The sequence below is a fragment of the Halodurantibacterium daqingense genome, assembly GCF_042666235.1.
In the GTDB taxonomy this organism is placed as follows: domain Bacteria; phylum Pseudomonadota; class Alphaproteobacteria; order Rhodobacterales; family Rhodobacteraceae; genus Halodurantibacterium; species Halodurantibacterium daqingensis.
The window spans coordinates 56,784-171,198 of the sequence record NZ_JBHTFQ010000005.1; the positions used below are offsets into that span (position 1 = coordinate 56,784).

Sequence of the window (114,415 nt, forward strand, 5' to 3'; positions counted from 1 at the left end):
CCGAAGCGCGAAGGCGCGATCCAGCCTGTTCCCTCGGGTAGGAACGCTTGCGCCATGAGCGCCCCCTGATCATGCCCGCCACCGGCGCCGTGAATCACCAGCACCGGCACGCCCTGACCGCCCGTCGCATAGGCGACCGGACCGAAGGACGTCTGGATCACCCGCGCGCTGGCCGCCAGCTGCGCCTCGATGGCCCGCATGTCGCGCTGCCAGACCAGCCCGACAGCGATCGCGCCAAGCGCCAGCGCAAGCAGGATCAGCCAACGCGCGCGACGCCTCATGGCAAGGTCTCACACATCGATCACGGCCGAGACCGGGCGGCGCAGCGACCGCGGCATCGCCGGGGCATAGCCGAAGCGCAGCACCATGTCGGGGCGCCGCTCGCCGAGCCCCAGCAGGGATTGCAGTTGCGGCCGGGTCGCCGCCACTTCGACCGGCTGGTTCAGATGCGCGTGCCGGATCCCCAGCGCGGTGGCCTGCAGGGCGAAGCGTTGACAGGCGCGCCCGGCCTGCACCCAATGCGCGGGGGCGTCGCGGTCGGAATGGATGATCGCCAGCCCCGCCGAGGACCGAACCTGCCGGGCATAGCGGTCGTTCTCGGCCCCCACCGTCAAGAACCGGTCGAACATGAACCGGCCAAGGAATGTCGGCAGCGTAGGATTGCCCGAGGCGGCGGAATAGAGCCCGTCGCCTGTCTCGATGGCCGCGGCGGCGTTGAAGCGCAGCCAGGATTTCAGCTCGGCGGCAAAGGCCGGGTCCGAGAGCTGCACGGCATTGGCGGTCAGGATCAGCTCCAGCACCTGCGCGATCCGGGCGGGATCAGTGATCAGCATCACCTCGGCGCCCTCCACGCGGGCGGCGGCCTCCAGCGCGGCCAGATCGGTGGCCGGGACCGCGCGGCCGTCGTAGTCGGACCGGGTGCATTGGCGGTCGAGAATTGCGTCAGACAGCGGATCGGCCCCGCCCCCCTCTGCCAGGCCGATCTCGACCCGCCCCTCGCCATCAGGCACGAAACCCAGCTCCGCCGAGCGCCCGGCCGCGCCTGCCGCGAGCATCAGGTTCTCGGCCGCGCAGCCGAGCGAGGCGTAAAGGTGGTGGTGATCCCCATCCGCCACCGGCAGCGCGCGGGACATGTCGGGCAGGATCGCCACCCCCTCGGCCGTCGGCCGGAACCGCCATGCTTGGGCATTATGGCTGTTTGCGGCGAGAGTAGCGTGGTGCACCAGCCCCATGAAGGTACCCGGATCGCGTGCCGCCCAGAGCGCAGCGGTGGCGGCATCGTGATCGGGGCCTCGGGTGAGCATATATACGCCTCCGGCAGCGAGAGCACCGCCACCGAGTAGGAAGAGTCGTCTCGAGAGCATGGGCACCATCCGGCGGAAAAGGGGGAATCGGGTGACAATGGAAGTCACCGCTTCGAATATCATGATTCTGCAATGCATCGATTTGACCTCGATCATCGGAAAGCGCGATTGCCTGGCCTGAAAGCCCGACCAGAGCCTTGCCGAAGGCCGTGCACCGATCACCTCTCTTGTTGCCTCTCCTTCGCCTGATCATTCCTCTTGGGTGCCGCGCCGGCGGGCCTGCTGCGGACAGGCTCTCCGCGTACGGCGCTGGACGTCCCATCCGTCCGGGGTGAGGCGGTCAGAGGCCCTATGGCGAAGGCATCTGTCGCTACAACCCGCTGATGCTGGCCCAGGCTGTCCGCCACAGGATATGGTGCTGGGGCTGGCAATGGCAGTGCTGGGTGGGGCGGCCCCGTGGCTGCGCGGGCAGGACCGTGGGTTGATCGTGGTGCTGGGGACGCTCGACTGTCTTTGGCATGTCCAGCCTGGATGGCATTGGGAGCTGCTCTGGACTGGTTGTTTCCCGCTCATATCGCGCTCTCCTCTGCCACGACATCCGCGCTCTGGATCGCCGGGCCCGAAGGGTTGTTGCCGCTCGATCCCGCCCTGTTGCCGCGCCGGGGGATCGGCCTCTTCCTCACGCTGGTATGTCACCGCCGACCCCGGCAAGATCGACGCGCTGGAGTTCGCCTGTCTCTCGGGCCCGCAGGTCGAGAACCGCTCGGGCTGGGACGTGGACGGCGTGGAGATCCGGGTGATCCTGGATTTCCGGGCGGGCTTCATCGACCACCGGCGCTGGTTCATGAACGCAGCGCGTGATGGCCGATCTCGCCCAGCTCACCGCCTTGGCGGGACGCCCTGATGACCGCGCGCTATCGGGACTGATCCGATCCCCAGCGTTGGACCGCCCGAGGGCAGAGTTTTCCGGCTTCGCTCAGGGTGACGGGCTGGTGACGCCCCCTGATTTCGTCAGCATGATCGGGACCTTGTTGCCGATCGCGCCGTGTGGCCGTTCCTCGTTATAATATCTACGCCAAGCCTCCAACTTTTCGGCCGCGTCCGCAAGGGTCAGGAACCAGTGCTGGTTCAGGCATTCAGCCCGGAACCTACTGTTGAACGCCTCGATGAAGGCGTTGTCGGTCGGTTTGCCAGGCCGGGAGAAGTCGAGAACCACCCCGCGCTGGCAGGCCCAGAGGTCCATGTCGCGCGAGACGAACTCGTTGCCTTGGTCGACGCGGATCGTCTTGGGATAGCCCACCGTGCGGCAGACCCGGTCGGGGGTCGCCACGACATCTTCGCGGTAACTGTAGCGAACGTCGAGCACCGGGACGTATCGTGAGAAGGTGTCGACCACGGTCAGAACCCGCAGCTTCTTGCCTGTCGCTAACTGATCGTGAACATTCGCCGGGAAAACAGTCCCCCGGACTGTTTTCTGGCCCGGCTCATTCCATCGCCCAGACATCATTCGGCCCGACGGCGACAGCACGGTCATCGCGCAGTTTGGCCTTCACCCGCCGCTTGGGCGTCTTGTGCCTGAGCTGCATGCCCAACTTCCTGTAACTGCGATAGACTTTCTTGATGTTGATGCCCCAGCCTTCACGGACGAGCAGGACGTGAAGGCGCCGGTAACCATACCGGACCCGCGTCTCGCAGATCTCCCTGATCCGCTTCGCCACGGCAGCCTGATCGGTGCGGCGGGATTGGTAGTGGAACGTCGAACGGTCAAACCCGATGGCCCCACAAGCCTGCCGGATCGACACCGCCCAATCGCTGCACATCCCGCGGACGAGTTCGCGCATCCGACCAGGCTTCAGAGCTTTCGCCGGATAACGTGCCTCGCAACATCTCACGGTCGAGCGTCAGGTCCGCCACGATCTTCTTCAGCCGTGCGTTCTCGTCCTCGAGCTGCTTCAAACGCTTCATCTCGGTCGGCAGAAGTCCGGCATACTTTTTCTTCCAGTTGAAATAGGTCGCCTGGCTGATCCCCGCTTTGCGGCAGATCTCCGCAACCGGCGTTCCGTCTTCGCCCTGCTTGATAATGAACGCCTTCTGCGCGTCCGAGAAATTGCTCGCCTTCATCCGATTCCGCTCCTCTCCCAGCCAGGAAAGCGTAGCGGAAAACTCCAGCTTCAAACGGTCCAGTTTGCGGGGATCAGATCAACCTGAAGGAGCAGACGAGGTGCGGAAAAGCCGTTTTACCGAGGCGCAGATTATCGGGATGATCAAGGAACAGGAGGCCGGTTTGCCGACCTCCGGGCTGTGCCGGAAGCACGGGTTGAGCCCCGCGACCTTCTACAAGCTCAAGGCCAAGTATGGCGGGATGAACCTGTCCGACGCCAAGCGGCTGAAGCAGCTCGAAGAGGAGAATGCGAAGCTCAAGCGGCTGCTGGCGGATGTCATGCTCGATAACGTCGTGCTGAAGGATCTGCTGGGAAAGCCTTGACGACGCCGATGCAACGGCGGGACGCAGTGCTGCGGGCGATGAAGGATCATCCGATCTCTCAACGCCGGGCCTGCGTCCTGATCGGTGTCGACCCGGGCAAGCCGCAGCAGAATGGCTACATCGAGTCATTCAATGGCAGCCTGCGCGACGAACTGCTTCTGTAATCGGGGCGTGTTCGTCAAGTGCGATCGGTTCCAGTTCCGTCATGGGGTCATGCTTCTGTCCGCGGTCGGCCCGTTTTTTGGGTGCGCCGCATGTTGGCGGTCGAAGGTGAGGCGGACCATGCTAAACGGCGGGCTTGCGTGATTGCGCGCAGGAAGCAGCACCAGGCACTCGTGCGGCCTTCGCCTCATCCCCGTCCCTGACGGGACCCTTGTCCGAAGCACCCGGTGAACTGGCGCCATGGGCTTCGGGATCAGATCATGCAGCGGCTCCCCAGTGGAACGGGGCGTCGTCGCGCCACATACGGTGCATCACGACGGCGAGCTTGCGGGCCACCGCGATCTTCGCCTTCTTCAGGCTGCTCCGCTTGGCGATTCTCAAGCCCCAAGCTCGGATCGATGTCCATTGGCGAGAGCGGGTGAGCATCACATGGGCCGCGGTGAAGAGCGCCGAGCGCGTGAAGGCATCGCCGGATCGGCTGATGCGGCCTCTTACGTCGGTCTCGCCGGACTGGTATTGTCGCGGTGTAAGACCAAGATGCGCGCCGACATCGCTCGAGCGTCGGAAACGCGCGGGGTCATCGATCGTCGCCTTGAATGCCAGCGCCGTGACCGGGCCGACGCCAGGAATGGTCATGAACCGGCGGCAGAGTTCGTCATTGGCGGTAAGACGCAACAGTGCCCGGTGGAGTTCAGCAAGTTGCGCCTGCATCTCGGCGCGCCCGCGAAGCAACGCCGACATGCAGAGTTCGAGGTTCGGATAGCCCTCGACGAGCTCACGCACCCGGGTCTCGAAGTCCCGGGCGGTGACGCGCCCCACCTTCAGGCCGAACGGACGCAAGAGACCGCGGATCTCGTTCTCGTGGTCGCGCAGTTTGTTGACGAAGAACTCACGCGACATAAGCAGCGTGCGCATCTCCTGGCTCTCCGTCGACTTGACGTGGACAGCCTTGAACCAGCCCGAGCGGATGAGCTGTGCCAGAGATCGCGCGTCGTTGCGGTCGTTCTTGTTGCGGTTCATGGCCACCATTGCAGCCTTGGCATGCCTCGCCTCGATACAGACGGCGGGGAGACCGGCGGTCGTGAGCCCATTGTAGAGCCACTGCGACAAGGGGCCGGCCTCAAAGCCAACTCGTTCGAAGATACCATCGATGCCGGCCAGAACCTCCCCGATGTCGGCAGGGTCTGAAACGGCCTTCGCCTCAAGGATCATTCGGCCGTCGGCATCGACGACGCAGATGCTGGTCAACTCGAGCGAGACATCGAGTCCAGCATACAAAGCTCTGGTCATGGTCATTCTCCCGGTCATGCAAATACCGGCAAGAAGTCTACCGGTGATCCCGGGGACCGAGCCCCGATTACGCCATCTGAATGAGGAGATCTTCGACAGCCTCGCCGAGGCCCGGCGCAAGCTCGCCAACTGGCGATACGACTACAACAACGTCAGGCCGCATTCCTCGCTGGGCAACAAGACGCCAGCAGAAGCGCGCCGGGCGCTTGAGCGATCTGAGGGCTCCGCGCCCGGCGCGCTTGCCCAGCCCGAAACCGGCCACTATCAACCCCAAGGACTCTCGTTATGAACGAGGGACGACCGGGAGGCAGGTCACAGGGTCTCTCCGCAAGCAACAGGTTTTCGGCGTGCAGCCCGCGGCTCGGGACTTCGTCGGTCGGACATGTTCAACGACCTGGCGCCGACGGGCCCCTCATGCTCGCCGGCCGCAGCTGAAGGAAGATCGACTTGGCAAGGCAGCCCGGAACCATACCTGAAGCCCGCGGCACAGCGTCACCGGCACCATGCCAATGATGCTCGTCTGTTCGCCAGGCACATCATGGGGCCATCGCAGCGGTAACCGGCGCGCGCAGGATGGTGACCGCAGTGCGTGCGATGATCCCCGGGGAAGTGCAGCCGCCCTTCCGGCAGAAGGTGAATGGCGGGTGCCATGACGGCAACCGCTTTCCGACGGCGGTGCAAGTGGCGGCACGGCGGATGAGGCTGGCAGAGAGGCGTGCTCTGCCAGCTTGCGCTCTCCTCTTCGCCCGGGCCTGCAGGGCGATCAGGCCGACACAGGGGCCTGCGATCGCGCATGAGTGGGGCGCGATGGCTGGCGGTGCCGCTCAGGCCGGACCGCAGGGCGACTGTGACGGAATCATGCGGAAGGCACGTCTTCCGCACGTCCTGCTCCGGGCAGATGGATCACACGTTGTTCACGCACGATGTCCTTCCAGAGGGTAAGAAGCTTCAGGTCCACCGCCGGATCGTTGTCAAAGCTTTTGTGAACCGCGATCCCACGCAGCAGGCACAGGTTGAGCTGCAGAAACAGGTGGTTCTTGTCGTCTTCCGTCGCCACGCCCAGAATCCTTGCCGCGATTGTGTCGCGGATCCCGCTCCAGCGCAGCTGCACCTCGCGCAGACGCTGGCCAAGATCGCTGTCCATCCGCGCGGCCAGCATCAACTCCATCGCCGCCATGTAATGTTCGGTGGAGAACAAGCGTTCCCAAAGCGCATCGATCAGCTCCTCGATGCTCAGCCGCGGCAGCGCGGGCTCCGCCGTGAACGGCCAGTTCCTTTCCCAGCTGTTCACCAGATACTCGAAGGCCGCCACAAGAAGATCGTTGCGCATCGGAAAGTGGTGGGTCAGTGCTCCACGCGACACCTTGGCCCGGTCTGCGATCAACTTGGTCGAAATCCTTTCATAGCCAACTTCAGTCAGAGCCTGAAGCGTGGCAATGCAGGCTTTCTCGCGCATTTCCGCGGAACGCTCTGCCTGGGTTCGGCGGCGCCGCGCTGTAACCTGCGGGGCGGGTGATGGCTTCTGCAGGGTCATGTCGCTCCTTTTCGTTCGATGCGGGTCCATTCTACGCGTTTTCGGCCCGCGCAGCGACAAGCGGATGAACCGGAGATTAAAGCCCGCGCCTCTCGGCCTGATGGGCGGCGGCCATGTCGGCCATGCTGTTGAAGCGGAAATCGTAGCGCGGGGTTTCGCCGGGATGCATCGTCGCGCCAAAGCCTTCGTCCGAATGCCGGCGATAGATCCAGGCCGAGGCCAGCCCATGCCGGTTGGCGGGTTTGTGGTCGTGGAACATGCTTTCCGCCGTGTGCAGGATATCCGCCTTCTCCACCCCCAGCGACCGCAGGTTGCGAAGCATGTATTCGAAATTGCCGTCGTGCGGCTTGTAGCTTCCGATATCCTCGGCCGTATAGACAGCGTCGAAGGCCACCCCGAGACGTTCGTTCGAGGCTGCAAAGCTGCGGTTATCGACATTTGACAGCACCACCAGCTTGTAGTGCTGCTTCAGATAGGCCAGCGCCTCGGCGCTGTCGGGAAAGGCGGGCCAGTTGCCCACGCTTTCGCCATAGCGCCGGCAGTCATCCCAGGTCACGCTCGGGCCCCATTCCTCGGCAATGCGCCGATAGACGGTGGCAAGCAGCTCGGAATATTTCCGCCCCGGTGTCTGTGCCTGCTGCGCGCTTTCCTGGCGCGCATGGGTTTCCAGAACCGCGTTGCGCGACACCTCCTGCGGCAGCCGGTCGGTCAGCGGCCTGAGGCCCGCCACCATACCGCTTTCCCAGTCGATCAGGGTGCCATAGACATCGAACGTCAGGGCCTTGAAGTCGCCAAGTTTCATCGGGTGTCCTTTCGGTCAGGAAGCGGGTGGCCCGCAGGTTCAAGGCGGTGCGCCAGCAGTGCCGGAACAAGCGCCCAGGTCATGTGCCCCAGATCATCCGCATCCGCCTGCCGGTAGGATCCTTCGGCGTCCAGCACGCTGACCGCGCCGATGACCCGGTCCTGCCAGACGACGGGCGCGGAAAGACAGGCGCCGCAGCCAAGGCTCTCGATCAGGGCGTGGTCAAAGAAGGCGGCGCGGATTTCCTGGCGGGTGGGGCCGCACCATGATCTGCGTTCGCGCAGAACCGTGTCGCCCCATTGTGTCGGGCCCATGCGCTTGGTCGCGGGGACGGGGTATTTCTCGGGCTGGTTCGACCAGATGCGGGTGCAAAGGTCATCCCCGGCATCCCAGGCAAAGACCGTCAGCAGCTTCAGCCCGAAACGCGACGCACAAACGGCCGCGAAGGCTGAAATTGCCGCATTGGGTTGGTCCGCCGCCGCATGCGCGGCGGAGAATGTGGTCGAAGACAGGGTCAGATCAGCCATAAAGATATCCGGGCAGCCAGAGGGCGATTTCGGGGAAGACCGCAAGCAGGACAATGCCGATCAGCATCAGGCAGAAGAACGGGAAGGCATAGACCGCAATGCGGCCCACCGGTTCTCTTGTCATACCTTGCAGCACGAACAGGTTGAAGCCTACGGGCGGCGTCACCTGTCCCAGCTCGACCGTGACGATCAGAAAGATTCCGAACCAGACCGGATCGATGCCAGCGGCGACAACCAGCGGCAGCGTGATCGGCAGGCTCATCACGATGATCGACACGCCGTCCAGAAACAGCCCAAGCAGGATGTAGAACGCCGTCAGCGTCAGGATCAGCATGGCGGGCGACAGGTCCAGCGCCCCGATGGCGCGTGCCACATCCGCCGGGATATGCAGATACCCCATGGCCGTGGACAGGAACGCCGCCGCGATCAGCAGCGAACAGATCATCGCGCTGAGTTGCACCGCCCCCAGCAGCGTCTCCATCAGCAGCCGGATCGAAAGCTGGCGGAGGACTCCGGCGATAACGAGCGCGCCGAAGACACCCACCGCCGCCGCCTCGGACGGGGTGGCCACACCGGTATAGATTGCCCCGAGGACAATTCCCATCAACGAAAAGATCGGCATGAGGTCAACCAGCGCATGGGCGTAGTCCCGCAGGCGGTAGCGCTCCCCGCCGTGGGGGGCGACCGAGGGGTCCAGAAGCGCGCGCAGGATGATATAGGCGGAAAACAGGGCCGCGATCATCAATCCTGGCATGACACCGGCTGCAAACAGGCGGCTGATCGAGACTTCCGCCAGAATGCCGTAAACGATCATGATGATCGAGGGCGGGATCAACAGCCCGAAACTGCCCGCACCGGCCAGTGACCCCAGCGACAGCGACCGGCTGTAGCCGCGGCTTGCAAGCTCGGTCGTGGTGATCTTGCCCACGGTGGCCGTGGTCGCGGCACTTGATCCGCTGACCGCGGCGAAGAGGGTGCAGCCCATGACATTGGTATGCAGAAGCCGCCCCGGCACATGAGCCACGAAGGGCGCCAGGCCCCTGAAGATGCGGTCGGAAATATCGGTGCGGAAGATGATCTCTCCCATCCAGATGAACATCGGGATGGCGGCCAGCTCCCATGCCGAGGAATAGCGATAGATGATGCCGGTGGCGATCGTGGCCACGCGCGACAGGTCCATCCCCGCCAGCAGCACAAGGCCGATACCGCTGACGGCGATCAGGCCGACAAAGATCCAGACCCCCAGGCCAAGCATCAGGAAGATCATCGCCAGAAGCGCGCCGGCGGAAAGAAGGGCGTCCAAATGCGTGCTCCCGGTCAATGGGCGGCCGGGGGTGCGCAGCGCGCCTCCCCCAGGCTGTTGCGGATCAGATGCGCGAGAAGCTGCAGCCACAAAAGACCAAGCCCCGTCATGACGATCGCCTCGGGTATCCACATCGGGACCTGGGCGATGGAATTGGAAACCGAGCCGCGCGACCATGCCCGCGCCACCCGCAGCCAGAAGAAGTGGATCAGCACCGCCACCGTCAGCATTCCGACAAGCGCGTAAAGCCCCTCCAGCCACCGCCGCGCATCCGGCGACAGGCGTTCGATCAGCAGGCCGACGCGGATGATCTGCCCCTGCCCCAGGGCATGGGCAAGCGCCAGGAAGGTCGCCGAGGCGACGCCATAGCCCACGAATTCATCCATCACGAAGGTCGAGGTGTGAAAGACGCTGCGCAGGACGATTTCCCACAGGATAAGCCCGACCATCCCGACAAGAACCGCACCCGCCAGACAGGCACCCACCCGCGCGAGGAAATCTGCAAACGACAGAAAGAACCGCATCATGTCCCCTTCCCCTGATCGGGTGCCCGGATTACGCCGGGCACCATCAGATCAGTCCGCGATGGCTGCGCGATAGGCGGACAGCAGCGCCTGCGCGTCGGGGCCGACCCGCTCGGCCCAGTCCGACACCACCGGTTCGGCCGCGGCCTGCAGGCTTGCGATCAGCGCCGGATCCACCTCGGTCGTGACGGTCACACCGTTCTGGGCAAGGGTCGCGTAGTTCTCGCTGACGCGGCTGGACAGCAAATCCCACCCGAAGGTTTCGGTCTGGCGGGCGGCCTCCAGCAGGGCGGCGCGGTCTTCCTCGGACAGCGCCTCGAAGGCGTCGCGGTTCATGTGGGTCACCTGGAGCGGCAGGGCATAGTTCACCTCGGTGAAGTCCGACAGGTATTCCCAGAACTGCGCCGAGGCCCCGCCATCGGCCGAGGTCAGAACCGCGTCGATGCCGTTCGTGGTCAGCTGCGGGACGATATCGGCCCAGGACAGCTGAACCGGACCCGCGCCCGCATTCACGAGCGTCGTGGTGCCGGGCGTGTCGAACGACCGGATCTTCAGGCCCTGCAGCGCCTCGACGGTATCGATGGGCTTTCTGCCCCAGAATCCCGAGGCCGGCCAGGGCGTCGCATAAAGAAAGACTTGGTTATCCGCCTCCATCGCCGCCGCGTAATAGGGGCGCGTCGCCTCATAGAGTTCGCGGGTATCTTCGAGGTCGGTCGCAAGGAACGGCAGCGAGGACACGAGGAAAATCGGGTTGATCCCCGACCAGGCCCCCGAGAACGAGGTTGCGATCTGAACCGCGCCATCGCCCACGGCGTCATAATGATCGACGGATTTGTAGCCAAGCGCCCCGCCATGATGTGCCGTCACCACGATGGCGCCCTCTGACACGTCCGTCAGCGCGCGGATGAAGTGATCTGCCGTCTGCGCATGGATGGAGTTCGGCGGGTATTCGTTCGCCATGTCCATGGCCGTCTGGGCAGAGGCCGTGCCGGCAATCGCCACCAGCAAGATCCCGGGTATCAGTCTGTTCATCCGTCTTCCTCTCTGCTGTACCTGATGTGGACAAGGCGTGTTGAAGTCCCACCGCCCCTGATGGGCGCCAGCTTGCACGGGGTGGTTTCGCGCTGTGGCCGGTTGCCCTTAAGCACCTCCAAATTTACAAACATGTCAACCGGCTTTTTATTGAGGCGTGAAAATCGTTCGTCGTCGGCGCCCCGGATTCCCATCTGCCCAACCGTTCGGCACCCAGCCCCTTCCCCCCCGCACGGGATTGCCGAAAAAGCCGTCGTGTCCTGTGCCGGCGCGGCGCGCCCGCGACAAACTAAAAAACCGTCTTGACTGTTTGTTTGGATCGCGCACTCTGTCGCTGACCGGTTCGAGGAGGACGTGCCAATGACCCACACGGATGATTACAAGCAGCGCAGCTATGGTGAGATCCCGGTGGGGACGGGCTTCAAGCCGGGAATCGTGGTGGTGGATTTCCAAAAGGGCTTTACCGAGGCGCAGTATCCCCTTGGCGGGGCGCCGCTGGTCATGCGGGCGTTGGAAAATACCGCACGGCTGCTCAAGGTCGCGCGCGCCATGGGCGTGCCGGTCGCGAACTGCAACACCGCCTACATGAACGAACGCGAAATGCCGTACTGGAAGATCACCGCCGTGCGGGAAACCTTCCGGCGCGATCATCCCAGCATCGACTTCGATCCCCGGATCTATGATCCCGATTATGACCTGACGGTGTGCAAGAAGGCACCCTCGATCTTCTTCGGCACCGATGTCGCGGATTTCTTCACCAAGGAACGGGTCGATACGGTGATCGTCACCGGCTGCAACACCAGCGGCTGCATCCGCGCGACCTCGATCGATTCCTTCAGCTATCGCTATCGCACCCTGGTTCCCGAGGATTGCGTGGGCGACATTGAGGAACAGCCCCACCGCGACAACCTGCGCGACCTTGGCCGGCGCTATGTGGATGTGGTCGATCTGCAATATGTGCTCGATTACCTCGACCGCTGGCACAAGGGCGCCGTCGCACCTGCCGCGGCCCACGCCAACTGACATCAAATCTGCCGCGGCCCGTCCAAGGCCCGGAACCCAGAGAGGCCAGATGACTGTAATTCTGCTGAAGCATGCCCGGATCGTTGACGGAACCACGACCGAACCAACCGAGCCGATGACCATCGTGATCGAAAACGGCATGATCCGCGACGTGGGCCCCGGCGTCACCGCCAATACGGACGAGGTTCTGGACCTTGCCGGCCTCACGGTGATGCCTGGGCTGATCGACTGCCACGTCCACGTCATCGCGACCACGGCCAACCTGGGCCTCAATGCCGCGCTGCCGTCCTCGCTGATCGCGGCGCGCAGCAGCGTCTTGATGCGCAACATGCTGATGCGCGGCTTCACCACCGTGCGCGATCTGGGCGGCGCGGATCGTGGCCTGCAGCTTGCGGTCGAGGAAGGGGCCTTCGCTGGTCCCCGGCTCGTCATCTGCGGCAAGGCGCTGTCGCAGACGGGCGGGCATACGGATTACCGGGGGCCCTATGACAGCCGGGATGCGAGCTGGTATGCGCAAAGCCTTGGCGCAATGGGGCGCATCTGTGACGGTATCCCCGAGGTTCAGCGTGCTGCGCGCGAGGAAATCAAGAACGGGGCCCAGTTCGTCAAGGCAATGGCCGATGGTGGCGTCTCCTCTCCCTCCGATCCGGTAGGCTACCTTGTCTTCTCGGTCGAGGAGCTCAAGGCCATGGTCGAGGTGGCGAGAAGCTTCGGCACCTATGCGACGGGGCACCTTTATACCGACGAGGCCATCGTGCGGGCGCTGGATTGCGGGTTCGAGTGCATCGAACACGGCAACCTCATTTCCGACGCCACCATCGCCCGCGTGGCGCGGGAAGGCATCCCGGTGGTGCCCACCAACATCACCTATGACATTCTGGCAAAATCTGGCGCCGAATTCGGCCTGCCGCCTGAATCGGTCGCCAAGATCGCCGATGTGCGCGAGGCGGGGCTGGAACGGCTGGAAAAGATGCACGAGGCGGGCGTGGTCATGGGCTATGGCTCGGACCTTCTCGGCGGGATGCAGACCGAACAATCGGGCGAATTCCCGCTTCGCGGCCGCTACATTCCGGCGGATGCGGTGATCCGCTCGGCCACGGCGGATGCGGCGAAAGTGCTGCGGATGGAGGGCCGGATCGGCACCATCGCCCCCGGCGCTTACGCCGATATCATCGCGGTCGATGGCAACCCGCTGAAGGATCTCGACCTGCTGACGCGTCAGGGGGCGCATATGCCCCTTATCATGAAGGGAGGGGCGGCAGTGAAAATGGCTGCGTCGCTCCGCTAGGGCCGCCGCGGGCCGGCCCCGCCGGTCGGCCCCGCAAGATCGGGCGGGCGCAAGCCCGTTCCGTGGCACTGCCCCCTTCGCAAGCGTCGCAGAAGAAGACCGAAGACCCGGCAAACCCGTTCCGGCAGGCAACCGCCCCCCGGGCAGACGCGGGACAGGACGACACCCGAAGAACCACCCAACCAGAATCAAAACCAGATCCGCCTGCGGATCATGACAGGGAGAAGATGATGAAACGACTTATGGCCTTCACCGCACTTGCCGGTATCCTTGCGGGCAGCGTCTCGGCGCAGACGAACTTCATCGCCAACAGCTTCTATGAAGGCGCCGTGCCGATGTCGGGCGAAGGATATATCCGCTGGGCCGAGCTTGTGCAGGATCTTTCCGACGGCGATCTCGTGCCCGAGGTCTTTACCGGCACCGTGCTGCTTGCTCCGCGGGCGGCCTTGCAGGGCATCCAGGACAATGTCGTGCAGGTTGCACACCACGCCGCGATCTATACGCCCTCGGACCTTCCGGTGGCGAATGCGGTGCAGGAACTCGGCTTTGCCTATTCCGATCCCACCACGGCGATCTTTGCCGTCACCGATTTCTCGATGAACAACCCCCTCCAGCTTGCCGAATGGGAGGCGAACGGCCTTGTCTATCTCGGCGCTTATGCGACACCTGCCTATGTGCTGATGTGTTCCAGCCCGGTGCGCACCCTGCAGGAAATCCGCGGCAAGCGCATCCGGACGGCCGGTTCGGCCGTCTCGGTCTGGGTCGAGGAGGCCGGCGGTATCCCCGTCAACGTCCCCTCAAGCGAGATGTATACGGGCCTTGAGCGCGGCAGCCTCGATTGCGCCACGAATGCGGCAAGCGACCTTGTGGACCGTTCGCTGCTCGAGGTGGCCAAGCACACGACGCTGCTGTCCACCGGCATGTACTGGTCGGGGCCGCAATGGGGCTACAACCCAGGGTTCTGGGCCGGGCTGACCTCGGAACAGCGCGAAGTGCTGATGGAGGCCTCGGCCCGCTCCATGGCGCGGATGGTCATCGCCTATACCGAAAAGGTCGAGGCCGGCCTTCAGGCGTCGCTTGATGCCGGCGGCAATGTCTATGAACCCGAAGCCGATCTTGCCGATCATGTCGCGGCCTTCCGCGAACGGACCTCGGCGGATGCCGCCGAAAAGGCCCGCACCGATTTCGGCATCGCCGAGCCCGAGGCGCTGATCGGCGACTTCCAGGCCACGATGCAGAAATGGCAGGATCTTCTGGCAAATGTCGATATCAGCGACGAAGATGCGCTGACCGAGCTTGCGATGCAGGAGATCTTCAGCAAGATCGACGCGGCAACCTACGGCGTGCAATGACACCCGGCGGGCCCAGAACGGACGGGCCCGCCGTTTCACCACCCTGTTGCGAGGCTTCATGATGCGGTTCCTTGATGGGATCATCCGCTGGCTGAACATCGGCACCGCGGCTGCCGCCGGGCTGGTGATGGTCCTGATGATGCTGCACATCACGCTTGATGTCGGCGTGCGCTATTTCTTCAACGGGCAGATCGTCGGCACGCTGGAATGGGTATCGTTCTACTACATGGTGGCGCTGGTTTTCCTTGGTCTCGGCCATGTGGAGATGAAGAACGAAAACATCCGCGTCGATCTTTTCGCGCAGATGATGCCGGCGCGCGTGCAGCTTGCGCTTTATATCCTGGCCTGTGTGCTTGGGCTTGCCTTTTTCGGGATGCTGTTCTGGCAATCGCTGTCCGATGCGCTTCGCGCCACCCGGCGCGGCGAAGAGGCGATGAGCAACTTCCGCTTCCTGATCTGGCCGGCCCGCTGGGCGCTGCCGATCGGCTTTGCCGGCGCGCTGCTTGCCATCCTGGCAAATCTGGGTCGCGCGATCCTGCGCAGGCAGGCCCTGTGATCGCCAGGCCGGAACCCTGTTCGGAGACGTCGATATGACCAACCTTGAAGTCGGTGTCGCCGGCATTGTCGTCGCACTGGTCCTGATCGCGATACGGATCCCCATCGGACTGGCGCTTGGCCTGGTGTCGATCGTTGGCATCGCGGTCATGTTCAACATGAACGTGGCCTGGGGCATGATCTCGGCCACGCCCTTCGACTATGTGGGACAGTGGGAGCTTTCGGCGGCGCCGATGTTCCTGCTGATGGGCTTCATCTGTTCCTCCACCGACATGACGCGGGGGCTGTTCCTGTCGCTGCGGCTTTACCTTGCGCGGCTGCCGGGGGGGCTTGCGATCACCTCGGTGGGTGCCTGTGCCTTCTTTGCCGCGGCCTCGGGATCCTCGGTGGCGACCGCCTCGGCCATGTCGCGCATGGCAGTGCCGGAAATGCTGGACAACGGCTATGACCGCGGGCTTGCGACGGGGACGATCGCGGCGTCGGGAACCTTGGGCTCGCTGATCCCCCCGTCCGTCCTGCTGATCCTTTACGGGGTCTATGCACAGGTATCGGTGGGGCAATTGTTCATGGCGGGGTTCATCCCGGGCATCCTGTCGGCGCTGATCTACATGGCGATGATCGTCATCCGCGTGAAGCTGAAGCCCGAGCTTGCCGGCAGCGTCCGGTTCGAGCCCACGGCCGAAGAACGCCGCGAGGCCTTCCGCGATGTCTGGCCCCTGCCCACGCTGATCCTGGTGGTGCTGGGGGGCATCTTCTCGGGGGCCTTTTCCCCAACCGAGGCGGGTGCCCTGGGCGCCTTTGCGGCGCTGGTGATCGCGGCCGTCCGGCGCAAGCTGACCCGCGCGGCCCTGTTCGAGGCGGTATCGCAGGCCGTGGTTTCCACCGCCTCCATCTTCATCATCCTGATCGGCTCGCTCTTCTTCACCCGCTTCCTTGCGCTCTCGGGGTTTCCCCGCGCCTTTGCCGACGCGATCCTGTCGGTCAGCACCGAAACCTGGTGGATTCTGCTGGCCGTCGCGATCATCTTCCTGATCTTGGGGATGCTGATCGACAGCATCGGGCTGCTGCTCCTGACGCTGCCGATCCTCGTGCCGCTGGTGAACGAGGCAGGTATCAACCCCATCTGGTTCGGGATCATCGTGATCAAGCTGCTGGAGATCGGCCTGATCACCCCGCCGATCGGCCTGAACGTCTACATGATCAACGGCGCGCTCAACAACAGGGTTACCCTGCCCGAGATCTTCCGCGGGATCACCTGGTTCCTTGCAATGGACCTTCTGACGCTGATCATCCTGATCGCCTTCCCGATCCTGACGCTCTGGCTTCCCTCGCTGGCCTACTGAGGCTCGGGCAGCCGCCGCCCATCCTGCTGTCCTTCTGCCACGGGCAGGCCCCCCGGCTGGGCCTGTCAGGGGTGGTTTCATCCATCGGAGCCTGCGGTGATGCAGCCGGGTGCCCTGCCCTACAAAGAGGCGGGCTGCGCAGACTTCGCGGCCCGGAGAGGCCGGTCGGAGACGCCGCATCCGCCATCGGCGGCGATCCCGCCGTTGATCGCAGCCCGACAGCCTCGGAAGGCACGGACAGACAGGATACTGAACTGCGCAGGGGCGATGCATCGCGGTTCCGCGCGGTTGGACCGGTCCCGCCCCGGTGAGGCGCCCGCGCGGCCGGATTGCCGCCGCAGGGATCAACCCCACCCGGGCGTCGCTTTATCACGACAAAATCTCCCGAGATTATTTGCTTGCCAAAGACGATTTTATCTGTCGTAATTCGGGACAAGATGGCCATGCAGAGGTTTCCCAGATGCGCCTTCACCCAGCCCCGACAGACCCTCCCCCAGCCTTGGCAGACCGGGGCAAACCCCCGGCACAACGGCCCGTGGCCTCGAAGAAGCACCATCCTGATTCGGCCAGAACTTCCGCCCAGGAAGACGGCAAGCCGGCCCATCCCGCGCTTGAACCGCGCTTTCGCACCGGCAGGCTACCCGCCGCAACCGACGGCATCCCGAACGCTTGCGCCGATCCTCATCGGCTTCGGGTGCGGGATCTGGCGCAGCGGCCATGCCTTTCCGTCGGTGCCGACGGCCACGGCACACCTCGCCCCCGCCGTCGCATCTTGTCGGGCCGGCCGATCGGCCCCGTGCCCCTCGACGCCGTCTGACTCGATCCTGAACCCAATCCACAGCATCCATCACGAGGCTCCGATGTATCTCCGCCCTGCACTCCTTGCCTTCACGTTCCTGGCGCTGCCGGCCCATGCGCAAGGCCTGCTGAATGTCAGCTATGACCCGACGCGCGAGCTTTATCGCGAACTCAACGAAGCCTTCACCGACTGGTGGACCGCCAAGGGCAATCCCGCGCCGGTGATCGAGACCAGCCATGGCGGATCGGGCGCGCAGGCGCGGGCGGTCATCGACGGGCTGAATGCGCAGGTGGTGACACTGGCCTTGGCCGGTGATATCGACCGCATCGCGCACGATACCGGAAAACTGCCCGCCGACTGGCAGTCTCGCCTGCCGCACAATTCCAGCCCCTACACCTCGACCATCGTCTTCCTGGTCCGCGACGGCAACCCGAAGGGAATTGCCGACTGGGGGGATCTGGTACGGGAGGATGTCGAGGTCATCACCCCCAACCCGAAGACCAGTGGCGGCGCCCGCTGGAACTACCTGGCCGCCTGGGCCTGGGCAGACCGCAACAATCGCGATCCGCAAGCCTTTGTCGGCCAGCTTTTCGCCAACGTGCCTGTTCTGGACAGCGGCGCACGCGGTGCCACCACCACTTTCGCGCAACGCGGCATCGGTGACGTGCTGCTGGCCTGGGAAAACGAGGCCTATCTGGCACTCGAGGAACTCGGCGAGGATCAGTTCGATATCGTGGTCCCCAGCCTCTCGATCCTGGCCGAGCCGCCGGTGGCGCTGGTCGAGGGCAATATCGCCGGCGACGATCAGCGCGCCCTGGCCGAAGCTTATCTGGACTATCTCTACACGCCGGAAGGGCAGGCGCTGGCCTTCAAGCATTTCTATCGCGCCTGGGATGCCAGCGCGGCCGCACCCGAGGATGTCGCCCGCTTTCCCGAGCTGGAGTTGGTGACGATCGACGAGCTGGGTGGCTGGGCGCAGGTGCAGCCCCAGCATTTCGGGGATGGTGGCATCTTCGATCAGATCTACACGGTGCGATGATGGTCAGGCCCCTCCCCCTGATCCAGCGCAGTGCGATGCCGGGCCTTGGCCTTTCGTCCGGCATCACCCTGTTCATGCTGTCGCTTGTCGTCATCCTGCCCATTGGCGCCCTGCTGGCCAAGGGAGCCAGCTTTGGCGCCGCAAACCTCTGGGAGGTCGTGAATCGTCCACGCGTCTGGGCCGCGCTGTGGCTGTCGTTCCGGCTGTCATTTCTGGCGGGAGCCTTCAACCTGGTCTTTGGCGTCATCCTGGCCTGGGTGCTCGTGCGCTATCGCTTCCCCGGCAAGCGACTGATCGACGCCGCCGTCGATCTGCCCTTCGCCCTGCCCACGGCCGTCGCAGGCGTCGCCCTGACTGCCCTTTATGCGCCAACCGGACCATTGGGCGGGCTTGCCGCGCAGATCGGATGGAAGATCGCCTATAGCCAATGGGGCATCTTCCTGGCCCTGGTCTTCGTCGGCCTGCCCTTCGTCGCCCGCACCGTGCAGCCGGTGATAGAGGAGATCGAAACCGAGGTCGAGGAAGCCTCGGCAACGCTTGGGGCGCGGCGCGCCTATACGCTCTACCGTGTGGTCCTGCCGATGCTGATGCCGGCCGCGCTGACAGGCTTTGCCCTGTCGCTTGCCCGTGCGGTCGGTGAATACGGATCCGTGATCTTCATCGCCGGAAACATCCCGCTGCGCACGGAAATCGCGCCGCTCTTGATCGTCATCCAGCTGGAAGAGTTCGATTACGACGCTGCCGCTGCCATCGGCATTGCCATGCTGGTCATCAGTTTCGCGATGCTGCTGGCGATCAACCTCATCCAGATCTGGAGCCGCAGAAGGATCGGTCATGTCTGACGCAATGCTACACCGCCTGGCCCCGGCTCGCGCTCCACGCCGCCCCACCGAGGAAGGCCCCGTCGTCCGCATCGCCCTGATCGCGGTTGCGGCAAGCGGTCTCTTGCTGCTGGTCGGCGCGCCGCTGGCCATCATCTTCGTCGAGGCGCTGGCGCGGGGGTGGACCGCCGCCCTGGCCAGCCTGCATAGCCGCGACGCGCTGGCCGCGATCCGCCTGACGCTGCTGATCACGGCGATTGCCGTGCCGATGAACGCGGCCTTCGGCATCGCGGCGGCCTGGTTCATCACCAAGTTCGACTTTCGCGGCAAGGCCTTCCTCATCACCCTGATCGACCTGCCCTTCAGCGTCAGCCCGGTGGTCGCGGGGCTTTGCATCGTGCTGCTGTTCGGCGCCAATTCGGCCATGGGCGGCTGGCTCGTGGCCAACGGCTTCCCGATCGTCTTTGCGGTCCCCGGCATCGTCCTTGCCACCGTCTTCGTGACCTTCCCCTTCGTGGCCCGCGAGCTGATCCCGGTGATGATCGAACAGGGCCGATCCGGGGAAGAGGCCGCGCTGACGCTGGGCGCTTCGGGGTGGCGGGTATTCCGCACCGTGACGCTGCCGAACATCCGGTGGGCGCTCCTTTACGGCACGCTCCTTTGCACCGCCCGCGCGATGGGCGAATTCGGGGCCGTCGCCGTGGTATCGGGCAAGATCCGAGGCCAGACCGCGACCATGCCGATCACGATCGAGATGTTCTACAACGAATATCTCTCGGTTGCGGCCTTTTCCATGGCGGCGCTGCTGACCGGCTTCGCCCTGCTGACACTGATGCTGAAAACCGTGCTGGAGCTGCGCCATGCAGACCAGCTTGCCGCAACCCGCCGCCACTGAGGCCCCTGCGAGAAGACATCATGCATATCGACATCGACGACATCGCCAAGGAATTCGGCACCACGACCGCACTGCACCCGGTGTCCCTTTCCATCCCTTCCGGCGCGCTCGTGGCGCTGCTGGGGCCGTCGGGATCCGGCAAGACGACGCTCTTGCGCATCCTCGGCGGGCTTGAGTTCCCGACATCGGGACGGGTGCTTTTCAACGGGCAGGACGCGACGGGAATGACCGTCCAGGATCGCCGCGCCGGATTCGTCTTTCAGAGCTATGCCCTGTTCCGGCACATGACCGTGTTCGAGAACATCGCCTATGGGCTCCGCGCCCGGCCGCGCGCCGCCCGGCCCTCAAATGCCGAAATCGACCGGCGCGTGCTGAAACTTCTGGATCTGATCCAGCTGCCGCAGATTGCCCACCGGTATCCGACCCAGTTGTCGGGCGGGCAGCGCCAGCGCGTTGCCCTGGCGCGGGCGCTGGCGATCGAGCCGCGCATGCTGCTGCTGGATGAACCCTTCGGCGCGCTGGACGCCAAGGTGCGGAAAGAGCTTCGCCAGGGGCTGCGGGACATTCACGACGAAACCGGCCTCACGACCGTCTTTGTCACCCACGATCAGGACGAGGCGATGGAACTGGCCGATCTGGTTGTTGTCATGTCCATGGGCCGGATCGAGCAGATCGGCAGGCCCGAAGAAATCCGCGCCAGGCCGGCAACCGATTTCGTGCGGGATTTCGTTGCAGCCTGATCCCGCCGGGGCGGAAATGCCAGAAGGAATATCCGGGGCGAGCGCGGCAGTTGCATGCACCGGCAGTGCAAGCCTCGTTCAGCCTCGGCGGAGTCGGTGCCGCAGGCATTCCCTGGAGGACTACGCCCCATGCCAAGGGTGACCGTGTGGCGCCCGCCATGATCGGCGAGCCTGGGCGAAGGCTGCCCGCCGCGGCCGCGTGCAGCCCTCCGGTCGCGGGATCAGATAACAGTTGAGTTACGCCGCGATCCGCCTAAAATTTCCCGGCCTGAAACAGGTCAGGCTCGGGAGGGTTGGCCCGGCCCCCGCATTGCGGGTCCTTCCGCTGGCATCAGCGGCCCAAGGCGTTCGTGGCCTCCGCATGGTGCGGATGCCGCTGCTTGGGGTATTGGCATGAGACCTGCAATTTCCGTTCTGACACTTGGCGTCACCGATCTTGAGCGGGCGCTTTCCTTCTATCGTGAGGGGCTGGGGCTACCGACGCAGGGCATTATCGGGACTGAATACGCCCATGGGGCCGTGGCATTTCTTGATCTGTCCGGCGGGCTGAAGCTTGCCCTCTGGGCACAGGCAGACATCGCCCATGACACGGGGCTGCCGCTGACGCCGGCCAGCCCCACTGCCTTTACCATCGGGCATAATGTGCAGCACCGCACCGAGGTCGATGCGGTCATGGCCGAAGCCGAGCGGGCAGGTGCCGAGATCGTCAGGCCCGCGCAGCCGACCTTCTATGGTGGTTATGCGGGTTACTTCCGCGATCCTGATGGCCATCTTTGGGAAATCGTCTGGAACCCCGACCTGCTGCCCACCGAAGGCTGACTCGGCCGGTTACCGGGCAGCGGTCCGGGGCGCTCATGCCGTGAAGATGCCCAGGGACCGGGCAAGCTGTGCCTCATTGCAGCCGCGGCCCAGCACCACCAGATGCCCTTCGGAAGGGTCATCGGCAGCATCGGGCAATACCTCGGGGGCCTGAACCTGCTGGCGCACCGCCTGCACCAGAAGCCGGCCAGCCGGTGTCCGCATCACGCCTTTCACGCGCACCAGATCGTTCCCCCGCGCATGGAGCACCGCCGAAAGCCACAGGCTGAACCCTGCCCAGTTCACGCCCTCCAGTGCCACGCGCATCGCGACCATAGGTGTCAGGTCTTCGGCTGCTGGCAGCGGCGGCAGCGGCGCAAGCCCCTCCATGGGCAGATCGGGAAGCAGGCGCGGCACACCGTGCTCGGCGGCTGCGATCTCGGCTCCGGGATTGATCGCACGCAGATCCGCGACCAGCTGCGCCAGCGTCCGGTCGGCAACGCCGGCAGTCTTGGTCAGGATCAGGCGATCGGCTGCGGCAACCTGCGCCCTGCCCAGCGGTTCGCTGCGCAGTTGCGTGCTGCCATGCTGTGCATCGACCAGAACGATGATCCCGGACACGAGAACATGATGTGTCAGCACCGGATCGCTGCGGATCGCCTCGATGATCGGCGCGGGATCGGCAAGTCCGCTGGTCTCCAGCAGGATCTGGTCGGGGCGGCGGGCGCCCGCGCGGCTCCAGCCGTCGCAGAGGTTGCGCAGCGCGCGGACAAACCCGTCGCGGCCCGTGCAGCAGGCACAGCCGCCGGCAAGGACGCTCAACCCCGCGGCGCGGCCCAGAAGGCCATGATCCACCGGGGTTTCTGCCGCCTCGTTCACGATGACATGTGTGGATGCGTCGTGCTTGTGCAGCTGGTGGCGCAGCCATGTCGTCTTGCCGCTGCCAAGATAGCCGCCCAGGACCACCAGCTTCAGCCGCCCGTCAACCTTCATCGCGCGGGTCCGGATCGAGCGGATCGAAGGGCCGGCCGAGCAACGCCTCTACCGCGGGCCAGATCTCGGGAACCGTGTCCACGATCTGGCGCGCACCGGACAGCGTGCCGATCTGGATGCCCGCCGTCTGTCCGTCATCATGGGCGGTCAGGCCGTGGGGGCGCAGCACGCGCTGCAAGATCTGCGCGCGCAGGAAGCGCGCGCGCAGCCGGTCACCAGGCCCTTCCAGCCCTGCCTCGGTCCACAGACCCGGCCGTGCCGGAAACCCGCAGGCAGTGCACATCAGATGACATCCGGGCGTTCGGGTCCGTCAAACGGATAGCGGGCGCGGAAATCCTCGGCCATCTCCTCGAACGGCATCCAGACGACGCCCTCGTGGCCGTTGATGTAGTCGATCAGCCGTTCGAGCATCAAAAGCACCTGCGGGCGGCCCGACACATCGGGGTGGATGGTGATCGGAAAGACGCCGTACTCCATCTCGCGGTAGACCCAGTCGAACTGGTCGCGCCACATCTGCTCGATGTCGCGGGGGTTCACGAAACCGTGGCTGTTGGGCGATTTCTTGATGAACATCATCGGCGGCAGGTCATCCACATACCAGTTCGCCGCGATCTCCACGAGGTCGATCTCATGCCCGTGCTTCAGGGGCTTCATCCAGCTTTCGGCCGGGCCGGAATAATCGATCGTGGTCCATTCATCGCCCACCCGCGCGTAATGGGGCTGGAAATCCCGGTAGCCCTGGCTGTGATCGTATCGGAACCCGTATTTCTGCAAAAGCGAGGCGGTGACGTTCGACATTTCCCACCAGGGCGCGACATAGCCGCGGGGGGCCTTGCCGGTCAGCCCCTCGATCAGCTCGATCGACTTCACCAGCACCGCCTCTTCCTGCGAAGGGGTCATCGCCACCGGGTTTTCGTGCAGATAGCCATGGGCGCCGACCTCATGCCCTGCATCGACGATCATCCGCATCTGGTCGGGAAAGGTTTCCAGCGAATGGCCGGGGATGAAAAAGCTGGTGCGCAGGTCGTATTTCCGGAACAGCCGCAGCAGGCGCGGGATGCCCACCTCGGAGGCGAAAATCCCGCGCTGGATGTCCGAGGGGCTGTCGCCCCCGCCATAGGACCCGATCCAGCCGGCGACCGAGTCGATGTCGGTCCCGAAGGCGCAGATGATCTTTTTCGTCATGGCTTCCTCTCACACTCCGATCGGCATGTGCTCGGGCGCGCGGTTGACCGGGCGCGGCGCGACAAGCTCTTTCCAGGTGGCATAGGCGCGGGATACCGCCGGAAAGGCCGGGCGCGCCACATGCTGCCCACGGCCGGGCTGGGGGCTGCTGCCCCGGCCTGCGTCCCAGACCACCGCCCCGCGCGACAGGGTGTAACGCGGCAGGCCCGTCACCTTGTGCCCCTCGAAGACGTTGTAGTCGATGACCGACTTCTGGCCAGCCGCCGTGATGGTTTTCGAGGCTTTCGGGTCCCACACCACCAGATCGGCGTCCGAGCCGGGCAGGATCGCCCCCTTGCGCGGATAGATGTTCAGGATCTGCGCGATGTTGGTCGAGGTGACGGCGACGAACTCGTTCATCGTGATCCGACCGGTGCCCACCCCGTTGTGCCACAAAAGGGACATGCGGTCCTCCAACCCGCCGGTGCCGTTCGGGATGCGGGTGAAATCCCCCCGGCCAAGCTGTTTCTGCGCGAGCGTGAAGGCGCAATGATCGGTCGCCACCACCTGCAGCGACCCTGATACCAGCCCGGCCCAGAGGCTTTCCTGATGGCGCTTGTCGCGGAAGGGCGGCGACATCACCCGTTGGGCGGCGAAATCCCAGTCGGGGCTGGCATAGACGCTGTCATCCAGCAGCAGGTGCTGGATCAGCGGCTCGCCATAGACCCGCTGGCCGGCCTGACGCGCGCGGCGGATCGCCTCATGCGCCTCTTCGCTGGAGGTGTGTACGATATAAACCGGAACCCCGGCGGCATCGGCAATCATGATCGCGCGGTTCGTCGCCTCGCCCTCGACCGCGGGCGGGCGGGAATAGCTGTGGCCCTCGGGCCCGGTCACGCCATCGGCCAGGTATTTCTGCTGCAAGGCCGCCACCAGATCGCCGTTTTCCGCATGAACCAGCGGCAGCGCGCCAAGCTGGGCGCAGCGGGTGAACGAGCCGAACATCTCGTCGTCGTTCACCATCAGCGCGCCCTTGTAGGCCATGAAATGCTTGAAGGTGTTCACCCCGCGCGCGACGACCTTTTCCATGTCGCCGAAGATCTGTTCGGACCAGCCGGTAACCGACATATGGAACCCGTAGTCGCAGCTTGCCTGCCGCGCCGCGCGTTCCGCCCAAAGGTCCAGCGCCGGCAGCATGCCGCCCTCGCCGGGGATCACGAAATCCACCACCATCGTCGTGCCGCCCGAGACGGCGGCAAAGGTGCCGCTTTCCCAGGTTTCGGCGGTGGTGGTGCCCATGAAGGGCATCTCCAGATGGGTGTGGGGGTCGATGCCGCCGGGCAGGACATAGGCGCCTTCGGCGTCGATCACCGTGTCGCCCGAAAGGTTCGGGCCGATGGCGGCGATTGTGTCGCCCTCGATCAGGATGTCGGCGGCATAGCTGCGGTCGGCGGCGACGATGGTGCCGCCCTTGATGACGATGCTCATGGAAACCTCACTCGGATGGGGGGATGGCGCCGGTGCGCTCGACGATCAGCCGGTAGTGTTCGGGGCGGCGGTGGCGGGCGAAGTCGAAGATCGTGGTCTTGTAGGTATTGCCCATGTCGAGGTCGCAGCGCGCGGTGATCACCTCATCCTCGACCGTGCAGGCCATGGCGACGATCTCGCCCGAGGGGGCGACGATCACGCTCTGACCGCCCATGCGCGACCCTTCCTCGTTGCCGCATTTGGCGGTGCCCACGACCCATGTGGCGTTCTGATAGGCGCCCGCCTGCATCGACAGGTGGTTGTGGAACAGGGTCAGGCTGTCCATGCACTGGTTGTTGCCGTGGTCAAAGGGCGTGTTGTAGCCCAGCATCACCATCTCCACCCCCTGCAGACCCATGACGCGATAGGTTTCGGGCCAGCGGCGGTCGTTGCAGATCGCCATGCCCATCACCCCGCCAAAGCCGCGAAAGACCGGAAAGCCCAGGTCGCCCGGTTCGAAATAGCGCTTCTCCAGATGCTCGAACTGCCGCCCGCCCAGGGGTTCGGCGGTGCCGGGCAGATGGACCTTGCGGTACTTGCCGACGATCCGCCCCGTCGCATCGACGATGATCGAGGTGTTGAAGCGCCGCTTGACGCCCCCCTCCACCACCAGTTCCGCATAGCCGAGGTAGAAGCCGATCCCGAGCCTTGCCGCCTCGTCGAACAAAGGCCGCGTCGCGGCCGAGGGCATCTCGGTCTCGTAATAGCTGTCCAGCTCGGCCTCGTCCTCGATCAGCCAGCGCGGAAAAAAGGTGGTGAGCGCGAGTTCGGGGAAAACGACAAGTTCGCAGCCCCGGCCCTTGGCCTCCTGCATCATGGCAATCAGGCGGCGCACCGTATCGGCACGGGTCTCGGAGCGGGCAATCGGGCCCATCTGGGCGCTTGCCGTCATAAGATAGCGTGGCATCTGTTTCCTTATCTGTTGAGTTGCACCAGCGCCGCGGCCAGCACCGTGGCCGCAGCCACACCGTCGATCACCGGCAGCCCGTGTTCCGCCGACAAGGGCCCGACCAGATCCGCCATGCCCGCACAGCCCAGCAGGATCGCGCCGGGCGCTTCGTTGGCCACGGCACGGCCCACTTCGGCAGACACCCGGGCCGCCGCGCCGGATTCCGGCTCTTCCAGTTCCAGAACGGCGACCCCGCTGGCGCGGACCTTCAGGCAATGCGGGCCAAGGCCATAGCGATGGATGTTTTCCTCGATCCCTGGCACCGACACCGGCAGCGTCGTCACCACGGTGAAACGATGCCCCAGCAGGATCGCCGCGTGACAGGCCGCCTGCGCAATGCCAAGGACGGGGATGCGCAAGGCTGCCCGCACCTCCTCCAGTCCCGGGTCGTCGAAGCAGCCGATGATGACCGCATTCGCGCCGCCCGCCTCGGCGGCCCGCGCCTCGGCCAGCAGATGGGGAATGGCGGCGGCGGCATCGGCCGGACCCTGGATTGCCGGGGGGCTGCCCGCGCAGGTCCGCGCCTCGACTTCAGCCTCGGTGACGGCGCGCGCCGCCGCTGCCATCTTTTCGGTCATCGAAACCGTCGAATTGGGGTTGATTACCGCGATCCGCATCAGGCCAGTCCCTTGCCCGCATCCGAGACCCGCCGCGCCCGCCGCCGCTGGATCACCAGCGCCACGATCAGGAACACCGCGATGATCCCGAAGGAAAACAGCGTCGTCAGCGTCCCCAGCGCGTAAAGCACCGGCGAGGTGACGTTTGTCGTCATGCCGAAGATCTCCAGCGGCAGGGTGTTGCGGCTACCGGCCGTCAGCAGCGTCCGCGCGAATTCGTCATAGCTCAGCGTGAAGCCGAACAGCGCCACCCCGATCAGCGAAGGCGCGATCAGCGGCAGGACGATATGCCAGAACACCTGCCAGGTACTTGCACCCTGGTCGCGCGCCGCTTCCTCATAAGCCCCGTTGAAACGATTGAAGACCGCCAGCATGATGAGGAAGCCGAAGGGCAGCGTCCATGTCAGCTGCGCGCCAAAGCCCGAGCTGGCCCAATGCACCGTCCAGCCCAGCTGGCTGAAGATCAGCCCCACCCCCAGTGATACAAGGATAGACGGGATCACGAGGCTGGCCAGGATCAGGTAGAACAGCACGCCCGATCCCCGGAACCTGCGCCGGAACGCCATGCCCGCCATGACCGAGACCACCACCGTCACCACCATTACCAGCAGTCCCAGCACGAGGCTGCGGCGGAACGCGCCCCAGATGTCGCCTACCGACTGCTGCTGGAAAAGCTGGTCGAACCAGTGCAGCGACACCCCCCGCATGGGGAAGGTCAGCCCACCTTCCCGCCCCTGAAAGCTCAGGATGCCGATGGTGAAGGTGGGGCCATAGAGGAAAATCAGGAACAGGATGAAGAACGCACCAAGGATATAGAACGAAAGCGGCCGTTTCTCGTCCATCTCAAAGCTCCTTCCGGATATCGACGAAGCGCAGCATGATCGCGATGGTGATGAGCACGGTGGCCAGCAGCACCACCGCCGTCGCCGCGGCCGAGGGGTATTGCAAAAGCCCGATGTCGTTGGAAATCAGGCGCCCCACATTCGCGGTCTGCGACCCGGACATGAAGCGCACCGTGATGAAATCGCCCATCACCAGCGCCACGACAAAGATCGACCCGATCATGATCCCCGGCTTGGTCAGCGGGATGACGATATTGGTCAGGATCTGGAACCCGGAGGCGCCGCCGTCCCGCGCCGCCTCGATCAGCGACTTGTCGATGCGCATCATCGTGTTGAAGATCGGCACCACCATGAACAGCGTGTAAAGGTGGACGAAGGCCAGCGTGACGGCAAAGTTGGAAAAGAGCAGCCATTCGAGCGGCTGATCCACGATTCCCATCGAGATCAGCGCCTGGTTGGCCAGCCCGTTGCGCCCCAGGAACGGCACCCAGGAAATCATCCGGATGATGTTCGAGGTCCAGAACGGGATCGTGCAGAGCAGGAAAAGCGCGATCTGCCAGGTCTGGCTGCGGATGTGAAAGGCGAGGAAATAGGCCACCGTGAACCCGATCACCAGCGTCAGCGCCCAGGTGGTGGCGGCAAAGATGAAGGTCTGCAGGAACACCCGGTAGGTGACTGCCGACCCGAAGAGATAGCGATAGTTCTCGAACTCGAATGCGGGATAGATCGAGTATTCCGTCGCGCCCCAGAAGCTGACGATCACGATCATCACGATGGGCAGCAGCAGAAAGAAGGCCAGAACCGCCGTGATCGGCGCTGCCAGAAGCCAGCTTCTTGATACGGGCAGGGAAGGCAGTCGGGCCATGATCGCTCCTTGTTGCGCCCTGGCCGGTCCGAAGACGGCTCCACGTGGGGTGCGATCCGGGGTGATCGCCTTGTCAGACGGGATGGTGTCGGCACGCATCAGTATGGCCCCATGGGTTGTTCTGTTCGGCCTTGCCGAGGCACATGGTGGCAAGACCGGATGCTCCGGTCTCGCCATGAGCATCGTCAGCCAAGGCAGAGATGGTCAGGCCGCGATGAACTCGTTCCACTTGCGGACAAGATACTGGTTTTCATCCATCACCGCGTTCCAGCAGGCGACGTGGCCCATCCGCTCGTAGAACGAGCCGCCATCGCGCACCGCACCGGCCTGCTCCATCACCTGCCCCTGCGGGCTGACGATCTCGGCGGTCGCGGGCTTGCCTTCGAACCAGTAGCCCCACTCGTTTTCGGACATGAAATTCTTCGAGGTTTCGGGCACGGCGGAATAATAGCCCTGCCGCATCAGGAACGCCCCGGTCCAGCCCGACAGATACCAGTTGATGTAGTCATAGGCTGCATCAAGCTCCATCCCCGACAGACCGGCCGAAAGGCCGATACCGCCGCCCCAGCTGCGGTAACCCTCCTTCAGGGGCTGATAGACGCATGGGACCCCGCGCGCCTTCACGGCCGTGATCGCGGGCGACCACATCGACTGGATCACCACCTCGCCCGAGGCCATGAGGTTCACGCTTTCGTCGAAGGTCTTCCAGAAGCTGCGGAACTGGCCCGCGCGCTTGGCCTCGGTAAAGATCGCCAGCGTCCGGTCGATCTCGTCGCGGGTCATATTGCCCTTGTCGGCATAGGCGATCTCGCCCATCGCCTCGCAGACCATGGCCATGTCCATGATCCCGATCGAGGAGATATCGAGGATCGACGCCTTGCCGCGGAATTCGGGGTTCAGAAGCTCGGCCCAGCTTTCGATCGGGCGGCCGATCAGGTCGGGGCGGATGCCCAGCGTGTCGGCGTTGTAGATCGTCGGGATCAGCGTCATCCAGCCGGATTGTTCCTGCACGAAGGTCGTCGATCCCGGCCCCTCGACAAAGCCCACCGTATGCGGCGCGGTCCCCTGCGCCACCGTGCTTTCGGGCGTCAGCTTGCCATCCTTGAAGATGCCGACGATCTTGTCGTAAAGCTCGATCCGCGACACGTCCATGGCCTGCAGGTTGCCCGTGGGCCAGACCTTCTTGCAGATCCAGTATTCGATGTCGGCAATGTCATAGCTGCCCGGCTGGGTGGCGGCACGCTGGGTCGCCGCGTCGCTGTCGAGCGCGGTCATTTCCAGCGTGAAGCCCAGGTCTTCCTTCACCTTCTGGGCGATCTCGTTCAGGTTCGACACACCAGTGCCCACCTGGCGCAGGGTGATGTTCTGGATGTTCTGCGCCCAGATCATCGGCGCGCCGAGGGTCGATGCGGCGCCGGCGGCAGCCGCGCCCTTCAGCACCGCGCGACGGCTCAGGCCCTTTGCTTCAGTCATGTCTTCCACTCTCCTGTTGTCGGGTCTTTGCCCGGTTTTCATTCAACTCGCGGTCCCGCTCACGCTTCGAGCAGATGCAGATCCGTCTCGTGCCAGCCGACGCGGACGGTGTGCCCTGGCTCGACGGGCGCAGCGAAAAAGGCCTCGTCGGGGACCATCGCAGTCAGTTCGGTGTCGCCGGGTCCGATCAGCCCGACCGCGACATGGGTTCCGAGGAATTCAAAGGATGTGACGGTTGCGTCCAGTCCTGCCCCGCCCGAAGGCACGATCCGCGTCCGGTCCGATCGCACCGCATGGCGGCGCCCGCCAAGGGCAATGACATTGTGTCCGCCCATGAACCGCGCCACGAATTCGGTTTTCGGCGCGTTGAACACGTCACGCGCGCTACCGGCCTGTTCGATCACGGCGTTGTTCATGATCACCACCTGATCAGCCAGGGCCATCGCCTCGTCCTGGCCATGGGTCACGTGGATGAAGGTGATGCCCAGTTCGCGCTGCAGCTTCTTCAGCTCGGTCCGCATCCGCGTGCGCAGGAAGGGGTCCAGCGCCGAGAGCGGCTCATCCAGCAACAGCACCTGCGGATCGGTAATGAGCGCCCGCGCCAGCGCGGCCCGCTGCTGCTGACCGCCCGAAAGCTGCGCCGGCAACCGCTGCGCGAGATGCGCCATCCCGACCAGATCCAGCAGTTCCTCGGCCTTGCGCTGGCGGGTGGCGCGATCGACCCCCTTCATCTTGAGGCTGAAGGCCACGTTGTCGAGCACCGTCATGTGTGGAAACAGCGCATAGCTTTGAAACATCATCGCCGTGCCGCGGCGCGCCGGTGGCAGGTGGGAAATATCCCGCCCCGCCAGCAGGATCGCCCCATCCGTGACACGTTCATGCCCGGCAATCATCCGCAGGGTCGAGGATTTGCCGCACCCGGACGGCCCCAGAAGGCAGACATAGGTTCCGGCTGGGAACAGATGACTGACGGCATCAACGGCCACGGCATCGCCGTAGCGTTTGGTGACAGAGACAAGTTCAAGGTCAAGTGGTGACCGCACCGGCCGATCTCCCTGGTTGTTCAGGGATAGCTGTCCGCAGGATCGGTCCCGCCGCCAGAATTTTGCGCAGTGCCCTCGCGGCGGAACCGGGGTTGTCAGAAAAAGCGCCTGTTTCGCGGCAGAGGAGACGGGTTTTTCATCACAGCGCAGATGGCCTGCTGCTGAGGGCGACTCCTCCTGCGCGCGCCGCAGGCTTTGGAGTGGCCGAGTTGCACAGGAAGAAGGGTGTGTCGGAGCATGTGCAGGCTGGGTGAGCGGGCCATGACCGCCTTCTGGCGCAAGCATCCCAGGGCCCTTGCCCGGCGGCAGGGGCGCGAAGCCAGCGAAAGCCGGGCGGCGCGCCACGGCGCGTGGTGCAGGCTGCTGATGTGTTCAGTGCAGCTGTTCAGGGTTTTCCGAAGACCGCGATTCACGGCAGCGCCCCCGGGCGCTCCGGTTGCGTCCTGCACAGGTGATGGCATCGGGGCAGCCCGGGCGCCGCCTGGAGTCGCTGCTGCCAGCACCAGATCATGTCCGCATGGCATTGTTTCTCGTGGGGCAGGCAGCGGCGCGACGATCGGACCGCCCGCGGGGGCGGCCCCGAGGCGATCGGGCAACGATCAGCCAATTCCTTCGACTTCGGGCGCGGCAACGAAGCGCCAGTTGCGACGGGGTCCTGCCATGACATTGAGGTAATAGAGTTCGAAGCCGTGCGGGGCACCACAGGGATGGTGGCCACGCGGCACAAGAACGACGTCGTGGTCGCGGACGGCCATCACCTCGTCGAGGCTACCGTCGTCGGTATAGACGCGTTGCACCGCCCAGCCATTGGCAGGGTTCAGGCGGTGGTAGTACGTTTCCTCGAGATAGGTGATGCGCGGAAAGTCATCCTCGTCATGACGATGGCTGGGATAGGAGGACCAGTTGCCGGCGGGGGTGAAGACCTCGGTCACCAGCAGGCTGTCGCAGTAATCCTCGGCCTCCATGGCGATGTTGTTGATCCAGCGCGTGTTTGACCCTTCACCGCGCTGTGTCAACGAGATGCCTTCGGGGCCGATGCGACGCGGCGGATGGCCGCCCCGCCCGGGCGCAGAGCAGATGGCGATGGTGCAATCCGTGACCGCCGTTGCCGTCCAGTTCTGGCCACCGGGCACATAAAGGCAATGCGGTGCCGTTTTCTCGAAGACATCCATCCGATCGCCCAGCACACCCCAATCCTGACCAGCGGCATGGAGGGCAGCCCTGCCTTCCACCATGACCAGAATCACCTCGCGCGAACCGGTGGCTTCGGCCACCCGGTCCCCGGCGCGCAGGCGGTGCAGAGCGAAGCCCACATACCGCCAACCGGCGTCGGCGGGGGTGATCCGATGCGTTTCGCCATGCCGGCCGAAGGGCCTTCTCAGCAATTCCGGCATCGTCCTGTCCTTTCCTGCTGCGTTCTTGTCTGTGATAATCCTGCCCTGCCGGCCCCGTCGAGGGGCCGGCAGGGCAGTCGGGGCTGACGCCCCTCCGGCACCCGGCCAACGGGTGCGTCAGGGGGCCCTCCGGTCGCTTCGCGCAGGGACAGCTGACGCCCCGATCAATCTCAGTCAGGTGCACGTGGATCGAGGCCCGCGATACGGGCCGCCTCGCGCAGCGCACGGAGCCCCATCGTCTGATATTTCAGCGGATTGCGTTGGACCGGATCCTGTTCAGCCTCGATTACCAGCCAGCCGTCATATCCCGCCTGAGCGAGGATCCGCAGCAATGGCACGAAATCGATCGCGCCTTCCGGATCCCCTGGAACAGTGAAGGCGCCGGCAAGAACACCCTGCAGGAACGAGAGGCGTTCAGCCCGCACCCTATCGCAGATCGGACGACGGATGTTCTTGGCATGGACATGCGCCACGCGCCCGACATGGCGTGCAAGCACCGCTGCCGGGTCGCCGCCGCCGAAGGCGCAATGACCGGCATCGAACAGCAGATGTGTCCGTGGTCCGGTGGCGGCCATGAAGGCGTCGATGTCCTCGGGGCTTTCGACCACGGTGCCCATGTGGTGATGATAGGCCAGCGTGATCCCCTGCGTGGCAAGGTAGTCCGCGAAGGCCTCGATCCTGGCGCCGAAGCTCGCCATTTCGGACGCGGAAAGCCGCGGCCGGTCGTTGACAGGCACATCCGGCCGTCCATGCACGGTGTTTGAACATTCGCAGGTGATGCAGACGCGGCAGTCATTGGCCTTCAGCCTGGCCAGATGCGGTTGCACCGCGGCGATTTCCTCCTCGAGCGAGCGTTCCAGAAGATGCGTCGAATACCAGCCAGATATGAAGCGCAGGCCGTATTCCCCCAGCAGCCGCTTCAAAGCCTGCGGATCCTCGGGCCAGCGATGGCCGTTCTCGATCCCGTCAAAGCCGATGAGCGGGCCCGCCTCGTGCAGGATCTGCCCGGTGGGGATATGGGCGCCGATGGACTGGTCATCGTCATTGGCCCAGGCAATGGGGTTGGTGCCGTATAGGATCATGTCTGCCTCAGTTGATCATGCTCTGCCGCGACGCCATCGCCAGATAGCGTGCATAGGCCTGTTTCGTCGCCTCGGACCCGCTGGCGGCAGGCACGGCGACATCCCACCAGTGGCCGGCGCCGCGCAGCCCCTCGCCGGGGCCGGGACGGGGGGTGGTTTCGACCACGATGACCGTGGGAATGTCGCGCTTCCGCGCTGCAGTGATGGCGGCCTCAAGCGCCGGAATGTCACCGGCACGGACCGCATGCGCCCCCATGCTGGCGGCATGGGCCACGTAGTCTATTTCGGGCTGCGTCTCGATCCGGCAGTCAGCATAGAGATTGTTGAAGGGCGCCCCGCCGCACCCCTGCTGCAGCCGGTTGATGCAGCCGAAGCCGCGGTTGTCGGTAAGGATCACCGTGAAGGGGATGCGGCGCATGACGGCCGTGGCCAGTTCGCTGTTGGCCATCATGTAACTGCCATCGCCCACAAAACACAGAACCTCGCGGTCCGGGCGGGCCAGCTTCAACCCCATGGCCCCGGCGATTTCATAGCCCATGCAGCTGTAGCCATATTCCATGTGATAGCCGCCCGGAGACGCCTGCCACAAGAGCTTGAGCGCCCCGGGCATCGTGCCTGCCGCGCACATCGCGATGGCATCGCCGGCCGCGCGCTGCGCCGCGCCGATGACCTGCGCATCCGTTGGCAGGCCGGGCTCCGAAGGGGCCGCGCAATGGGCATCGACCGCTGCGAGCCAGTCTGCCCGCGCCGCCGCGTCCACACCGAAATGACGTTCCCCGAGCAGCTTTCCAAGCTGCTCGAGCGCGATGCGTGCATCGGCGATCAGCGTCACCGCGCCATGCTTGGCCGCATCCCAGGGCTGGACATTGATGCCCAGCAGTCGCGCCTGCGGAAAGAGCGTGCGCGAACCGGTCGTGAAATCCTGCAACCGGGTGCCAATGGCAATGACCAGATCCGCAGCGCCCACCGCCGCATTGGCCGCGGCCGAGCCATCCACCCCGGCAGCGCCCAGGTTCATCGGATGTGCCTGCGCCAGTGCCGACTTGCCGGCCTGGGTTTCGATCACCGGGATCTCGTATCGCTGCGCGAATTCAGCGAGCGCGGCCTCGGCCCCGGAATAGACCACGCCACCGCCGCAGATGATGACCGGCGAGCGCGCCTTTTCGATCAGCGCCACCGCCTCGGCCAGTTCGGCCGGATCGGGCGCAGGCCGGCGGATGCGCCAGACGCGCGGCGCAAAGAAAGCCTCGGGCCAGTCGAAGGCCTCGGCCTGCACGTCCTGACAGAAGGCAAGGCAGACCGGCCCGCATTCGGCCGGATCGGTCATCACCCGCAACGCACGCGGCAGCGCCGACAAAAGCTGTTCCGGCCGGGAGATGCGGTCGAAATAGCGCACCACCGGGCGGAAGCAGTCGTTCGCGCTGACCGTGCCATCGCCGAAATCCTCGACCTGTTGCAGAACCGGATCGGGGCGGCGCGAGGCAAAGACATCGCCGGCAATGAACAGCACCGGCAGCCGGTTCACATGCGCAAGGGCGGCCGCCGTGACCATATTGGTCGAACCCGGCCCGATCGAGGCGGTCACCGCCTGTGCCCGCCGCCGGGCGGCGCCCTTGGCGAAAGCGATCGCCGCATGGGCCATGGTCTGTTCATTCTGGCCGCGCCAGGTGGGCAGCGCATCGCCGATGCCGTGAAGTGCCTCGCCCAGCCCCGCGACATTGCCATGGCCGAAGATCGCCCAGACCCCGTCGATGAACCGCTCGCCCTCTTCGGTCATCTGCACCGAAAGCCAGCGCACCATCGCCTGCGCCGCCGTCAACCGGATTGTTTCGCTCATCGTTTCATCCCTTCCGGCCGGGCCCGCGCCCGCCCCCCAAGTATTCGACGGTCATGGCCGTTCATGCCGCGGCACGGGCGGCAAGCCGCGCCCGATCCCAGTGCCCGCACAAGCGCTGAAAACGCGCTGCCATCTCGGCCACAGCCGCATCATCGCTCAGGCGCCCTGCGAACCATTCACGGGCCACGGCGCCGAAGATCGTCCGTCCGACCGCAAAGCCCCGCACCAGCGGAAAGGCCGCCGCCACTGCGAAACTTGCGGCCAGGTCCTCTTCGGTGGCGTCGAGCCCCAGCACCACGATCCCGCGCGTGTGCCGGTCGTGATCCTCGATCGCGGCGATGGCTTTCTGCCAGGCGGCGGTACTGGCCAGGGGCTCCAGCTTCCACCAGTCGGGATAGATCCCGGCGGCATAGAACTGGCGGATCAACTGGGCTGTCGTCTCCTCGTCCACCGGACCGACCTTCGACGGGATGATCTCGAGCAGGAAGTCGAGCCCGTTGCGGCGCGCGGCCGTGAACAGGCGCAGGACCGTTGCCTCCTGCGCCGCGCGCAGCGCCGCATCGTCCCGAGGGTGACAGAAGCAGAGCACCTTGACCACGTTTTCCCGCGCCCATTCGCCAAGGCCGCCGCAATCCGGCCCCAGCTCCGGCTCGAGCGCCAGAGGGCGTGAGCCCGGCCATTCCGCGGGCCGCCCGATCCAGAGCCCGCTGCCGCTGGCGCGCTGCAGCGCCGCGCGTCCGATGCGATTGTCGCACAGGATACCATGGCCGCCCCTGCCCGCCGCGACCCTTAGGGCCGCATCAAGGCACAGCTGCTTGAAGGCTCCGCCCCGCGCAGGGCTGTAGCCATCCATCTCTTCAAGCTGCGCGCGGTGGTCGAAGGCAAAGACACGCATTGTGGTCCAGTCGCCGCCGGTGCGTCCCTGGCGGTTGGTGGCCCAGTGGATCTGCTCCAGATCCCGGTCGTTGCGCAGATCGGGCCGGGCCACACCACGGTTCAGGAAGAAGTCCAGCTCCTCAAGCGAGGGATAGGCGGGCGTACACCCGTGCCGGCTGACGGCGAAGGCGCCACAGGCATTGGCATATTCCAGCGCCTTCGGCCAGGGCTCGCCGTCCAGCCAGCCCTTCAGGAGCCCCGAGAAGAACCCGTCGCCCGCCCCCAGCACGTTGAAGACCTCGATCGGGAAGCCCGGCCCCTGCTCGCCACTGTCCCAGCCGTCAATCGTGCCTGTAAAGGCCACCGCCCCCGCGGCGCCGCGCTTGCAGACCAGCACCGCATCGCTGACCGCCCGCACCGCGCGCAAGGCGTCCAGCGTGTCGGTGGTGCCGCCAGCGATGTGAAATTCCTCTTCGGTGCCGACGATCAGATCGAAAAGATGCAGGGTCGCCTGCAGTCGCGCCGTCACCGCCCGGCTTTCGACAAAACGGCTTTCGCCGTCACCATGTCCTGCAAGGCCCCAGAGGTTCGGGCGATAATCGATATCGAGCGCGGTCTGCGCGCCATGTTTCCGCGCAAGATGCAGCGCCTTAATCACCGCGGCCTCGGTGCGCGGGTGGCTGAGATGCGTGCCCGTTGCCAGGACGCAACGCGACTGGGAGATCAGCCCTTCGTCGATATCATCCGCCGACAGTGCCATGTCGGCGCAGTTTTCGCGGTAGAAGATCAGCGGAAAGCTGTCCTGGTCCCGAATACCCAGGATGACCAGCGCGGTCAGCCGCGCGGGGTCGGTGGTGACACCGCGCACGTCCACACCCTCGCGCAGCAACTGCTCGCGGATGAAGCGGCCCATATGTTCGTCCCCCACCCGCGTGATGACCGCAGAGCGCAGCCCCAGGCGCGCCGTTCCGCAGGCTATGTTGGTCGGGCTGCCGCCGATGTATTTGGCGAATGACCCCATGTCCTCGAGCCGGCCGCCAACCTGCTGGCCATAAAGATCGACCGAGCTTCGACCGATGGTGATCACGTCAAGCTGCTTCATGCGCGGCCTCCTGCAGGCTGACGGGCCGGCCGTTTGACACGGCCATGGCGTGGATGACACGTTCGATCTGCACCCCTTCGGCAAAGCCCGGTGCGGCAGGCGCCCGCCCTTCGATGGCACGGATCAGGGCGTGACATTCCACGACTTTCTGTTCGTTGAAACCGAAGTTATGGCCAGGCGCGGGGCAGAAGGCCGCGAAATCAGGCTGCTCGGGGCCGCTCAGATGGCGCGTGAAACCGGCTTCTCCGGCGCGGTGCACCCAAAGTTCGTTCATGTTCTCCTGATCGAAGACCAGTGTTCCCGCGCTGCCGTGGATTTCCCATTGCAGCCGGCACTTGCGCCCGCGTGCCACGCGCGAGGTTGCAAAGGATCCCTGTGCGCCGCTGGCAAATCGGATCAACGCCAGCGCGCTGTCCTCGTTCTCGACCGCGCGCGGACCCTCGGGCGAGGGGCGCATCGGCACCGCGATCTGGGTCATCGCGGTGATTTCGGCCACGGGACCCATGAGCGCAACCATGACGCTGACCAGATGGCAACCCAGATCACCCAGCGCACCGAGCCCCCCGTCTGCATGCGTCATCCGCCACGACCAGGGCAAAGCCGGGTCGGCGGAATAATCCTCGTCATAGACACCACGGAACGCGAGCGGCCGCCCGATATCGCCCGCAGCAATCATCGCCCGCGCGGCCTGGAAAGCGGGGCTGCGCAGGTAGTTGTAGCCCAGCAGGGTTACCTGACCGGGCCGTTCGGCGGCCAGTTCGGCCATGGCCTGCGCATCCTCAAGCGTCAGCGCCATCGGTTTTTCGAGCCAGACATGCTTGCCCGCACGCAGGGCGGCCTCGGCCATGGTGCGGTGCAGGCCGTTCGGGGTGGTGATGCTGACGACATCGACGGACGGATCGGTCACAGCCGCCCGCCAGTCCGTCGTGGTGCGGGCAAAGCCGAAGGCCCGGGCGAGGTCGGAGACATCCGCCACATCCGCCAGCATCTCGAGCCGGGGCGGCACGCCGCCGAACACGGTCGCCACGTTGCGCCACGCCATCGCGTGGCATTTGCCCATGAACCCCGTGCCGATCAGCGCAACACCAAGAGACATCACACCGTTCCCCCAAGGCTGCCTTCCAGCTGCGCCAGTTCCTGCCCCCCGGCCATCAGATCCTGCAGTTCCATCGCGTCGATTTCGCCCTTCAGGGCCGTGCCCAGGGTCTGGCCCCGGTTCAGCACCGTGAAGCGGTCGCCCACCGCAAGCGCGTGACGCACATTGTGGCTGATGAAGACCACGCCTACCCCCTGCGCCCGGACCCGCGCGATGGTTGCCAGCACGTTCGAGGTCTGGCGCACGCCGAGCGCGCTGGTCGGTTCATCGAGGATCAGCACCTTGGCCCCGAAATACACCGCCCGCGCAATGGCCACCGTCTGCCGCTCGCCCCCCGAGAGGGTCCCCACCGCCTGATCGGGTCCGCGCAGGTTGATGCCCATTTCGTGCATCTTCTCCATCGTGATCCGGTTCGCGGTCGCGATGTCGAACCGCTTGATGAACCGGCCCTTGGTCGGTTCGCGGCCCATGAAGAAATTGCGGGTCACGCTCATCAGCGGGATCATGGCCAGATCCTGAAAGACGGTGGCTATGCCCGCCTCCATCGCGTCGCGCGGGCTGGAAAAGGCCATGGGGCGGCCTTCGAAGGTGATCGAACCCGCGGTCGGCTTGTGAACGCCCGACATCGTCTTGATGAAGGTCGATTTTCCGGCGCCGTTGTCGCCCAGAAGGCAATGGCATTCGCCCGGGCGCACGTCGAAGGTCACTCCGTTCAGCGCGATGACATTGCCGAAGTGCTTCTTGATGTTCTCCATCCGGAGGATCGGTTCGGACATCTCAACGTTCCCCTGTCACGCGCTTGCGGATCGCATTGTTGAACACGACGGCCAGCAGCAACATGCCCCCCAGGAAGACCTGAAACCAATCCTGATCGAAGCTCGTGTAGGTCAGCCCGATGGTGACCATGCCGAAGATGATCGCGCCGAAGAAAGCGCCGATGGCGGATCCGTAGCCCCCGGTCAGCAGGCAGCCGCCGATGACCGCGGCGATGATCGCCTCGAATTCCTTCATGAAGCCGCGCCGTGCATCGGTCGATCCGGTATCGATCACGGTGATGATGGCAACCAGGGCAGCGGCACAGGCGGTCAGCATGAACAGCGCGATCTTGACGCGCCACACCGGCACGCCGGAATTGCTGGCAGCGTTCCTGTCGCCGCCGGTCGCAAAGATCCAGTTGCCGGCCGGCGTGCGCAACAGCACGAAGGTCGCAACCACCGCAAAGCCCACGAACCAGAGGATGGAAACCGGCACGCCCGGAACCGCGGGCGCCCCCGATGCAAGTCTGGCAATCCAGCCCTGTTCGGCCATCCAGCGGAACAAACCCCCGAAGGCGTGGCCCGAAAAGATCGGGGCAAGCCAGTCCGCGGCAACCGCGTCCCGCACACCGCGCAACTGGGTGGCGCCGCCGGTGAACATCTTCAACCCGACCAGCGATGCTCCGCGCAGGATGAACAGGAACGCCAGCGTAACGATGAAACTGGGCAGGCCGGTTCGGATCACGATCATGCCGTTCAGCGCGCCCACGATGGCGGCAAAGACCATCGTCAGCGGGATTGCCGCGATCAGCGGCAGGTCCATGTTGACGACCAGGACCGCAAAGACCATGCCGGCGAAGGCAACCATGGAGCCGATCGACAGATCGAATTCACCGGCGATCATCAACATGGCGGCGGCAATCCCCAGGATACCCAGCTGTGCGGCGGGCGTCATGAAGTTCATGATCCCGGCGAGGGTGAACATGGCCGGGCTGGCCGTGACCATGAAGAAGATGGTGACAAGGATCACGCCGCCGATCGCCCCCAGTTCCGGGCGTCTCATCAGGCGTGTCATCACGGATTCGGTCTTGATCCGCTCGTCCACGGAAAAGCTGGCACTGTCAGCCACGGTCGGTTCCCCCCTTGATATCGTTTCCGATGGGGCGGGCGCAGGCCCGCCCCGCCCGGATCAGCGGATGCCCTGGGCAGACAGCTCGATCACCTGTCCGGCGGTGTCCTGCGTCACCAGATTGGGGCCAGACGGCACGTCGCCACCCGGCATCAGGCCGTATTCGGCATGAAGTGCCAGGAAGGCGACCGGCAGATAGCCTTGCAGATACTGCTGCTGGTCGATGGCAAAGGCCGCACGCCCCTCGGATACCGCTTCCAGAAAGCCGGCAGAAAGGTCGAAGGTCGCGACCAGCACGTCATCACGGCCGAGCGCTTCGACAGCGGCGATCGACGGCTCCCCCACGAGGCTCGCGCTGAGGCCAAGCACCGCGTTCACCTCGGTGTCGGATTCAAGTGCGGCACGGACGCGGGATTGCACCTCGGTCGGATCGTTCTGCGTCGGCACCACATTGACCGGACCGCCGAACCCTTCGGCAAAGCCCGCGCAACGCTGGTCAAGGCTGACGTTTCCGACCTCCTGGTTCACGCAGATCGCCTTGGTTCCGCCCATCTCGGCCAGCCTTTCGCCTGCGGCACGGCCCGCGTCATACTCTGACTGCCCGACATGCAGCAAAACCCCGAGTTCGGCGGCGACGTCTCCGCCCGAATTCATCGAGATCACCGGGATCCCGGCCTCGACTGCGCGGCGGATCGAGGGCCCAAGCGCATCCGCATCCGGGATCGAGACGACAAGCCCCGCCGGTTGCTGGTTCACGGCGGCATCGATCAGCTGGCTCATCGCCACCATGTCGAAGACTTCCGGCGCACGGAAATCGACATTGGCGCCGGTATGCTCGCCCGCCAGTGCGGCGCCGTTCTTGACGACCGACCAGAACGGGTCGTTTGCCTGGCCATGGGCCACGACGATGATGTTCTGCGCCATTGCGGGCGCTGCCAGCGCCATCAGTGCGGCAGTGGCGGCTGCGGTGGTGAATTTGGTCATGTCTTTCCTCCCTTTTTGGTTACGCTCGCGGCGGTCCCGCCAGCGTCGTCCGGCGCGCCCCGGGCGCGCGGATTCCTAGTGGCCCATCTCCCTGATCCGGGTAACCGACCGGGCAAGCATCTCTTCAAGCCGGTCCCGATAGCCTGCGCCCTTGTCGGTGTTGAACGGGTCGGGTCCGGGCGCGGCCGGCTCGACAATCATCGGGCCATCATAGCCGATGGCGTCGAGTGCCGCGAACTGGGACGCGAAATCGCAATGGCCGTCGCCCACCGCGCCGCGATTGCTGTCGGCCAGGTGGTAAAGCCCGATCCGGCTGCCCCCATCGCGCAAGGCGGCCGCAGGATCGGCCTCCTCGATGTTCATGTGATAGGCATCAGGAAGCAGGAAAAGGTTCGGCGCCCCCACACGGTCAAGCAAGGCAAGGCCCTCGGCCACGGTGCGCACCTGATGGCTTTCGTAACGGTTGAGGATCTCGAACACCACCATCCTGCCCCCGGCCCAGTCGCAGATCCGTGCCACGCTTTCGGCGAGGATCGCATCCTCCTCGGTCTGGGTCGAGACAGGGCGGATCCGCTGCACAAGTCCGTGGCAGCCAATCCGTGCGTCATGGCCCAGGGCCGCGACCCAATCCACGAGCTGGCGATAGTAGCCCAGCCCGGCCTCCCGGATCGCCGCATCAGGATGGCTGACATCGGCGTCCCCCGGCGTGACGGACACGATCCCGAGACCGGCATCGCGAAAGATGCGCCCGGCTTCGACCGGATCCAGCGACAGATCGCCATGGATCTCGACCGCCTGCAGTCCGCAGCGCGCACCGCGCGCGGCGGTCACGGCAAGCGGTTCGCCCCCGAAGATCCAGCTGCAGAACCCGATGTCACGCATCACCGGCCCCAAGCATCGCGGCCGTGATCTCGACCGTAACGCCCCCGACAAGCGCGCGCGCCGCAGCTTCCGCACAGGCAAGCGCGGCCACGCCCTCGCGCAGCGTCACAGGCATCGGCGCCCCTTGCGTCAGGGCATCAAGAAAGGCCTGCCATTCGATCTCGTAGGCACGCATGTAGCGTTCGAGGAAGAAATGCACGGGCTTAGCCGCCACCGCGCCCTGTGGCGTGACTTTCTGAACGGTGTTTTCCAACACGTTCTGCGCCGACAGCAACCCGCCCGACCCCAGCAGTTCCAGCCGCTGGTCATAGCCATAACCCGCCCGGCGTGAATTCTTGATGACTGCGATGCGCCCGTCGGCCCAGACCATCGTGACCACCGCCGTATCGATATCACCCGCCGTGCCGATCGCGGGATCGACCAGCGCCGCACCATGTGCCGTGACACGCGCAGGCGGGCCGCCGAAAATCCAGCAAGCCATGTCGAAATCATGGATCATCATGTCTCGGAACAGCCCGCCGGAAACCTTGATGTATTCGACGGGCGGCGGCGCCGGATCATAGGAGGTAATCGACAACAGCTCGCCCTTGCCGATCTCGCCTGCCTCGAAGGCGGCCTTGAGGGCGGCGAAATTCGGATCGAAGCGCCGGTTGAAGCCGATCATGACCGGGCGCCCGGTCGCTTCGGCCGCCGCCAGTGTGGCAAGCGCACGATCAAGCGAAAGGTCCACGGGCTTTTCGCACAGCACGGCCTTGCCCGCGGCAGTGGCGCGCGTGATCAGATCGGAATGGGTGTCGGTCGAGGTGGCGATCAGCACCGCGTCGATTGTGGGATCCGCAATGACGGCCTCAACGCTGCACGACTCGGCCCCGATCTCTGCCGCAAGCGTATCGGCGGCCGCGGCATTCACATCCGCCACTGCCGCCACGCGGCACTGACGCGACGCGGTCATGGATCTGGCATGGACCTGACCAATACGGCCAGCGCCCAGCAACGCCACCTTCAGCATGAATCTTCCTCCCAGCATCGTCCGTTCGACGACGTCAGGAGCACGCTGCACCACATTGCACGCGCGTGCAAGAAAAAACTGCACGCGCGTGCAATGTGCTTTCGGACGTCTGCCGGGCAAGCTAGTCTGCAGCGATGGACGAGGCTTCAAACACATCCGGCGTGGTGACCGCCGATGACGTAGCGGCGGCAGCCGGCGTATCGCGGTGGACCGTCGCACGCGCCTTCAAGAAGGATGCATCCATTTCGCGCCAAAGCCGCGAACGCGTCCTGGCGGCGGCCGAGGCCCTAGGTTATGCACCGGACCTTCTGGCTTCGGGACTGGCATCGGACAGGTCGTCGCTGGTTGCAATCATCACCAACGATTTCAACAACCCGCACAAGCTTGTGCTGCTGGAACGTCTGACGCGTATCCTCTGGAGCGCGGGCTGGGGCACCCTTCTCGTGCACATGTCCGACAGCGACGATGCCTCGGCGGCGCTGATGGCGGCAAGCCAGCGCCGCGTCGATGCGGCGGTGGTGATCGGGACGCGGTTCGACGACCGCATTCTCGGCACGGCGCTGGGGGCGCGCCGGCTGAAGAAGCTGGTGGTCTTTGCGCGCTACAGTCAGAATCCCAATACGCTGGTCATCGCCTGCGACGACACTATCGCCATGCGCCAGATCGCCGATCATCTGCTGGAGGGCGGGTATCGCCGGCCGGTGTTCGTTGCCGGCCCCGACACCCAATCCGCCAAGCTGCATCGCAAGACAGCATTCGAAGCCTATTGGCGCGAACGCACCGGCACCGCGGTGCCGGTTGTTCACGCCGAAGCCTATGACTTCGGCCCGGCCATTGCCCGGGTGACCGAGCTTCTGACGGCAACGCCCCGCGCCGACCATCCGGATGTGCTGGTCTGTGAAAACGACATCATCGCCATCGGGGCGATGGACGCGATTCGCTACAAGCTGGGCCTGCGCGTACCCGAAGACATCGCGGTCACCGGCTTTGACGACATTCCGCTCTCGTCCTCGCCGGCTTATCAGCTGACGACCTATCGTCAGCCGATCACCCTGATGGCCCAGAAGCTGCTTGAGGTTCTGAACGGCAAGCTGTCCGAGGATGTGTTCCTCGAAGGCCGCTTTGTCACGCGCAGCTCGGCCTGAGGCCGGTTTCGGGATTATGCCTTCGTGTTGTGCTGCAAGGCCCGTCAGGACGATGATTGTCGTCCCCTGCCAGGCAGGTGGATGAGTCACCCCGCACGGGCGCAGGGGCAAGCCGCGCAAGGACGCAGATGCGCAAGACCGGCGGCTTGGGGCTGAGGCACGCAGCTTGGCCGGAAAGCCCTCAGGCGCCGTGCATCCGGGCCTCTCCTGCGCCACGCGCCTCCGAACCGCCAGACGTCCGAGGGCTTCGGCCTGACCCTCGCGCGGCGCCCTCGCAACCGGGGTAGTCGGCTGGCATCGCGTCAGGCGGCGCACAGGAGCGGCATGCGCCCCTCGCCGCACCCGCGAACGGCGCCGACGTCCCACAAGGCCCAGAGGGGTTTCCGTAGGGCCGAAACCCGATCGTGATGAAAACTTCGCGATCCTGTCACGTCACTGTCGTGATCTGCGGCAATTGAAGGCGCTCAGAAAAGGAGCGTTACATGGGCCACAGATCCTGCGACCTGGCGCTGGAGCTTTCGTCGATCACCAAGGGATTTGGCGGCGCACAGGTCCTGAAGGGCATCGACCTCGCCGTCCGGAACGGGGAGTTCCTGTCGCTGGTGGGCATGTCGGGATGCGGCAAATCCACCCTGCTGCGCATCATTGCCGGGCTCGAGTCGCCGGATCAGGGCCGGCTGATGATTGGCGGCCGTGACGTGACCGATGTGGATCCCGCAGACCGCAACCTTGCGATGGTCTTCCAGTCCTACGCGCTTTACCCGCACATGACCGTGCGCGAAAACATCGCAACCCCGCTGCGGATGCGGCGGTTGCGGATGGCTGCACGTCTGCCGCTGGTCGGGCGGCTGGTGCCGGGACGGGCGGCGGTGCTGCGGGATATCGACGACGCGGTGAAGAAAGCAGCCGAGGTCCTGCAGATCGCGCCGCTGCTGGGCCGCAAGCCCGGCCAGCTTTCGGGCGGCCAGCGGCAGCGGGTGGCGCTGGCCCGGGCGCTGGTGCGCGATCCGGCGGCCTTCCTCATGGACGAGCCCTTGTCGAACCTCGACGCAAAGCTGCGCGCCCATATGCGCGAAGAGCTTGCGGCACTGCACCGCCGGCTGGGCACGACTTTCCTTTACGTGACGCATGATCAGGTCGAGGCGATGACCATGTCGGACCGGATCGCGCTGATGGAAGGCGGGCAGATCATGCAGCTTGGCACGCCCTCCGAGCTTTACGAGCGTCCGGCCAACCTGACGGTGGCCCGCTTCATCGGCACGCCGGCGATGAACCTTCTTCCCGCCGAGGTGGATGGCGGCGGGCGTATCCGGCTTCCTGGCCTTGCCACGCGCCTTGCCGCACAGGGCGATCGGGGTGCCCTTCTGCCTGGGCCGGTGACGCTGGGCCTGCGGGCCGAGGATCTGCATCTTGCGCCGGGCGGCCTTCCGGCACGGGTGATCCGCGCCGAGCAGCATGGCGCCGACCGGTATCTCACGCTTGAAATTCCAGGCTGCACGCGCCTTGTCATGCGCCAGTATGCGGGCGATGCCGGCATCGGCGCCGAGGCCAGTGTCGAGATCGGCTTTGCGGCCGAACGGGCGCATGTGTTCGATGCCGCGGGCCAGCGCTGCATCACCTTCGTGACGGAAGGCGTCGCGGCATGACGATCACGTCGATTGATGGTCCCGCACATATCTCGCGGCGATCCCGGCGGGACCGGAAGGTGATCCTGCGCGGGCTTCTGTTTGCAACCCCGGCCGCGCTTCTGCTTCTGGCCATCTATATCATCCCGATTCTTGTGCTGGCGGGCTTCAGCCTCACCGACTACCGGCTGGGCGCCCTGTCATGGCGCTTCACAGGGATCGACAATTTCACGCGCGCCTTCAGGGATCCGGTCTTTCTGCGGGCGCTGACGAACACGCTGATCTATGCCGCGCTGGTCATTCCCCTGGGCATCGGCCTCGCGCTTGGCGTGGCGCTTCTGGTGCAGGGCCGCCGCCGCAGCCGCGCCTTCTGGGAGGCCGCCTATTTCCTGCCCGTGACCGCGACGCTGGTTGCCATGGCAACGGTGTGGCAGTTCCTGCTGCACCCTTCGCTTGGCCCGGTGAACGCGGCCATCCGCGCCCTTGGCTTCGAGCCGGTCTCGTTCCTGGGCCAGCCCGCGCTTCTGATCCCCACGATGGCAATCATCGGCATCTGGCAGGTGCTGGGCTTCAACATGGTGCTGTTCCTGGCCGGGCTGACCGCGATCCCCCGCGACCTGACCGAGGCGGCGCGGCTTGACGGTGCGCGCCATCCCATCGACCGCTTCCTGACCGTCACCTGGCCGATGCTGGGACCGACGACGATGTTTGTCGTGGTGACCACTTCGATTTCCGCCTTCAAGGTCTTCGAACAGGTGGCGGTGCTGACCAAGGGGCGGCAGGGGTCCGAAACGCTGCTCTATGCCATCTATCTTGAAGGCTTCGAATATGCCGAAACCGGCTATGCCGCTGCGCTGACGCTGGTGTTTCTCGCGCTCGTGCTGGTTCTGTCCATCGGCCAGACCTTCGGGCTTGACCGGAAGGTGCATTACTGATGCCGCTTCTGCGCCGTTACACTCCTCATCTGGTGCTGGCGCTTGGCGCGGCCGTGATGTTGCTGCCGTTCTACTGGATGGTGCTGACTTCGCTCCGTTCCCCGGCCGAAATCTTCGATATCTCGCTCTGGCCCATCCCGCAGGAATTTTCCGCCCCCCGGAACTATGGCCGTGCCACCGATATCGTGCCGATGGCGCGCTTCATGCTGAACGGGGTCATCGTCTGCGCGGGCATCCTGATCGTGCAGGTGCTGACGGCGGTGCCTGCGGCCTATGCTCTGGCCAAGCTGCGGTTCCCGGGGCGACGGCTGATGTTCGCGCTGGTGGTTGCCGCGCTCTGCGTGCCGATGCAGGCGCTGGCGCTGCCGCTGTTCGTGGGGTTGGCCAAGGCGAAGCTGCTGAACACCTATTTCGCGCTGATGGCGCCGTTCTTCCTGTCGGTCTTCGCGATTTTCCTCTTCCGACAGTCCTTCCGTTCCTATCCTGACGAAATCATCGAGGCCGCGCGCCTCGACGGGTTCTCGGAACTGGAGATCTGCTGGCGGCTGGTGCTGCGCGGCTCGCTTCCCGTTCTGGCGGCCTTTTCCATCTTTTCGGTCGTGGCGCATTGGAATGACCTCTACTGGCCGCTGATCGTGGTGCGCGACACCGCCCTGGCGCCGCCGCCGCTGGGAATGCTGTATTTCTCGGATGCGGAATCGGGCGCGGATTACGGCGCGCTGATGGCCGGCGCCACGATCATCACCGCGCCGATGGTGCTGTGCTTCCTGCTGGCGCGGCGCCACTTCATCGCCGGCATCACCATGACCGGCATCAAATGACACCTCCCCTCCCCAACCAACGGAGCCTTTCGATGATCCCGCACCGTCTTGCTGCCGCTGCGCTTGCGCTTGGCCTTCTGCCGGGGGCCGTGGCCGCCCAGGAAGTCACGCTCAACGTGCTTTACAACCTGCCGGGCTTTACCCGCTTTCACCAGCCGATCGCGGAGGAGTTCATGAAGAACAACCCCGATATCCGGATCGAGTTCCTGGCCCCCGCCGTTGCCTATAACGAAGGCCATCAGCAGGTTCTCCGCTCGGCCGTCACCGGCGACATGCCGGATGTGTTCTTCTCGGGCTACCATCTGCTGAGCGAGCTGGTGAACACGCTGGAACCGCGCGGTGAGATCCGTGACCTTGGTCCGCTGGTCGAGGCCGAGGGTGCGAACTGGGTGGACGAAAACTTCACCCCGCAGATGTTCGCGCTGGGACAGGTGAACGGCAAGCAATACGGGCTGCCGGTCAATGCCTCTTCGCCCATCATGTATATCAATGCCGATCTGGTGCGCGAGGCCGGCGGCGACCCGGAGAACATGCCGGACACCTGGGCCGAACTGGTTGCTCTTGCAGCCGACATTCACGCGCTGGATTCACGCTATGCCGGCATGGCCTATGACATCGGCGGCTGGCCGGATGACTGGCTGTGGCAGGCAATGATCTATCAGCAGGGCGGCGACCTGACCGACCCGGAAACCGGCCGCGTGGCGTTTGACGCCGAGATCGGTCTGAACGCACTGCGGCTCATCCGCTCTTTCGTCACGGAGGGCGGGCAGCCGGTGCTGGATTGGGACCAGTCCCGTCAGCAGTTCGGCGCAGGGCTTACCGGGTTCATCTTCTCCACCCCCGCCCATGTCCAGACCATCGAGGAACTGGTGGGTGACCGGTTCGAGCTGCTGACCACCACCTTCCCGCTGGACAACAAGGAAGAGGGCGGCGTGCCGACCGGCGGCAATGCAGCCGTGATCCTGACACAGGATCAGGCCAAACAGGCGGCGGCCTGGGAATATCTGAAATGGGTCACCGGCCCGGAAGCGCAGGACATGATCGTGCGCATCACCGGCTATCTGCCCACCAACAAGCGCGCCACGGGCGAGGAATTCCTCGCGCCCTTCTATGCCGAACATCCCAATGTCGAAACCGCCTCGCACCAGGCCGACCGCTCCCGCCCCTGGGCGGGCTATCCGGGCGGCGATTCCGTGCGCATCTGGCGCACGCAGCGCGACATCATCGCCTCGGTCATGCGCGGCGACATCACGCCGGAAGATGGGCTTGCCCAGATCGTCGAGGCGACGAACAGCCTGATGAACTGACCGACACTGCGGGCGGGGGCTTCGGCCCCTGCCCCTTTTTGCAAGGCAAGACATGAAGATCATCCAGATCACCGACACCCACCTTCTTCCCCCCGGCGGGCGTCTGCACGGGCTTGATCCGGCCGACCAGCTGCGCCGGGCCATCGACCACATCTGCCAGACCGAGGCCGACGCCGATCTTCTGGTGATTACCGGCGATCTTTGCAACGATGGCGATCCCGAAGCCTATGCCCTCCTGCGCGAGATCCTTGCGCCGGTTCCTTTCCCGGTGCGGATGCTGCTGGGCAACCATGACGCCCGCCCTGCCTTCCGCGAGGCCTTTCCCGATCATCCCATCGATGCGGCGGGTTATGTGCAAAGCACGCTTGACAGCCCCCACGGGCGGCTTCTGTTCCTTGACAGCCACGAGCCCGGCCTGATCGGCGGGCGCTATGGCGCGGATCGTCTGGGCTGGCTGCGGACATCGCTTGAGCGCGCGGGGCCGCAGCCCGTCACCGTATTCATCCATCATCCGCCGGTTCCGGACGGGCTGGCGCATTTCGCCTCGATCGGCCTGCATGACGCCGCGCCGCTGATGCAGGTTCTGGCGGCCCATCCGGGCGGCGTGCGTCATATCGTCTTCGGTCATATCCATGTGCCTCTGGCAGGCACCAGCCGCGAGGGCATCGCCTTCAGCTCGGGGCAGGCCATGTCGCATCGCTTCATCACCGCGCCAGCGGATCCGGCGCCCTGGTGGGCCGGGGGCAATCCCTGCTACCGCCTGATCCAGATCGACACTCTCGGCTTCCGCGCCTATGGGGTCGAGGTTGGTCAGCAACCCATTGCCCGCGCCGCCGTCTGCGCGGGGCCCTGAGGCGAGGGCCGAACGGGCCGGTTTCGCCGGCCAAACCTGACGAGCGCGGCGTGCCGCCGGATCGTGGCCGGCAGATCTCGCGACCGTTCCTGTGACGAGCTCAGCCGACGCGGGCTGTCAGGCGTTCAGCACCAGCAATCCGACACCTCCGCTGGCGGCGGCTTGATCACCGTGATTTCGCCGCGGGCAAGGGTCACGTATCCGTTGCGCTCGAACCCTTTCAGCAGCCGGCTTACCACCTCGCGCGCCGTGCCGAGTTCGGCGGCAAGCGCCTGATGGGTGATCCGTGTCGGCCCCTGCCCGGCCCTGTCGCGCAGCCAGTTGGCAAGGCGCTGATCCATCCGCCGGAATGCCACCTGTTCAACCAGCAGCATGAGCGTATCCAGCCGCGCGCTGAAGAACCCCAGGATCTGCCGACGGAACGGTGCCGAGGCGGCCATCAGATCGTCGAACAGGCCGAAGGGCAGGATGATGACCCGGGCGTCCTCTTCAACGATTGCTTCCGCGCGATAGCCTTCGCCCTGCATCAAGGCGCTGAGTGACAGCGGGCAGACATCGCCGTCGGAAATGCGATAAAGCGTGATCTCCTGGCCTGAACAGGCGGTCATCTGAAGCCGGATGCAGCCACCAAGCACCAGCGGCAGGCCCTGGCAGAGGCTGCCCGCCTCGAACACCTTCTGACCGGCGGCCAGATCCAGCCGTCGTGCCTCGCGGCTGATGCGCGCCTGCACGGACGGATCCAGGCCCGCAAGGATCGGATGGATCGGGGTCATCATCACCTGCCGGTTGTCCTTCTGACAGCATATCCGCTATCAGGCAGCGCTGGCGATGTCACGCGTCTGGAGAAAGCGCTCGGCATCCAGCGCGGCCATGCACCCGGTGCCAGCCGAGGTGACTGCCTGACGATAGACGTGGTCGGCCACATCCCCGGCAGCAAAGACCCCGGGGACGCTGGTGGCCGTAGCCTGCCCGTTGCCGGCCTTGCCCACCAAGATATAGCCGTCCTGCATCGCGATTTGTCCCTTGAACATGTCGGTGTTCGGCTTGTGACCGATCGCGATGAAGATCCCCGTCACGTCCAGATCCCGGGTGTTGCCCGTGCGGGTGGCGCGCAGCCGGACGCCGGTCACGCCGCTGTCGTCGCCCAGAACCTCGTCCACCACATGATCCCAGAGCAGCGATATCTGGCCCTCTCGCACCCGTTCGTTCAGGCGATCCTGGAGGATCCTTTCCGCGCGCAGACTGTCGCGGCGATGAACAAGTGTGACATGCGACGCGATATTGGACAGATAGAGCGCCTCTTCCACCGCGGTATTGCCGCCACCCACGACGGCGACCCGCTGATTTCGGTAGAAGAACCCGTCGCATGTGGCACAGCCGGAAACGCCGCGTCCCATGAAGGCCGCCTCCGATGGCAGACCCAGATACTGCGCGCTCGCGCCCGTGGCGATGATCAGCGCGTCACAGGTATACTGCCCTGCATCGCCGTCCAGCCGGAAGGGACGCCGCGACAGGTCGGCGCGGGTGATCTGGTCGAAGACGATCTCGGTCCCGAACCGGACGGCCTGGTCGTGCATCTGCGCCATCAGGTCAGGGCCAAGCAGCCCCGCCGCGCCCCCGGGCCAGTTCTCGACCTCGGTGGTGGTGGTCAGTTGGCCACCCATCTGCGTGCCGCTGAGGATCACGGGGGCAAGATTGGCCCGTGCGGCATAGACGGCAGCAGTATAGCCTGCTGGGCCGGATCCCAGGATCAGAAGCGGGCAATGACGTGTCGTGGTCATGGTGATCTCCTTTTCGGGGTGCGTCAGCGGGAGGTACCGGCCTGGCTGGCCGGGGCGCCGAGGGCCTGGTCCACCCAGGCAGAAAGCGCCTCCTTGCCCATGGCTCCGGATTTCTGGCCGATCGGCGCGCCGTTCCGAAACAGCATCAACGTCGGGACGGCGCGCAACCCATAGCGGCCCGCCACCCGGCGATTGGCATCGACATCGATCTTGACGATATCCAGCCGCGGGCCGCTCTCGTGGGCGAACGCCTCGAGAACCGGGGCGAGCATCTTGCACGGGCCACACCACGGCGCCCAGAAATCGACCAGCACCGGCCGGGGATTACGGGTGACAAACTGGTCGAAGGTGGCGTCATCAAGTGCAGTGATCATCGGTTTCTCCTGTTCCAGAAGTGGTGGCGTCATCGTGCAGTGGCTGCGGTGCGGAGCCCGGGACGCTCGGGCGGGTCCATCCGCGCTATGACCGGTGCGGCGAGGGCGACGAGGGCGATCACTGCGACCATGACCGCCAGATGACCGGCCGTGACATTGGTGCTCGGGTTGCGCCCCGGCAGGCTGCAGGCGCCGCCGGGGCAGAGCTTGGCCTGGCCGGGAAACACCATGTTGTACATCTTGCAGCCGACGCAGATGCCGAAGGCCGTTTCCATGAACAGCAGCGACAGGCAGATCAGGCATGCCGCGAGCACCGCCGGCCCGGCCATGTTGAGGCCGAACACCATGACTGACACGGCCAGGGCAAGTCCAAGCCCCAAAGACCAGGCAAAGCGCTTCTGTGGCGCGCCGGAATACTCGGGCTCCTGATGGCGCACCACCAGTCGCCCCAGAACCAGCGCCGGCGCGTAACGCGGGTTGACCAGCACCCGGATCGCGAATTCGATCAGGAAGGCCAGCACGACAAGGCGCATTGGCGTGAAGTTCCCCATCTGGAAGGCCTGGAAAAAGGCCACGATGGCTACGAGGAACATGATCCCTGCACCAGCGCGCACCTCGCGTTCGTTCAGGACCGGGACGGGATATTCCGGCAGGTGTTCACCGAATTCAAACAGCTTTGCCATCACTCTGCTCCTTCAGCTCGCTGCATCATGAGGCCCTTGTGCCAGCGCAGCTTGCCGGTGTCGGTGACAAAGTCACCGTCGGCGGGCACACGGATCGGTCCGTTCCGGCCAGCGCGGATGCGCGGATGCGCGGGTGACGGACAGCGGCTCCGGACTAGAGGAGCGGCCGCCTCCGGGGTCGCCGCAGCTGCCAAGGCAGGGCGGCAGGCCGAGCACCCATCGGGATGCGACCCTGCCCACAGCCGGGCAGATGCAGGCATGATCGGCGAAATCCGTCGGAAGGCACATCGGGGCGGACGAAGGACAGGCTGGCATAGCCGGGGATCGCGGCACGCCTGCCATTGGGACATCCTGCACATCCCTGTTGCGTCGGGGCCGCAGAGAGGGAGACAGCCGCCCCCAGGTTTCGCGGCAACGCCAGGGCGGCAGATCGCATCAACCGGTTTCATGCACGCTTGAGTATGCGCCCGCACATGATATGACCGTCGTCGGTTTCGCAGGAGCATCCATGACCACCTTCCCGAAATGGCTCGCGGCTGGGACATTCGCCCTTTTGGCCGCGTGCGGCGGCGGATCATCGGAGCCCTCTCTCCCCGAGGGCAGCACCGTCCTGCCTGGTCCCTTTGAAACCTACCGGACGAATCATAACGGATTCGAACGTGTGCGCATGGACCGGTCGCGCCCCGGGGATGCGGGTATCCTGGCCGCCTTCGAGGATGCAGATCCTGCCGACCCGGCCGGATACCGCAACCTGATCGATCTTGCCGAAACCTACGACGGTCGTGTGACGATCGAGGTGATCGCCCAGGTCGATCCTGCGCTTGCGGGCGCTCCCACGCGCCTCTTGCGGCTGACTGCCGATCAGGAACCCTTCCGAAACATTGGCAGGACCGGGCTGGTCACGGCCAGCGGCCAGTATTTCTTCCGCGGGCAGAGCTTTGCCTGGGTGACCATCGATGACGGCCCGCTTCTGTCGGGGCGCCAGGATCAGGGGCTCGAGAACCTCATGCTCGATTTCGACCGCGGCACCGCTGACATCAGCCTGCGTACCGAAGTCTCTGCACGGTCCGAGGTCGAAATCGGCCTGAATGCCCGCGGCCTGCCCTTCAACATCGTGACCGGCCAGTATGGCGGCGCCACCACGATCTTCGTGCGCAATCCCGACCTTGCCGAAAGCTATGACATTCCGGGCTACCTGCGCGGCAATGTCGGCGGCAGCCCCATCTATCAGAACGGAACCCACGGGATGACCACCTCGGGGCTGTTCACTGCGACCGGAACCGATGGCGGACGGCATGTGACGGTGGATGGGGCCTATGTCGGTCGCGACCCGAATGCGCGCTAGCCTTCGGCGCGTTCTGATTGCCCTTCTTGCACTGAGCCTTGCCGGACCTGCCGCCGCCGATGTGTTGCGGCGCCTGCATCTTGCCGAAGCAGCAGCCCCCGAGCGCCTGCGCCTGCGCGTTCAGGGTGCGGCGCTGTCTTCGGGCCAGCTGCCGCCGTTCGCGCTGCCACGGATGCGGGCCGAGATGGTCCGTCAGGGCTATTACTTCACCGGCGGCCCACCGGCCCTTGTCGCGCGCGAGCTTGTGCTTGCGCCGCTTCTGGCATGGGATGGCAACATCAATGGCGGGGTTCTTCAGGACCGCTTTGTCTTTGACGGGCTGGTGTTCGAGGCCGCCCCGGAGGCACGGGCGAAACCGGGACTGGTGGGCGGGGCGCAGGCCTCGGGTATGGCGCGGCTTGCCTGGGATACGGGAAGGCTGATCGACCTGCGCGGCGGGCTTGACCTTGGCTGGTCGCCCGAACACAGGATCAGCCGGGCCGATGCGCGCCTTGGGGTCTGTTCCCAGAACCACCTGACCGGCTGGACCTTCCTCGATCTTTGCGCAAGCGGGGCGCGTTACTGGCGCGATCTGACCGAGGGCACCGCGACCGAGATCTCGGTCGAGGCGGTGCAGATCGTTACCAATGCAGGCTCCGCGCATCAGTTCGGCGCGCGGCTCATCCGGGCCTCGGGCGGCGCGGGCGGGCAGAACCGCCTGGCGCTGTCGGCCGAGTCGGTCTGGTCGCGGCTGGCAACGCGAGGCACGGTCACCCTTGGCGCGCCATCGACCGATCGCACCGTCCTGCGCTATCGGCTGGAGGGGGGTATCACCTGGCTGGCGTTGGGGCGTGCCTTCAGTCTCGACCTTTCACGGCAGGTGCTGGACGGGGGCGCATTTCTTGGCATTCCGCGGCGGGACGAGGTGCATGCGCTTGCGCTCTCGTCCCAGCTGCGCCCGGGGGCCACGCTGCGGATCGGCATTCTGGACAGCAGCTCGACCGCGGGGATCGCGAATTACAGCCAGGTCACGCTGGATCTGCGCCTGACACGCTGGCGCTGATCATTCCAGCGCCGAGAGCGCGCGCCGGGTTTCCGCGGTGGCCAATTCATTGTGCAATCGTGTGAACTCGCGTCGCGCCCGCTCGTGCTGCTGGCTGTTGAAATAGGCATAGGCCCGCAGCACATCCAGATCGCGGCGCAGGGTGCCGGTCAGCGCCTCGATCGCATCGAAGAACTCGATCGCACGGCGATAGTCGCGGCGCTGATAGGCCGCCACGCCGCGCTGATCCAGGATCTGACGCTCCAGATCGACCCGCTGATCACGCGTCAGGTCATGAATGGCGGCGAGCCGTGCGGCGCTGTCGGTCATGCCAAGCTTGAGATAGGCCAATGCAATCCCGTACTGCGCATCGCGACGCTGGGTGGCGTCCAGCCGGCCACGCAGCGCAGCCTCGAACTGGGCGATGGCTTCCATCGGCCGGTCCATGTTGTAGGTCTGCCAGGCCTGCTGATAGATTGCAGTGCCCGACGCGCCCTGCGGCGCGGGGGCTGCCGGGGCCGCAGGCGACACAGGGCGCGGAGCCGGCGCTGTGGGGCCAGAGGCGGTTGCCGATGGCTCGGAAGGTGATGCGGAAGGCGATGCAGGACCGGCGGTCGAAGCGGCCGGCGGTGCATCGCCCAGAAGCCGCGTGCGCACCGGGGCAAGCGGTTCGGCCATCTCGGGCAGGCGCGCCGTCACCTGGGAAAACAGGCTGCGCAGATCCTCTGGCGTGGCAAGGGCGCTGGCCTTTTCCAACGTGGCGATGATGTCTGCACTGTCCACGCAGGCCCCCAGAACCGCGCGATAGGTTCCCAGCGCCACGTCGCTCATCCCGCCCGCCTCTTGCAGTTCGGCGATGCGCCAGGCGTTGTTGATGCGATCGCAGCGCAAGAGGCCCGGGCGCTCCCCCACCAGCGCCAGCGCGCGGCTCAGATCGCCTTCGGACAGGGCGGCGTCCAGAAGAACCTGCCCCTCGCTCGTCGCCAGCAGGTCGAGCATGTCGGCGGGCGGCTCCCAGCCGGGGAAGGCGCTGCGGGCCTCGGCGATGGTTGCGCGCGCTGCATCGAACTGCCGCGCGCCGATCTGGCGATAGATCGTGTCGATCTCGGACCCGGGCGCGGTCTGGCCCAGGCGCGACAGATCCGCGGGCGGCTGCCAGTCGGGGTAAAGGATCTGCAGGCGCTGCAACTCGGCCCGAACCGAGGCCTCGTCCTGCTGCTGATGATAGAAGGTCAGCGCAAGAAGTTCCTGCGGCTCGGGCACGGCCTGGGCCTGCACCGGGCCGGCCAAGGCGGCGACGACAACGGCAAGAAGGGCAGAGCGGGTCATATGGGCACGCACCTCGGATAGGTTGAGATCTGTGCGACAAGCGCCATCAGATGCAGCGTTGCAGGATAATAGGGCTGTCTGCTGTCGAACCGCGGCATGAGCGATCCCACACCGCCTTCGGCGGCGCACCGCGCCAGCTGGGCAACTGCCGCATAGCCGGAATGAGGACTGCGCTCCAGCACCGCACCCGTCTCCAGATCGATCACGGTGGGGATGCCGCGGTCGTCCCGGTCGGCCGTTGCGGCAATGAAGGCCCGCACGGCCGGGCTTTGATCCTGCCCGGACCAGAGCGCGAACAGCGGCACCCGCATGGCCTCGTAGCCCGATACGGGGGAAAAATCGCGCGGTGCCGGGCGCGGACCGGCGGCATCGATCAACACCCAGTCCGGCACCGGCCCCCCGGCGCCGAGGGCGTCAACCAGCAGCACCCCGTCGCGCGCAGCCTGGCCCAGACGCGCCACACCCGTTGCCGCACCCAGCTGCGTCATGGCAAGCGGCATGTAATAGGAGGGGTTGACGACAAGCCCTTCGTCCCGCGCAAAACCGGTTGCTGCCGGCAGGAACAGCAGCCGTCCGCTGCCATCGGGATGTTCGGCGAGGCATGTGCGCGCAAGATCCTGCGCAATCGCCACGGCGCGCTGGCGGAAGGCCGGTTCGTCCGTCAGTTCCGCCGCCAGAACCAGGCCCCAGGCATAGAACAGATCGCCATCGCTGGCATTGTTGCGATCGGTGATCTGCGGCGAGGCCTCGGGCCGCCACCGCCAGGCCAGCAACGCATCCTCGCGCACGGCCAGGTGGTGTTCGGTCCAGCCGATCACTGCGCGACAGGTGGCGGCATCGCCGAACAATGCCGCAAGAACAAGCCCGTAGCCCTGCCCCTCGGAGTGGCTTGCACCGCCCTGGAACCCATCGACCACCCGGCCGTCCGACATCAGGCACAGCGCCTTCCACGCGGCCCAGCTTTCCTGCAACGGGTGCAGTTCATCGCTTATCGCCAGCAGGCTCGGCGGTATTTCGGCCCCGGCGCGGAGGGCGAAGGCCGAGGCCATGAGAGCAAGGCAGGCCCGTCGGTTCATGATCGTCCTCGGCTGTCGCGGGTGGTCAGGATGTAGAATAGGGCCGGAAGTGCTGAAATCACGGCGAGGGACAGCAGCGTCAGCGTGAAAAGCAACGGCGACCACGAGGCGTAGTTGCCCAGAATGGTGCGCAGATTGCCGCCCAGCAGGCTTTCCTCCAGAACCGGCGGCCGGACCGGCGACCAGATCGCCCAGCTTCCGTCCGAGAGCAGCACCGCCGCCTCGCCCGTCGCCGACCGGTTTGCGATGAGCCGGTTCAGAGGTTCGGAAATCTGCTCGACCGAAGTCTGCCGCCCGAGGATCAGCCACAGCGCATCGGGATCATCCGCATCGGGGCGCCACAACAGCGCCTCTCCCTCGCGGGTGGCGAGCCAGTCACGCAGCTCTGCCTCCGCCCCCCGGAAGCCGATCAGCCGCAGCCCATCTGCCTTCCAGGAAGAGATCATGCGCGACAGCTCGTCACCGATGCGCCCGATCACCCCCGCGCTCGCCTCGCGCCCTGGCTCGTCCGAAGGCGAAAGTCGGTAGGCAGGGGCGGTTTGGGCGGGGGCATCGCTCTCGGCCACGGGAAATGTGGGGCTGCGAAACAGCAGCGACTGGATCTGGCCCCGGGTCACGCCCGCTGCCTCGAACGGCAGAAGGTGCAGCTCGTTCAAGCGCGCGAGCGTCAGCGTTACCTGTTCCTGCGGATGGTGCGGCCGGCTCATCCCCGAGGCAAGCCGGATCGCCTCGGCCTGAAGATCGAGATCCGCTGCGGCAGCCGGCGGCACCCCGACATTGCCGGGCATCAGCCCTGCAAGCGGGGTTGCCATGCCGGGCAGAATCATGGCGGGCGCGGTCGGCACCATCAGCGTACTGTCGGCCAGAACAACCAGCATGTCGGTGGTTCGGGCCGGGCAGGCCTCCGTCGCGGGATTGCCCGGGACCATCATCTCGAAGCTCAGCGTGTTGCGCCCCGGGTTGAGCAGGCTTGCATCGAAGCTGACCGGAAGCGGCGGCAGAATCTGTCCGCCCCCCCGATCCAGCGGCAGAAGCCTGACCGTCTGATCATTGACCTTGACCAGCAGGATCGCACCCTCTGGCAGAAGGCGCGCAAAGCCATAGCGCAGGGTCAGGCGCGCCTTCTGGTTCGCGATCAGAAGCCAGTCATCCGGCAGCAGGAACTCGACATCGCGGCGGAAGTAATGGGTATTCCCGATGATATCTTCCCAGCCCAGGTGCGAAAGCGCGGTGGCGCGGCCCGGGACCAGCGCCGGAACGGCATCCGGGTTCGGGCCGGGTGCGGGCAATGCGGTGGCCAGATCGGGCAGGCTGTTGCCGTCATGTTCGATCCGCAGCACGATCGCGCCAGTCGCCCCGCGGCTAAAGCTGACTGCGCTGCGGTCTGACGCGATCAGCGCCACCGCGGCAAAGCGCGGAGGATTGATGTCATAGAACGAGGTCACCCGCAGCCTGCCACGCTGGGCGATGCTGTCGATCACCGCGTCGGATACCTGACGCAGCAGGACGCGGTCAACAGCGTCGTCCATCAGAAGGTCAAGCGTGCCCCGGCTTGCCAGTTCCGCCCGCATCGCGACGGCAAAGCCATCGGCATCGGCCGTGATCGCGTCCTGCGGCAGGCTTGCGCCGCTGTTTCTCAGGTCGATCTCGGTCCAGACGTGAAAACTGGCCTGGGGCCCGCAGGAAATCCGGTGCGGCTGGCGCACCGACAGGGCAATGCTGTTCGCGCCGGCCCGTAGCCCGCTCGCGGGAATGGCGACGGTGGAGAAGTCTCCGAAGCTGCGCAGCGGCACCTCGACCGGGGGAGCGCCGTTGACCGATACCCCGAGTGTGGCGGTGCCGATCAGTACATCGACCCCGGAACGCAACGCCAGATGCAGGTCGGCCGGCGTGGGGCCATATGCCGGAAGGTCCAGTGTCAGCAGGCTGTGCGCAGTTTCCCCCGTCAGGCGCAGGATGCCCTGCGCGGGCAGGCTTTCGCCCATCCGCACCTCGCGCGGCAGACGCGATGCGGCGACCGACAACGGCAGCAGCCAGTCGCCGCCGCCGGACGGGTTTGCAGAGGGGCTCTCGCTCGCGCGGTCCCGCGTGATCCAGGGTTCGGTCGGGGGCGCTTCGGACGTGGCCGAGGGCGGCAGCTGCAACTGAATCAGCGGGCTGTCTCCGGTCGTCGGTGGCGGCGCGGGTAGCGCTTCGTCCACGGTCGCCGGTGCGGCGGTCGCGGCCCCCTCCAGGGTGATGGTGGGCGGAACCGGCTCTTGCGCCCGGACCGGCAGCGCCGCCGTCGCAAGCAGCACAACCAGCAACAGCGCGCCGATGCGGTGACCGGGCCACGGAGAAATCATCATGTGCGTGCGCCCCCGATCAGATTATCCGCCGTCACCGGCGGGCTCTCCTCAAGATACTCCGGCCTGTCGAAATCGGCGCCGAAGGCGACAAGATGCGCTGGTTTCGCATCGGTCTCCTGGCGCTGCGCGAGCCGGCGGCGCCTCGCCGGCTCGCGCAGGAAATCGCGCATTGTTCCGGGAATCGAGGTCACGATCAGCACCAGCACATAGGCAAGCCCAGCGATCAGCCCCTTGCCGGACTGGGTTTCGCTGCGCTGGCGCAGCCAGTTCTCGGACGAACCGAAGATCAGATGCGCCACCGCCTCGCGCATGTCGATGGCCTGATCGGCGACGAACTTCAGATTCAGGATCGTCGCCCCGCTTGCCGCCGTCGAGACCTTGAGCAACGTCGCGCGCACGTCCCGTTCCAGATGTCTTGCATGGGGAAAGAGGGGCCGCAGCACCACCTCGCTGCCCGAAGACGGCAGCCGCGCGGGCGCCGTTCCTGGCGCGCCGGCGATTTCCAGTGCAACCCCGCTGGTCGAGGCGTCGATGACCGTGACCGGGACCGGCGCGGGCGCGCCCTCCCATCCCAGCGCCCCCGGTTCGCGCATGTCCACGCGCGGCGCGGCGCGGCGCTGCTGCTTTTCCGACACCGCCCGCAGCGCAATGCTGACCAGCAGCATGTTGAGCACTGCCCAGATCCCCACCACCAGCAGCACGCTCCGGTCACCCGGGAAGGCGAACCAGCGCAGGATCAGCGCCACCACCCCCGCCACCGTCAGCCCGAACACGATCAGCAGCGGCCTGTAGATGGGCGAAATGTAATCCTCGGCCAGCGTTTCGTCCTTGGCCGTTACCTTGAACGTGGCGCCGCGCGGCCGCAGAACGGTGCGGATGATCGCCCCGGCCAGATAAGGCGCCTGCGCGATCTCGTAGATCTCGGAGATGAAGGGCCACCGGTGGCGGGAAAACAGCGCGTTCTGCACCAGCAGCACGACGGCCATGTAGCTCAGGACATAGGCGGCGGCCTCGCGCCAAGTGGTGACGAAGATCTCGAACCCGAAGAACAGGTAGGTGAGCGGCGCGATCAGATAGGCCAGCCGGACCAGCGGGAACAGCCAGAACGCCATCGAGTTGACATAGCACAGGCGCTGCAACGGGCTCAGGCCCTTGCGCATCAGCGGGTTCTTCAGGATCAGCATCTGCATCATCCCCGAGGCCCAGCGGCCGCGCTGCTGGATGAACGAGGCGAAGGTTTCCGGCTGCAGACCCGCGATCATCGCCCGGTCCAGATAGAGGCTGCGCCATCCTTTCGAATGGACCTCAAGCGCGGTCTCGGCATCCTCGGTGATTGTCTCGCCGGCAAATCCGCCCACGCTGTCCAGAGCCTTGCGCCGCAGCACCGCCGCCGAGCCGCAGAAGAACGCGCCGCCCCAGCGGTCAAGGCCCGGATGGATCTTGCCATAGAACATCTCGTTCTCGGGGGGGCATTTCAGGCCGAGGTTGCGTTCGATCGGGTCGCGGTTGATGAAGAAATGCGGTGTCTGGACCAGAAACAGCCGTGGGTCGTGCCGGAAGTATCCCACCGTACGTGCCAGAAAATCACGTGAGGGCACGTGATCCGCGTCGAAAACCACGACAAGCTCGCCGTCCAGCCGCTCAAGCGCGGCGCTCATGTTGCCGGCCTTGGCACGCTCGTTGCGTGCGCGCGTGAAATAGATGACACCCAGATCACTGCATAGCTGCTGCAACTGGCGCCGGCGGTCCTGCGCCGCGGCGGCCAACTCGGGATCGGCGGCGTTGCAGCGTTGATCGGTGCCGCCGTCGTCACACAGCACCACCCGTCGCAGCCGGGCGGGATAGATCATGTTCTTGGCCGCGGACAGCGTGATCGACAGCATCTCGACCGGTTCGTTGAACGACGGCACGAGAATATCGACCGTCGGCAGATCCTCGGGCTGCACCTGCGGCGGCAGGTCACGCACCACCGGGTCGGCCGTGATGAAGGCATTGAGAAAGAAAACCATGATCGAATAGGTCTCGGTCAGCAGCAGCAGCACCGCCAGCACGAAGGACATGGTCAGATCCGCATCCGGCAATGTCGCCGTCACGCGCCAGATCAGATAGCGCAGGACGATGATGCTCGCGATGCTCAGCAGGGCGACGCGGGCGACGACATGGGCCGTGAAGGGCTTGAGGATCGCAACCAGCAGCACGGCGCTCAGCCCCAGCAGCGCCTGAGCCGCATTCGACGTGGGCACCGAGGCGAGGATGAACACCGGCACGAGGGCCAGAAGCCAGAGCGGCAGGATCCAGCGCGGGAAGGATCTGTCTGTGGTCATATGCAAGGCTTTCCGGGTTGGGATCAGGGCGGCGTCAGGATCAGCGCAGGTCAGGCGCTGCGAGCGGAGAGAGAACCCGCGTTTCGCCGGCAGACACCCCCGGCAGCGGCTGCGTGCTGACGCTGCCCTCCAGCAAGGGCCGGATTGCATCCTGCGCGGTTCCGCGAACGCAATTGCGCAACAGGATATCCATCACCGTGGCTTCGCCCGGCAACAGGCGCTGTGCCGCGTGTACTCGCCGCACGCCCAGCACGCAGACCGTATCGTCGCCGATCCGGCGCTCGGCCCAGAAAAACCGGCCGAGGCCGTCCTCGTTGGTGACCAGATCCCCTGAACGCAGGCCGACGAAGGGCGCAGGCGCACCGCCTGCCCACCGGATGAAGTCTTCATAGACGAACCGCCCGGCGCTGCCGGGCAGGTTCTGCGCGCGCATGATGATGACGTTCTCGCCGGGAACGCCCGATCGATTCTGTAGCGCCACCCGCTGCTCGGCCTCGCCACGCAGGCCGCGTTGCAGCACCAGCACCATGTGGGGCGCGTTGATCCAGCTTTGCGAAACGGAGACCGGGACGAAAGGGGTCTGGTCGCGTATTTCGGCCGAGGAAAGAAGCAATGTCGCGGGAATCGGGTTGCAGGCCACCGCCCCGAGTCCGATCGCCGGGATCAGCAGAATCCGGAAAAGGCCGGCGCCACGCGCACGAAAACGGGAAAAACCATACCACATGGAAGCACCTCGACAATTACGGCAGCCATATACCAGAAAGAAATTGGTTAATACCTTTGCGCAGCGAATGGGTCGCTTAGGAATGGCAAGCTGTTGCGTTCCGGTCATGATCGGGACGGCGGAGTCTTGATGAGCTTTCGGAATCGTTGCGCTGCCCCTTTAGGCGGCTCTCGGTGTTCCGACGCGCGGGTGCTGCGGGGGGAACGGACTGATCGTGGGACCGGGCAGCGATCTGCATCCTGTCATTCCGCGCGGCGGTGACATGACGGCGCCCTGCGGCCGGATCCAGGCCGCAGGGCGGAGAAGCGCCAGCCGGCGCAGACGGGCCATCGGCCGGAACGCGCCGAATGCGCGCCCGCCGGGCAGGGCCTCAGGCGTAGTAGTCCGGCGCCTTCCGGAAGGCCTTCCAGCCGGCGGGGTCATGGCCGGTGACGACCATTGCGCCGGTCTTTTCCGCCAGCGCACGCATCTTCTGCACCGACCGCACCGTGTCGGTCGTCGAGGCAAGAAAGCCCGGAAGCGATTTCTCGTTCCAGTGATCGGTCGTGTAGGCCGCATCCACCGTCAGCAGGATCGGGCCGCTTTCCGGCAGACGCACCAGGAACGACTGGTGGCCCGGCGCATGGCCCGGGGTAAACACCGTGGTCAGGGTGCCGTCGCCATAGATGTCGTAGAAATCATCCTGAGTTCCGTTCAGGAACTGCCATTTCAGGCCCGGCCGGTCGAAATCCTTGCGAATATAGCCGCCCGCCGCGAACCAGTCCGGCGTGAAGGCATATTCGTATTCCGACCGCTGCACGACATGGGTCGCATTCGGAAACCGGCCCACGGCGCCGGTGTGGTCCAGATGCAGATGCGACTGGACGACATATTTCACATCCTCGGGGCGGATGCCGAGCCGCTCGAGCTGCGCCACGCAGCCTTCAGAGGCGTCCATCACCGGATAATAGACATCGCAGACCCCACCCCAATGGCCGCGCGGATCGGTCGCCACCTCGACCGCATTGCCGCCATCGATGATCGTATGTCCCTTGGGATGGGTGATGAGGTAGAAGGGAACCGGAATCTCGTAATCGGCACCGGCGCCTTCGTTCATCTTGATATTGTGGACCTTGCACTTCAGAGAGCCGCTCTGAAGCATGTAAAGACGGATATCGGTCATGGTTCCTCCTCTTGCGTGTGGTGTAACGGGTGTGCCGGGCCGGATCAGTAGGCTTCGCGGTAAAGTTCCAGTGCATCCTCCTCGGTCACCTCGACGGGGTTGTTGACCAGAAGACGGGTCTGCTTCATCGCGTCGCGCGCCAGCATGGCAAGGCTGTTGTCGGTGACGCCCACGTCGCGCAGACGGCGCGGCGCGCCGCTGTCATCCATCAGCTGCTGCATGAAGGCGACGAACTGCGCGGATCGTGCCTCGGCGTCGCCGGTGCCCGGGGCGCCCACCACATCGGCCAGCTCGGCATAAAGCGGCGCCGCCACCTTGGCGTTGAAGCGCAGGACCGGACCCAGCATCAGCGCATTGGTAAGGCCGTGCGGCAGGTGGTAATGCCCGCCCAGCGGATAGGCCAGCGCATGAACCGCCGCGACCGGCGCATTGGAAAAGGCCTGGCCCGCCAGCATCGCGCCCAGCAGCATGTTTTCCCGCGCCGTGCGGTCAGTGCCATCCGTGCAGGCCGCGATCAGACTGGCAGACAGGAGGCGCAGCGCCTCGCGCGCCAGCGCGTCAGAGAGGGGGTTCTTGCGGAACTTCGACGTATAGGCCTCGATCGCATGAACCATGGCGTCGATACCGGTTGCGGCAGTATGCACAGCGGGCAGCCCAAGGGTCAGCGCGGCATCCAGCAGCACGAAATCGGCATAGAGCTGCGCCGAGACCACCCCCATCTTCGTCGTCTCGCCGGTGGTGATGATCGAGATGTTGGTCACCTCGGATCCGGTGCCGGCGGTGGTCGGGATCAATGCCATCGGCACACGCGCGCCCGCAACCTTGTCAATGCCATACATCTCGGCCAGCGGCTGGGTGGATTGCACCTGCACCGCGGCAAGCTTGGCGATATCCAGCGACGATCCCCCGCCCAGCCCGATCACGATATCCGCACCGTGGTCGCGGGCCACCGCGACACAGGCCTCGACGACGGCTTCCGGCGGATCGGCGACCACATCACTGAAAAGCGCGACGACAAAGCCCGCCTCGGCAAGCGATGCCTGCACCGGCGCGATCAGCCCGGCCGCGATCAGGCCCTGGTCGGTGACCAGCAACGCGCGCCGGGCGGAAAAGCGTTCGCCAAGCAACTCGCCCAGCCGCCGCGCCCCGTCCCATTCCACATGGATGCGGGGTGGTGTGACAAAGCTGAAGGGGGTCAGGGTCATGATGTCTCCTCCTGTTACGGGTCTATCGCCGCGGTCTGGGCGGCGGCTCGCGGGCTTCGGCATGGGTGGGTGCCTGGTCTTCTCGCGAGGGTTGCGGCCAGGTCATCCGATATCGGTGCAAAGGTATTTCAGCTCGAGATACTCATCGATTCCATAGCGCGAGCCCTCGCGCCCCAGCCCCGATTGCTTGATCCCGCCGAATGGCGCGACCTCGTTCGAGATCAGCCCGGTGTTGTGGCCGACCATGCCGTATTCCAGCGCCTCGGCCACACGCCAGGCACGGCGCGCACTCTCGGTATAAAAATAGGCGGCAAGGCCGAAAACAGTGTCATTGGCCATCTGCACGGCCTCGGCCTCGGTCTCGAAGCGGAACAGCGGCGCAACCGGGCCGAAGGTTTCCTCCTGCGCGATGCGCATGGCCTGGGTGACCCCGGTCAGGATTGTCGGCTCGTAGAACGTTCCGCCACGCGCCGCGCGCCGTCCGCCCAGCCGGATGGTCGCGCCACCGGCAAGGGCATCCGCGACGTGATGCTCCACCTTCGCCAGCGCGTCGGCGTCGATCAACGGGCCAATCGCCACATCCGGCGCGGTGCCGGGGCCGACCTTGAGTTCGGCGACGCGGGCAGCAAGCTTTTCTGCAAAGGCATCATGAACGCCAGCCTGCACATAGATCCGGTTGGCACAGACGCAGGTCTGGCCGGCGTTGCGGTATTTCGACTGCATCGCCCCTTCGACCGCGCGGTCAAGGTCGGCATCGTCAAACACGATGAAGGGTGCGTTGCCGCCCAGTTCCAGGCTCAGCTTCTTGATGGTCGGTGCCGACTGCGCCATGAGAATTCGCCCCACTTCGGTCGAGCCGGTGAAGGACAGCTTGCGCACCACATCGGATCCGGTCAGCACGGCGCCGATCTCTCGCGCATCGCCGGTGATGACCTGCAGCACGCCAGCAGGAATGCCCGCCCGTTGCGCAAGAACGGCAAGGGCCAGCGCGGTCAGCGGCGTCTGCTCGGCCGGCTTGACGATCATCGTGCAGCCAGCCGCCAGCGCCGGGGCCACCTTGCGGGTGATCATCGCTGCGGGAAAGTTCCAGGGCGTGATCGCCGCCGTCACCCCGATCGGCTGGCGCATCACCACCAGACGCTTGTCGGCCTGCGGCGCCGGGATCAGGTCGCCGTACACCCGCTTGGCCTCTTCCGCGAACCATTCGATGAACGAGGCCGCATAAAGGACCTCGCCCCGGGCCTCGGCAAGGGGCTTGCCCTGTTCTGCGGTCATCACCGCCGCAAGATCATCGGCATGGGCCAGGATCAGATCGAACCAACGGCGCAGAAGGGCCGAGCGCTCCTTGGCGGGGCGGGCTGCCCAGGCCGGAAACGCCGCTGCGGCTGCCGAGATCGCCTGTTCCGTTTCAGCCGCCCCAAGCGCGGGCACGGCCGCGATCACGGCGCCGTCGGCGGGATCGGTTACCGCAAGCGTCGCGCCCTGTCCCGAGATCCAGGCCCCGTCGATGAGACAGGCAGAGCGCAGGAGTTCGGGATCTTCCAGGTTCAGCATCTGCCCTCCAGTTCACTATATTGAACCGTAATTCGATATGTTGTACAGCATAGAAGATTCGTTTCATGCACGTCAAGCGAGAGCACCGATGTCTTCCCCTCTTCCTGCATCCACCGGGGCGACCAGCGTACCGGCTCTGCGTCGTGCGGTCGCGATCCTCGATCATCTTGCCGGCACGTCCGATGCCCCCAGCATGGCCGAGATTGCCCGCGCCCTTGGCCTGCCGAAAAGCACCGCCCACGGGCTGATCCTGGCGATGGAGGAAATCGGACTCGTCAAGCGCATGCCGGGCGCAGGGTTCCGCATCGGCACGCATCCGCTCCGGTGGGCCGCGGGCTTTCTGTCGCAGACGGATCTGGTGACAAGCTTCAACACCTATTTCGCGCGGGAACGCGACCTCGCGCGCTTCACCGTGACAATGACCGTGCTCGAGGGTGCCGAGGTGATCTATATCGCCTGTGCGCCGGCCGATCAGCCCCTGGGCGTGACCTTCCGGATCGGCATGCGCCTGCCGGCGCCCTTCACGGCGACCGGACTGGCACTGCTGGCCGCCCGCAGCGACGATGAGGTATGCCGGCGTCTGGAACAGGGCTTTCCCGCCCCGCTGACCGAGAACAGCCTGCGGAGCCTGCCCGATCTTCTGGCCGAGGTTGAGCGGACCCGCGCGCGCGGCTTTTCCATCGACGATGGACAGGTGCGACAGGGGATGATCTGCCTGGGCACTGTGCTGCGCAACCACGCGGACGAGGTGGTCGCCGGCATCGCCCTGTCACTGACCCGCCCCGAAGCCACCCCCGAGGTGATCGAGGCGCTCGGCGCTACCCTGGTCGCAGCCGGTCGGGATATTTCCGGTCAACTGGGTCACGACCCCACTGCGTGATCACGCCCGCACGCCGGGGATGGCCGCCTTGTGACCGACGGTCTGCGGGAGGTTTGAAACACGGCCGGTGCCGCCGAGGGGATCCCGGCGGGGGCGTTTCAGGCCGCGGCGCCCCGCCCGTGTTTCGAAAGTCGCCATCGAACCTGCGGCCGTGGCCGCTCGTCTCCGGACCCGCTCCCCTTGCGAGTGCCGCCTGCCCGCCTGAGGACGAGAATCGCCTCTCCGACAGCGTGAGGCGGGGAAGCGATCGTGCCCGAAGTCTGGGCGTAACCAGCCGCAACCATGCCCGAAAACACGCCACTCGCAGTTTTCTGGCGGCAGAGGCATTTTCTGGCTTGCGTTGAGCCTGAGAGTGATTAATCGAGAAATCAGCTCTGGTATCACGTGTAATCATCCAAAACCATGTCCGACACCCGCCCGAACTCGATGCAGCAGATCGCCGATGCGCTTGGCGTATCGCGCGCGACCGTATCGAACGCACTGCGGGGCACGGGCCGGGTGGGGCGCGATCTGGCCGAACGCATCCGGGCCGAGGCCGCGCGGAGCGGCTATGTGCCCAGCCATGCGGGGCGGTCACTGCGCACCGGCAAAAGTGCGAATATCGGCCTTGTGGTGCCTGATTTCGCGATGCCGCTCTTTCCCGTCTTTGCGCAGGCGTTCGAGCGCGCGGCCAAGCGGCGCGGCATGGCGATCATGGTCGCCGACAGCATGGGCGCCGCCGAGACCCAGCGCGAGGAGATCCGCAACATCGTCGCGCGCGGTGTGGACGGGCTGGTGGTGATCCCGCTGCGCGGATCGAACCTTGCCGATCTGGCGCTGCCCGTCCCGATGGCAGTGGTGGACAGCGCCGCCAACCCGCTCAACGCCGCGTCCTGCGATCATCGCGACGGCGGGCGGCAGGTGGCGCGGCATCTGGCGGATCTGGGCCACCGGCGCGTCGTCATCCTGGTCAGCGCCGAGGAATCGACCGTCAGCGCCGAACGCCAGCGCGGCATGGAAGAGGTGTTCCGTATCCGCGACGTCCGCTGGAAGGTGGTGGCGCTGCGCCCGGATTTCGACAGCGTGCATGACTGGGCCATGGGCGCCGACCTGACCGGCGATCTGGGGGGCGCGACCGCCTGTGCCGCTGCCTATGACGCGGCCGCCGTGGGCTTTGCGGCCGCCATGGCTGCGCGGGGCTTGCGCGTGCCGCAGGATATCTCGATCACGGGGTTCGACGATCTGATCTGGGGCCGCATCCTGTCGCCCGCCCTGACCACCGTGCGGCAGGATCTGGCCGCCATTGCCGAACAGGCGCTGGCCGTGCTGGCCGACGGCGCCGCACCGGGCCGGATCTTTCCGGTCACGCTGGTCGCGCGCGGGTCGAGCGGTCCGGCGCCCCATTCATGAAACTCACCCAGAACAGGCCCAGGACCGGCCCACAACAGGAAGGACAACACGAGAGATGACACGCCGACTGTTTTCCACCGCCGCAGCCCTTGCGCTTGGCGCGGCCACACCCGCGCTGGCGCAGGTGCCGACGCTGACCATTTCCGTCTACGGGATCGCGCAGGACGAATACAAGGCCGCGCTTTACGACCCGTTCGAGGCGATCTGCGGCTGCCGTCTGGTGGTCGAGACCGGGAACAGCTCCGAACGGCTGGCCAAGCTTGAGGCGAACCGCTCAGCCCCCGTGATCGATGTCGCGGCGCTTTCGGATGCCGATGCGGCCGAGGCCGCGCAAAAGGGCCTGATCCAGCCGATCGACCCCGCCGCGATCACCAATCTCGAGAGCCTTTACGACTTTGCCCGCGATCCGGTCGGCGGCAACCATGCCATCGGCTACACGTTCTATGGCACCTCGATCGTCTATCGGTCCGACGAGGTGAGCGTGGACAGCTGGCTCGACCTGTTCAGCGATGAACTGCGCGGCCGTGTGGCGCTGCCGAACATCACCACGACCCAAGGCCCGCTGGCGCTTTACATGATCGAGCGCGCGGCAGGCGGCGAGAGCGACGATTTCGAGACCGCCATCGCCATGGTGGCCGAGCATCGTGACGACATCGTGACCTTTTACGAGCGCGGATCGCAGATCCCGCAGCTTTTGCAGCAAGAGGAAATCCTCGCCGCCGTCGTTGGCCGGTTCGGCTGGTCGAACATCCTGCGCACGGGCCTGCCCGTCGCCTGGGCGGAACCGGCCGAGGGCCAGACCGGCGGCATGAACGTCCTGACCGTGGTCGAAGGAACTGAGCAGGCCGAGCTTGCGCATCAGTTCATCGACTTCTGGCTCTCGGCCGAGGTGCAGACCCGTCTGGCCGAGGGCCTGATCGACAGCCCGGTCAACACCACCGTCACCGTGTCCGAGGACATCGCCGAGGGGCTGACCTATGGCGCGGAGACGGCGGCGGCGATCAGCTTCATCCCGCCGGCGGTGCAGCTGGAACATCGCAACGCCTGGATCGAGGGCTGGAACAACAACGTCGCCCGCTGAAGGCGCATGGGCCGGGCCTTGTGTCCGGCCCGCAAGGGAACACGCCATGTTCGAGAACCGACGCATCGGCCTTGCGCTGATCGCCCCGGCGACGCTTTTCGTCCTGCTGGGCTTCATTCTGCCGGTGCTGGTGCTGCTGGCCGGCGCCTTTCGCGCTGATGGCGCCTGGACGCTGGCCAATTACATCGACTTCTTTTCCCGCCCCCTGAACCAGGAGGTGTTCCTGCGCACGCTGCGGCTGGGCTTCTGGGTCACGGCGGTGTCGGCGGTGATCGGCTATGGTGTCGCGCTCGCGGTGGTAGAGGCCGGGCCGCGCGCCAAGGGCCGGCTGGTGGCGCTGCTGGTCCTGCCGCTGATGATCTCGCCCGTGGCGCGGACCTATGCCTGGCTGGTGATCCTGGGGCGGACGGGGTTCGTGAACGTGGCGCTGGGATGGGTCGGGCTGACGGATGAGCCGATCCGGTTCCTGTTCACTGAAACCGCGGTCTTCATCGGGCTGATACAGCTGTTCTTTCCGCTGATGGTGCTGCCGCTGATCTCGTCGCTGGAAAACCTGCCGCGCGACGTGGTGCCGGCGGCGCGGGTGCTCGGCGCCTCGTGGTTTTCCGTGTTCTTCAAGGTGATCCTGCCGCTGACCCGCGAAGGGCTGGTGGTGGGTGGCACGCTGGTCTTTGTGGGCTCGCTGACCGCCTATGTCACGCCGGCGATCCTGGGCGGATCGAAGGTCCTGATGCTGGAAACCTTGCTTTATCAGCGCGTGGCAGTGGCGAATGACTATGCCTCGGCCGCGGTGATCGCGGTGATCCTGATCGTGATGAGCGTGGCCGCGAACATCCTGTTGCGCCGCCTCGCGTCCGTGAAACGGAGGAGAACGGCATGAAGGCCGCGGGACATCTTCTTCTGGCGCTGGTGCTGCTGTTTCTGATCGGCCCCTTCGTCATCATCTGCATGGCCGGGCTTTCGGCCGGCGAGGCGCTTTCCTTCCCGCCGCAGGGCTGGTCGCTGCGCTGGGTCGCGCGGGTGTTCGAGATCCAGAGCTTCCGCGCCTCGTTCACGCTGTCGATGGTGCTGGCGGTGGGGGCGACGCTGCTCGCGCTCGTGCTGGGCGTGCCCGCGGCCTATGCGCTGGAACGCTACAACCCCCCGGGGGCCGAGGCGATCCGGTCCGTCGTGACCGCCCCCATCGTCGTGCCGGGGATCATCGTGGGCCTTGCGCTGCTGCGCCATCTGGTGATCCCGACGGGGATGACGGTGACGGTTGCGCTCTTTCTGGGCCACACCGCGCTTCTGGTGCCATATGCGGTGCGGGTGGTCTCGGCCAGCCTTGTGAACCTGCGCCCCGATATCGAAGAGGCCGCCGTGATGCTGGGCGCCAGCCGGGCCGGTGCCTTTTTCCGCATCGTGCTGCCAAATATCCGCAACGGGATCATGGCGGCCTTCATCATCGGCTTCATCACCTCGTTCAATCAGGTGCCTGTGTCGCTGTTCCTGACCGGGCCGGGCATCACCACCCTGCCCATCGAAATGATGTTCTACATGGAATTCAACTACGATCCCTCCATCGCGGCGCTGTCGGGCCTTCTGGCGCTGATGACGCTTGCCGTCGTGATGGTTGCGGAACGGCTCCTGGGGCTTTCACGCTATGTCTGACGCTTTCCTGACCCTTGACGACCTGACGCTGCGCTATGGGCGCACTGTCGCGGTAGACCGGCTGAACTTCGGCCTGAAGGCCGGAGAGCTTGTGGCCCTGCTCGGCCCCTCGGGCTGCGGCAAGACGACGACGATGCGTGCCATCGCCGGGCTGATGAAACCTGCGGGTGGGCGCATCGTTCTGGACGGGCGCGACATCACCCATGTGGCGCCGAACCGGCGCGGCGTGGGCCTTGTGTTCCAGTCCTATGCGCTGTTCCCGCATCTGACGGTCTATGAGAATGTGGCCTTCGGGCTGCGGCTCGCGCGCGTTCCGGCGGCGGATCTGAAACGGCGGGTCGAGGCGGCGCTGGTCTCGGTCGGGCTTGCGGCCTTTGCCGGGCGCCAGCCGCGCGAATTGTCGGGCGGGCAGCAACAGCGGGTGGCGCTGGCGCGGTCGATCGTGGTGGAACCCAAGCTTTTGCTGCTGGACGAACCGCTCTCGAACCTCGACGCGCGGCTGCGTCTGGAAATGCGCTCGGAACTGTCGCGGCTGCAGCGCGACCTGGGCATCACCATGGTCTATGTGACCCATGACCAGGCCGAGGCGCTGGCGCTTGCCGACCGGATCATCGTCATGCGCGACGGGCTGATCGAACAGACCGGCACCCCCGAGGAAATCTATGAACGCCCCGTATCGGCCTTCGTCGCGCGCTTCATCGGGTTCGAGAATACGTTTGAGCTGACGGACGGCAAGCTGGCGGGGCGGCTCGATCCCGGCTTCGATGCGGGCGGGGCGGCGGCGCTGGCCTGGCGGCCGCAGGCGGTGGTGCTGGGCGAAGGGCCGCATCGGGGGCAGGTGATCGGCGCCTCCTATCTGGGGCAGATGGTCGAATACCTGCTGTCCACCCCCTTGGGCGAGATCAAGGCCGAGGCCCCGGCCAGCGCGCCGCGTCATGCGATGGGCACCGGGATCGCCTTCGACCTGCCGCAGCACAGCGCCGTCGCGCTGCAACGGGCCTGACGCCATGGGCACCGTCTGGATCGACAGCGACATGGGGTTCGACGACCTCGCCGCCGTGGCGATGGTCGTGGCCTCGGGGCGGGCGGTGGCGGGGCTTTCGCTGGTGGCGGGCAACAGCCCCCTGCCACGCGTGATCGCCAATGCCCGGGCGGCGGCGGCGCTGTTCGGCTGGGATTTCCCGCTTTACGGCGGCGCCTGCCGGCCCCTGATCGGGCCGCTGATCACGGCGGATTATGTGCTGGGTGACACCGGAATGCCCGGCGGCACCGCCCTGCCCGATGCGCCCCCCGGACCCGATCTGCCCAGGATGCTGCCGGCCCTGATCCGCTTTGCGGACAATGGCGGGCGCGATCTTCTGGCGCTTGGCCCGCTGACCAATATCGCAGCCTTCGCCCTTGCGCGGCCCGATCTGGCGCGGGGCATGCGGCTGATCTGGATGGGCGGGGCGCCGGGGCGGGGAAACCACTCGGCAGCGGCCGAGTTCAACGCCTTCGTCGATCCCGAAGCGGTGCAGCTGGTGATCGACGCGGGCGTGACGATCCGCATGGTCGGGCTTGATCCCTGCCGTCAGGTGACGGTGGGGCTGGCTGATGCGCAGGCGCTGGCCGCCCGGCCCGGCCCGCACGCGCCGCTGCTGGCGGGGCTGCTTGACGGCTACTGCCGGATTGCCGCCGATGGCCAGCGGCCCATGGCGCTCTATGATCCCGTTGCCGCCGCCGCGCTGATCGCGCCCGACAGCGTGACCTTCGCCCCCGCCCGGCTGGATTGCGAAACCACCGGCCGCCTGACCCGGGGCATGACCGTGATCGAATGGCGCGCCCACAAGGCCGCGCCGAATGCGCAGATCGCCACCGCCGCCGATGCGCCCCGGATCCGCGCTCTCTTCATGGCCGGGCTTGCCCATGCCGCGACAGGGGCCGCCCCCGCCCAGAAAGGACCCCCCGCATGACCCGCCCCGATCTTGATGATGCCGCCCTTCGCGATGTCGCCGTGGCCGCAGCTTGCGGGCGCGCGCCCTTCGACCTTCTGCTGACCGGGGGGCTTCTGGCCGACATGGCCACGGGCGAATTGCGCGAGGCCGATATCGGCCTTGTCGGGCCGCTGATCGCCTCGGTCCATCCACGCGGCAGCCGCAGCGATGCGGCGCGCAGCATCGCGCTTGAGGGGGCCGTGATCGCACCCGGCCTGATCGACATGCACATGCATATCGAAAGCTCGATGATGACGCCCCGCCGCTATGCCGAGGTGGTCGTGCCGCAGGGAACCACCACCGTCTGCTGGGATCCCCATGAGGTCGGCAATGTCGCGGGTCTGGACGGCGTTCGTTGGGCGGTCGCGGCAGCCGAGGGGCTGGATCTGCGGGTGCTGACGCTTGCCCCCTCCTGCGTGCCCTCGGCGCCGGGGCTGGAACGGGCGGGTGCCGATCTGGGCCCCGATGCCATGGCCGAGATGCTGTCCTGGCCCGGGATCCATGGCGTGGCCGAGGTGATGGACATGCGCGGCGTGCTGGACCGCAGCCCCCGGATGCGCGGCATCATCGATGCGGGGCTCGCCAGCGGCAAGCTCGTCTGCGGCCATGCCCGCGGGCTCTCTGGCGGCGATCTGCAGGGATTCGCCGCCGCCGGGATCGGCTCGGACCATGAAATCACCTCGGGCGAGGATATTCTTGAAAAGCTCCGCGCGGGCTTCACGGTCGAGCTGCGCGGATCGCATGACTATGTCCTGCCGGGCGTGGTGGCCGAGTTGATGGCCCTGCCCCGCGTGCCGCAGACGCTGACGCTGTGCACCGATGATGTCTTTCCCGACGATCTGGTGGAAAAGGGCGGGATGATCGATCTTCTGCGCCGGCTGGTGAGCTATGGCCTGCCCGCGATCGAGGCGCTGCGGGCCGCCACGCTCAATGCCGCGATGCGCTTGGGGCGGGCCGATCTGGGGCTGGTCGCGCCCGGACGGCGCGCCGATCTGATCGTGCTCGAGGATCTGCAGGGGCTCGCGGTGCGACGTGTCTTCGCTTCGGGGCGCGAGGTTGCGCGGGATGGCGTGGCCCTGGCCCCGGTGCAGACGGCCCCTGCCCCGGCCTTTGCGGGAACGGTGCGGGTGCCGGCGCTTTCGGCCGATGATTTCATCCTGCGGACCTCTGCACCCGATGGTGCCGGGGTCGAGGTGCAGACGATCTTCCGCCCGCGCTTCACGGAATGGCGCAGCCGGGTGCTCGGCGCGCAGGCGGGGCAACTGGTCCTGCCCGAGGACGTGCTGATGATGGCGGTGATCCACCGCCATGGGCTCGCCGCACCCACCCCCGTCCTGGGTCTTCTGGAGGACTGGGGCTGCTGGACCGGCGCGCTGGCAACGACCGTTGCCCATGACAGCCACAACCTGACCGTCTTCGGCCGCGATCCGGCCGATATGGCGGCGGCGGCCAATGCCCTCATCGGCTGCGACGGCGGCATGGCGGTGGCCAGGGGGGGCGCGGTCACGGCGCTGCTGCCGCTGCCGGTCGCGGGGCTTCTGTCGGATGCCCCCCCGGCCGAGATCGCGCGCGCCTTCCAGACGCTGCGCACCGCCGCCGACGCCATCGCCGACTGGGCGCCACCCTTGCGCACCTTCAAGGCGGTGGTCGGCGCAAGCCTTGCCTGCAACCCCGGCCCGCATGTGACCGACATGGGCCTTGCCTGCGGCACCACCGGCGAATTCCGCCCGCTGACCGCCTGATCCCGGGCACCCCGGCGGTGCGCCAGGAGCGTCTGCCACAAGCCAGCGGATCACGTACCCCGGTGCAACCGGTCCGACCCGGCGCACCGCCGGGGTGCCCCGGTCTGGCAAGACCCGTTCAGGTGCAAGTTCCGTGACCATCCGAGGCGGAACCGTCCGGCCGGGTACGGAGTGCAGGCCCCTATGACGAAGGCAGGCGCCCTGCACCGGAGCGCATGCGCGGGCAGTGCTGCGAGAGGCGGATCGTCTGCCATCGCAGGGAGGAGGCAGGGGGCAGAAACCGGCCAGCCCGGGACGACGCGGCGCCCGGCTGCACGACGCAGCCAACCCCCAGCGATGCGCAGTGCCGGAACCGGCATCGGCTCCGGGGCGATGATCCCCCGCGCCCCTGTCGCGCAGCATCCCGCCGGACCTCCGACCAGAAAAACCACGAGCGTTGACATGGATCAATGCCCCGTGACACGATCCGGGGCAGTCAGCATCATGTACGATCGCCGCGATTATTCGCTCAGTTTTCGGAGGATGAAGTGATGGACGACCATGAACCCCGCGCTGTGCGGCCGTTCAGATTTCCGACCGCCTTCACGATCCTGTTCGCCTTGATCATCCTGGTTGCCGCTCTGACCTGGATCATTCCGGCCGGCCAGTATGAACGCGCGCTCAACCCCGCGCTTGATCGCGATGTCCCCGTCGCCGGCACCTATGCCGAGGTCGAGCCCAATCCCCAGGGGCCGATCGACATTCTGATGGCGCCCATTGCCGGGCTTTATGATCCCGCCACCAACGAAGCCAATGCCATCGATGTCGCGGTCTTCGTTCTGATGATCGGCGGCTTCATCAGCGTCGTCAGCGCGACCGGGGCGATCAACGCCGGGATCGGCTGGGCGATGACGCGGCTTGAAGGCCGCGAGAAATGGATGATTCCGGTGCTGATGGGCGTCTTTGCCTTCGGCGGCACCACCTATGGCATGGCCGAGGAAACGCTGGCCTTCTACGGCCTCCTGATCCCGATCATGCTCGCCGCGCGCTATGATGCAGTGACGGCGGTGGCGATCATCCTTCTGGGCGCGGGCGTGGGTGTGCTCGGCTCGACCGTGAATGCCTTTGCAACCGTCATTGCCTCTGATGCGGCGGGCGTGCCCTTCACCCAGGGGCTCGGGCTCAGGCTGGTGATCCTGGCGCTCTGCTGGCTCGCCTCGGTGATCTATGTCATGCGCTATGCCGAAAAGGTGCGCAAGGATCCGACGAAATCGCTGGTCCATGACCTCAAGGCGGAGAACGAGGCGCATTTCCTGTCCGCCCACCAGGGCGAACGGGTCACCTTTACCGGCACCCACAAGGTGGTTCTGGCGCTTTTCGGTGCAAGCTTCCTGATCATGGTCTGGGGCGTGGTGGCCGGCGGCTGGTGGATGGGCGAGATGAGCGCCTTCTTCCTCGGCATGGCGATCCTGATCGGCATCGTTGCCCGCTCGGGCGAAAAGAACTTTGTCGAGGCCTTCGTGAACGGCGCGCGCGATCTTCTGGGCGTGGCGCTGATCATCGGCCTTGCCCGCGGCATCGTCGTGGTCATGGATGCCGGGCGCATCACCGACACCGTGCTGCACTGGGCCGAACTGTCGGTCGGCGGTCTGGGCGAGGTGGCCTTCATCAACGTGATGTACTGGCTGCAGGTGCTGATGTCGTTCTTCGTGCCCTCGTCCTCGGGGCTGGCGGTGCTGTCGATGCCGATCATGGCCCCGGTGGCGGATTTTGCCGGTGTCGGGCGCGATCTGGTGGTGACGGCCTATCAGTCGGCGAACGGGCTTGTGAACCTCATCAACCCGACCTTCGCGGTGGTGATGGGGGCGCTGGCCATCGGCCGCGTGCCCTATGAACGCTGGCTGCGCTTCATGTGGCCGCTTCTGGCGGTGCTCACCCTTATCATCATGGTCAGCCTCAGCCTCGCCACGCTGATCGCCTGAAGAAGGAGACCCCCGTGGCCCATGCTTACGGTGTCCATTCCGAAGTCGGCAAGCTGCGCCGCGTCATGGTCCATCGCCCCGGATCGGCGTTGGCGCGGCTGACGCCCTCGAACTGCCATGACCTGCTGTTCGACGATGTCATCTGGGTCAAGCAGGCCCGCGCCGATCACATGACCTTCGTCGATGCGATGCGCTATCGCGGCACCGAGGTGGTGTTTCTGCGCGATCTGCTGGTCGAAACCCTGCGCATCCCCGAGGCGCGCGCCTGGCTGCTGGACCGGCGGGTGAACGAGGATACGGTCGGCGTGGGGCTGGCCGATGATCTGCGCGCCCATCTGTCGGACATGGATGCCGACCCGCTGTCGCTGATCCTGCTGGGCGGCATGAGCCGCGCCGAACTGCCGCTGGAGGAAGGCGGACTTCTGGGCCGGGCGCTGCGCCCCGAGGATTTCATCCTGCCGCCGCTGCCGAACCACCTCTTTACCCGCGATACCACCTGCTGGATCTATGGCGGGGTCACGCTGAACCCGATGCGCTGGACGGCACGCCAGCTGGAAACCGTCAATATCGCCGCGATCTATCGCTTCCATCCCGATTTCCGCGACGCCGATTTCCAGGTCTGGTGGGGCGATCCCGATCACAACCACGGCCTTGCCACGCTGGAAGGCGGCGATGTCATGCCGATCGGCAACGGCACCGTGCTCGTGGGCATGGGCGAACGCACCACCGCGCAGGCGGTGGGCCAGCTGGCACGGGCCCTGTTCGCGCAGGGGGGCGCCGAGCGGGTCATTGCCTGCAAGCTGCCGGTCGAACGCGCCTCGATGCATCTCGATACGGTCTTCACCTTCTGCGACCGCGATCTGGTGACGGTCTTTTCCGGCGTGACCGAAGGCATCCAGGCCTATTCGATCCGCCCCGGCGACGCCTCCGGCACGCTGGACATCCGCGCGGAAAAGCACCCGCTGGTGCAGGTCGCCGCCGAGGCGCTTGGCCTGCGCAAGCTGCGGGTCGTGGAAAGCGGCGGCAATTCCTATGTGGCCGAGCGTGAACAATGGGATGACGGCAACAACGTCATCGCGCTCGAACCAGGCGTGGTGGTCGCCTATGACCGCAACACCTACACCAACACCCAGCTGCGCAAGGCGGGGATCGAGGTCATCACCATCCCCGGCGCCGAACTGGGCCGCGGTCGGGGCGGCGGCCATTGCATGACCTGCCCCCTGATCCGCGACCCCGTCTGAGGAGAAAGCCATGCCCGTCAATCTGCTGGGACGCAGCGTCCTGAAACTCATGGATTTCACGCCTGATGAAATCCGCTTCCTCCTGCGACTTGCGGCCTCGCTCAAGCAGGCCAAGTATGGCGGCTATGAACAGCAGCGCCTCAAGGGGCGCAACATCGCGCTGATCTTCGAGAAGGACAGCACCCGAACCCGCACCGGTTTCGAGGTGGCCGCCTATGATCAGGGCGCGCATGTCACCTATCTGGGGCCGACCGGCACGCAGATCGGCAAGAAGGAATCGATGAAGGATACCGCCCGCGTCCTGGGCCGGGTCTATGACGCCATCGAATATCGCGGCTTCGGTCAGGACAATGCCGAGGCGCTGGCGGAATGGTCGGGCGTGCCGGTCTACAACGGGCTGACCGACGAGTTCCACCCGACGCAGATCCTTGCCGACTTCCTGACCATGCGCGAATTCACCCGCAAGCATCTGTCGCAGCTGTCGTTCTGCTTTCTGGGCGATGCCGGCAACAACATGGGCAATTCGCTTCTGGAGGGTGCGGCGCTGATCGGCATGGACGTGCGCCTTGGCGCTCCGAAGGAATGCTGGCCCGATGCAGATCTTGTCGCGCGCTGCCGCGACATCGCCACCACCACCGGCGCCCGGATCACCCTGACCGAAGACCCGGTCGAGGCCGCGCGTGGCTGCGATTTCGTCTATACCGATGTCTGGGTCTCGATGGGCGAACCCGATGCGGTCTGGGCCAGCCGGATCAAGCAGCTCACCCCCTATCGCGTCACCCGCGCGATCATGGAGGCCACGGGCAATCCGCATGCGAAGTTCATGCATTGCCTCCCCGCCTTCCACAACCGCGAGACCGAGATCGGCGAGAAGATCTTCCAGCAATATGGCATCGACTGCATGGAAGTGACGGAAGAAGTGTTCGAATCCCCCGCCTCGGTCGTCTTCGATCAGGCGGAGAACCGGATGCACACGATCAAGGCGCTGCTGGTGGCCACGCTGGGCGGGGCCTGATCCGTTGCGGGTGGTGGTGGCCCTTGGCGGCAACGCGCTTCTGCAACGGGGCGAACCGATGACCCCCGAGGCGCAGCGCGCCAATGTGCGCCGGGCGGCCCTTGCGCTCGCGGATCTGGCGCGCGATCATGACATCATCGTCGCGCATGGCAATGGTCCGCAGGTGGGGCTTCTGGCGCTGCAGGCAGCGGCCTACAGCAGCGAAACGCTCTGGCCGCTGGATATTCTCGGCGCCGAAAGCGTGGGCATGATCGGCTACCTGGTGGAACAGGAACTTGCCAATGCCTTGCCCGCCGGCGCGCGGCTGGCAACGCTTCTGACCCAGATCGAGGTCGATCCCGATGATCCGGCCTTCGCCCACCCCGAAAAGCCGATCGGCCCGCTTTATGACACGGCGGCAGCGCATAAGGCCCGCACCGATCAGGGCTGGCCGATGGTCGAGGAACGCCCCGGCCAGTGGCGGCGCGTCGTGCCCTCGCCCCTGCCGAAACGCATCCCCCAGATCGCGGCGCTGCGGCTTCTGGCCGAGGCCGGCGTGACGGTGATCTGCGCCGGCGGCGGCGGCATTCCGGTGGTGCGCGATGCCGCGGGCCAGCTTGCCGGGATCGAGGCGGTGATCGACAAGGATCGCGCCGCGGGACTTCTGGCCGAAGAGCTTGAGGCCGAGGCCTTCCTGATGCTGACCGATGTCGATGCCGTCTATCGCGACTGGGGCACAACCACGCAAGCAGCGATCCGCAGCGCCGCGCCGGGCGATCTGAACCCGGCCGATTTCCCGCCCGGCTCCATGGCGCCCAAGGTCGGCGCGGCCTGCGCCTTTGCCGCGCGGAACGGCCGGATCGCGGGGATCGGGCGGCTGGAAGATGCCCGCGCGATCCTCGAGGGCCGCGCAGGCACCCGGATTGCCCGGACATGAGCGCGCTTCGGGAAGGGCCACAGCCCCGCGCCCCTGGCACAGACCGGCCGGCCCCGCGACACATCCCGTCAGGATTCTGATCATGCCGAGACTTCCCTCTAAAGCCCTTCTGCCGCTGGTGCTTCTGCTCGGGGCGGCGCTTGCCTATCTCGCTTGGCAATCGCTGCAGACCGGCGGCCTGCCCGCCGGCTTTGCCCAGGGCAATGGCCGGATCGAGGCGACCGAGATCGACGTGGCGGCGTTGACGGGCGGACGCATCGCCCGGATCACCGCGAAGGAAGGCAGCTTCGTGCATGCTGGGGATGTGCTGGTGCAGATGGATGTCGTGCAGCTGAACGCCCAGAAACGTCAGGCCGAGGCACAGCTGCGCCGGGCGCGCATCGGCGTGGAAACCGCAACCGCGCTTGTCACCCAGGCCGAGGCGCAGGAACGCGCCGCCCTTGCCCAGGTCGATCAGGCGACGGCGGCGGCCGATGCGGCAGCCCAAAGGCTTGTCCGGTCCGAACAGCTTGCCCGCAGCAGCGCCATTTCGCAGCAGGTTCTGGATGATGACCGGGCGCGCGACCGTCAGGCCAGGGCCGGCGTCGCCTCGGCCGAGGCCAGCCATGCGGCGGCACTGGCCGGGATCAGCTCGGCCCAGGCGCAGGTCGTCGATGCCGAAGCCGCGGTCGAGGCGGCGGCCGCCTCGATCGACGCCATTCAGGCCTCGATCGACGATGCCACGCTCAGGGCCACCCGCGATGGCCGGATCCAGTATCTGATCGCCCAGGAGGGCGAGATCGTGGCCTCGGGCGGTCGGATCCTGAATCTCGTCGATCTCGGCGATGTCTACATGACCTTCTTCCTGCCCACCTCGCAGGCCGGACGGGTGCAGGTGGGCGCCGAGGTGCGCCTCGTGCTCGATGCGGCACAGGCCTATGTGATCCCGGCCACCGTGTCCTATGTCGCGGATGTGGCCCAGTTCACGCCCAAGACCGTCGAAACCGCCGATGAACGCGAAAAGCTGATGTTCCGCATCCGCGCCCGGGTCGATCCCGATCTGCTGCACCGCTACATCGACTATGTGAAGATCGGCCTGCCGGGCATGGCCTATGTCCGCCTTGACCCCGGGGCCGACTGGCCCGCCTTCCTGGCCGATGTGGTCAGATGACCGGCACCGCATCCGCCCCGGGCGCGGCATCGGTCGCCAGCGTTTCGGCGCTGGTGCTGCGCTATGGCAAGACCACCGCGCTTCAGGATGTGACGCTTGACCTGCCCGCCGGCCGCATGGTCGGGCTGATCGGCCCGGACGGGGTGGGCAAATCCAGCCTGCTGTCGCTTCTCGCCGGCGCCCGCCGCCTGCAAGAGGGCGAGGTGCAGGTTCTGGGTGGCGACATGCGCGACAAGGCGCATCGTGCCCGCCTCTGCCCGCGCATCGCCTACATGCCGCAGGGGCTGGGCCGCAACCTCTATCCGACCCTCTCGGTCGAGGAGAACCTGCATTTCTTCGGCGCGCTTTTCGGCCATGACCGGGCCGAACGGGAGCATCGGATCACCGATCTTCTGGCCGCGACCGGCATGTCCGCCTTCCGCGCCCGCCCGGCGGCCAAGCTTTCGGGCGGGATGAAGCAGAAACTCGGCCTGTGCTGCGCGCTGATCCATGATCCCGATTTCCTGATCCTCGACGAACCCACGACGGGCGTCGATCCGCTGTCGCGCCGGCAGTTCTGGGATCTGATCGACACGATCCGCAGCGCCCGCCCGGGCATGAGCGTCGTCACCGCCACCGCCTATATGGAGGAAGCCGCGCGCTTTGACTGGCTGGTGGCGATGAACGCGGGCCGGGTGCTTGCCACCGGCACCCCCGCCGATCTTCTGGCCCGCACCGGCGCGGCCGATCTGGATGCGGCCTTCATCGCGCTGCTGCCCGAAGAGGATCGCGGCGGCGACACGGCGATGGTGATCCCGCCGCGCGACCCTGCCCCCCGCGACATCGCGATAGAGGCCGAGAGCCTCACCCAGCGCTTCGGGGATTTCGTGGCGGTGGACAATGTCAGCTTCCGCATTCCCCGGGGCGAGATCTTCGGCTTCCTCGGCTCGAACGGCTGCGGCAAGACCACGACGATGAAGATGCTGACCGGGCTTCTGGAACCCTCCGAGGGCCGCGCAAGGCTTTTCGGCCAGCCGGTCGATGCCTCCGACATGGCGGTCCGGCGCCGGGTCGGCTTCATGTCGCAGGCCTTTTCGCTCTATTCCGAACTGACGGTGCGGCAGAACCTTGACCTGCACGCGCGGCTGTTCGCGATGGCACCCGCGGCCATTCCCGCCCGCATCGCCGAGATGATCGCGCGCTTCGATCTGGCCGAGGTGACCGAGGCCCTGCCCGAGGCGCTGCCCCTGGGCATCCGCCAGCGTCTCTCGCTTGCCGTCGCGATGATCCACGGCCCCGAGATTCTGATCCTCGACGAACCGACCTCGGGCGTCGATCCGGTGGCGCGCAACGCCTTCTGGCGGATTCTGGCGGAGCTGTCGCGCAAGGATGGGGTGACGATCTTCGTCTCGACCCATTTCATGAACGAGGCGGAATGGTGCGACCGGATCTCGCTGATGCATGCCGGCCGGGTGCTGATCACCGACACCGCCGACGCGATCATGCGCGCGCGCGGCTGCACCACGCTGGAAGACGCCTTCATCGACTGCCTCGAGGAAGCGATGGGCGACACCGGTCCATCCACCCCCAGGCGCCCCGCCGCCGTCACCCCCGGCCCTCATCGCGGCCCCGATGCCGTTCAGAACCCCACCACTGGCTCCAGCCTGGCCGCGGCCCCTGCCCCCGATCCTGAACACGGTCCTGAACACGGTCCTGCCGCCCACGCCGGTGCGGCCACGGATCCCGCCATTCCCCCGGCACCCGGCCCGGATCCCGGCGGCGCAGCCCTTCCCGCGCCCGGCACCCCCGACGAACCGGCCACAGAACCAACCGCCAAACCAGCCATCGAACCGACCCAGGATGCGGAAGGCCGCCCCGCCGCACGCCCTGGCGCCCTGCCCGCCACCACGGCTGACCCGGGCCCCGGCGCCGACGCAGCAGGTGATGCGCGCCCGGACCCGGCCTCTGACGCGACATCGGGCCCAGCGTCTGACCCGGCGTCTGGCCCGGCGCATGACAGGGCGGTCGGCCGGGCAACTGCCCCGCTATCCGGTCTGATACCTTACCCAGCGAATGACCCTCCATCCGGCCCGGTGCCTGACACAGGATCCGCCCCCGGATCGCGCCCTGTCTCTGACCCGCTGTCGGATCCCCGGGCCACCCTGTCCCCCGCTGCCCCCCGCGCCAGCACCCCGTCTGCCCGCCGCGTCGCGGCCGCCAACGCGGCCAGTGTGGCCAGCGCGTCCGGCAGCCCATCGTCCACCCCCCCTGCCCCGCCCGCGGGCAAGGCCGTCTCGGGCTTCAGCCTGCGCCGCCTGCTCAGCTATTCCCGGCTTGAAACCCTGCAGTTGCGGCGCGATCCGATCCGGCTCACCATGGCGCTGATCGGCTCGCTCTTGCTGATGGTGGTGATCGGCTTCGGCATCAACATGGATGTCGAGGATCTGTCCTTCGCCGTGCTTGACCGCGACCAGACCACCACCAGCCGCGATTACATCCAGGACATCGCCGGCTCGCGCTATTTCAACGAACATCCGCCGCTGTCGGGCTATGCCGACATGGATGCGCGGATGCGCTCGGGCGAGCTGAGCCTTGTGATCGAGATCCCGCCCGGCTTTGCCGCCGATATCGCGCGCGGCCGCGATGTGCAGGTCGGCGCCTGGTTCGACGGCGCCATGCCGATGCGCGCCAATACCGTCCAGGGCTATGTCCAGGGCATGCATGCCGACTGGGTGCTGCGCAAGGCGCGCGAAACCTATGGCGCGGCCGCCACCGCAGGCAGTTTCGAACTTGTCAGCCGCTACCGCTACAATCCCGATGTGCGCAGCATCGTGGCCATGGTGCCGGCGGTGATCCTGCTGCTTCTGCTGATGATCCCGGCGATCCTGACCACCCTGTCGGTCGCGCGGGAAAAGGAGCTGGGCTCGATCATCAATTTCTACGTCACCCCGGTGACGCGGCTGGAATTCCTGATCGGCAAGCAACTGCCCTATGTGGCGCTTGGCATGCTCAACTTCTTCCTGATGATGGCGATGGCGGTGTTCTTCTTCGGCGTGCCGTTTTCCGGCAGCTTCGCCGGGCTGACGCTTGCGGCGCTGGTCTATGTCGGGGCGACCACGGCGCTGGGGCTGCTTGTGTCGGTGTTCATCGCCAGCCAGGTTGCCGCGCTTTTTGCGACGGCGCTGCTGACGATGATCCCGGCGGTGTCCTATTCCGGGCTGATCGACCCGGTCTCGTCGCTCTCGGGCCTTGGCCGCGCGATCGGCGAGGTCTATCCGACCACCTGGTTCGTGGTGGCCGCCCGCGGCGCCTTTTCCAAGGCCTTCGGCCTGGCCGATCTGGTCCACCCGATCCTGGCGATGGGCCTCGCGGTGCCGGTGATCCTGGGCATCGCCGCGCTGTCGCTGCGCAAACAGGCAAGGTAGCCGCATGAACCTCAGGAATGTCGGAAACCTCGGGATCAAGGAATTGCGCGGCCTCTTGCGCGACCCGATCATGCTGGTGCTGATCGTCTATTCCTTCTCGCTCTCGATCTGGACCTCCTCCAATGCCTCGCCCGAGGCGCTGACCCGCGCCGCGATCTCGATCGTTGACGAAGACCGCTCGCAGCTGTCGTCGCGCATCGGTGGGGCCTTCTACCCGCCCTATTTCGTGCCGCCGAACATGATCACCACGACCGAGATGGACAGCCGGATGGACGCGGGCCTCGATACCTTCGCGCTGAACATCCCGCCCGATTTCGAACGCGACGTGCTGGCGGGCCGGCGCCCGGCGATCCAGCTGAACATCGATGCCACCCGGATGAGCCAGGCCTTCACCGGCGCGGGCTATATCCAGCAGATCGTCAGCGCGGAAGTGTCGGAATATGTCGCCGGGCATCGGGCTGAAGCCGCGCTGCCGGTGGGGCTGGCACTGCGTGCGCGCTACAACCCGGCGCTTGATCCGAAATGGTTCGGCGCGATTACCTCGGTGATCCAGTCGATCACGATGCTGTCGCTGGTGCTGACCGGGGCGGCGCTGATCCGCGAAAAGGAACATGGAACGGTCGAACATCTGCTGGTCATGCCGGTGACGGCGGCCGAGATCATGCTGTCGAAGATCTGGTCGATGGGCGGCGTGGTGCTGCTGGGCTCGGGCTTCGCGCTTCTGGTGGTGGTGCAGGGGCTGATGGCGGTGCCGGTGGCGGGCTCGGTCTGGCTGTTCATGGCCGGGACGCTGCTGATGCTGTTCGCGATGACGGCGCTGGGGGTCTTCATGGCCACGATCGCCGGCACCATGCCGCAATTCGCGCTGCTGATGATGCTGGTCCTTCTGCCGCTTCAGCTTCTTTCCGGGGCGATGACCCCGCGGGACTCAATGCCCGAGATCATCCAGACCCTCATGCTTGCGGCCCCGAACACCCATTTCATCATCCTGTCGCAGGGCATCCTGTTCCGGGGCGCCGGGCTTGGCACGGTCTGGCCGCAATTCGTTGCCCTTCTGGCGATCGGGCTGGTACTGTTCTGGCTTGCGCTGCGCCGCTTCCGGCAGTTCCTGCAATAGGGCGGGCGACAGCGCTCAGAACGCCCGTCTGCTGCCGACTGACGGCATGGAGTGTGGTGCGGTCGCCGGCAAGAGCGTCTGTTCTGTCGGCGGAGCCGAGCCGGCCTCGCCCGCCTCATCGCCATGATGACCGCGCGCTGGTCCGTCGGAAGCCGCCCCCCGGCGCGTCGGGCAGAACCCTGTCGGCGGGGCAACGCCAGGTCGCGGTTCCCGTCGCTCCGATTATCACTTGTGGCTCGGCGGGACTCTCTGCGATAGGATCGCGTGATCATTCCGGGAGGAGTTGTAATGATCCGCCCCCCCATGCGGCCTATCCTGCTTGCTGCGCTGCCGGCGCTTGCGCTGAGCGTTCTGCCCGCGCGTGCCGGCGCAGAAGGGATTCTGGTCTTTGCCGCCTCAAGCCTGACAAATGCGCTGAACGGCGTCGCTGATGCCTGGACGCGCAGGACCGGCCACCCTGTCGTCATCTCCTATGCGGGGTCCTCGGCTTTGGCGCGGCAGATCCAGGAGGGTGCGCCTGCGGATGTCTTCCTCTCGGCGAGCGGCGACTGGATGGATGCGCTCGAGGCTTCGGGCGATCTGCGGACCGGCACGCGCCGGGACATTCTTGGCAACCGGCTGGTGCTGATCGCCCATGGCCGAAGCGCCGAGGAAGTGAGCATCGACGAAAACCTGGATCTGGCAGGGCTGCTTGGCGGCGGTCGGCTGTCAGTGGCGCTGATCGAGGCGGTGCCGGCGGGTATCTACGCCAGGGACGCGCTCGAAAACCTCGGCCTCTGGGATCAGGTGGCGCCGCTTGTCGTGCAATCGGACAATGTGCGCGCGGCGCTATCCTTCGTGGCCCGGAATGAGGCGCCGCTGGGCATCGTCTATGCCACTGATGCGGCGGCCGAGGATAATGTCACTGTCATCGGCACCTTTCCGGAAGAAAGCCACGACCCGATCGTCTATCCTGCCGCGATCCCTGCGCAAAGCGAAAGCCCGGATGCCCAGGCCTTCCTCGACTTCCTGGTCTCGCAAGAGGCGCGCAGCATCTGGCGCGGGTTCGGCTTCAGCATCGTCGAGTGATGGGAGGCGACTGGGCAAACTGGCTCGGCCCGGCCGAGTGGCAGGCGGTGCGGCTCAGCCTGCGCGTGTCGTTCTGGGCAACGCTGGTCAGCCTGCCCTTCGGCATCCTTGTCGCCTATGCCTTGGCACGCTGGCGCTTTCCGGGGCGGCAGATCCTCAATGGGTTGGTGCATCTGCCGCTGATCCTTCCGCCGGTCGTCACCGGATATCTGCTGTTGATCGTCCTTGGCAGGCGCGGATGGCTCGGCCCGTTTCTCGAGCAGTGGTTCGGGATCGTGCTGTCGTTCCGCTGGACAGGCGCAGCGGTGGCGGCAGCGGTGATGGCCTTCCCGCTCATGGTGCGGGCAATCCGGCTCGCAATCGAGGCGGTGGACCCGAAGCTGGAGGCCGCAGCCGGCACGCTGGGCGCCTCGCGGACCTGGGTGTTCCTGACAGTCACGCTGCCGCTGATCCTGCCGGGCATCATCGCCGGGGCGGTGCTGGCCTTTGCCAAGGCGATGGGCGAGTTCGGTGCAACGATCACCTTCGTCTCGAACATTCCCGGCCAGACGCAGACGATCCCCTCGGCGATCCATGCCTTCCTGCAGGTGCCCGGCGGGCAGGATGCGGCAAGCCGTCTGGTCATCGTCGCGATCATCATCGCCATGGCGGCGCTGCTGGTTTCGGAATATGCGGCGCGGCGGGTTGCAAGGGCGGTTTCGGGATCATGAACCTTGGCCTGTCCGTCCAGCATCGTCTGCCCGGTTTCACGCTTGATGTGCGTGCCGAGGCACCGCCGGGGCTGACGGTGCTTTTCGGCCCGTCGGGTTCCGGCAAGACGACGTTGATCAACGCGGTCGCGGGCCTTCTGCGCCCCGACAGGGGCCACATCACGGTTGGCGATTGGGTGCTTCTGGACAGTGCGACGGGGCAGTTTCTGCCACCACACCGGCGGCGCATCGGGTATATCTTCCAGGAGGGGCGGTTGTTCCCGCATCTGAACGTGCGCCAGAACCTGCTCTATGGCCGCTGGTTCGCGCCGCGTGACGCGCGCGGCGAAAGCCTGGGCCGGGTAGTGGAGATGCTGGGCATCGGCCATTTGCTGACACGCCGCCCCGGCGCCCTTTCGGGTGGCGAAAAGCAGCGTGTCGCCATCGGCCGGGCGCTTCTGGCGGGGCCAAGGCTGATCCTTGCCGATGAGCCGCTCGCTGCGCTGGATGAGGCGCGCAAGGCCGAGATCCTGCCCTATTTCGAACGGCTGCGCGACGAGGTGTCGGTGCCGATCCTCTATGTCAGCCATTCACTGGCCGAAGTGGCGCGCTTGGCGACCACGGTGATTGCGCTGCGGGACGGACGGGTTGTGGCGGTCGGGACTCCGGGGCAGGTGCTGGGCGATGCGGGCGCCGTCGGCGCGCGGGATGCGGCCTCGGTTCTGACGGCCCGGGTCGTCGCGCATCATGACGACGGGCTGAGCGAACTGGCGACTGCGGCCGGACCGCTTCTTCTGCCGCAAGTCGCGGCCCCGCCGGGGGCGATCCTGCGGGTGCGGATTGCCGCAAGCGACGTGATCCTCGCGCGCGAGGCCCCGCGCGGCCTGTCATCGCTCAACATCCTGTCAGGCATCATCGCAGAAATTCGTCCGGGGATGGGGCCGGGGGCGCTGGTGACGCTGGCGGTCGGAAACGAACGTCTTATTGCGCGCATCACCCGACGGTCCGTCGCCGCCCTGGCGCTGGAGCCGGGACAGCCCTGTCACGCGATCCTGAAGTCCGTCGCCGTCCCCCCCGAGGATGTGGGCGGAGGGCCGCTCAGCCCGGAGTGAAACCGCCGCGACGGATGTCCGGGGCGCTTTCCGTCAGCGCCGCCTCGAACGCGGCGATGGCCTCGGGGTCGCGGGGTTCCTGCCAGACGGCGAAATCGTAATGCTCGTCGGCGACGGGCAGGAAGCCCAGCCCCATCGCCTCGGCCACCGGGCGGATCGCCATGCCCCAGTCGGCGCGGCCTTGGGCGACGCTCGCCGCCACCGCATTGTGCGATGCGGGCTGGTTCCAGTAGCCGGGCGGGCGCGCGCCCTTCAGGAGCCGGTCCATCAGCAGCCGCGTGCCCGATCCCTGGTTGCGGTTGACAAGAATCGCATCGGGATCGGCCAGCAGCGCCGCCAGAGCTTCGTCAAGCGTGCGGCCTTCGATGCGTGTATCGCCGGGGCGGAACAGCAGCCCCTGCATCCGCCGCCAACCCGGGATCAGCCGCATCCCCTGCGCAAGAAACGGGCGGTTGTAAAGGCCGCTGTCAGGATCCAGAAGGTGAATGGGCGCGATGTCGCATTCGCGCCGGCGCAGCGCCGCCAGCCCGCCCTGCGACCCGGTTGCAAGGATCCGCGCCCTCAGCCCCTGATCGGCAAGCCTGCCGACCACCGCATCCAGACCCACGCAATGGCTGCCGACAACGGCCAGCGCAGGCGGGGCGGCCGCGGGGCCGAACAGGGTCACCTCCGCCTCGGTCCCCGCTGGCAGACTCTCGGCCAGGGCGGGCACCGTCAGGAACCCGTCGGATTGCGCAAAGGCCGTCACGGCGCCCGACCCCTTGGAGACGGGATGCGCCACCAGCCCCTCGGGCCCCTCGGTCAGGGCGACCATCGCGAATTCCGTTCGTCCCAGTTCCGAGGTCAGCCGCACCGGCAGGCGCGCCGCCACCCGCGCCGTGCTGCGCGGGGGAAGGCCCGCCAGTCTGCGCAGCGCCGGGGCGACCAGTTCGTGAAAGGTGAACATGGCCGAGGTCGGAAAGCCGGGCAGCACCACCACCGGCTTGCCCGCACAGACTGCAAGGCACAGCGGTTTGCCAGGCTTCAGCGCCACCCCATGAGCGACGATTCCCGGCGATCCAAGCCCGGCGATCACCGCCACGGTCAGATCGCCCGCGCCCTTCGACGTGCCGCCCGAAAGGATCAGCGCGTCATGCGCGGCAAAAGCCGCCTGAACCGCCGCGGTCATCGCCTCGGCCTTGTCCGGGACGGCACCCAGGTGCACCGCCTCGCAGCCGTTTTCTCGCAGCGCAGCTACAATGACCGGTCCGTTGGAGTCATAGACCGCAGCCGGCCGCAGGGGCTGGCCCGGTTGCACCAGTTCATCCCCCGTCGACAGGACCGCGACGCGCGGGCGGCGCCAGACCGCCGCATGGTCAAGGCCCACTGCCGCCAGCATCGCGATCTCGCGCGCGCCGATCACGGTTCCCTTGCGCAGCAGGGTCTGGCCCAAGGCGATATCGGATCCGGCAAAGGCGACGTGAGAGCCGGGCGCAACGGCACGGGCGACGGCGATCTGCGCGCCCTCGGGTTCGGTATGTTCGATCATCACCACCGCATCGGCGCCGCGCGGCAGCGGACCCCCGGTCGCAATGGGCGTGGCGGTTCCGGGGGCCACCGCAAGCCGGGGTGCAGTGCCACAGGCGATGGTTTCGGGATTGAGTCCAAGGCGCACCGGTTCCGCGCCCGAGGCCTCGAACAGGTCCGCGGCGCGTACCGCAAACCCATCCACCGTCGATCGGTCGAAGGGCGGGGCATCGACGGGCGCCGCAATGTCTTGCGCCAGAACCCGGCCCGACAGATGATCCAGCGCGACCTCTTCGATCCCCAGTGGTGCCGGGTTCAGCGCGGCAAGAAAGGCAGCCTCGGCTGCATCGCGGGACAGGATCCGCAGGAACTGGTGCTGGGCCATCGGGGTCGTGGTGGGCATGGGCATCATCCGAACAAGTGGGCGATCGGCTGCGCTGCAAGCAGCCTATCAGCGGGCAATCCTTCGCTGTCGGGGGGAAGAAGTGCAAAGGCAGTTGCAGAGGCAAGGCCGGCCAGCGTCACCGTTCCGACCGGTTGCGGGTGCCAGGAACCGCCCTCGCCGCCCAGAAGCAGCAGCTCGGTCAGTCCGACGGTTGATACGACCTTGCGCGAAAGCGGCCGTGTCTGCAGCGCCAACGATACCCCCGCAAGCGCCGTCATTGCCGGCAGCGCCAACCCCAGAAGGGCCGCAACGGCCTGATCGAACCGCGCCGGCACCTCCAGCACGAGGCCCGAGCCGTCCTTGCCCAACCAGGCGGTTTCGGCCGGGCTGAACGCGAGCCGTGGCCGATGGTCCCGGGCGGGCCGCAGCGAAAGGTGGGGGTCCGTATCGGTGGTAACTGCCCCCAGACCCCGAAGCAAGGCGCTGGCAAAGGCCTCCAGCCGCGCATCCTCAAGCGCGACGTGCAGCCGCGGGCGCCGTACCGGAACCGTTTCGACGCCGGCCAGTCGCGCCACCAGCCGCGCACGGGGGCACAGGCGCAGGCCCGCGCGCAGGATCGTGTCGCCGCGGCGCCCGTCATGGCCGCTGCGGCGCACCCCTTCGCCGGGAACAACCGGTCGGATCGCCTCGGCCAGCCCCGCCGTCGCGTCGGTTCCATCCTGCGGCAGTACCGCATCCGCGCCTGCGGGCAATGCCTCCCCGGGCACCACAATCGACGCCGCGCCCAGCGGCACCGGGTTTCCTGCGCCCGCCCCCACGAGATCAAGCGCCGCCACCGCATAGCCCGCCCGCAGCGCCTCCGCGGTGACGGGATGGTCGCACGGCAGCAGGATGTCCTCGGCCAGAACAAGGCCTTGGGCAGCCGCAAGCCCCAGCATCTCGGCCGGGACGGGTGCGGTGCCGTGCAGTGCCTGCGCAAGGCAGGTCTCGAGGGGCGTGAGGCTGACCATGCACGGCAGGTAAACCGACTGCCGCGCAAAGGCAACGGCCGCCACTCGCAAAGCGCCGGGGCCGCGGGGCTCCTGTCACTCGGCGTTGGGGAAGAACAGCTGTTCGCCCTTTACCCTGTAGGAAGCGATCGCTGCCTGACCTGCGGCAGAAATGATCCAGTCGATGAACGCCTGGCCTTCGACAGCCTTCACATGAGGGTGCCGTTCGGGGTTGACCAGGATGATGCCATAGGGGTTGAACAGCATCGGATCCCCATCGAAGAGGAGTGCAAGCGGGCCGCGGTTTTCGAAGGAAAGCCAGGTGCCGCGATCGGCCAGCGCATAGGCCGGCACCTGCGCCGCAATGTTGAGCGTGGCGCCCATGCCCGAACCCGTGGACAGATACCAGGTCCCCGCAGGGGCGAGCCCTGCCGCCTGCCAAAGCGCCATCTCCGCGACATGGGTGCCGCTGTCATCCCCGCGCGAGGCAAAGGGAGCTTCGGCCGCGGCAATTGCCGCCATGGCATCCGGGGCTGTATCTGCGGCACCGACGCCTGCCGGGTCCCCGATCGGGCCGACGATGACGAAATCGTTATACATCACGTCGAAGCGCTGCAGGCCGTGACCCTCGGCCACGAACTGCTCCTCCTGGGGACGGGCATGGACAAGCACCACATCGGCATCCCCGCGCCGCCCCGTTTCCAGCGCCTGGCCCGTGCCTTGCGCCACGACGCGCACCTCGATCCCGCTGTCCCGCAGGAACAGCGGCAGGATATGCGCGAAGAGGCCGGAATTCTCGGTCGAGGTCGTCGAGGCGAGGGTAATGAACGTCTGCGCGGCAGCGGGCAAGGCGCTCAGCAGAGCCAGCGCAGCGGCGGCAGGCAGGATGAAGCGGCGGCGGGATGTCATGGCTCTCGTCTTTCGGTTACCAGATCAGATCGCCCGCAAGGAAGGCGCGGGCCTCGGGCGTCGCGGGCCCGGCGAAGAAATGTGCTGCGGGCTGATGCTCGATCAATCGGCCGCAGTGCAGAAAGGCCACCTCCTGCGCAAGGCGCCGCGCCTGGCCCAGATCGTGGGTGGTCATCACGATGGTGATCCCCTCGGCCGAGAAGGCCTCGATCATCTCCTCGATGATCCGCGTGGCAGAGGGATCAAGCGCAGAAGTCGGCTCGTCCAGAAACAGCACCTGCGGCTTCATCGCCCAGGCCCGCGCCAGGGCCAGACGCTGCTGTTCGCCCCCAGACAGCCGGCGCGCGGGGCGGTCGGAAAGCGGCTGCAGGCCGAAGCGCTGAAGCGTCTGGATGACCAGCCGCTGCCGCTCGGCGCGGCCGAGGCCCTGCAGGAACAGCGGATAGTCGATATTGGCCGCGACGGTCCGGCGCAGCAGGACTGGGCGCTGGAACACCATTGCCTGCGCCGCTACCCGGGCGCTGCCGTCTGCCCAGAGCCGCAGGCCGGATGTCGGTTCGATCAGCCCGTGGCACAGACGCAGGAACAGGCTTTTGCCGGCGCCGTTCGGCCCCATCACCACAAGCCGGCGCCCGGCCTCGATGCTGATCGTGATATCCGACAGAAGCGGCCTGCCCGCGGCAGCATGCCCCGCGCGCACAAGCCGCAAGGGCAGGATCGGATGTCGCGCCGGTTTGCGGGCGGCGATCATCCCAGACGGTCCCGCGCCCATTGTCCGGCGCCCCATGCGGCGGCGTTCAGCGCCAGTGTCAGGGCCAGCAGGATGATCCCCAGCGCCACGGCCAGGCCAAGGTTGCCGCGGCTCGTTTCCAGCGTGATCGCCGTGGTCATCGTCCGCGTGTGTCCGGCGATGTTGCCGCCCACGATCAGCACGGCACCGACCTCGGCCGAGGCGCGGCCGAAACCGGCAAGAACCCCCGTCAGCAGGCTGACGCGGCCGTCCCACAGCAGCGTCGGCACCGCCCGAAGCCGGCTTGCGCCCAGGCTTCGCAGCTGTTCGCTGTATTCGGCCCAGAGATCCTCGGTCACCGAGCGGGTGAGCGACACGACGATCGGCAGGATCAGAAGCGTCTGCGCGACGATCATGGCCGTCGGGGTGAACAGGAGTGCAAGCGACCCCAGAGGCCCGGACCGCGACAGCACCAGGTAAACCGCCAGCCCCGCCACCACCGGCGGCAGCCCCATCAGCGCATTGAACAGGACGATCACCGCGCCCCGTCCCGGAAAGCGCGTCAGCGCCAGCGCGGCGCCCAAAGGCAGGCCGATCACGCAGGCGATCCCTACCGCGCTGAGGGTGACACGCAGGCTGAGCCCGATGATCTGCATCAGGGCCGCATCGCCGCGCGCGATCAGGAAGAAGGCTGTCGTGAAGGGGTCGCCCACAAGAATCCTCGTCGTTGCGCCGCGATAAGAACATGATTCAGAAACGCAGGCAAACATGTATGAAACGCAGGATAATGCATCAAAACAGCGTGGTGCGAGGCCGATTACCGAGGCCCGCGCCGCAGATCCCGGGCAGATGATGGTTGCTGTCGACCAAAAGCAGTCCCGACCGTCCCAAGGAGGAAGGAGGATCGGCTTTTCTTCCAAGAAGGCTCTTGCGGCTGCATCTTTGGGCAACCCGGACATCGGCCGATCACGCCGCCCGTAGCCGCGATATCCCGCCCCAGCCCGAACGAACGTCTTTCCCCAGTTGATGCATCGGGATGCGGCACCCCGCTCCGGCGGGTGACCTGGATATGGCTGAAGCGCGCGGCATGATCAAACGGCGGTCCGACAACAGAGCGAACAGGCAATCCGCGCGATACTGCATGTCATTTCCACGGCTGCTCGGCGCATCCGTGGATACGGCCGCTTCGCCTGAGCGACCAACGATGGCGCCCGCTGGATCGCAACCGAAGGGGTTCTTCCTGTTCTTCCCATCAGACCGATTGGCTGGCCGCGAACGGGGCGCTGGCAGAGCGGGCGCGCAACCGGCGACAGTTCCGGGGCTGTCCCCCAGAACCGAGGGCGAAGCGCCCGTTCTTAATGCCGCCAAGCGGGGGTTTCCGAAGGGTCGATGGCTCCCCTGCCGGGTATCGGCCGCCACGCCGGCCCTTCGCCTGGACCAGAGGCCAGATGCGGTCGGTTCGCGCGCCAGGCGACGCTGCCGGGCATTCAGCGTTCCGATACCCCGGGCACTGACACGGCTCAAGCGCACCAGCCATGCGCCGAAGATCGGGGAGCTGCACGTCAGACCTGCCCGCGCGTGCCCGCCAGCTCGGTGCGCGACCGGGCGAATGATCGGAACATCTCGGCTTACTTCCGGTTGTCGGAGCGAAAAATCCTTACGGGAGAAAGAGATGCCACAGAAGCTGAGAGACGCTGTCGTCGTCGTGACTGGCGCATCAAGCGGAATCGGGCGCGCGACGGCACGCATGTTCGCTGACCGCGGTGCGACGGTGGTGCTGGCCGCCCGCCGCGCCGAGGCGCTGGAAGAGGTCGCCACCGAATGCCGCAACGCCGGCGCGAACGCCCTGGTCGTGCCCACGGATGTACGCGACGAAGATCAGGTGCGCCGGCTGTGTCAGGCCGCGGTGGAACAGTTCGGAAGGATTGACGTGTGGGTGAACAATGCGGGCGTCGCCATGTTCGGCCGCTTCGAGGAGATCCCCCGCGAAATCTTCGACAATGTGATCAAGACCAATCTGTTCGGCTATGTTCACGGCGCGCGGGCGGTGCTGCCGGTGTTTCGCGAACAGGGTCATGGGGTCCTGATCAACAACGCCTCGATGGTGTCCTATGTGGGTCAGCCCTATACCAGTGGCTATGTGGCGTCCAAGCACGCGATCCGCGGCCTGGGCGAAAGCCTGCGGATGGAACTGATGGACGCGCCCGACATCCATGTCTGCACGGTGATGCCCGCCACGATCGACACGCCGCTGTTCCATCATGCCGCCAATTACACCGGCCGCGGTGCGAAGGGCATGGAGCCGATCTATCCGGCAGAGCTCTGCGCGGCGACGATCGTGCAGATGGCCGAACGCCCCATGCGCGAGGTCTTCGTCGGCAATTCCGGTCGGATGCTGGCCAGGATCCATGCGGTCGCGCCCGGCCTGACCGAGCGGCTCATGGCGCGGATGGTCGAGCGCAATCACCTGCGCGATACGCCCGCCCCCCATAGCCCAGGCAATATCCTGGCACCCATGGCCGAATGGACCGGTGTCAGCGGCAACTGGCGCAACGAAGCCTCTGACGGACGGTCGGGTGCCCTGCGTCTGGGCCTTCTCGGGCTGGGGCTGGCAGGGGTCGCCTGCCTGGGGTGGCATCTTGTGCGGGAACGCAGGCCCGAGCCGCGCTGGCGCCGGGCGCTGCCACGTCAGCTGCGCTCCCGCCGGCGGCGTGGGTGGGTCTGATGCGGCTCTGGCCCCGCGATGACAGCCACGAGGAGGGCGTGCGCTCCCAGTGGCACCGGCTGGAGGGGCTGCGCATCCATTCCCGCCGCTCGGATCAGCGGCCGCGGCATGCGGGGCCACCGATTGTCTGCGTCCATGGCCAGGTAGTCTCGAGCCGTTACATGACGCCGCTGATCCAGCGCATGGGCGCGCGCTTCCCCACCGTTGCGCCGGACCTGCCCGGCTTTGGCCGCAGCGACAAGCCGAACAAGGTGCTGACAATCCGCGAGCTTGCCGATGTCCTGGCCCACTGGATGCGCGCCGCCCTGGGGCGGCCGGCTGTGCTTCTGGGCAATTCGCTTGGTTGCCAGATCGCGGTGGAATGCGCAGTTCGACATCCCGAAACGGTTCAGGCCCTGGTGCTGCAGGGGCCGACGGCCGATCCGCGGTTGCGAAGTCCGGGACGCGCGGCGCTTGCCAATACGCTCAATACCTTCCGCGAAAGCTCGGTCGGGATCGGGCCGCTTCTGGACTATCTGCAGGCAGGGCCGTGGCGGGCGATCCGCACCGCCCAATACCTGCTTGCCGACCGGATCGAGAAGAAACTGCCCCAGATCCATCAGCCCGCACTGGTTGTGCGCGGCGCCAAGGACCTGAACGTAAGCCAGGGCTGGGCGGAAGAGGTCACGCGTCTGCTGCCGCGGGGCGAACTGCGTGTCATTCCCGGCGCGGCACATACGATGGTTGCGGTCGGCGCCCTGGAACTGGTGCGGGTCGCAACGCCATTTCTCCTCTCGCTGGACGAGAGGGCAGAGAAAGGAGCCTCATGATGCGGCCATTTCCGCCGTCCTATATCTCGAACTTCGATTCCGCTTCGGGCTTTCTGCGTGCCACGGCGCTTGCGCTCAAAGGCAAGGATTTTCCCGGCTGGGGCCTTGGCAGACCGGTCAAGAAGATCCTGCCGCTGGCCTCGCACCTGCCCGAATCCATACGCGAACTGATCTACGCGGGCGGTGGTCTGGGCGAGGGAATCGCGCCGTCGCAGACAGGCAAGGTCAGCGCCGAGCGGATTGCGGCATGGGTCACCGGGCTTTATCCGCGCCGCCCCTACCCCGGGGTGATGATCGGATCGTCAAACGGGGCGCTGACGCATCTTGCGACGGCGCTGGGAATGCCCTGGTTGCCCCAGACGATGTTCGTGCCCGTGCGTCAGACAAATGTGCATCCCGACGATGCCATTCCCGGCCTCGACAGCCACCGCGAAGCCGGCGAGGCGCTGCTCGCCGCCAATCCGGAACTTCAGCTGCATCACATGCATGATCCGAACCAGGATCGACTGATGCTGCACACCATGACCTATTTCCGGGTCAAGTGGCGTCGTCTCGCCGAGGCCTACAAGCAGTTCCTGCGCGACACGCTGTCACCCGGCGATCCGATCATCCTGATCGATTGCCAGCGGAAATGGCCCGTCACTAGGGTGTCGGACCGGTATTTCTTTCAGTTCGGCGCGCTCGGCGGCGCCTCGGAGAAGGATTTTTTCGAAGGCAGCCCCGCGGTGGCCGAGTATCTGGAGAAATACGGAAGCCATCGTCGCAAGTGGGAGCCGCCGGCCCCCGACCACACTGCGCCCGAGGCGGAATGGGGCTTCGAACCCGCCCTGCGCGCCGACCTCGAGGCTTTCGCGCGGGAACAGGGTCATCCGATCATCACCGTGAGTTTTGAGGAACCCGAGGATCTTTCGCCCCTGGTGGCCGAGTTCCACCGCAGCCTTTACCATGCGCGCGGCATGGCGGCAAACCGCCTGTTCGTCGAGAGCTTCCTCATGGTCGAGCCGCACTGGACGCTGCGCACCGGCTCGGTGCCCTACTGGATGAAGTTCAACATGCAGCCCTCGCTCGAGGCGCTGGAACGATATCTGAACGGGGCCGAACGCTACGAGGACATTCACCTGACACTGTTCCAGCACGGCGTCGATTGCGTGGGCCTGCCTCCGATCGACGACTGGCGGCGTCTGATCGCCACGCATGCGTCGCGCCGCGGCGCGTTTCTTGGCTTTGATCCCGATCTCTATCCCCGCGACTTCGGGGCGCTGGCAGGATATCAGGATGCGGTGCAACAGGACATCAAGGCACGCTATCCTCTTCCGGGGCCGGTGACGCTCGGGCAGTTCGGCAGCTTCATCGCCAGCCGTGGAGACGCGTTCGCGCCCCGGTGGGACGGTCTGCCAACCGAGGAGGACAGCAGGTGACGCAGCCTCAGCCGGTGCCAATCGTGCCCCATTTGCATTGGCTCGCAACTCGGCCCCCCGCGCGCCTCAGGTCGGGCGCATCCTGCCACTGGTGACTGCACCGAAGCGGCCTTCCTCTGCGAGCATGAACCGCCGCCGAAGACCGGTTCGGCGCTACGCCGTTGCGGCGCGGCAGGTCCGTGGCCGGTCGGCCAGCGCCTTTTCAACAATCCGCAGCTTGTCGGCGGCCGTGGTTCACCTGGCGTAACAACGTGGTTCACCTGGCGTAATAAACAGCAGGCCTCGGGCGAAACCTAACTGAATCTTAGGATTTCAAAGCGACCGTCTCCGCAGCATGCAAGGAGATGAGGCACCCAGATGCGGAACATATCGATCAGACTCAAGATACTCGGCGGTTTTGGGGGGATGGTCATACTGCTGACGGTGCTCGCCGTCACCGCCTTTGGCGGCGTGAACCGGATCACCGAGACCTTCCAGGATTATCGGACGGCCGCACGGGAGTCGGCGATCGCGAAGGAAATGTCGCTGGGATTGGCGCAGATGCGCTTCCGGCTGGTCTACTGGATGGCCACACGCAGCCCCGGGCAGATCGACCAGTTCGCCGCCGAATCGGCGAAACTGGTCGAAATCACGGAGCGTGCGCACGACATCCTTCTCAGGCCCGATCAGCAAGGTCAGCTTGCCGATATCGAGCGCAAGGTGGCGGCCTATATGGATGGCTTTGACCGGATGGTTGCCCAGCATTCCGCCGCGACGGAAGCGATTGCCCGCCTTGCAGCGCTGGAACGGCCGATGCAGGAAACGGCAATGGCGATCCTGACCGCAGGAGCCGGGGACGGCGATACCCAACTGGTTCTGAGCGGCGGCGAACTTCTGGACAAGGTGCTCGAAGCCCGGGTTCTGACCGAGAGATTCGCCCAGGATGTCGATCCGGCAAAGATCGAACAGATCCAGTCGACGCTCGCCTTGGCAGACGAGTTGAACGAAGCCTTGCACAACAGCACGGCGAGCCCGCTTCGGCGGTCGCTTTCGCAGCAGCTGCGTGACCTCATCTCGAACTACCGCAGCGAATCCGACAATCTGGCTACGGCGCTGTTCGCACGTGAAACGACCTTCCGGCAGGATCTTGTGCCACTTGGGCCCGAACTGAACGAAATATTCTCGGCTGTTGCCGGGGCCGCCGATGACGCCCGCGACCGGCTCGGTGCCCTGGGGCTTGACCAGTCGGGCCAAACGGTCCGTCTGGTGGTGGGTATTGCAGCGGCCTGCATCTTTTCCGGCATCCTGCTGGGCTGGTGGCTGGGGCAGCGCATCTCCAACGGCGTCACGGGCGTATCCACCGCAATGAGCAGCATCGCGCAGCGCAAGTTCGAAACGGTGGTTCCCGGCGTGGATCATGGCGACGAGATCGGTGTGATCGCTCGCAATCTGTCGGAATTCCGGGACCAGCTTGCCGAGGCGGCGCGCCAGCAGGCGGGTCAGCGGCAACGGCAGATCGAGCAGGAACGCGTGGTTCGCGACCTGACCCAGGGGCTGGAGCGGCTGGCCGAAGGCGACCTGACCCAGAAGATCGACAGCCCGCCGGCAAACCCCTTCCCGTCGGATTACGAGCAGTTGCGTCAGACGTTCAATGGCCTGGTCGACAGTTTGAACGACATGGTTCTTGCCATCTCGGAAAGCGCGGGCGGCGTGCGCGGCGGGGCGACCGAAATCGCCCAGGTCGCACAGGATCTGTCCTCGCGCGCGGAAACCCAGGCGGCCACGCTTGAACAATCGGCGGCCTCGCTCAACGAGCTGACCGAAAGCGTGCGGGCGACGGCCAGCAAGGCCGCCCAGGCGAGCCAGGCCACACTTGAGAACAAGCGTGAAGCGGAAGCCGGCGGCGCGATTGTGCGCGAAGCGGTCGCCGCCATGCGGCAGATCGAGAAAAGCTCGGATCAGATTACCCGGATCATCGGTGTGATCGACGACATCAGCTTCCAGACCAATCTGCTTGCGCTCAATGCCGGGGTCGAGGCCGCCCGCGCGGGGGACGCAGGACGAGGATTTGCTGTCGTCGCTTCCGAGGTTCGGGCGCTCGCGCAACGCGCCTCGGACTCGGCGCGCGAAATCAAGGCGCTCATTTCGGAAAGTTCGCAGCAGGTCGAGGAAGGCAGCGCCCTTGTCGGAAAGACCGGCGCAAGCCTCGAAGACATCCTGCGCAAGGTTTCGGAGGTGTCGACCCTGGTGGCCGAAATTGCCACTGCTGCCAACGATCAGGCCCGCGGCCTGACCGAGATCAACACCGGTGTGAACCAGATCGACGTGGCAACGCAGCAGAACGCGGCCGTCGCCGAGCAGAGTACGGCAGCTGCCACCTCCCTTCTGTCGGAGGCCGAGCAGTTGAACGATACCCTCGCACGGTTCCGGGTGGCCGAGACCCGGCCGAAGGTGCCGACAACTGCGTCGCGGCCCGATGGGCGTGCTGCGGCTGCCCCGGCGCAACGCCCCGCCCCGGCCCGAAAGGCGTCTGTGGCAGGTGCCGGATCCTGGGAATCATTCTGAGCTGCCGCGCAGATGCAGACCGGGCGCCCGTGCCCTATCCCATCGATGACAGCCGCGCCGCCGCAGGGCGGCGCGGTTGCCACATCAGCCCCTGGCGTCGCCGTCCCGTGTCATTGGTCGTGACGGGCCAGCCAGTCCTTCAGAAAGGCGATCTCGGCCTCCTGTGCCGCGATGATCTCTTCGGCCAGGGCGCGCAACTCCGGATCGTGGCCATGCGCAAGCACAATCTGCGCCATTGCTACCGCACCTTCATGGTGCGGGATCATGCCGCGCGCAAAGTCGATATCGGCGTCTCCGGAATAATCGATCTCCATGTCCGCATGCATTCGCGCATTAGCCGCGGCGAAGGCCTCGGTCGAGGGGCTGGTCGTTCCGGGTTGCCCATGATGCGCATGCCCGTGGCCCGGCGTCTGACCACTTGCCGCGCTGGCCAGGGCAAGAAGCGTTGCGGATGCAACAGCGGCTATAAATCGGTTCGGCATAGAATTCTCCTTATTTGACGGATCGGTCGCTGGTCGCCTCGTAACCTTCCTCGCGGATCACAGCGAGAACCGCGGCCTCGTCATCCGCGCCCTCAACCCGCACCCGCCCCGCATCACGATCAATGGTGACCGTTGCGGACGGCGCATGGGTGAGGATCGCAGTGCGGATTGCCGCTTCACAATGTCCGCATGTCATGCCTGTTACATGAAATTCCATCGAAGCTCCTTTCAACGCCGGGCGAATCCAGCCTGGCCGTTGTGAATGTTCCAGTCACTGGAAGGTCAAGTGCCCGAGAGCTTTACGGCGGCAGCTTCCCGGCCGGAAGCGAGGCGCGTTTTCCGGCAAGATCGGCGAGGATCGGGCAGTCGGGTCGCTTGTCACCGGCGCAGGCAGCGACGAGCTGCGACAGCGTGGCCTGCAGGCTTTGCAGTTCGGCGATCTTGGCCGCGATCCTGTCAAGATGCGTCCGGGCCAGCCGTTTGACATCCTCGCTCGCGCGGGAATCATCGGCATAAAGCTCAAGCAGGGCGCGGCATTCCTCGATGCTGAACCCCAGCGCGCGCGCACGGCCCAGAAACGCGAGCTTGTGAACGTCGTTCTCCCGAAAGACGCGATAGCCGTTCATGTCGCGCAGGGGCCGGACCAGGCCGATATCCTCGTAATAGCGGATTGTCTTTGCGGGAAGGCCAGAAACCTGCGCGGCGCGCTTGATGTTCATGGGATGGCCCCGCTCGCGAGTGTCGGTTCGGATATGCTCGAATGGCTTCCGCGACGATCGGCTGCAACCCTGCGCAACCGCAGCGCATTGGCCAGAACGAAGACACTGGACAGCGCCATTGCCCCTGCGGCAAGCGGCGGCGACAGAAGCAGCCCGAAGGCCGGGAAAAGCACGCCCGCAGCAACCGGGATCAAGGCCGTATTGTAGGCAAAGGCCCAGAAGAGATTCTGGCGGATATTGCGCATGGTGTGCCGGCTGACCTCCAGCGCGTTGATGACACCGTTCAGATCTCCGGACATCAGCACCACTTCGGCGCTTTCGATCGCCACGTCAGTTCCGGTTCCGATCGCAACGCCGACATCGGCGGCGGCCAGCGCCGGTGCGTCATTGACCCCATCCCCGACAAAGGCAACGGAACCCTCGGCCTGCAAGGCCCGGATCGCCTCGACCTTGCCATCGGGCAGAACCTCGGCGACCACATGGTCGATGCCCAGCTCGGCGGCGATGGCCATGGCGGTCGCACGGTTGTCACCGCTGATCATTGCAACGCGCAGCCCCAGCCGATGGAGCGCCGCGATAGCCCCCGGGGTAGAGGCCTTCATGCGGTCCGCCACGGCGATCATCGCGGCAGCGGTCCCGTCGATCGCGACGTAAAGCGGCGTATCGCCGCGTGCGGCCCGGGCCGCACCCGCATCGGCAAGGGCACCCAGGGATACCCGCTCGCGCGTCATCAGGCGGTCGGCGCCCACCAGGATGCTTCGCCCATCAACCTCGGCCTGCAGGCCAAGGCCGGTCAGTGCGGCGAACCGGACGACTTCGGGCAGCGCAAGCCCGCGCGCCTCGGCCGCCTCGACGATCGCCCGGCCGACGGGATGCTCCGAACGTGCCTCGACCGCGGCGACCAGTCGCAGGATCTCATCCGCCTTTTGTCCCGGCGCAAGCTCGAGCGCAACCAGGGCCGGCCGGCCCTCGGTCAGCGTGCCGGTCTTGTCGAAGGCAACGGTCCTGACGCCCGCCAGGGCCTGCAAGGCCCCTCCCCGGCGGAACAGAACCCCAAGATCGGCAGCCCGCCCGGTGCCCACCATGATCGATGTAGGCGTGGCCAGCCCCATCGCGCAGGGGCAGGCAATGATCAGCACAGCAACGGAAGCGACCATGGCCGGGCCGATCCCTGCCCCGGCCAGCAGCCAGCCGGCCAGTGTCAGCGCCGCGATCGCCATCACCGCAGGCACGAAACGATAGGTCACACGGTCCACCAGCGCCTGAATGGGCAGCTTGGCCCCCTGTGCATCCTGAACCATGCGGATGATCCGCGCCAGAACCGTATCGGCGCCGACATGCGTGGCGCGAAACACCAGCGCGCCGCTGCCGTTCACGGTGCCCCCGGTCACCGTCGCGCCCGGCAGCTTCTGCACCGGCACGGGTTCCCCGGTGATCATGCTCTCGTCCAGGAACGAGCTGCCGCTGACCACCTCGCCGTCAACCGCAACGCGTTCGCCAGGCCGAAGATGCACGCGGTCGCCGGGCCGAATTGCCTCGACCGGCATGTCGACGGTGACCCCTTCGCGTTCGACACGCGCCGCGCGCGGTTGCAACCCCACCAGACGCGCGATCGCGGCGCCCGTCCTGCCACGGGCTCGCGCCTCAAGCCACCGGCCCAGAAGGATCAGGGTGACGATCACCGCCGCAGCCTCGAAATAGACCGCGCGGCTGCCCTCGGGCAGAAGCGACGGCGCGAAAGTTGCAATGACGGAGAACCCGTAAGCGGCACTTGTGCCCACCGCGACAAGGCTGTTCATGTCCGGGGCGCCCCGCACCAACGCCGGAAATCCCTGGCGGTAGAAGCGTCGCCCCGGCCCGGCCAGGACCGCTGTGGTCAGCAGGAATTGCAGGATCCAGCTTTCCCACATGCCGATCGTGTCCATCACCCAGTGATGCATGGCCGGGACTGCATGGCTACCCATCTCGAGCATGAAAACCGGCAGCGTCAGCGCGCCGGCGACAAGCGTCCGCCGCGCCATTTGCCGCGTCTCATCCGACTGCACCGTCGCCTGAGCAGGATCGGGCCGGTCGCCGATGATCTCTGCCGGGTAACCTGCCGCTGTGGCGGCCCGGACCAGCGCTTCGGCGCAGTCCGGCAGCGCGATGTGGCGAACTGTCGCTGTTTCCGTGGCAAGGTTGACCGAGGCTTCAAGCACCCCTTCGACCTGTTGCAGCGCGCGCTCGACCCTGCCCACGCAGGATGCACAGGTCATGTCGTGCAGGGCAAGCCGCGTCCGTGTTTCGGCCGCCGGATATCCGGCCCGCGCAAGGGCTGCGGCCACTTCCGCCAGATCGAACCCGCCTTCGATGCGCAGGGTGCTGGTAGCAAGGCTTGCCTCGGCGCGATCGACGCCTGACAGCGAGGCGACCGCCCGCTCGGCGCGGCCGATGCATCCAGCGCAACTGATCCCGGTCAGGGGCAGGAGAAGGGTTCGGGAAACGGACATGGAGCGCTCCTTCCGAGTCGTTTCCCCCCTTGTGAACCTTCCCGTGACTGGAAGGTCAAGCGCTGCAGCGTCACGTCACCGCGACTGCGAGCGGTATGAGGCCGTCGATTTCTGCATCGAGCCGGTCGCCCCGCACGACAGGCCCGACCCCGGCCGGGGTGCCCGTCATGATCAGATCGCCCGGCTGCAACGTGAAGAGACGGGACAGGTATGCGATGATCTCTGGCGTTTTCCAGATCATCTGGGCAAGATCGCCGGCCTGCCGGGGTGCGCCATTTACCCGCAGGGTGATCGTACCTGCTTCGGGATGCCCGATGCGACTTGCCGGAACAAGGGTGCCGCAGGGCGCAGAATGGTCGAAGGCCTTGCCAACCTCCCAAGGGCGACCCAGTGCCTTTGCCTCGGCCTGCAGATCGCGCCGTGTCATGTCCAGCCCCACGGCGTAACCGAAAACATGTTCGAGAGCCGTTTCGACAGGAATATCGGCCCCACCGCGTGACAGGGCCACCACCAGCTCAACCTCGTGGTGCACATCCCCTGTTGCGGGCGGATAGGGAAAAGCCGCGCCATCCGTCGCAAGGTTTGATGGGCTCTTGAGGAAAAAGAACGGCGGCTCCTTGTCGGGATCATGCCCCATTTCGACGGCATGGGCGGCATAGTTGCGCCCCACGCAGAAGATCCGGTGCACGGGAAAACGCTTGTCGGTCCCTGCTACGGGAAGGCTGGAGCAAGCGGGCGGATCGATAACGTAGGCAGGGGATGTCATCAGCTTCTCCTCGCGATTGGGTCGCGCATTACTGGCATGACTGTGGCTACTTGGCGAGGGCATCGTCGCTGCGCGCTGGCGCCCTTGCATCGGGATCGTGGTTCCCCGCACCTCTCGCGTCCACTGGGGGCATCACGAAGGCAGGCCGCCGATCGGGTGATCATGCACATCGCCGATGCCACGCGGGTCCGTGCAGGGCACCTGTCCGGGCGGTCTGATTCCGCGAACCCGACAGGTCCGCGATACCTTCGGAGGCTTTGTTTCGACCGCAGTCAAACCGGCCAGCGCAGGATACCGTTCAAGACGATGCCTGGCCGAGGCGGGCGCGTCCGTCAGCAGGACGCTCACGCCCGGACCTGAGCAGGCGCGATCTGTCCGGCCGCCCGCAGCGCCGGTCCTTCCGCCGTGAACACCCGGCCAGACGATGCGCCGCGAACGACCGGAACGTCCCGCCGCCTGGCCTTCCCCCGCGACATCAGCGGTGCGGCGTTTCCATCGCCAGAAGAAGCAGCCGGAACTCGTCTGCTTCGGCGGCCAGAAGCGCCATCTCGGGCGTCGGCACCGCGCCCGGATCCTCCTGATGATCCCGCATCAATTGCCGGTCCTCAAGGAACAGACGCAGATCGGCCTGTGCCTCTGCTGGCAGATGCCGGCCAAGCAGGGCCAGCATCTTGCGGTGGGCAACAAGCCGTCCCTCCAGCGCGGCACATCTGGTCTCCTGCATTATCCCCTCCTGGTTGGTGTCACGTCTGACGCTGATCCGGAACGCGCCGTGATCGAACAGGTTCCGCGGTCGCGGCATCCGCTGTCTGGCTTTGCGGATGCGTCGCGGCCGATCGCGGGCCGCGGTGCGACCGTCTCCGCGTCAAGGCAAGCGAGACGCCAGCAGGCGCGATCGGGCATCCTCCACCACCACCCGCATCCAGTGCCGGGTGAATGCTCGGTTGCCGCATATGTCTTGAACGGTTGGTCAGAAACCGCCGGGGTCATTGAACAGGCCCGCGTCGCTGGTGCCTGATCCCTTGGGCTCCGTGAGAGCCCTCACCTCCGCAGAAGCCAGATGCTTCAGCTGTCGGCCGGCTTCGACGCTCTCAACCAGAAGCATGTTCGAGCTCCGCATTCGGCGCAGCATGCCCGGCCGATACCGCAGGTCATTCCGGTTTCGTCAGAGACGGCCGACGCGCCTCGCGCAGCGCCAGAAAGTCGGCCGCGGAAGCACTGCGTTCGGCAAGTCCGGGTAGTGGGTGGCGACAAACGGCGTCAGAACAAGTGCACTGACCCCGCGTCGGGCAGGTCTGTCTGCGTCATGGAACCTGTCGCCCTGGGTCCCACCAGCCGTTCCGCAAGATCCTGGAGATGGAGAAGGCCGATGGCCCATTCGGAATTGACCTGTACCGAGGCAGGAACTTCCTGCGAGAGGCGGGTCATGAACCGCGTCATATCCTCGATCCCCTGGCGCAGGTAATCCACCTTCTGCCCCTCCTGCAGCAGAAGCTGCCGCATTTCGGTGCCCTGTCCTGCCTCCTGGGCAAGCGCCGCCCCGACAAGCTGGTCGATGCGTGCGGCCTCTTGGGAAAGAGCCGCAAGTTCGTTGGCGCAGCGGTCAAGGACCGCGCCAAGCGCCGACACGGCAGCGTCTGTCATAGCTTGCCCACCACCTGCTCGATGCATTGTTTCATTTGCTCGGTCGTGAACGGCTTCTTGAGAAAGTTGTTCATTGCAAGCTTCTGCCCGCGTTCGATCACCTCCCGGTCGGCGCGCCCCGTGATCAGGATGAAGCCAATACGCTGCGTCGCCTTGTTCATTCGCAAGGCCTCCAGCAATTGCAAGCCGTCAAGGCCCGGCATGTTGTAATCCGACACGACAAGATGCACCGGGTTGGCCGCAAGCATCGTCAGGGCGGAGTGCCCGTCATTCGCGGTCTGGTAATTCGAAATACCGATTTCATCCAGCGCCTGGGTGATGAGCGCCCGGCTCACCGACATGTCGTCGACCACCATGATCCGCAAACTGTTCTTGAGTGACATGCATCGCTTCCTTATCGCTGGTGGAGAGGCTGCGCATCGCGCACCGGCGCTTCCGTGCGCACATAGCTGGTAACGCCTTCGCTGTGAAAATACGGCACTGCCGAGGCAGAGATCCGCTCGGAATGTCCGATGAAAAGATGCCCGCCGGGCGCAAGCAACTGGGCGTAGCGGCGCCAGAGTACATCCTTGGTTTCGGCATCAAGATAGATGACGACATTCCGGCAGAAGATGATGTCGAATGGCCCCTGGAACGGCCATTGCGCCAGGAGATTGAGAACCTTGAACGTAATGATCCCCTTCGCGACGTCGGTCACCTCGTAATAGCCCGTCCGGGTGGCCACCGGACGCAGATAGCGCTGGCGCGTTGCCGCCGGCAAAGGCTCCAGCGCCTGTTCGGAATACTGTCCGGCAGTCGCCGTCGCGATCACCTGAGGATCGATATCTGTTGCCAGGATCTTGACGTCGAACTTCGCAGCCTCGGGCCACATGTCGAGCAAGGTGAACGCCAGGCTGTAGGGCTCTTCTCCGGTGGAACAGCCAGCCGACCAGATCCGCAGTCGCCCGCCACGGCGGGCGCGCTCGATCAGTGGGGGAAGTGCCACCGTGCGAAGACGCTGGAAGTGGTGCTCCTCCCGCATGAAGCGCGTGACATTGGTGGTAAGCGAGGAGATCATGCAGCCGCGTTCATCGCCGCCCTGCCCGCTTTCGACCAGTGCCAGATACTGGGCGAAGCTCTGCATGCCCAGGGTCCGGAGGCGCTTGGACAGGCGGGAGATGACCAGCGGCTTCTTGGAATCCGGCAAGACGATGCCGGATTCACTATACACCAGCTTTGCGAGCCGACGGAACTCATCGGCCGAAAGTGCGATGGCCGGCTGCGCGCCCGCGGCAATCGTCATTTCACGACCCCCAGCGTAGCAGGCATGATCAAATCCAGCTCGATCAGACGGATCAGACGGTCCTCGACCGAAAGCACCGCCTCCACGAATGCCTTCGCCTTGTCGGAAACGACGTCCGGCGTCGGCTTGAAGTCTTCGCCGGGTGCGCTGAGGATGTCTGAAACGGCCTCGACCAGAAGGCCCACCGTCTTGGATCCGATCGTCACGATGATCACGACATGGCGTTCGCTGGGTTCGGCGGCGCCAAGGCCAAGCCGCGCCGAGAGATCAACCACGGGAAGCACGGCGCCCCGAAGGTTCATCACCCCGCGGATGTAGTCGGGGGCGTGTGGCAGGACGGTGGTCGGCGTCCAGCCCCGGATTTCCCGCACCGAACCGATGTCGATGCAGAAGTCCTGACCGGCAACCCGGAAGGACACGATTTCGCGCTGTGTCACGGCGATAGGTTCTGCTGCGGCCGACATGGGTTCAACCTCCTGCTACGGCGAGTCGGTGGGGGACGGCTTCGGCTTCGCTTTTCAGCCCCGAAGCAAGTTCGTCGGTATCGAGGATAAGCGCGATTCGCCCGTCCCCGAGGATCGTTGCGGCCGCAATTCCGGGAATGTGGCCATAGTTGCCTTCAAGTCCCTTGATCACGACCTCGCGTTGATCGACCACACGGTCGACGGCCAGCGCAGTTCGGCTTCCGGCGCTGTTTTCCAGCAACAGCAGGACGCGGCCCTTCAGATCGGACGGACGTTCCTGCAGACCGAGGCAGACCCCAAGGTCAAGGATCGGGATATATCCCCCCCGGATCGACAGGAAGATCCCGTCGGTGCCGATGCGATGGATGTTGGCCGGATCGGCCTGAACGGTTTCCTGAAGGGCCGTCGTCGGCAGGATCAGGGTTTCACCGTTGGCCTCGACAACCATGCCTTCCAGCACTGCAAGCGTCAGCGGCAGGCTGATCGTCACCGTCGTTCCAAAGCCTGGGCGCGAACTGATCGAGACGCGGCCGCCAAGGTTCTGGATCTCGCTCTTCACGACATCCATGCCGACGCCGCGACCCGAAAGGTTCGAAACCTCGGCCTTGGTCGAGAAGCCGGGCAGGAACAGCAGATTGTCGATCTCGTTGTCGGTGAGTTCCTTGTCCGCAGGGATGAGCCCCTTGGAAATCGCAACCTCCCGCACGCGTGGTCTGTTGATCCCGGCTCCGTCATCCGACAGCTCGATGATGACCCTGCCCGAACGATGGGCCGCAGTCAGGATGACGTTGCCTTGCTCGGGCTTGCCATTGGCCAGGCGGATCTCGGGCGGCTCAAGCCCATGATCGACAGCATTGCGGATCATGTGGGTCAGCGGATCGCCAAGCCGTTCGATCACGGTCTTGTCAACCTCGGTTGCGTCGCCGATCGTCGAGAAATGGACGTTCTTTCCAGCCGCCTGCCCCGCCTCACGCGCGATCCGCGCCATGCGCTGGAACAGCGGCTTCACCGGCTGGGCGCGGATCGCCATGATCCGCTCCTGTACCTCGCTGGACAACCTCTTGAGCTGATCGAGCGACACCTCGACCCGATTGCCCTGCGGCAGCTTGACCTCCGAGATGGACTGGGTGAGCATTGCCTGATTGATGACCAACTCGCCCACGAGGTTGATCAGCCGGTCCACCCGCTCAAGATCAACCCGTATCGTCGGTCGTTGCTGCACCGGCGCGCTGGCCGCAGCGGCCGCTGGCGAGGGCGCAACGGAAGGGGCCGCAGCAGTCTGCGCCGGGGCGAGTTCCACCACATGCGCGGGCTCCTTTTTCAGAAGATCCGCATCAGGTGGCGCCTCGATCAGAGGAGAGGGAAAATCCGGCACTTTGTTCCCCTTTTCGGCGTTGATCTCCAGATCGCAGAGTCCCTCGACGAAGTCGAAAACCTCGCGAACGGCCATCTCGGGTTCGGTCGTCTCCAGGTGCAGGATCCAGTCGATGACCGGCTCGTCCCAGACCAGGTTGCTGAGTTGCGGAACCCGATGCAGATCCGCTTCCACCGTCAAAGTGCCAAGCCGGCCGAGCGCCTGGAACAGCAAGGCCGGTTCATTGCCAGTCGCGTAAAGCCCGCGATGCGGCGAGAAGCGGATGACAAAGACGTTCGGACCCTCGGGTTCGTCCGGAGGGGCGCCGAACATATCCAGCGCAAACGTCACGGGGACGAAGGCGGCAGCAGCGGCCTCGTCGGCGGCCCCGTCATCATTTCCGATCAGCGCGGCAAGCTCAGCCACAAGGGCGGCGTTTTCGGCGGGATCGCATTCCTGACCGTTGCGCGCCATGACCACAAGATCTGCAAGCCGATCGCCCGCCCTGTGAAACAGGCGCAGGACATCGTCATCAACCGTCAGCTTCTCGGACCGGACAGCATCCAGAACACTCTCAAATTTATGTGCAAACTCGACCAGGGTGTCGAGGTTGAACGCGCCCGCACCCCCCTTGATCGAATGAACGGCGCGAAAAACCGCGTTCAGCGTCTCCTTGTCGCGCTGACCGCGCCCCATGGCGCCGAAGCCGTCGGAAACCGCTTCGAGCAGATCTTCACATTCTTCAAAAAAGCCTTCACGTATGTCGTTGCCACTCATCGCATCCTCACATCGTCGTCACGCGCTGGATAGCCGCGACGAGCTTTTGCTCGTCGAACGGCTTCACAATCCAGCCGGTCGCACCGGCGTCACGTGCCCGAGCTTTCAGCTCTGGGGCGCTTTCGGTTGTCAGAACCAGGATCGGAAGGGCGCGATATTCACGCTGGCGTCGCACCGCCTCGATAAAGCCGAACCCGTCCATCCTGGGCATGTTGATATCGGTGATGACGATGTCCGGCATTTCCTCGGAAAGACGTTCGAGCCCGTCCAGACCATCCTCCGCAAGCCGGACCTCGAATCCCGCTTCGCGCAGCGCCTGATCGAGAAGGCCCCGCATGGTGCGCGAATCGTCCACGGCAAGCACCTTGATCGTCATGCCACCTCTCCCTGTACGAAAAAGTCCAGCGGGACACCCAGGCGTTCGAGGCCCGAGGTGAACGCCTCCGAGGGATCGATGATTCGAAGCGGCGCCTGATCCTGATCCCACTGCCGTTTGGTCGCAATCAGCACCTGCAGGCACAGCGCGCTGAGTTGCGAGACCCGTGCCGCATTCAGATCCAGCGGTGTCTCCCGCAGATGCTCCAGTGCCTCGGCAAGCTCGTCGGCCGCGTTCAGATCAAGCCGCTCCGGCAGATCGAGCAGCTTTGGCGGTCTTTGTTCTGCCGGTTCGATCGGCAGGGCAGAATCCTCTGTTGTGTCAGTCATGAGTCTGGCTGGCCTCCGGCGTTCGTTGAACCTCGCAGCGCGGCTGCGGTAAAAACGATCTACAGGACGGTCTTTAAGAAACAGTTACATCGCACGGGCAGGATGCCGCCGCGTTCACGACCGGGGCCAGATCCGGCGAAACGGGAAAAAGCGCACCTAACACTGAAGAAGAACGAAAAGGACTTTACCGACAAGGAACACTAACGCTAGGCTAACGGAACATCGGCCGCCCGATGGCGCGGCTTTTGCAATTCTGGGGGGAAGTCCAGTGAAACACTACCTTCTTGCGACTGCGGTCGCATCCTTTATCGTGCCTGCGGGCGCTTCTTTCGCAGCAACCGACATCCAGTGGTGGCACGCTTTCAGCGGCCGCCTGGGCGAGCTTCTGGAAGCGCAGGTTGCCGACTTCAACGAGTCGCAGTCGGACTATCGCGTGATCGCCACGCACAAGGGCAACTATTCCGAGGCGCTGAATGCGGGTATCGCGGCGTTCCGTGCCGGTCAGCAGCCGCATCTTCTGCAGGTCTTCGAGGTCGGCACGGCGACGATGATGGGCGCGCGCGGCGCCATCAAGCCGGTCTTCGAAGTCATGGAAGAAAGCGGCTTGCCCTTCGACGAATCGGCCTATCTTCCGGCCGTGACCGGTTACTACACCACCGTGGACGGGCAGATGCTGTCCTTCCCCTACAACTCGTCCACACCGGTCATGTATGTCAATCTGGACAAGTTGGCCGAGGCGGGCATCGATGCGGACGTCGATCTGACCACCTGGAGCCAGGTGGACGAGGTGCTCACGCAGCTGCGCGACGCGGGCGTCAGCTGCCCCTTTACCACGTCCTGGCAAAGCTGGGTTCATCTTGAAACGCTTTCGGCCCGCCACGATCAGCCGTTTGCGACGCAGGAAAACGGCTTTGCCGGCTTTGACACCGAACTGGTATTCAATGGCCCCGTGCAGGTTGCCCATATCGAGATGCTGGGCGAATGGGCGCGCGACGGTCGCTTTACCTATGCCGGTCGCCGCAACGAGGCCGGGGCAAACTTCCGCGCCGGTGAATGCGCCATCTTCACCGAAAGCTCGGCAGGTTATGCCGGGGTGAAGGCCGAAGCTGATTTCGACTTTGATATCCGCCCGCTGCCCTACTGGGACAATGTGGAAGGCGCGCCGCTCAACACGATCATCGGGGGTGCCTCGGTCTGGGTGATGGCCGGCAAGAGCGATGACGAATATCGCGGCGTTGCGGCCTTCCTGAACTACCTCTCGTCGCCGGAAGTGCAGGCGCAGTGGCACCAGGATACGGGCTATCTGCCGATCACCCAGGCCGCTTATGACCTGACCCGTGAACAGGGCTTCTATGACGAGAACCCGGGCACCGAAGTGGCCGTGGAGCAGATGACGGCGCAAGAGCCGACCGGCAACTCGAAAGGCCTGCGTCTGGGCAGCTTCGACCAGATCCGCACGATCATCGACGAAGAGCTGGAAGGCGTCTGGGCCGGCAACAAGACTGCCCAGCAAGCGCTTGATACGGCTGTGGAGCGTGGCAACCCGCTCCTGCGTCGGTTCGAGCAGGCGAACCGCTAGGGGCCTGGTCCGGTCGGGGCGCCGCCGCGCGCCCCGATCGCGCTTCGCTTCGGCGAAGCCCGAGTTTCAAGGACAAGCATGGAAAAGCGCGTCACCTTCAAGGGCTGGAAGCTGCCCCTGCTGCTGCTGGCACCACAGATCATCGTCACGGCGATCTTCTTTTTCTGGCCTGCGGGACAGGCGATCTGGCAGTCGCTGTTCATCCCCGACCCGTTCGGCCTGTCGATGCAGTATGTCGGGCTGGGCAATTTCGAATATCTGCTGCAGGACCGCTATTACCGCGCGGCCTTCGTCACGACCGCGATCTTCTCGATCTCGGTCACGGTGGTGACAATGGTGGTGGCGCTGCTGCTGGCCGTGATGGCGGACCGGCTGATCAAGGGCTCCGGCACCTACCGGACACTGCTGATCTGGCCCTATGCCGTGGCGCCGGCGGTCGCGGGCGTGCTGTGGATGTTCATGTTCAACACCCGCGTCGGCGTGGTGACCTGGTATCTGGGTCAGATGGGCTACAGCTGGAACCACGTGCTGAATCAGAACGAGGCGATGACGCTGGTGGTGATTGCCTCGGCCTGGGGACGGATCAGCTATAACTTCCTGTTCTTCCTGGCCGGCCTTCAGGCGATCCCGCGTTCGGTGATCGAGGCCGCGGCGATCGACGGCGCCCGGTTCTGGACCCGGTTCCGTACCATCGTCCTGCCGCTTCTGTCGCCGGTGACGTTCTTCCTGCTGGTGGTGAACATCATCTATGCCTTCTTCGAGACCTTCGGCGTGATCCACACGATCACCGGCGGCGGCCCCCAGCAGGCAACCACGACGCTGGTGTACAAGGTCTATGCCGACGGGTTCGTCGGGCAGGATCTTGGTTCCTCGGCGGCGCAGTCGGTCATCCTGCTGGTTCTGG

The 114,415-nt window shown here is 65.8% G+C and carries 102 protein-coding genes and 5 pseudogenes (2 of these 107 only partly in view); 47 read left to right on the top strand and 60 right to left on the bottom strand.

The features are described from left to right. Positions 1–281 carry the start of an alpha/beta fold hydrolase gene (locus tag ACFQXB_RS10095; RefSeq protein WP_377402992.1) on the bottom strand. It extends 682 nt beyond the left edge of the window, so 281 of the gene's 963 nt are visible here — the first part of the coding sequence; it begins with the start codon at positions 279–281; its stop codon lies beyond the left edge, outside the window. A gap of 9 nt (positions 282–290) precedes the next feature. Further along, positions 291–1,304: an Acg family FMN-binding oxidoreductase gene (locus tag ACFQXB_RS10100; RefSeq protein ID WP_377402994.1), complete on the bottom strand. Its 1,014-nt coding sequence runs from the start codon at positions 1,302–1,304 to the stop codon at positions 291–293. A gap of 430 nt (positions 1,305–1,734) precedes the next feature. Between ACFQXB_RS10100 and ACFQXB_RS10105 the strand changes: the two genes are divergently transcribed. Beyond that, entirely contained in the window at positions 1,735–2,208 is a 474-nt protein-coding gene (locus ACFQXB_RS10105; RefSeq protein ID WP_377402996.1) for a hypothetical protein, read from the top strand. Between the two features lie 72 nt (positions 2,209–2,280). Here the strand turns inward: ACFQXB_RS10105 and ACFQXB_RS10110 are convergent. Then, positions 2,281–3,425, bottom strand: a pseudogene (locus ACFQXB_RS10110) (IS3 family transposase). A 100-nt stretch (positions 3,426–3,525) separates the two neighbouring features. Between ACFQXB_RS10110 and ACFQXB_RS10115 the strand changes: the two are divergent. Together ACFQXB_RS10115 and ACFQXB_RS10120 are read left to right on the top strand one after the other, a co-directional pair. Further along, positions 3,526–3,884, top strand: a pseudogene (locus ACFQXB_RS10115) (transposase); the annotation flags it as partial. A 24-nt stretch (positions 3,885–3,908) separates the two neighbouring features. Beyond that, on the top strand, positions 3,909–3,953 hold the full coding sequence (locus tag ACFQXB_RS10120; RefSeq protein ID WP_377403632.1) for a hypothetical protein: 45 nt from the start codon (positions 3,909–3,911) through the stop codon (positions 3,951–3,953). A 256-nt stretch (positions 3,954–4,209) separates the two neighbouring features. Here ACFQXB_RS10120 and ACFQXB_RS10125 read toward each other — a convergent pair whose 3' ends face one another. Then, positions 4,210–5,241: an IS110 family transposase gene (locus ACFQXB_RS10125; RefSeq protein WP_377402998.1), complete on the bottom strand. Its 1,032-nt coding sequence runs from the start codon at positions 5,239–5,241 to the stop codon at positions 4,210–4,212. Positions 5,242–5,317: 76 nt separating this feature from the next. Between ACFQXB_RS10125 and ACFQXB_RS10130 the strand changes: the two are divergent. After that, positions 5,318–5,530, top strand: a pseudogene (locus ACFQXB_RS10130) (integrase core domain-containing protein); the annotation flags it as partial. A 567-nt stretch (positions 5,531–6,097) separates the two neighbouring features. Here the strand turns inward: ACFQXB_RS10130 and ACFQXB_RS10135 are convergent. The 6 genes from ACFQXB_RS10135 to ACFQXB_RS10160 all read right to left on the bottom strand — a co-directional run bounded on the left by ACFQXB_RS10135 (position 6,098) and on the right by ACFQXB_RS10160 (position 10,963). Continuing rightward, on the bottom strand, positions 6,098–6,775 hold the full coding sequence (locus ACFQXB_RS10135) for a TetR/AcrR family transcriptional regulator (protein WP_377403000.1): 678 nt from the start codon (positions 6,773–6,775) through the stop codon (positions 6,098–6,100). 76 nt (positions 6,776–6,851) lie between these two features. Continuing rightward, positions 6,852–7,577, bottom strand: a complete 726-nt coding sequence (locus tag ACFQXB_RS10140) for a haloacid dehalogenase type II (protein WP_377403002.1) — start codon at positions 7,575–7,577, stop codon at positions 6,852–6,854. Next, positions 7,574–8,104 (bottom strand): hypothetical protein, encoded by a 531-nt coding sequence (locus ACFQXB_RS10145; protein WP_377403004.1) that lies wholly within the window; start codon positions 8,102–8,104, stop codon positions 7,574–7,576. Before ACFQXB_RS10145 ends, ACFQXB_RS10140 begins: the two co-directional genes overlap by 4 nt. Further along, positions 8,097–9,407, bottom strand: coding sequence for a TRAP transporter large permease (locus ACFQXB_RS10150; protein WP_377403006.1), 1,311 nt, complete (start codon positions 9,405–9,407; stop codon positions 8,097–8,099). The genes ACFQXB_RS10145 and ACFQXB_RS10150 overlap by 8 nt, the downstream gene beginning before the upstream one ends. Positions 9,408–9,421: 14 nt before the next feature. After that, entirely contained in the window at positions 9,422–9,934 is a 513-nt protein-coding gene (locus ACFQXB_RS10155) for a TRAP transporter small permease subunit (protein WP_377403008.1), read from the bottom strand. Between the two features lie 48 nt (positions 9,935–9,982). After that, the gene (locus ACFQXB_RS10160) at positions 9,983–10,963 is read right to left on the bottom strand and encodes a TRAP transporter substrate-binding protein (protein WP_377403010.1); all 981 of its coding nucleotides are present in this window, start codon (positions 10,961–10,963) and stop codon (positions 9,983–9,985) included. Positions 10,964–11,323: 360 nt separating this feature from the next. On the opposite strand from ACFQXB_RS10160, the gene ACFQXB_RS10165 reads away from it, so the two are divergent. From ACFQXB_RS10165 to ACFQXB_RS10210, 10 genes are all read left to right on the top strand, one after another. Then, positions 11,324–11,986: an isochorismatase family protein gene (locus tag ACFQXB_RS10165; RefSeq protein ID WP_377403012.1), complete on the top strand. Its 663-nt coding sequence runs from the start codon at positions 11,324–11,326 to the stop codon at positions 11,984–11,986. A 49-nt stretch (positions 11,987–12,035) separates the two neighbouring features. Next, positions 12,036–13,274, top strand: coding sequence for a metal-dependent hydrolase family protein (locus ACFQXB_RS10170; RefSeq protein WP_377403014.1), 1,239 nt, complete (start codon positions 12,036–12,038; stop codon positions 13,272–13,274). Between the two features lie 230 nt (positions 13,275–13,504). After that, positions 13,505–14,626, top strand: a complete 1,122-nt coding sequence (locus ACFQXB_RS10175; RefSeq protein ID WP_377403016.1) for a C4-dicarboxylate TRAP transporter substrate-binding protein — start codon at positions 13,505–13,507, stop codon at positions 14,624–14,626. Positions 14,627–14,684: 58 nt separating this feature from the next. Beyond that, complete coding sequence (locus ACFQXB_RS10180) at positions 14,685–15,182, top strand: TRAP transporter small permease subunit (RefSeq protein ID WP_377403018.1); 498 nt, start codon at positions 14,685–14,687, stop codon at positions 15,180–15,182. A gap of 34 nt (positions 15,183–15,216) precedes the next feature. After that, on the top strand, positions 15,217–16,524 hold the full coding sequence (locus tag ACFQXB_RS10185) for a TRAP transporter large permease (protein WP_377403020.1): 1,308 nt from the start codon (positions 15,217–15,219) through the stop codon (positions 16,522–16,524). 860 nt (positions 16,525–17,384) lie between these two features. After that, positions 17,385–18,362: a sulfate ABC transporter substrate-binding protein gene (locus ACFQXB_RS10190; RefSeq protein ID WP_377403022.1), complete on the top strand. Its 978-nt coding sequence runs from the start codon at positions 17,385–17,387 to the stop codon at positions 18,360–18,362. Further along, positions 18,359–19,204: a sulfate ABC transporter permease subunit CysT gene (gene cysT, locus ACFQXB_RS10195; RefSeq protein ID WP_377403024.1), complete on the top strand. Its 846-nt coding sequence runs from the start codon at positions 18,359–18,361 to the stop codon at positions 19,202–19,204. The genes ACFQXB_RS10190 and cysT overlap by 4 nt, the downstream gene beginning before the upstream one ends. Further along, a complete protein-coding gene (cysW, locus tag ACFQXB_RS10200; protein WP_377403026.1) occupies positions 19,197–20,078 on the top strand; it encodes a sulfate ABC transporter permease subunit CysW in 882 nt (293 codons plus the stop codon). The genes cysT and cysW overlap by 8 nt, the downstream gene beginning before the upstream one ends. A gap of 20 nt (positions 20,079–20,098) precedes the next feature. Then, positions 20,099–20,818, top strand: coding sequence for a sulfate/molybdate ABC transporter ATP-binding protein (locus ACFQXB_RS10205; protein WP_377403028.1), 720 nt, complete (start codon positions 20,099–20,101; stop codon positions 20,816–20,818). Between the two features lie 393 nt (positions 20,819–21,211). After that, positions 21,212–21,637, top strand: a complete 426-nt coding sequence (locus ACFQXB_RS10210) for a VOC family protein (protein WP_377403030.1) — start codon at positions 21,212–21,214, stop codon at positions 21,635–21,637. 33 nt (positions 21,638–21,670) lie between these two features. Here the strand turns inward: ACFQXB_RS10210 and ACFQXB_RS10215 are convergent, their stop codons facing one another. The 20 genes from ACFQXB_RS10215 to iolG all read right to left on the bottom strand — a co-directional run bounded on the left by ACFQXB_RS10215 (position 21,671) and on the right by iolG (position 43,235). Further along, positions 21,671–22,609 carry a CobW family GTP-binding protein gene (locus ACFQXB_RS10215; protein WP_377403032.1) on the bottom strand — a complete coding sequence of 313 codons (939 nt, stop codon included), beginning with the start codon at positions 22,607–22,609 and terminating at the stop codon, positions 21,671–21,673. Next, positions 22,599–22,892, bottom strand: coding sequence for a hypothetical protein (locus tag ACFQXB_RS10220; RefSeq protein WP_377403034.1), 294 nt, complete (start codon positions 22,890–22,892; stop codon positions 22,599–22,601). The genes ACFQXB_RS10215 and ACFQXB_RS10220 overlap by 11 nt, the downstream gene beginning before the upstream one ends. Then, on the bottom strand, positions 22,892–23,794 hold the full coding sequence (locus tag ACFQXB_RS10225; protein WP_377403036.1) for a polysaccharide deacetylase family protein: 903 nt from the start codon (positions 23,792–23,794) through the stop codon (positions 22,892–22,894). Before ACFQXB_RS10225 ends, ACFQXB_RS10220 begins: the two co-directional genes overlap by 1 nt. Positions 23,795–23,803: 9 nt before the next feature. Then, complete coding sequence (gene hydA / locus ACFQXB_RS10230; protein ID WP_377403038.1) at positions 23,804–25,261, bottom strand: dihydropyrimidinase; 1,458 nt, start codon at positions 25,259–25,261, stop codon at positions 23,804–23,806. 7 nt (positions 25,262–25,268) lie between these two features. Further along, complete coding sequence (locus tag ACFQXB_RS10235; RefSeq protein ID WP_377403040.1) at positions 25,269–26,207, bottom strand: N-carbamoyl-D-amino-acid hydrolase; 939 nt, start codon at positions 26,205–26,207, stop codon at positions 25,269–25,271. 8 nt (positions 26,208–26,215) lie between these two features. After that, complete coding sequence (locus tag ACFQXB_RS10240; protein WP_377403042.1) at positions 26,216–26,866, bottom strand: aspartate/glutamate racemase family protein; 651 nt, start codon at positions 26,864–26,866, stop codon at positions 26,216–26,218. Then, the gene (locus ACFQXB_RS10245; protein WP_377403044.1) at positions 26,866–27,708 is read right to left on the bottom strand and encodes an ABC transporter permease; all 843 of its coding nucleotides are present in this window, start codon (positions 27,706–27,708) and stop codon (positions 26,866–26,868) included. The genes ACFQXB_RS10240 and ACFQXB_RS10245 overlap by 1 nt, the downstream gene beginning before the upstream one ends. 1 nt (position 27,709) lies before the next feature. Next, complete coding sequence (locus ACFQXB_RS10250; RefSeq protein WP_377403046.1) at positions 27,710–28,573, bottom strand: ABC transporter permease; 864 nt, start codon at positions 28,571–28,573, stop codon at positions 27,710–27,712. A gap of 204 nt (positions 28,574–28,777) precedes the next feature. Then, positions 28,778–30,046, bottom strand: coding sequence for an ABC transporter substrate-binding protein (locus ACFQXB_RS10255; RefSeq protein ID WP_377403048.1), 1,269 nt, complete (start codon positions 30,044–30,046; stop codon positions 28,778–28,780). 59 nt (positions 30,047–30,105) lie between these two features. Beyond that, complete coding sequence (locus tag ACFQXB_RS10260; RefSeq protein WP_377403050.1) at positions 30,106–31,089, bottom strand: ABC transporter ATP-binding protein; 984 nt, start codon at positions 31,087–31,089, stop codon at positions 30,106–30,108. A 599-nt stretch (positions 31,090–31,688) separates the two neighbouring features. Beyond that, complete coding sequence (gene iolB / locus ACFQXB_RS10265; protein WP_377403052.1) at positions 31,689–32,483, bottom strand: 5-deoxy-glucuronate isomerase; 795 nt, start codon at positions 32,481–32,483, stop codon at positions 31,689–31,691. 170 nt (positions 32,484–32,653) lie between these two features. Next, positions 32,654–33,565: a myo-inosose-2 dehydratase gene (gene iolE, locus ACFQXB_RS10270; RefSeq protein WP_377403054.1), complete on the bottom strand. Its 912-nt coding sequence runs from the start codon at positions 33,563–33,565 to the stop codon at positions 32,654–32,656. Positions 33,566–33,572: 7 nt separating this feature from the next. Beyond that, positions 33,573–35,402 carry a 3D-(3,5/4)-trihydroxycyclohexane-1,2-dione acylhydrolase (decyclizing) gene (iolD, locus tag ACFQXB_RS10275; RefSeq protein WP_377403056.1) on the bottom strand — a complete coding sequence of 610 codons (1,830 nt, stop codon included), beginning with the start codon at positions 35,400–35,402 and terminating at the stop codon, positions 33,573–33,575. 61 nt (positions 35,403–35,463) lie between these two features. Then, positions 35,464–37,380, bottom strand: a complete 1,917-nt coding sequence (locus tag ACFQXB_RS10280; RefSeq protein ID WP_377403058.1) for a bifunctional 5-dehydro-2-deoxygluconokinase/5-dehydro-2-deoxyphosphogluconate aldolase — start codon at positions 37,378–37,380, stop codon at positions 35,464–35,466. Further along, the gene (locus ACFQXB_RS10285) at positions 37,367–38,476 is read right to left on the bottom strand and encodes a Gfo/Idh/MocA family protein (protein WP_377403060.1); all 1,110 of its coding nucleotides are present in this window, start codon (positions 38,474–38,476) and stop codon (positions 37,367–37,369) included. The genes ACFQXB_RS10280 and ACFQXB_RS10285 overlap by 14 nt, the downstream gene beginning before the upstream one ends. After that, the gene (locus ACFQXB_RS10290; protein WP_377403062.1) at positions 38,476–39,252 is read right to left on the bottom strand and encodes an ATP-binding cassette domain-containing protein; all 777 of its coding nucleotides are present in this window, start codon (positions 39,250–39,252) and stop codon (positions 38,476–38,478) included. The genes ACFQXB_RS10285 and ACFQXB_RS10290 overlap by 1 nt, the downstream gene beginning before the upstream one ends. 1 nt (position 39,253) lies before the next feature. After that, positions 39,254–40,306 (bottom strand): ABC transporter permease, encoded by a 1,053-nt coding sequence (locus tag ACFQXB_RS10295; protein ID WP_377403635.1) that lies wholly within the window; start codon positions 40,304–40,306, stop codon positions 39,254–39,256. Between the two features lie 114 nt (positions 40,307–40,420). Beyond that, complete coding sequence (locus ACFQXB_RS10300) at positions 40,421–41,344, bottom strand: sugar ABC transporter substrate-binding protein (RefSeq protein WP_377403064.1); 924 nt, start codon at positions 41,342–41,344, stop codon at positions 40,421–40,423. 75 nt (positions 41,345–41,419) lie between these two features. Beyond that, on the bottom strand, positions 41,420–42,226 hold the full coding sequence (locus tag ACFQXB_RS10305) for a sugar phosphate isomerase/epimerase family protein (RefSeq protein ID WP_377403066.1): 807 nt from the start codon (positions 42,224–42,226) through the stop codon (positions 41,420–41,422). Next, positions 42,219–43,235 (bottom strand): inositol 2-dehydrogenase, encoded by a 1,017-nt coding sequence (gene iolG, locus ACFQXB_RS10310; RefSeq protein ID WP_377403068.1) that lies wholly within the window; start codon positions 43,233–43,235, stop codon positions 42,219–42,221. Before iolG ends, ACFQXB_RS10305 begins: the two co-directional genes overlap by 8 nt. Positions 43,236–43,369: 134 nt before the next feature. Between iolG and ACFQXB_RS10315 the strand changes: the two genes are divergently transcribed. From ACFQXB_RS10315 to ACFQXB_RS10340, 6 genes are all read left to right on the top strand, one after another. After that, positions 43,370–44,380 (top strand): LacI family DNA-binding transcriptional regulator, encoded by a 1,011-nt coding sequence (locus ACFQXB_RS10315; protein WP_377403070.1) that lies wholly within the window; start codon positions 43,370–43,372, stop codon positions 44,378–44,380. 482 nt (positions 44,381–44,862) lie between these two features. Next, complete coding sequence (locus ACFQXB_RS10320; RefSeq protein ID WP_377403072.1) at positions 44,863–46,026, top strand: ABC transporter ATP-binding protein; 1,164 nt, start codon at positions 44,863–44,865, stop codon at positions 46,024–46,026. Beyond that, the gene (locus tag ACFQXB_RS10325; protein WP_377403074.1) at positions 46,023–46,940 is read left to right on the top strand and encodes a carbohydrate ABC transporter permease; all 918 of its coding nucleotides are present in this window, start codon (positions 46,023–46,025) and stop codon (positions 46,938–46,940) included. The genes ACFQXB_RS10320 and ACFQXB_RS10325 overlap by 4 nt, the downstream gene beginning before the upstream one ends. Beyond that, positions 46,940–47,761 carry a carbohydrate ABC transporter permease gene (locus ACFQXB_RS10330; protein WP_377403076.1) on the top strand — a complete coding sequence of 274 codons (822 nt, stop codon included), beginning with the start codon at positions 46,940–46,942 and terminating at the stop codon, positions 47,759–47,761. The genes ACFQXB_RS10325 and ACFQXB_RS10330 overlap by 1 nt, the downstream gene beginning before the upstream one ends. Before the next feature lie 32 nt (positions 47,762–47,793). Next, positions 47,794–49,068 carry an ABC transporter substrate-binding protein gene (locus tag ACFQXB_RS10335; RefSeq protein ID WP_377403078.1) on the top strand — a complete coding sequence of 425 codons (1,275 nt, stop codon included), beginning with the start codon at positions 47,794–47,796 and terminating at the stop codon, positions 49,066–49,068. A 52-nt stretch (positions 49,069–49,120) separates the two neighbouring features. Continuing rightward, the gene (locus ACFQXB_RS10340; RefSeq protein ID WP_377403080.1) at positions 49,121–49,921 is read left to right on the top strand and encodes a phosphodiesterase; all 801 of its coding nucleotides are present in this window, start codon (positions 49,121–49,123) and stop codon (positions 49,919–49,921) included. 125 nt (positions 49,922–50,046) lie between these two features. On the opposite strand, the gene ACFQXB_RS10345 is transcribed toward ACFQXB_RS10340, so the two are convergent. The 4 genes from ACFQXB_RS10345 to ACFQXB_RS10360 are packed head-to-tail and all read right to left on the bottom strand — an operon-like array spanning position 50,047 to position 52,759. After that, complete coding sequence (locus ACFQXB_RS10345; RefSeq protein WP_377403082.1) at positions 50,047–50,697, bottom strand: Crp/Fnr family transcriptional regulator; 651 nt, start codon at positions 50,695–50,697, stop codon at positions 50,047–50,049. Positions 50,698–50,733: 36 nt separating this feature from the next. Beyond that, positions 50,734–51,702 carry a thioredoxin-disulfide reductase gene (gene trxB / locus ACFQXB_RS10350; protein ID WP_377403084.1) on the bottom strand — a complete coding sequence of 323 codons (969 nt, stop codon included), beginning with the start codon at positions 51,700–51,702 and terminating at the stop codon, positions 50,734–50,736. A 23-nt stretch (positions 51,703–51,725) separates the two neighbouring features. Beyond that, on the bottom strand, positions 51,726–52,076 hold the full coding sequence (trxA, locus tag ACFQXB_RS10355) for a thioredoxin (protein WP_377403086.1): 351 nt from the start codon (positions 52,074–52,076) through the stop codon (positions 51,726–51,728). A gap of 29 nt (positions 52,077–52,105) precedes the next feature. Continuing rightward, positions 52,106–52,759: a DUF4395 domain-containing protein gene (locus ACFQXB_RS10360; protein WP_377403088.1), complete on the bottom strand. Its 654-nt coding sequence runs from the start codon at positions 52,757–52,759 to the stop codon at positions 52,106–52,108. A gap of 667 nt (positions 52,760–53,426) precedes the next feature. Here ACFQXB_RS10360 and ACFQXB_RS10365 point away from each other — a divergent pair. After that, entirely contained in the window at positions 53,427–54,104 is a 678-nt protein-coding gene (locus ACFQXB_RS10365; RefSeq protein WP_377403090.1) for a viral aspartic protease, read from the top strand. After that, positions 54,094–55,146 carry a hypothetical protein gene (locus ACFQXB_RS10370; RefSeq protein WP_377403092.1) on the top strand — a complete coding sequence of 351 codons (1,053 nt, stop codon included), beginning with the start codon at positions 54,094–54,096 and terminating at the stop codon, positions 55,144–55,146. Before ACFQXB_RS10365 ends, ACFQXB_RS10370 begins: the two co-directional genes overlap by 11 nt. Here ACFQXB_RS10370 and ACFQXB_RS10375 read toward each other — a convergent pair whose 3' ends face one another. The 8 genes from ACFQXB_RS10375 to ACFQXB_RS10410 all read right to left on the bottom strand — a co-directional run bounded on the left by ACFQXB_RS10375 (position 55,147) and on the right by ACFQXB_RS10410 (position 66,847). After that, positions 55,147–56,454: a hypothetical protein gene (locus tag ACFQXB_RS10375; protein ID WP_377403094.1), complete on the bottom strand. Its 1,308-nt coding sequence runs from the start codon at positions 56,452–56,454 to the stop codon at positions 55,147–55,149. Continuing rightward, complete coding sequence (locus ACFQXB_RS10380; RefSeq protein WP_377403096.1) at positions 56,451–57,530, bottom strand: glycosyl hydrolase family 8; 1,080 nt, start codon at positions 57,528–57,530, stop codon at positions 56,451–56,453. Before ACFQXB_RS10380 ends, ACFQXB_RS10375 begins: the two co-directional genes overlap by 4 nt. Beyond that, on the bottom strand, positions 57,527–59,878 hold the full coding sequence (locus ACFQXB_RS10385) for a cellulose biosynthesis cyclic di-GMP-binding regulatory protein BcsB (RefSeq protein ID WP_377403098.1): 2,352 nt from the start codon (positions 59,876–59,878) through the stop codon (positions 57,527–57,529). Before ACFQXB_RS10385 ends, ACFQXB_RS10380 begins: the two co-directional genes overlap by 4 nt. Next, complete coding sequence (gene bcsA / locus ACFQXB_RS10390) at positions 59,875–62,202, bottom strand: UDP-forming cellulose synthase catalytic subunit (protein ID WP_377403100.1); 2,328 nt, start codon at positions 62,200–62,202, stop codon at positions 59,875–59,877. Before bcsA ends, ACFQXB_RS10385 begins: the two co-directional genes overlap by 4 nt. A gap of 40 nt (positions 62,203–62,242) precedes the next feature. After that, complete coding sequence (locus ACFQXB_RS10395) at positions 62,243–62,731, bottom strand: hypothetical protein (protein WP_377403102.1); 489 nt, start codon at positions 62,729–62,731, stop codon at positions 62,243–62,245. 565 nt (positions 62,732–63,296) lie between these two features. Next, the gene (gene attM / locus ACFQXB_RS10400) at positions 63,297–64,088 is read right to left on the bottom strand and encodes an AttM family quorum-quenching N-acyl homoserine lactonase (RefSeq protein WP_377403104.1); all 792 of its coding nucleotides are present in this window, start codon (positions 64,086–64,088) and stop codon (positions 63,297–63,299) included. A 44-nt stretch (positions 64,089–64,132) separates the two neighbouring features. Further along, positions 64,133–65,293 carry an iron-containing alcohol dehydrogenase gene (locus ACFQXB_RS10405; RefSeq protein WP_377403106.1) on the bottom strand — a complete coding sequence of 387 codons (1,161 nt, stop codon included), beginning with the start codon at positions 65,291–65,293 and terminating at the stop codon, positions 64,133–64,135. A 102-nt stretch (positions 65,294–65,395) separates the two neighbouring features. Next, the gene (locus ACFQXB_RS10410) at positions 65,396–66,847 is read right to left on the bottom strand and encodes an NAD-dependent succinate-semialdehyde dehydrogenase (protein WP_377403108.1); all 1,452 of its coding nucleotides are present in this window, start codon (positions 66,845–66,847) and stop codon (positions 65,396–65,398) included. 88 nt (positions 66,848–66,935) lie between these two features. Between ACFQXB_RS10410 and ACFQXB_RS10415 the strand changes: the two genes are divergently transcribed. The 19 genes and pseudogenes from ACFQXB_RS10415 to modC all read left to right on the top strand — a co-directional run bounded on the left by ACFQXB_RS10415 (position 66,936) and on the right by modC (position 89,235). After that, on the top strand, positions 66,936–67,727 hold the full coding sequence (locus tag ACFQXB_RS10415) for an IclR family transcriptional regulator (RefSeq protein ID WP_377403110.1): 792 nt from the start codon (positions 66,936–66,938) through the stop codon (positions 67,725–67,727). A gap of 402 nt (positions 67,728–68,129) precedes the next feature. Further along, on the top strand, positions 68,130–69,116 hold the full coding sequence (locus tag ACFQXB_RS10420) for a LacI family DNA-binding transcriptional regulator (RefSeq protein WP_377403112.1): 987 nt from the start codon (positions 68,130–68,132) through the stop codon (positions 69,114–69,116). 55 nt (positions 69,117–69,171) lie between these two features. Next, positions 69,172–70,197, top strand: coding sequence for an ABC transporter substrate-binding protein (locus tag ACFQXB_RS10425; RefSeq protein WP_377403114.1), 1,026 nt, complete (start codon positions 69,172–69,174; stop codon positions 70,195–70,197). Positions 70,198–70,243: 46 nt separating this feature from the next. Continuing rightward, the gene (locus tag ACFQXB_RS10430) at positions 70,244–71,077 is read left to right on the top strand and encodes an ABC transporter permease (protein WP_377403116.1); all 834 of its coding nucleotides are present in this window, start codon (positions 70,244–70,246) and stop codon (positions 71,075–71,077) included. Beyond that, positions 71,074–71,847 (top strand): ABC transporter permease, encoded by a 774-nt coding sequence (locus ACFQXB_RS10435; RefSeq protein ID WP_377403118.1) that lies wholly within the window; start codon positions 71,074–71,076, stop codon positions 71,845–71,847. Before ACFQXB_RS10430 ends, ACFQXB_RS10435 begins: the two co-directional genes overlap by 4 nt. Then, positions 71,840–72,850 (top strand): ABC transporter ATP-binding protein, encoded by a 1,011-nt coding sequence (locus ACFQXB_RS10440; protein ID WP_377403120.1) that lies wholly within the window; start codon positions 71,840–71,842, stop codon positions 72,848–72,850. The genes ACFQXB_RS10435 and ACFQXB_RS10440 overlap by 8 nt, the downstream gene beginning before the upstream one ends. Positions 72,851–72,854: 4 nt before the next feature. Next, the gene (locus tag ACFQXB_RS10445; protein WP_377403122.1) at positions 72,855–73,799 is read left to right on the top strand and encodes a nucleoside hydrolase; all 945 of its coding nucleotides are present in this window, start codon (positions 72,855–72,857) and stop codon (positions 73,797–73,799) included. Continuing rightward, positions 73,796–75,562 carry an adenine deaminase gene (locus ACFQXB_RS10450; protein ID WP_377403124.1) on the top strand — a complete coding sequence of 589 codons (1,767 nt, stop codon included), beginning with the start codon at positions 73,796–73,798 and terminating at the stop codon, positions 75,560–75,562. The genes ACFQXB_RS10445 and ACFQXB_RS10450 overlap by 4 nt, the downstream gene beginning before the upstream one ends. Positions 75,563–76,092: 530 nt before the next feature. Further along, positions 76,093–77,523 carry a YfcC family protein gene (locus ACFQXB_RS10455; protein WP_377403126.1) on the top strand — a complete coding sequence of 477 codons (1,431 nt, stop codon included), beginning with the start codon at positions 76,093–76,095 and terminating at the stop codon, positions 77,521–77,523. Between the two features lie 14 nt (positions 77,524–77,537). After that, positions 77,538–78,764 carry an arginine deiminase gene (arcA, locus tag ACFQXB_RS10460; RefSeq protein WP_449301245.1) on the top strand — a complete coding sequence of 409 codons (1,227 nt, stop codon included), beginning with the start codon at positions 77,538–77,540 and terminating at the stop codon, positions 78,762–78,764. A gap of 10 nt (positions 78,765–78,774) precedes the next feature. Next, a complete protein-coding gene (gene argF / locus ACFQXB_RS10465; protein WP_377403128.1) occupies positions 78,775–79,779 on the top strand; it encodes an ornithine carbamoyltransferase in 1,005 nt (334 codons plus the stop codon). Between the two features lie 10 nt (positions 79,780–79,789). Next, entirely contained in the window at positions 79,790–80,695 is a 906-nt protein-coding gene (locus tag ACFQXB_RS10470) for a carbamate kinase (RefSeq protein ID WP_449301246.1), read from the top strand. An 82-nt stretch (positions 80,696–80,777) separates the two neighbouring features. Continuing rightward, a complete protein-coding gene (locus tag ACFQXB_RS10475) occupies positions 80,778–81,845 on the top strand; it encodes an HlyD family secretion protein (RefSeq protein ID WP_377403132.1) in 1,068 nt (355 codons plus the stop codon). Next, a pseudogene (locus tag ACFQXB_RS20310) lies at positions 81,842–83,425 on the top strand (ATP-binding cassette domain-containing protein); the annotation flags it as partial. The gene ACFQXB_RS10475 and the pseudogene ACFQXB_RS20310, both read left to right, overlap by 4 nt. Before the next feature lie 792 nt (positions 83,426–84,217). Next, positions 84,218–85,249: pseudogene (locus tag ACFQXB_RS20315) on the top strand (ABC transporter permease); the annotation flags it as partial. Positions 85,250–85,253: 4 nt separating this feature from the next. After that, complete coding sequence (locus ACFQXB_RS10485) at positions 85,254–86,366, top strand: ABC transporter permease (RefSeq protein WP_377403136.1); 1,113 nt, start codon at positions 85,254–85,256, stop codon at positions 86,364–86,366. Between the two features lie 288 nt (positions 86,367–86,654). Further along, a complete protein-coding gene (gene modA, locus ACFQXB_RS10490) occupies positions 86,655–87,434 on the top strand; it encodes a molybdate ABC transporter substrate-binding protein (RefSeq protein ID WP_377403138.1) in 780 nt (259 codons plus the stop codon). Further along, a complete protein-coding gene (gene modB, locus ACFQXB_RS10495; protein ID WP_377403641.1) occupies positions 87,434–88,144 on the top strand; it encodes a molybdate ABC transporter permease subunit in 711 nt (236 codons plus the stop codon). The genes modA and modB overlap by 1 nt, the downstream gene beginning before the upstream one ends. After that, positions 88,141–89,235: a molybdenum ABC transporter ATP-binding protein gene (modC, locus tag ACFQXB_RS10500; protein ID WP_377403140.1), complete on the top strand. Its 1,095-nt coding sequence runs from the start codon at positions 88,141–88,143 to the stop codon at positions 89,233–89,235. The genes modB and modC overlap by 4 nt, the downstream gene beginning before the upstream one ends. On the opposite strand, the gene ACFQXB_RS10505 is transcribed toward modC, so the two are convergent. The 5 genes from ACFQXB_RS10505 to ACFQXB_RS10525 are packed head-to-tail and all read right to left on the bottom strand — an operon-like array spanning position 89,222 to position 94,410. Further along, positions 89,222–91,144 carry a molybdopterin biosynthesis protein gene (locus ACFQXB_RS10505; protein WP_377403142.1) on the bottom strand — a complete coding sequence of 641 codons (1,923 nt, stop codon included), beginning with the start codon at positions 91,142–91,144 and terminating at the stop codon, positions 89,222–89,224. The two genes, modC and ACFQXB_RS10505, sit on opposite strands and share 14 nt — an antisense overlap. 5 nt (positions 91,145–91,149) lie before the next feature. Beyond that, positions 91,150–92,181, bottom strand: coding sequence for a hypothetical protein (locus tag ACFQXB_RS10510; RefSeq protein ID WP_377403144.1), 1,032 nt, complete (start codon positions 92,179–92,181; stop codon positions 91,150–91,152). A 30-nt stretch (positions 92,182–92,211) separates the two neighbouring features. Next, a complete protein-coding gene (locus ACFQXB_RS10515; RefSeq protein WP_377403146.1) occupies positions 92,212–93,024 on the bottom strand; it encodes a substrate-binding domain-containing protein in 813 nt (270 codons plus the stop codon). Between the two features lie 16 nt (positions 93,025–93,040). Further along, positions 93,041–93,775, bottom strand: coding sequence for an ATP-binding cassette domain-containing protein (locus tag ACFQXB_RS10520; RefSeq protein WP_377403148.1), 735 nt, complete (start codon positions 93,773–93,775; stop codon positions 93,041–93,043). Further along, positions 93,772–94,410 carry an ABC transporter permease gene (locus ACFQXB_RS10525; protein WP_377403644.1) on the bottom strand — a complete coding sequence of 213 codons (639 nt, stop codon included), beginning with the start codon at positions 94,408–94,410 and terminating at the stop codon, positions 93,772–93,774. The genes ACFQXB_RS10520 and ACFQXB_RS10525 overlap by 4 nt, the downstream gene beginning before the upstream one ends. Positions 94,411–95,426: 1,016 nt before the next feature. Here ACFQXB_RS10525 and ACFQXB_RS10530 point away from each other — a divergent pair. The 4 genes from ACFQXB_RS10530 (at position 95,427) to ACFQXB_RS10545 (ending at position 101,250) form a co-directional block, all read left to right on the top strand. Next, a complete protein-coding gene (locus ACFQXB_RS10530; protein WP_377403150.1) occupies positions 95,427–96,479 on the top strand; it encodes an SDR family oxidoreductase in 1,053 nt (350 codons plus the stop codon). After that, on the top strand, positions 96,479–97,288 hold the full coding sequence (locus ACFQXB_RS10535) for an alpha/beta fold hydrolase (RefSeq protein WP_377403152.1): 810 nt from the start codon (positions 96,479–96,481) through the stop codon (positions 97,286–97,288). Before ACFQXB_RS10530 ends, ACFQXB_RS10535 begins: the two co-directional genes overlap by 1 nt. Beyond that, the gene (locus tag ACFQXB_RS10540) at positions 97,288–98,706 is read left to right on the top strand and encodes a hypothetical protein (RefSeq protein ID WP_377403154.1); all 1,419 of its coding nucleotides are present in this window, start codon (positions 97,288–97,290) and stop codon (positions 98,704–98,706) included. Before ACFQXB_RS10535 ends, ACFQXB_RS10540 begins: the two co-directional genes overlap by 1 nt. Before the next feature lie 357 nt (positions 98,707–99,063). Then, positions 99,064–101,250 (top strand): methyl-accepting chemotaxis protein, encoded by a 2,187-nt coding sequence (locus ACFQXB_RS10545; protein WP_377403156.1) that lies wholly within the window; start codon positions 99,064–99,066, stop codon positions 101,248–101,250. Positions 101,251–101,360: 110 nt separating this feature from the next. On the opposite strand, the gene copM is transcribed toward ACFQXB_RS10545, so the two are convergent. The 13 genes from copM to ACFQXB_RS10610 form a co-directional block, all read right to left on the bottom strand. Next, positions 101,361–101,732 carry a CopM family metallochaperone gene (gene copM / locus ACFQXB_RS10550; protein WP_377403158.1) on the bottom strand — a complete coding sequence of 124 codons (372 nt, stop codon included), beginning with the start codon at positions 101,730–101,732 and terminating at the stop codon, positions 101,361–101,363. Positions 101,733–101,742: 10 nt separating this feature from the next. After that, positions 101,743–101,949, bottom strand: coding sequence for a heavy-metal-associated domain-containing protein (locus ACFQXB_RS10555; protein WP_377403160.1), 207 nt, complete (start codon positions 101,947–101,949; stop codon positions 101,743–101,745). Between the two features lie 82 nt (positions 101,950–102,031). After that, complete coding sequence (locus ACFQXB_RS10560) at positions 102,032–102,451, bottom strand: Cu(I)-responsive transcriptional regulator (RefSeq protein ID WP_377403162.1); 420 nt, start codon at positions 102,449–102,451, stop codon at positions 102,032–102,034. After that, positions 102,448–104,940, bottom strand: a complete 2,493-nt coding sequence (locus ACFQXB_RS10565; RefSeq protein ID WP_377403164.1) for a heavy metal translocating P-type ATPase — start codon at positions 104,938–104,940, stop codon at positions 102,448–102,450. The genes ACFQXB_RS10560 and ACFQXB_RS10565 overlap by 4 nt, the downstream gene beginning before the upstream one ends. A gap of 70 nt (positions 104,941–105,010) precedes the next feature. Next, positions 105,011–105,706 carry a fumarylacetoacetate hydrolase family protein gene (locus ACFQXB_RS10570; RefSeq protein ID WP_377403166.1) on the bottom strand — a complete coding sequence of 232 codons (696 nt, stop codon included), beginning with the start codon at positions 105,704–105,706 and terminating at the stop codon, positions 105,011–105,013. 475 nt (positions 105,707–106,181) lie between these two features. Continuing rightward, entirely contained in the window at positions 106,182–106,430 is a 249-nt protein-coding gene (locus ACFQXB_RS10575) for a hypothetical protein (RefSeq protein WP_377403168.1), read from the bottom strand. 536 nt (positions 106,431–106,966) lie between these two features. Then, positions 106,967–107,350, bottom strand: a complete 384-nt coding sequence (locus tag ACFQXB_RS10580) for a hypothetical protein (RefSeq protein ID WP_377403170.1) — start codon at positions 107,348–107,350, stop codon at positions 106,967–106,969. Next, positions 107,347–107,733 carry a response regulator gene (locus ACFQXB_RS10585; RefSeq protein ID WP_377403172.1) on the bottom strand — a complete coding sequence of 129 codons (387 nt, stop codon included), beginning with the start codon at positions 107,731–107,733 and terminating at the stop codon, positions 107,347–107,349. The genes ACFQXB_RS10580 and ACFQXB_RS10585 overlap by 4 nt, the downstream gene beginning before the upstream one ends. Before the next feature lie 11 nt (positions 107,734–107,744). Next, entirely contained in the window at positions 107,745–108,632 is an 888-nt protein-coding gene (locus ACFQXB_RS10590) for a CheR family methyltransferase (protein WP_377403174.1), read from the bottom strand. After that, positions 108,629–109,096 (bottom strand): chemotaxis protein CheW, encoded by a 468-nt coding sequence (locus ACFQXB_RS10595; RefSeq protein ID WP_377403176.1) that lies wholly within the window; start codon positions 109,094–109,096, stop codon positions 108,629–108,631. The genes ACFQXB_RS10590 and ACFQXB_RS10595 overlap by 4 nt, the downstream gene beginning before the upstream one ends. Before the next feature lie 4 nt (positions 109,097–109,100). Next, positions 109,101–111,227 carry a chemotaxis protein CheA gene (locus ACFQXB_RS10600; RefSeq protein WP_377403178.1) on the bottom strand — a complete coding sequence of 709 codons (2,127 nt, stop codon included), beginning with the start codon at positions 111,225–111,227 and terminating at the stop codon, positions 109,101–109,103. Between the two features lie 7 nt (positions 111,228–111,234). Further along, positions 111,235–111,603 (bottom strand): response regulator, encoded by a 369-nt coding sequence (locus tag ACFQXB_RS10605; protein ID WP_377403180.1) that lies wholly within the window; start codon positions 111,601–111,603, stop codon positions 111,235–111,237. Beyond that, the gene (locus tag ACFQXB_RS10610) at positions 111,600–111,932 is read right to left on the bottom strand and encodes an STAS domain-containing protein (protein WP_377403182.1); all 333 of its coding nucleotides are present in this window, start codon (positions 111,930–111,932) and stop codon (positions 111,600–111,602) included. The genes ACFQXB_RS10605 and ACFQXB_RS10610 overlap by 4 nt, the downstream gene beginning before the upstream one ends. 268 nt (positions 111,933–112,200) lie before the next feature. Between ACFQXB_RS10610 and ugpB the strand changes: the two genes are divergently transcribed. Together ugpB and ugpA are read left to right on the top strand one after the other, a co-directional pair. Next, the gene (gene ugpB / locus ACFQXB_RS10615) at positions 112,201–113,511 is read left to right on the top strand and encodes a sn-glycerol-3-phosphate ABC transporter substrate-binding protein UgpB (RefSeq protein WP_377403184.1); all 1,311 of its coding nucleotides are present in this window, start codon (positions 112,201–112,203) and stop codon (positions 113,509–113,511) included. A gap of 78 nt (positions 113,512–113,589) precedes the next feature. Beyond that, positions 113,590–114,415 carry the 5' portion of a sn-glycerol-3-phosphate ABC transporter permease UgpA gene (ugpA, locus tag ACFQXB_RS10620; RefSeq protein WP_377403186.1) on the top strand. Its footprint extends 56 nt past the window's final position, so the window shows 826 of its 882 coding nt (coding positions 1–826); the start codon lies at positions 113,590–113,592; the stop codon falls past the right edge of the window.

Coding starts and splice junctions, on each gene's coding strand:
- ACFQXB_RS10100 (WP_377402994.1), bottom strand. CDS start 1,304: ATGCTCACCCGAGGCCCCGATCACGATGCCGCCACCGCTGCGCTCTGG.
- ACFQXB_RS10105 (WP_377402996.1), top strand. CDS start 1,735: ATGGCAGTGCTGGGTGGGGCGGCCCCGTGGCTGCGCGGGCAGGACCGT.
- ACFQXB_RS10125 (WP_377402998.1), bottom strand. CDS start 5,241: ATGACCAGAGCTTTGTATGCTGGACTCGATGTCTCGCTCGAGTTGACC.
- ACFQXB_RS10135 (WP_377403000.1), bottom strand. CDS start 6,775: ATGACCCTGCAGAAGCCATCACCCGCCCCGCAGGTTACAGCGCGGCGC.
- ACFQXB_RS10140 (WP_377403002.1), bottom strand. CDS start 7,577: ATGAAACTTGGCGACTTCAAGGCCCTGACGTTCGATGTCTATGGCACC.
- ACFQXB_RS10145 (WP_377403004.1), bottom strand. CDS start 8,104: ATGGCTGATCTGACCCTGTCTTCGACCACATTCTCCGCCGCGCATGCG.
- ACFQXB_RS10155 (WP_377403008.1), bottom strand. CDS start 9,934: ATGATGCGGTTCTTTCTGTCGTTTGCAGATTTCCTCGCGCGGGTGGGT.
- ACFQXB_RS10160 (WP_377403010.1), bottom strand. CDS start 10,963: ATGAACAGACTGATACCCGGGATCTTGCTGGTGGCGATTGCCGGCACG.
- ACFQXB_RS10165 (WP_377403012.1), top strand. CDS start 11,324: ATGACCCACACGGATGATTACAAGCAGCGCAGCTATGGTGAGATCCCG.
- ACFQXB_RS10170 (WP_377403014.1), top strand. CDS start 12,036: ATGACTGTAATTCTGCTGAAGCATGCCCGGATCGTTGACGGAACCACG.
- ACFQXB_RS10175 (WP_377403016.1), top strand. CDS start 13,505: ATGAAACGACTTATGGCCTTCACCGCACTTGCCGGTATCCTTGCGGGC.
- ACFQXB_RS10180 (WP_377403018.1), top strand. CDS start 14,685: ATGATGCGGTTCCTTGATGGGATCATCCGCTGGCTGAACATCGGCACC.
- ACFQXB_RS10185 (WP_377403020.1), top strand. CDS start 15,217: ATGACCAACCTTGAAGTCGGTGTCGCCGGCATTGTCGTCGCACTGGTC.
- ACFQXB_RS10190 (WP_377403022.1), top strand. CDS start 17,385: ATGTATCTCCGCCCTGCACTCCTTGCCTTCACGTTCCTGGCGCTGCCG.
- cysT (WP_377403024.1), top strand. CDS start 18,359: ATGATGGTCAGGCCCCTCCCCCTGATCCAGCGCAGTGCGATGCCGGGC.
- cysW (WP_377403026.1), top strand. CDS start 19,197: ATGTCTGACGCAATGCTACACCGCCTGGCCCCGGCTCGCGCTCCACGC.
- ACFQXB_RS10205 (WP_377403028.1), top strand. CDS start 20,099: ATGCATATCGACATCGACGACATCGCCAAGGAATTCGGCACCACGACC.
- ACFQXB_RS10210 (WP_377403030.1), top strand. CDS start 21,212: ATGAGACCTGCAATTTCCGTTCTGACACTTGGCGTCACCGATCTTGAG.
- ACFQXB_RS10215 (WP_377403032.1), bottom strand. CDS start 22,609: ATGAAGGTTGACGGGCGGCTGAAGCTGGTGGTCCTGGGCGGCTATCTT.
- ACFQXB_RS10220 (WP_377403034.1), bottom strand. CDS start 22,892: ATGTGCACTGCCTGCGGGTTTCCGGCACGGCCGGGTCTGTGGACCGAG.
- ACFQXB_RS10225 (WP_377403036.1), bottom strand. CDS start 23,794: ATGACGAAAAAGATCATCTGCGCCTTCGGGACCGACATCGACTCGGTC.
- hydA (WP_377403038.1), bottom strand. CDS start 25,261: ATGAGCATCGTCATCAAGGGCGGCACCATCGTCGCCGCCGACCGCAGC.
- ACFQXB_RS10235 (WP_377403040.1), bottom strand. CDS start 26,207: ATGCCACGCTATCTTATGACGGCAAGCGCCCAGATGGGCCCGATTGCC.
- ACFQXB_RS10240 (WP_377403042.1), bottom strand. CDS start 26,866: ATGCGGATCGCGGTAATCAACCCCAATTCGACGGTTTCGATGACCGAA.
- ACFQXB_RS10245 (WP_377403044.1), bottom strand. CDS start 27,708: ATGGACGAGAAACGGCCGCTTTCGTTCTATATCCTTGGTGCGTTCTTC.
- ACFQXB_RS10250 (WP_377403046.1), bottom strand. CDS start 28,573: ATGGCCCGACTGCCTTCCCTGCCCGTATCAAGAAGCTGGCTTCTGGCA.
- ACFQXB_RS10255 (WP_377403048.1), bottom strand. CDS start 30,046: ATGACTGAAGCAAAGGGCCTGAGCCGTCGCGCGGTGCTGAAGGGCGCG.
- iolB (WP_377403052.1), bottom strand. CDS start 32,483: ATGCCGGAATTGCTGAGAAGGCCCTTCGGCCGGCATGGCGAAACGCAT.
- iolE (WP_377403054.1), bottom strand. CDS start 33,565: ATGATCCTATACGGCACCAACCCCATTGCCTGGGCCAATGACGATGAC.
- iolD (WP_377403056.1), bottom strand. CDS start 35,402: ATGAGCGAAACAATCCGGTTGACGGCGGCGCAGGCGATGGTGCGCTGG.
- ACFQXB_RS10280 (WP_377403058.1), bottom strand. CDS start 37,380: ATGAAGCAGCTTGACGTGATCACCATCGGTCGAAGCTCGGTCGATCTT.
- ACFQXB_RS10285 (WP_377403060.1), bottom strand. CDS start 38,476: ATGTCTCTTGGTGTTGCGCTGATCGGCACGGGGTTCATGGGCAAATGC.
- ACFQXB_RS10290 (WP_377403062.1), bottom strand. CDS start 39,252: ATGTCCGAACCGATCCTCCGGATGGAGAACATCAAGAAGCACTTCGGC.
- ACFQXB_RS10295 (WP_377403635.1), bottom strand. CDS start 40,306: ATGACACGCCTGATGAGACGCCCGGAACTGGGGGCGATCGGCGGCGTG.
- ACFQXB_RS10300 (WP_377403064.1), bottom strand. CDS start 41,344: ATGACCAAATTCACCACCGCAGCCGCCACTGCCGCACTGATGGCGCTG.
- ACFQXB_RS10305 (WP_377403066.1), bottom strand. CDS start 42,226: ATGCGTGACATCGGGTTCTGCAGCTGGATCTTCGGGGGCGAACCGCTT.
- iolG (WP_377403068.1), bottom strand. CDS start 43,235: ATGCTGAAGGTGGCGTTGCTGGGCGCTGGCCGTATTGGTCAGGTCCAT.
- ACFQXB_RS10315 (WP_377403070.1), top strand. CDS start 43,370: ATGGACGAGGCTTCAAACACATCCGGCGTGGTGACCGCCGATGACGTA.
- ACFQXB_RS10320 (WP_377403072.1), top strand. CDS start 44,863: ATGGGCCACAGATCCTGCGACCTGGCGCTGGAGCTTTCGTCGATCACC.
- ACFQXB_RS10325 (WP_377403074.1), top strand. CDS start 46,023: ATGACGATCACGTCGATTGATGGTCCCGCACATATCTCGCGGCGATCC.
- ACFQXB_RS10330 (WP_377403076.1), top strand. CDS start 46,940: ATGCCGCTTCTGCGCCGTTACACTCCTCATCTGGTGCTGGCGCTTGGC.
- ACFQXB_RS10335 (WP_377403078.1), top strand. CDS start 47,794: ATGATCCCGCACCGTCTTGCTGCCGCTGCGCTTGCGCTTGGCCTTCTG.
- ACFQXB_RS10340 (WP_377403080.1), top strand. CDS start 49,121: ATGAAGATCATCCAGATCACCGACACCCACCTTCTTCCCCCCGGCGGG.
- ACFQXB_RS10345 (WP_377403082.1), bottom strand. CDS start 50,697: ATGATGACCCCGATCCATCCGATCCTTGCGGGCCTGGATCCGTCCGTG.
- trxB (WP_377403084.1), bottom strand. CDS start 51,702: ATGACCACGACACGTCATTGCCCGCTTCTGATCCTGGGATCCGGCCCA.
- trxA (WP_377403086.1), bottom strand. CDS start 52,076: ATGATCACTGCACTTGATGACGCCACCTTCGACCAGTTTGTCACCCGT.
- ACFQXB_RS10360 (WP_377403088.1), bottom strand. CDS start 52,759: ATGGCAAAGCTGTTTGAATTCGGTGAACACCTGCCGGAATATCCCGTC.
- ACFQXB_RS10365 (WP_377403090.1), top strand. CDS start 53,427: ATGGACCGGTCGCGCCCCGGGGATGCGGGTATCCTGGCCGCCTTCGAG.
- ACFQXB_RS10370 (WP_377403092.1), top strand. CDS start 54,094: ATGCGCGCTAGCCTTCGGCGCGTTCTGATTGCCCTTCTTGCACTGAGC.
- ACFQXB_RS10375 (WP_377403094.1), bottom strand. CDS start 56,454: ATGACCCGCTCTGCCCTTCTTGCCGTTGTCGTCGCCGCCTTGGCCGGC.
- ACFQXB_RS10380 (WP_377403096.1), bottom strand. CDS start 57,530: ATGAACCGACGGGCCTGCCTTGCTCTCATGGCCTCGGCCTTCGCCCTC.
- ACFQXB_RS10385 (WP_377403098.1), bottom strand. CDS start 59,878: ATGATGATTTCTCCGTGGCCCGGTCACCGCATCGGCGCGCTGTTGCTG.
- bcsA (WP_377403100.1), bottom strand. CDS start 62,202: ATGACCACAGACAGATCCTTCCCGCGCTGGATCCTGCCGCTCTGGCTT.
- ACFQXB_RS10395 (WP_377403102.1), bottom strand. CDS start 62,731: ATGGTGCTGGTGCTGCAACGCGGCCTGCGTGGCGAGGCCGAGCAGCGG.
- attM (WP_377403104.1), bottom strand. CDS start 64,088: ATGACCGATATCCGTCTTTACATGCTTCAGAGCGGCTCTCTGAAGTGC.
- ACFQXB_RS10405 (WP_377403106.1), bottom strand. CDS start 65,293: ATGACCCTGACCCCCTTCAGCTTTGTCACACCACCCCGCATCCATGTG.
- ACFQXB_RS10410 (WP_377403108.1), bottom strand. CDS start 66,847: ATGCTGAACCTGGAAGATCCCGAACTCCTGCGCTCTGCCTGTCTCATC.
- ACFQXB_RS10415 (WP_377403110.1), top strand. CDS start 66,936: ATGTCTTCCCCTCTTCCTGCATCCACCGGGGCGACCAGCGTACCGGCT.
- ACFQXB_RS10420 (WP_377403112.1), top strand. CDS start 68,130: ATGTCCGACACCCGCCCGAACTCGATGCAGCAGATCGCCGATGCGCTT.
- ACFQXB_RS10425 (WP_377403114.1), top strand. CDS start 69,172: ATGACACGCCGACTGTTTTCCACCGCCGCAGCCCTTGCGCTTGGCGCG.
- ACFQXB_RS10430 (WP_377403116.1), top strand. CDS start 70,244: ATGTTCGAGAACCGACGCATCGGCCTTGCGCTGATCGCCCCGGCGACG.
- ACFQXB_RS10435 (WP_377403118.1), top strand. CDS start 71,074: ATGAAGGCCGCGGGACATCTTCTTCTGGCGCTGGTGCTGCTGTTTCTG.
- ACFQXB_RS10440 (WP_377403120.1), top strand. CDS start 71,840: ATGTCTGACGCTTTCCTGACCCTTGACGACCTGACGCTGCGCTATGGG.
- ACFQXB_RS10445 (WP_377403122.1), top strand. CDS start 72,855: ATGGGCACCGTCTGGATCGACAGCGACATGGGGTTCGACGACCTCGCC.
- ACFQXB_RS10450 (WP_377403124.1), top strand. CDS start 73,796: ATGACCCGCCCCGATCTTGATGATGCCGCCCTTCGCGATGTCGCCGTG.
- ACFQXB_RS10455 (WP_377403126.1), top strand. CDS start 76,093: ATGGACGACCATGAACCCCGCGCTGTGCGGCCGTTCAGATTTCCGACC.
- argF (WP_377403128.1), top strand. CDS start 78,775: ATGCCCGTCAATCTGCTGGGACGCAGCGTCCTGAAACTCATGGATTTC.
- ACFQXB_RS10475 (WP_377403132.1), top strand. CDS start 80,778: ATGCCGAGACTTCCCTCTAAAGCCCTTCTGCCGCTGGTGCTTCTGCTC.
- ACFQXB_RS10485 (WP_377403136.1), top strand. CDS start 85,254: ATGAACCTCAGGAATGTCGGAAACCTCGGGATCAAGGAATTGCGCGGC.
- modA (WP_377403138.1), top strand. CDS start 86,655: ATGATCCGCCCCCCCATGCGGCCTATCCTGCTTGCTGCGCTGCCGGCG.
- modB (WP_377403641.1), top strand. CDS start 87,434: ATGGGAGGCGACTGGGCAAACTGGCTCGGCCCGGCCGAGTGGCAGGCG.
- modC (WP_377403140.1), top strand. CDS start 88,141: ATGAACCTTGGCCTGTCCGTCCAGCATCGTCTGCCCGGTTTCACGCTT.
- ACFQXB_RS10505 (WP_377403142.1), bottom strand. CDS start 91,144: ATGCCCACCACGACCCCGATGGCCCAGCACCAGTTCCTGCGGATCCTG.
- ACFQXB_RS10515 (WP_377403146.1), bottom strand. CDS start 93,024: ATGACATCCCGCCGCCGCTTCATCCTGCCTGCCGCCGCTGCGCTGGCT.
- ACFQXB_RS10520 (WP_377403148.1), bottom strand. CDS start 93,775: ATGATCGCCGCCCGCAAACCGGCGCGACATCCGATCCTGCCCTTGCGG.
- ACFQXB_RS10525 (WP_377403644.1), bottom strand. CDS start 94,410: ATGCAGATCATCGGGCTCAGCCTGCGTGTCACCCTCAGCGCGGTAGGG.
- ACFQXB_RS10530 (WP_377403150.1), top strand. CDS start 95,427: ATGCCACAGAAGCTGAGAGACGCTGTCGTCGTCGTGACTGGCGCATCA.
- ACFQXB_RS10535 (WP_377403152.1), top strand. CDS start 96,479: ATGCGGCTCTGGCCCCGCGATGACAGCCACGAGGAGGGCGTGCGCTCC.
- ACFQXB_RS10540 (WP_377403154.1), top strand. CDS start 97,288: ATGCGGCCATTTCCGCCGTCCTATATCTCGAACTTCGATTCCGCTTCG.
- ACFQXB_RS10545 (WP_377403156.1), top strand. CDS start 99,064: ATGCGGAACATATCGATCAGACTCAAGATACTCGGCGGTTTTGGGGGG.
- copM (WP_377403158.1), bottom strand. CDS start 101,732: ATGCCGAACCGATTTATAGCCGCTGTTGCATCCGCAACGCTTCTTGCC.
- ACFQXB_RS10555 (WP_377403160.1), bottom strand. CDS start 101,949: ATGGAATTTCATGTAACAGGCATGACATGCGGACATTGTGAAGCGGCA.
- ACFQXB_RS10560 (WP_377403162.1), bottom strand. CDS start 102,451: ATGAACATCAAGCGCGCCGCGCAGGTTTCTGGCCTTCCCGCAAAGACA.
- ACFQXB_RS10565 (WP_377403164.1), bottom strand. CDS start 104,940: ATGTCCGTTTCCCGAACCCTTCTCCTGCCCCTGACCGGGATCAGTTGC.
- ACFQXB_RS10570 (WP_377403166.1), bottom strand. CDS start 105,706: ATGACATCCCCTGCCTACGTTATCGATCCGCCCGCTTGCTCCAGCCTT.
- ACFQXB_RS10575 (WP_377403168.1), bottom strand. CDS start 106,430: ATGCAGGAGACCAGATGTGCCGCGCTGGAGGGACGGCTTGTTGCCCAC.
- ACFQXB_RS10580 (WP_377403170.1), bottom strand. CDS start 107,350: ATGACAGACGCTGCCGTGTCGGCGCTTGGCGCGGTCCTTGACCGCTGC.
- ACFQXB_RS10585 (WP_377403172.1), bottom strand. CDS start 107,733: ATGTCACTCAAGAACAGTTTGCGGATCATGGTGGTCGACGACATGTCG.
- ACFQXB_RS10590 (WP_377403174.1), bottom strand. CDS start 108,632: ATGACGATTGCCGCGGGCGCGCAGCCGGCCATCGCACTTTCGGCCGAT.
- ACFQXB_RS10595 (WP_377403176.1), bottom strand. CDS start 109,096: ATGTCGGCCGCAGCAGAACCTATCGCCGTGACACAGCGCGAAATCGTG.
- ACFQXB_RS10600 (WP_377403178.1), bottom strand. CDS start 111,227: ATGAGTGGCAACGACATACGTGAAGGCTTTTTTGAAGAATGTGAAGAT.
- ACFQXB_RS10605 (WP_377403180.1), bottom strand. CDS start 111,603: ATGACGATCAAGGTGCTTGCCGTGGACGATTCGCGCACCATGCGGGGC.
- ACFQXB_RS10610 (WP_377403182.1), bottom strand. CDS start 111,932: ATGACTGACACAACAGAGGATTCTGCCCTGCCGATCGAACCGGCAGAA.